This is a genomic window from Acinetobacter sp. BY419, assembly GCF_019038395.1.
Taxonomy (GTDB): Bacteria; Pseudomonadota; Gammaproteobacteria; order Pseudomonadales; family Moraxellaceae; genus Acinetobacter.
In genome coordinates this window covers 1-89,714 of sequence record NZ_JAGFXZ010000009.1, presented here as the reverse complement: position 1 = coordinate 89,714, position 89,714 = coordinate 1, and the positions used below count along the sequence as shown (strand labels likewise).

Annotated in this window: 68 protein-coding genes and 8 pseudogenes; 21 read left to right on the top strand and 55 right to left on the bottom strand. The window is 42.2% G+C overall.

Annotated features, from left to right (window positions below; genetic code table 11):
* Positions 1 to 125: 125 nt before the first annotated feature.
* From KUG37_RS05500 to KUG37_RS05465, 8 genes and pseudogenes are all read right to left on the bottom strand, one after another.
* Positions 126 to 1,223, bottom strand: a pseudogene (locus tag KUG37_RS05500) (DcaP family trimeric outer membrane transporter); the annotation flags it as partial.
* Between the two features lie 204 nt (positions 1,224 to 1,427).
* Positions 1,428 to 2,633: a 3-oxoadipyl-CoA thiolase gene (gene pcaF, locus KUG37_RS05495; RefSeq protein ID WP_216937288.1), complete on the bottom strand. Its 1,206-nt coding sequence runs from the start codon at positions 2,631 to 2,633 to the stop codon at positions 1,428 to 1,430.
* A 37-nt stretch (positions 2,634 to 2,670) separates the two neighbouring features.
* Positions 2,671 to 3,120: an acyl-CoA thioesterase gene (locus KUG37_RS05490; protein ID WP_216937289.1), complete on the bottom strand. Its 450-nt coding sequence runs from the start codon at positions 3,118 to 3,120 to the stop codon at positions 2,671 to 2,673.
* A 157-nt stretch (positions 3,121 to 3,277) separates the two neighbouring features.
* A complete protein-coding gene (locus KUG37_RS05485; protein ID WP_216937292.1) occupies positions 3,278 to 5,326 on the bottom strand; it encodes a 3-hydroxyacyl-CoA dehydrogenase NAD-binding domain-containing protein in 2,049 nt (682 codons plus the stop codon).
* A gap of 3 nt (positions 5,327 to 5,329) precedes the next feature.
* Positions 5,330 to 7,429 carry an acetate--CoA ligase family protein gene (locus KUG37_RS05480; protein ID WP_216937294.1) on the bottom strand — a complete coding sequence of 700 codons (2,100 nt, stop codon included), beginning with the start codon at positions 7,427 to 7,429 and terminating at the stop codon, positions 5,330 to 5,332.
* A 22-nt stretch (positions 7,430 to 7,451) separates the two neighbouring features.
* On the bottom strand, positions 7,452 to 8,600 hold the full coding sequence (locus KUG37_RS05475; RefSeq protein ID WP_216937296.1) for an acyl-CoA dehydrogenase family protein: 1,149 nt from the start codon (positions 8,598 to 8,600) through the stop codon (positions 7,452 to 7,454).
* 151 nt (positions 8,601 to 8,751) lie between these two features.
* Complete coding sequence (locus KUG37_RS05470; RefSeq protein WP_216937320.1) at positions 8,752 to 10,023, bottom strand: MFS transporter; 1,272 nt, start codon at positions 10,021 to 10,023, stop codon at positions 8,752 to 8,754.
* Positions 10,024 to 10,084: 61 nt separating this feature from the next.
* Positions 10,085 to 11,233, bottom strand: coding sequence for an acyl-CoA dehydrogenase family protein (locus tag KUG37_RS05465; RefSeq protein ID WP_216937298.1), 1,149 nt, complete (start codon positions 11,231 to 11,233; stop codon positions 10,085 to 10,087).
* Between the two features lie 251 nt (positions 11,234 to 11,484).
* On the opposite strand from KUG37_RS05465, the gene KUG37_RS05460 reads away from it, so the two are divergent.
* Together KUG37_RS05460 and KUG37_RS05455 are read left to right on the top strand one after the other, a co-directional pair.
* Complete coding sequence (locus tag KUG37_RS05460) at positions 11,485 to 12,375, top strand: NAD(P)-dependent oxidoreductase (RefSeq protein WP_216937300.1); 891 nt, start codon at positions 11,485 to 11,487, stop codon at positions 12,373 to 12,375.
* Positions 12,376 to 12,419: 44 nt separating this feature from the next.
* Positions 12,420 to 13,847: an NAD-dependent succinate-semialdehyde dehydrogenase gene (locus KUG37_RS05455; RefSeq protein WP_216937302.1), complete on the top strand. Its 1,428-nt coding sequence runs from the start codon at positions 12,420 to 12,422 to the stop codon at positions 13,845 to 13,847.
* A gap of 108 nt (positions 13,848 to 13,955) precedes the next feature.
* Here the strand turns inward: KUG37_RS05455 and KUG37_RS05450 are convergent, their stop codons facing one another.
* The 5 genes and pseudogenes from KUG37_RS05450 to KUG37_RS05430 form a co-directional block, all read right to left on the bottom strand.
* On the bottom strand, positions 13,956 to 15,311 hold the full coding sequence (locus KUG37_RS05450; protein ID WP_216937304.1) for an MFS transporter: 1,356 nt from the start codon (positions 15,309 to 15,311) through the stop codon (positions 13,956 to 13,958).
* Positions 15,312 to 15,388: 77 nt separating this feature from the next.
* Positions 15,389 to 16,741: an MmgE/PrpD family protein gene (locus KUG37_RS05445; RefSeq protein WP_216937314.1), complete on the bottom strand. Its 1,353-nt coding sequence runs from the start codon at positions 16,739 to 16,741 to the stop codon at positions 15,389 to 15,391.
* A 17-nt stretch (positions 16,742 to 16,758) separates the two neighbouring features.
* Positions 16,759 to 17,637 carry a LysR substrate-binding domain-containing protein gene (locus KUG37_RS05440; protein WP_216937316.1) on the bottom strand — a complete coding sequence of 293 codons (879 nt, stop codon included), beginning with the start codon at positions 17,635 to 17,637 and terminating at the stop codon, positions 16,759 to 16,761.
* 285 nt (positions 17,638 to 17,922) lie between these two features.
* Positions 17,923 to 19,644: an electron transfer flavoprotein-ubiquinone oxidoreductase gene (locus tag KUG37_RS05435; protein WP_216937318.1), complete on the bottom strand. Its 1,722-nt coding sequence runs from the start codon at positions 19,642 to 19,644 to the stop codon at positions 17,923 to 17,925.
* A gap of 356 nt (positions 19,645 to 20,000) precedes the next feature.
* A pseudogene (locus tag KUG37_RS05430) lies at positions 20,001 to 20,211 on the bottom strand (helix-turn-helix domain-containing protein).
* Positions 20,212 to 21,178: 967 nt separating this feature from the next.
* Here KUG37_RS05430 and KUG37_RS05425 point away from each other — a divergent pair.
* A complete protein-coding gene (locus KUG37_RS05425) occupies positions 21,179 to 21,655 on the top strand; it encodes an Hsp20 family protein (protein WP_216938208.1) in 477 nt (158 codons plus the stop codon).
* Positions 21,656 to 22,010: 355 nt separating this feature from the next.
* On the opposite strand, the gene KUG37_RS05420 is transcribed toward KUG37_RS05425, so the two are convergent.
* Positions 22,011 to 22,199 carry a YqaE/Pmp3 family membrane protein gene (locus KUG37_RS05420; protein WP_216938206.1) on the bottom strand — a complete coding sequence of 63 codons (189 nt, stop codon included), beginning with the start codon at positions 22,197 to 22,199 and terminating at the stop codon, positions 22,011 to 22,013.
* 1,082 nt (positions 22,200 to 23,281) lie between these two features.
* Here KUG37_RS05420 and KUG37_RS05415 point away from each other — a divergent pair.
* Both KUG37_RS05415 and KUG37_RS14700 read left to right on the top strand, forming a co-directional pair.
* A pseudogene (locus tag KUG37_RS05415) lies at positions 23,282 to 23,631 on the top strand (diacylglycerol kinase).
* Between the two features lie 70 nt (positions 23,632 to 23,701).
* Positions 23,702 to 24,261 (top strand): annotated as a pseudogene (locus KUG37_RS14700) (hypothetical protein); the annotation flags it as partial.
* Here the strand turns inward: KUG37_RS14700 and KUG37_RS05410 are convergent.
* From KUG37_RS05410 to KUG37_RS05360, 12 genes and pseudogenes are all read right to left on the bottom strand, one after another.
* Positions 24,258 to 24,696: pseudogene (locus KUG37_RS05410) on the bottom strand (response regulator transcription factor); the annotation flags it as partial. The pseudogenes KUG37_RS14700 and KUG37_RS05410 sit on opposite strands and share 4 nt — an antisense overlap.
* A gap of 1 nt (position 24,697) precedes the next feature.
* On the bottom strand, positions 24,698 to 26,383 hold the full coding sequence (locus KUG37_RS05405; RefSeq protein ID WP_216938204.1) for a phosphoethanolamine transferase: 1,686 nt from the start codon (positions 26,381 to 26,383) through the stop codon (positions 24,698 to 24,700).
* Positions 26,384 to 26,529: 146 nt separating this feature from the next.
* Entirely contained in the window at positions 26,530 to 27,582 is a 1,053-nt protein-coding gene (locus KUG37_RS05400; RefSeq protein ID WP_216940278.1) for an NAD(P)-dependent alcohol dehydrogenase, read from the bottom strand.
* 341 nt (positions 27,583 to 27,923) lie between these two features.
* The gene (locus KUG37_RS05395; RefSeq protein ID WP_216940277.1) at positions 27,924 to 28,697 is read right to left on the bottom strand and encodes a glucose 1-dehydrogenase; all 774 of its coding nucleotides are present in this window, start codon (positions 28,695 to 28,697) and stop codon (positions 27,924 to 27,926) included.
* Positions 28,698 to 29,152: 455 nt separating this feature from the next.
* Positions 29,153 to 30,538 (bottom strand): annotated as a pseudogene (locus KUG37_RS05390) (amidohydrolase family protein).
* Positions 30,539 to 30,582: 44 nt separating this feature from the next.
* Positions 30,583 to 31,503, bottom strand: a complete 921-nt coding sequence (locus KUG37_RS05385; protein WP_216940275.1) for an ABC transporter permease — start codon at positions 31,501 to 31,503, stop codon at positions 30,583 to 30,585.
* Positions 31,504 to 31,536: 33 nt separating this feature from the next.
* A complete protein-coding gene (locus KUG37_RS05380) occupies positions 31,537 to 32,634 on the bottom strand; it encodes an ABC transporter permease (RefSeq protein WP_216940274.1) in 1,098 nt (365 codons plus the stop codon).
* A 45-nt stretch (positions 32,635 to 32,679) separates the two neighbouring features.
* Positions 32,680 to 34,284, bottom strand: a complete 1,605-nt coding sequence (locus tag KUG37_RS05375) for an ABC transporter ATP-binding protein (protein WP_216940271.1) — start codon at positions 34,282 to 34,284, stop codon at positions 32,680 to 32,682.
* Between the two features lie 108 nt (positions 34,285 to 34,392).
* A complete protein-coding gene (locus KUG37_RS05370; protein ID WP_216935745.1) occupies positions 34,393 to 35,493 on the bottom strand; it encodes a BMP family ABC transporter substrate-binding protein in 1,101 nt (366 codons plus the stop codon).
* Positions 35,494 to 35,826: 333 nt separating this feature from the next.
* Positions 35,827 to 36,003: a hypothetical protein gene (locus tag KUG37_RS14690; protein ID WP_367947475.1), complete on the bottom strand. Its 177-nt coding sequence runs from the start codon at positions 36,001 to 36,003 to the stop codon at positions 35,827 to 35,829.
* Positions 36,004 to 36,039: 36 nt separating this feature from the next.
* Positions 36,040 to 36,138 (bottom strand): annotated as a pseudogene (locus KUG37_RS14875) (hypothetical protein); the annotation flags it as partial.
* A 286-nt stretch (positions 36,139 to 36,424) separates the two neighbouring features.
* Positions 36,425 to 37,480: an aromatic ring-hydroxylating dioxygenase subunit alpha gene (locus KUG37_RS05360; protein WP_216935744.1), complete on the bottom strand. Its 1,056-nt coding sequence runs from the start codon at positions 37,478 to 37,480 to the stop codon at positions 36,425 to 36,427.
* 278 nt (positions 37,481 to 37,758) lie between these two features.
* Between KUG37_RS05360 and KUG37_RS05355 the strand changes: the two genes are divergently transcribed.
* Positions 37,759 to 38,682: a LysR family transcriptional regulator gene (locus KUG37_RS05355; RefSeq protein ID WP_216935753.1), complete on the top strand. Its 924-nt coding sequence runs from the start codon at positions 37,759 to 37,761 to the stop codon at positions 38,680 to 38,682.
* An 88-nt stretch (positions 38,683 to 38,770) separates the two neighbouring features.
* Here the strand turns inward: KUG37_RS05355 and hpxO are convergent, their stop codons facing one another.
* A complete protein-coding gene (gene hpxO / locus KUG37_RS05350; protein ID WP_216935743.1) occupies positions 38,771 to 39,928 on the bottom strand; it encodes an FAD-dependent urate hydroxylase HpxO in 1,158 nt (385 codons plus the stop codon).
* 209 nt (positions 39,929 to 40,137) lie between these two features.
* On the opposite strand from hpxO, the gene alc reads away from it, so the two are divergent.
* Both alc and KUG37_RS05340 read left to right on the top strand, forming a co-directional pair.
* Entirely contained in the window at positions 40,138 to 41,142 is a 1,005-nt protein-coding gene (gene alc, locus KUG37_RS05345) for an allantoicase (protein ID WP_216935742.1), read from the top strand.
* A gap of 14 nt (positions 41,143 to 41,156) precedes the next feature.
* On the top strand, positions 41,157 to 41,654 hold the full coding sequence (locus KUG37_RS05340; protein WP_216935751.1) for an ureidoglycolate lyase: 498 nt from the start codon (positions 41,157 to 41,159) through the stop codon (positions 41,652 to 41,654).
* Positions 41,655 to 41,709: 55 nt separating this feature from the next.
* On the opposite strand, the gene KUG37_RS05335 is transcribed toward KUG37_RS05340, so the two are convergent.
* The 5 genes from KUG37_RS05335 to puuE all read right to left on the bottom strand — a co-directional run bounded on the left by KUG37_RS05335 (position 41,710) and on the right by puuE (position 45,881).
* Positions 41,710 to 42,435 (bottom strand): outer membrane protein OmpK, encoded by a 726-nt coding sequence (locus tag KUG37_RS05335; RefSeq protein ID WP_216935741.1) that lies wholly within the window; start codon positions 42,433 to 42,435, stop codon positions 41,710 to 41,712.
* A 126-nt stretch (positions 42,436 to 42,561) separates the two neighbouring features.
* Positions 42,562 to 43,920: a nucleobase:cation symporter-2 family protein gene (locus KUG37_RS05330; protein ID WP_216935740.1), complete on the bottom strand. Its 1,359-nt coding sequence runs from the start codon at positions 43,918 to 43,920 to the stop codon at positions 42,562 to 42,564.
* Positions 43,921 to 43,953: 33 nt separating this feature from the next.
* Positions 43,954 to 44,274 carry a hydroxyisourate hydrolase gene (uraH, locus tag KUG37_RS05325; RefSeq protein WP_216935739.1) on the bottom strand — a complete coding sequence of 107 codons (321 nt, stop codon included), beginning with the start codon at positions 44,272 to 44,274 and terminating at the stop codon, positions 43,954 to 43,956.
* Complete coding sequence (gene uraD / locus KUG37_RS05320) at positions 44,271 to 44,774, bottom strand: 2-oxo-4-hydroxy-4-carboxy-5-ureidoimidazoline decarboxylase (RefSeq protein ID WP_216935738.1); 504 nt, start codon at positions 44,772 to 44,774, stop codon at positions 44,271 to 44,273. Before uraD ends, uraH begins: the two co-directional genes overlap by 4 nt.
* Positions 44,775 to 44,918: 144 nt before the next feature.
* A complete protein-coding gene (gene puuE, locus KUG37_RS05315) occupies positions 44,919 to 45,881 on the bottom strand; it encodes an allantoinase PuuE (protein ID WP_216940270.1) in 963 nt (320 codons plus the stop codon).
* A 310-nt stretch (positions 45,882 to 46,191) separates the two neighbouring features.
* On the opposite strand from puuE, the gene KUG37_RS05310 reads away from it, so the two are divergent.
* From KUG37_RS05310 to KUG37_RS05300, 3 genes are all read left to right on the top strand, one after another.
* Positions 46,192 to 47,241, top strand: coding sequence for a Rieske 2Fe-2S domain-containing protein (locus KUG37_RS05310; RefSeq protein ID WP_216935736.1), 1,050 nt, complete (start codon positions 46,192 to 46,194; stop codon positions 47,239 to 47,241).
* 314 nt (positions 47,242 to 47,555) lie between these two features.
* Positions 47,556 to 48,425 carry an SDR family oxidoreductase gene (locus KUG37_RS05305; protein ID WP_216935735.1) on the top strand — a complete coding sequence of 290 codons (870 nt, stop codon included), beginning with the start codon at positions 47,556 to 47,558 and terminating at the stop codon, positions 48,423 to 48,425.
* 179 nt (positions 48,426 to 48,604) lie between these two features.
* Entirely contained in the window at positions 48,605 to 48,775 is a 171-nt protein-coding gene (locus KUG37_RS05300) for a hypothetical protein (protein ID WP_004280276.1), read from the top strand.
* A 91-nt stretch (positions 48,776 to 48,866) separates the two neighbouring features.
* Here the strand turns inward: KUG37_RS05300 and KUG37_RS05295 are convergent, their stop codons facing one another.
* From KUG37_RS05295 to KUG37_RS05270, 6 genes are all read right to left on the bottom strand, one after another.
* Positions 48,867 to 49,928 (bottom strand): enoyl-CoA hydratase/isomerase family protein, encoded by a 1,062-nt coding sequence (locus tag KUG37_RS05295; RefSeq protein WP_216935734.1) that lies wholly within the window; start codon positions 49,926 to 49,928, stop codon positions 48,867 to 48,869.
* Positions 49,929 to 49,953: 25 nt separating this feature from the next.
* Positions 49,954 to 50,727, bottom strand: a complete 774-nt coding sequence (locus KUG37_RS05290; protein WP_216935733.1) for an enoyl-CoA hydratase — start codon at positions 50,725 to 50,727, stop codon at positions 49,954 to 49,956.
* Positions 50,728 to 50,750: 23 nt separating this feature from the next.
* Complete coding sequence (locus KUG37_RS05285; RefSeq protein ID WP_216935732.1) at positions 50,751 to 51,878, bottom strand: acyl-CoA dehydrogenase family protein; 1,128 nt, start codon at positions 51,876 to 51,878, stop codon at positions 50,751 to 50,753.
* A gap of 60 nt (positions 51,879 to 51,938) precedes the next feature.
* A complete protein-coding gene (locus KUG37_RS05280; protein ID WP_216935731.1) occupies positions 51,939 to 53,576 on the bottom strand; it encodes an AMP-binding protein in 1,638 nt (545 codons plus the stop codon).
* A gap of 86 nt (positions 53,577 to 53,662) precedes the next feature.
* Complete coding sequence (gene mmsB, locus KUG37_RS05275; protein WP_216935729.1) at positions 53,663 to 54,553, bottom strand: 3-hydroxyisobutyrate dehydrogenase; 891 nt, start codon at positions 54,551 to 54,553, stop codon at positions 53,663 to 53,665.
* An 11-nt stretch (positions 54,554 to 54,564) separates the two neighbouring features.
* Entirely contained in the window at positions 54,565 to 56,094 is a 1,530-nt protein-coding gene (locus KUG37_RS05270) for a CoA-acylating methylmalonate-semialdehyde dehydrogenase (protein ID WP_216935727.1), read from the bottom strand.
* Between the two features lie 179 nt (positions 56,095 to 56,273).
* Here KUG37_RS05270 and KUG37_RS05265 point away from each other — a divergent pair, with 179 nt between their 5' ends.
* Together KUG37_RS05265 and KUG37_RS05260 are read left to right on the top strand one after the other, a co-directional pair.
* Positions 56,274 to 57,158 (top strand): LysR family transcriptional regulator, encoded by an 885-nt coding sequence (locus tag KUG37_RS05265; protein ID WP_216935726.1) that lies wholly within the window; start codon positions 56,274 to 56,276, stop codon positions 57,156 to 57,158.
* A 167-nt stretch (positions 57,159 to 57,325) separates the two neighbouring features.
* Positions 57,326 to 58,003: a type 1 glutamine amidotransferase domain-containing protein gene (locus tag KUG37_RS05260; protein ID WP_216935725.1), complete on the top strand. Its 678-nt coding sequence runs from the start codon at positions 57,326 to 57,328 to the stop codon at positions 58,001 to 58,003.
* 115 nt (positions 58,004 to 58,118) lie between these two features.
* Here KUG37_RS05260 and aliA read toward each other — a convergent pair whose 3' ends face one another.
* The 4 genes from aliA to badH all read right to left on the bottom strand — a co-directional run bounded on the left by aliA (position 58,119) and on the right by badH (position 62,617).
* The gene (gene aliA, locus KUG37_RS05255; RefSeq protein ID WP_216935724.1) at positions 58,119 to 59,786 is read right to left on the bottom strand and encodes a cyclohexanecarboxylate-CoA ligase; all 1,668 of its coding nucleotides are present in this window, start codon (positions 59,784 to 59,786) and stop codon (positions 58,119 to 58,121) included.
* Positions 59,787 to 59,834: 48 nt separating this feature from the next.
* A complete protein-coding gene (aliB, locus tag KUG37_RS05250; protein ID WP_216935723.1) occupies positions 59,835 to 60,992 on the bottom strand; it encodes a cyclohexanecarboxyl-CoA dehydrogenase in 1,158 nt (385 codons plus the stop codon).
* A gap of 12 nt (positions 60,993 to 61,004) precedes the next feature.
* Complete coding sequence (gene badI, locus KUG37_RS05245; RefSeq protein WP_005170964.1) at positions 61,005 to 61,787, bottom strand: 2-ketocyclohexanecarboxyl-CoA hydrolase; 783 nt, start codon at positions 61,785 to 61,787, stop codon at positions 61,005 to 61,007.
* Positions 61,788 to 61,849: 62 nt separating this feature from the next.
* On the bottom strand, positions 61,850 to 62,617 hold the full coding sequence (gene badH / locus KUG37_RS05240) for a 2-hydroxycyclohexanecarboxyl-CoA dehydrogenase (protein WP_216935722.1): 768 nt from the start codon (positions 62,615 to 62,617) through the stop codon (positions 61,850 to 61,852).
* A 424-nt stretch (positions 62,618 to 63,041) separates the two neighbouring features.
* Here badH and KUG37_RS05235 point away from each other — a divergent pair, with 424 nt between their 5' ends.
* Complete coding sequence (locus KUG37_RS05235; protein WP_216935721.1) at positions 63,042 to 63,533, top strand: MarR family winged helix-turn-helix transcriptional regulator; 492 nt, start codon at positions 63,042 to 63,044, stop codon at positions 63,531 to 63,533.
* Between the two features lie 93 nt (positions 63,534 to 63,626).
* On the opposite strand, the gene KUG37_RS05230 is transcribed toward KUG37_RS05235, so the two are convergent.
* Positions 63,627 to 64,898, bottom strand: a complete 1,272-nt coding sequence (locus KUG37_RS05230) for an MFS transporter (protein WP_216935720.1) — start codon at positions 64,896 to 64,898, stop codon at positions 63,627 to 63,629.
* A 344-nt stretch (positions 64,899 to 65,242) separates the two neighbouring features.
* Between KUG37_RS05230 and KUG37_RS05225 the strand changes: the two genes are divergently transcribed.
* From KUG37_RS05225 to KUG37_RS05215, 3 genes are all read left to right on the top strand, one after another.
* Entirely contained in the window at positions 65,243 to 66,466 is a 1,224-nt protein-coding gene (locus KUG37_RS05225; RefSeq protein ID WP_216935719.1) for a CaiB/BaiF CoA-transferase family protein, read from the top strand.
* Between the two features lie 639 nt (positions 66,467 to 67,105).
* Positions 67,106 to 67,477: an MbcA/ParS/Xre antitoxin family protein gene (locus KUG37_RS05220; protein WP_216935718.1), complete on the top strand. Its 372-nt coding sequence runs from the start codon at positions 67,106 to 67,108 to the stop codon at positions 67,475 to 67,477.
* On the top strand, positions 67,474 to 68,253 hold the full coding sequence (locus tag KUG37_RS05215; RefSeq protein WP_216940268.1) for an RES family NAD+ phosphorylase: 780 nt from the start codon (positions 67,474 to 67,476) through the stop codon (positions 68,251 to 68,253). Before KUG37_RS05220 ends, KUG37_RS05215 begins: the two co-directional genes overlap by 4 nt.
* A gap of 150 nt (positions 68,254 to 68,403) precedes the next feature.
* On the opposite strand, the gene KUG37_RS05210 is transcribed toward KUG37_RS05215, so the two are convergent.
* From KUG37_RS05210 to KUG37_RS05175, 8 genes and pseudogenes are all read right to left on the bottom strand, one after another.
* Complete coding sequence (locus KUG37_RS05210) at positions 68,404 to 70,086, bottom strand: AMP-binding protein (RefSeq protein ID WP_216940266.1); 1,683 nt, start codon at positions 70,084 to 70,086, stop codon at positions 68,404 to 68,406.
* Between the two features lie 75 nt (positions 70,087 to 70,161).
* Positions 70,162 to 71,658 carry an NAD(P)/FAD-dependent oxidoreductase gene (locus tag KUG37_RS05205; RefSeq protein WP_216935715.1) on the bottom strand — a complete coding sequence of 499 codons (1,497 nt, stop codon included), beginning with the start codon at positions 71,656 to 71,658 and terminating at the stop codon, positions 70,162 to 70,164.
* Between the two features lie 15 nt (positions 71,659 to 71,673).
* Complete coding sequence (locus KUG37_RS05200; protein ID WP_216935714.1) at positions 71,674 to 72,513, bottom strand: alpha/beta fold hydrolase; 840 nt, start codon at positions 72,511 to 72,513, stop codon at positions 71,674 to 71,676.
* Between the two features lie 133 nt (positions 72,514 to 72,646).
* Positions 72,647 to 74,449 carry an acyl-CoA dehydrogenase C-terminal domain-containing protein gene (locus KUG37_RS05195; RefSeq protein WP_216940264.1) on the bottom strand — a complete coding sequence of 601 codons (1,803 nt, stop codon included), beginning with the start codon at positions 74,447 to 74,449 and terminating at the stop codon, positions 72,647 to 72,649.
* Positions 74,450 to 74,655: 206 nt separating this feature from the next.
* Positions 74,656 to 75,636: a nitronate monooxygenase family protein gene (locus KUG37_RS05190; RefSeq protein WP_216940261.1), complete on the bottom strand. Its 981-nt coding sequence runs from the start codon at positions 75,634 to 75,636 to the stop codon at positions 74,656 to 74,658.
* Positions 75,637 to 75,647: 11 nt separating this feature from the next.
* Positions 75,648 to 76,435: pseudogene (locus KUG37_RS05185) on the bottom strand (enoyl-CoA hydratase-related protein).
* Positions 76,436 to 76,470: 35 nt separating this feature from the next.
* Positions 76,471 to 77,394, bottom strand: a complete 924-nt coding sequence (locus KUG37_RS05180) for a glyoxylate/hydroxypyruvate reductase A (protein ID WP_216935711.1) — start codon at positions 77,392 to 77,394, stop codon at positions 76,471 to 76,473.
* Complete coding sequence (locus KUG37_RS05175) at positions 77,391 to 78,146, bottom strand: class II aldolase/adducin family protein (protein ID WP_216935710.1); 756 nt, start codon at positions 78,144 to 78,146, stop codon at positions 77,391 to 77,393. Before KUG37_RS05175 ends, KUG37_RS05180 begins: the two co-directional genes overlap by 4 nt.
* A gap of 110 nt (positions 78,147 to 78,256) precedes the next feature.
* Here KUG37_RS05175 and KUG37_RS05170 point away from each other — a divergent pair, with 110 nt between their 5' ends.
* Positions 78,257 to 78,694 (top strand): PaaI family thioesterase, encoded by a 438-nt coding sequence (locus KUG37_RS05170; RefSeq protein ID WP_216940259.1) that lies wholly within the window; start codon positions 78,257 to 78,259, stop codon positions 78,692 to 78,694.
* 114 nt (positions 78,695 to 78,808) lie between these two features.
* Here the strand turns inward: KUG37_RS05170 and KUG37_RS05165 are convergent, their stop codons facing one another.
* From KUG37_RS05165 to KUG37_RS05155, 3 genes are read right to left on the bottom strand one after another with little or no spacing between them, the layout of a single operon-like run.
* Positions 78,809 to 80,020: a 3-oxoadipyl-CoA thiolase gene (locus KUG37_RS05165; protein ID WP_216935708.1), complete on the bottom strand. Its 1,212-nt coding sequence runs from the start codon at positions 80,018 to 80,020 to the stop codon at positions 78,809 to 78,811.
* A 25-nt stretch (positions 80,021 to 80,045) separates the two neighbouring features.
* A complete protein-coding gene (locus KUG37_RS05160; RefSeq protein WP_216935707.1) occupies positions 80,046 to 81,566 on the bottom strand; it encodes a 3-hydroxyacyl-CoA dehydrogenase in 1,521 nt (506 codons plus the stop codon).
* 2 nt (positions 81,567 to 81,568) lie between these two features.
* On the bottom strand, positions 81,569 to 82,342 hold the full coding sequence (locus KUG37_RS05155; RefSeq protein ID WP_216935705.1) for an enoyl-CoA hydratase: 774 nt from the start codon (positions 82,340 to 82,342) through the stop codon (positions 81,569 to 81,571).
* Positions 82,343 to 82,790: 448 nt separating this feature from the next.
* Here KUG37_RS05155 and KUG37_RS05150 point away from each other — a divergent pair, with 448 nt between their 5' ends.
* The 3 genes from KUG37_RS05150 (at position 82,791) to KUG37_RS05140 (ending at position 86,797) form a co-directional block, all read left to right on the top strand.
* Positions 82,791 to 84,089 carry an MFS transporter gene (locus KUG37_RS05150; RefSeq protein ID WP_216935703.1) on the top strand — a complete coding sequence of 433 codons (1,299 nt, stop codon included), beginning with the start codon at positions 82,791 to 82,793 and terminating at the stop codon, positions 84,087 to 84,089.
* 225 nt (positions 84,090 to 84,314) lie between these two features.
* Entirely contained in the window at positions 84,315 to 85,580 is a 1,266-nt protein-coding gene (locus KUG37_RS05145) for a DcaP family trimeric outer membrane transporter (RefSeq protein ID WP_216935701.1), read from the top strand.
* Between the two features lie 17 nt (positions 85,581 to 85,597).
* Positions 85,598 to 86,797: an MFS transporter gene (locus KUG37_RS05140; RefSeq protein ID WP_216935699.1), complete on the top strand. Its 1,200-nt coding sequence runs from the start codon at positions 85,598 to 85,600 to the stop codon at positions 86,795 to 86,797.
* Between the two features lie 160 nt (positions 86,798 to 86,957).
* Here the strand turns inward: KUG37_RS05140 and KUG37_RS05135 are convergent, their stop codons facing one another.
* Complete coding sequence (locus KUG37_RS05135; protein WP_216940257.1) at positions 86,958 to 89,543, bottom strand: EAL domain-containing protein; 2,586 nt, start codon at positions 89,541 to 89,543, stop codon at positions 86,958 to 86,960.
* Positions 89,544 to 89,714: the final 171 nt, after the last annotated feature.

Genomic DNA, 89,714 nt, shown 5'->3' with positions numbered 1-89,714 from the left:
TTATAATCAGCAGAGAATTCAAAAAGGATTAGATTTTAAAACACCAAATCAAATGGCAGCAGACTTTTACAAGTTGGCTGCATAGAATCTACCAAGTGGAAGTATCCTGTTAATTCAGCACACATCATAACATTTAACCAACCTTGCTGGAGATGATCATTCCCATTGGCATTCTTATCATCATAAATTACCGAGCCATAGCCTAAAGTACTTCTGATCTGAGGCGTAAATTTATACGTTGCACCCAATGTGAAAGCATCAAAATCAATCAGTTCTATATCACTTCCATGTTGAACATAGCGCTTATTATCTGAGGTATATAGTAAGAACTTATTATCCCCAGAGACATGCGAGTAATTAGCATTCAGAATAAGCTGATTATCTGGCTTATAATTCACCCCTAGGCCAATCCCCCAACCTAGCTCTGTTTCATCGTTCAACTCACGAACTCGTACTTCTTGTAAGAGTCCTCGTGCAGTGACTAGTCCAGCACCTTCGGCAAATTTATAGCTTAATTTTGCCGTAGCTGCAGGTAATCTGTTTTCATCATTGCCTTTTTCTAATGCGACAAAATACTGGGTATTAGGATTTACTTTTTCCGTGTACCGCACCATTGGAGTACGCGTTGTGCCTCCTCCAAGTGGAGTATTAAAATCGAGCATTTCTGGTGATGTTTCAGTCGACAAAAAATTCGAGGTCGTTTGACCGATTAACCAGTTGTTATAAGTCATATAGACATGACGTAATCGGACTGTATCCTTATCTGTACCACCACGGAAATCGATTTCAACTTTACCGCCGACATCAGCATCCTGAACTGGAGCCTTAAAATCCAAGCCTATACGGGTAGTTGTTAATGTTGAATCCAAGCGATCTTCAGTGGATTTCTTATTGGCTTCCCCTTCCAGCACCACGCTATTGATGCTATTAAACATGCCTTTTGCACCTTCAATTTGATAGGCAGCATCAGCACGAATAAAACCATAAATATTTACTTCTGCTCCGTTCTTTGATTTCCATTTTAATACTGAATCTTCAGATTTCTTCGGAACGTTTGCTACTACTGGAAGACTGGCTTGAGTCTGAAGTGCTGTGGTTGTGTGTACTTCAGTATTGTTCTGCTTTTGAATCGCTGTTTTTAGTACTTCTAGTTCAGCCCTAAGCTCTTGTATCTGTTGCTGTTCAGTTGTGCCAGCATAAGCATTGTTAAACAGACAAGTCATCACCGTGAGTGCAAGGGTATTTACAACCAAGCGCATAAAAATCTCCAATATTTGTATAAAGTTCATCCGTGACTTTTTGAAGTATTTCAAAAAGCTGATTGATTATTTTTAAATAAATATCAATCATTTATTTATGATTTAAATTGAAAATCATAATGAGAGAGAAGATCTCTAGAAATTCTAGAAATCTTCCAAAAGCGTTGTTTACTTTCTGCTGATGATCAAGGCAATTCCCTGCCCCACGCCGATACACATTGAGCAAAGTGCATAATTTCCATCTATGGCTTCAAGTTGGTTTAAAGCAGTCGTCACCAGGCGGGCACCTGAGGCACCAAGTGGATGGCCAATCGCAATCGCGCCACCATTCGGGTTAACATGGGCAGCATCATCAGGAAGCCCCAAGTCACGAGTTACAGCCAAAGCTTGTGCTGAAAAGGCTTCGTTAAGTTCAATGACATCCATCTGATCTATAGTCAGACCAGTTTGATCAAGCAGTTTTTTGATCGCTGGTGCTGGACCAAAGCCCATGATGCGTGGCTCAACACCTACGACAGTTGCACCAATGATTTTGGCACGTGGTTTTAATCCGTATTTTTCAACCGCTTCATCTGAAGCAATCAGTAGAGCTGCTGCGCCATCATTAATACCTGATGCATTGCCTGCAGTCACAGTACCGTCGGCTTTTACTACAGGTTTAAGCTTGTTTAATCCTTCAAGTGTGGTTGAAGCACGAGGATGCTCATCTTTATCAACAACAATTGGATCACCTTTACGCTGTGGAATTACGACTGGAATAATCTCATTATTAAAAAAGCCACGTGCTTGGGCCGCAGCCGTACGTTGCTGGCTGGCTAAAGCAAATTTGTCCTGATCTTCACGACTGATATTGAACTGCTCTGCTACGTTTTCCGCAGTCTGTGGCATGGTTTCTACACCATACAGCTCTTTCAGTTTTGGATTGATGAAGCGCCAGCCCATAGTGGTGTCTTCAATCTTTTGGCTACGGCCATAAGCGGTATCTGACTTGCCCATAACTAGTGGTGCACGAGACATAGATTCCACGCCACCAGCCACGATCAGATCTGCTTCACCGGCTTTAATTGCACGTGCTGCAATTGCTACAGCATCAAGTGATGAACCACATAAACGGTTAATCGTTGTTGCAGGTACTTGATATGGCACGCCAGCAAGCAAAGCTGACATACGACCAACATTACGGTTATCTTCACCCGCCTGGTTGGCACAGCCATAGATCACATCATCTACTTTTTCCCAGTTGATGCTCGGGTTACGTTCGATCAAAGCTTTGATTGGCAATGCACCTAGGTCATCCGCACGGACTGGTGCTAAGCCACCAGCGTAGCGGCCAAATGGTGTGCGGATGGCATCGATGATATATGCATTTTTCATCATAAATCCTTTTTTAGATATGCGTCTTTGAGTAAATTCAATTATTTTGGAGTCGTAATTTTTTACGTCTTAAGGCAGCTTCAAAACGACATTGCTTAAGTTGTGAATCAAGATTTAAGGGAGAAATCGCAGAGGGTTTACCCTTGTTATCCACTGCTACCATAGTGAAATAGCAACTGTTGGTATGTCTGATTTGGCGACTTTGGATATTTTGAGCTTCAACACGAATACCAATTTCCATAGAACTTCGCCCGACATAATTTACATTTGCCAGAAATGAGACCATTTCTCCCACTTTGATAGGTTCCTTAAATAAAACCTGATCTACAGATAACGTAACGACGTAGGTTCCCGAATAACGACTGGCACATGCATAAGCAACCTGATCTAGTAACTTGAGTATTGTTCCCCCATGAACATTGCCAGAAAAATTAGCCATATCCGGTGTCATCAATACACTCATTGTTAAACTGCTTTGATCACTCATGTTTAGTGTGTAATTCAATATTGGTTAATTTGATTATATTGAGCAGAAATCAGTAAGAATTTCCGAAAAATCACGACCTCATATCTTTCTTTCAAGTAAAAAAAAAGCCCGACCGAAGTCAGGCAAATAGGCACACACCTCAATACTAAAACGATGATTACGCTGTTTTAGCTAATTTATGAAAAATGGATAAATCTCCTTTGTTAAATCCAATACCTGTATTGTGTTCCAGGATTTCTTGTTGCTTATACAGATAGTTTAAGTCTTGTTTAGATGCCCAGTATGCGGGTCCGCCTTCCCATTTAGGGAATCCAAAGCCATTGATCATCACCAGATCAATATCATTCATACGTAAGGTCACCCCTTCAGCCAACAGCAAGGCAGCTTCATTGGCCATAGTGAGTAATACGCGTTCCACGATCTGTTCAGGTGTAAAGGCTTTACGTTCAATACCTTTAGCTGCAGAAGCTTTAAGAATAATGTCAGTGACGATAGGGTCAATTTCAGGTTTTCCATTTGCATAGCTATAGTAACCAGCACCTGTTTTTCGGCCAAAGCGCTGTGCTTCGCATAACTGGTCTGGAATATCGACATAACGTGCATTTGGATCACGTTTTGAGGCATTAGCCTTACGCATATTCCAGGCAATATCCAGACCGGATAAATCACCTACAGCAAATGGTCCCATGTTAAAGCCAAAGCTTTCAATTGCCTGGTCAATTTCATGAGGCAATGCACCCTCTTCTAGCATTAATTCACATTGATAGCGGTAAGCTGCATAGATCCGGTTACCAATAAAGCCAAAAGAGTTTTTACATAAAATAGGTAACTTGCCTAACTTTTGGACAAATGCAAATGCAGAAGCAATGACTTCCTGAGAGGTATTATTACCGTGAATCACTTCTACCAACCGCATAATATTTGCAGGATTAAAGAAATGAATACCTACAATATTTTCTGGTCGAATGCTGACCTCGGCAATCTCATCTAAATCAATATAGGATGTATTGCTGGCAATGATCGTATTTGGTGAAGCGACACTTTCAATCTGTTTAATCAGATTCTGTTTGACGGTCAGATTTTCAAAAATAGCTTCAATAATCAGATCAGCGTTTTCAAAAACAGAATCATGATCTGAAAGTTCAAGCTGTTCCAGCTGAGTGAGCTGGTCAGAGGGCTTGATTCGACCAGCTGCAACATCTTTTGCATAGATGTCATCAATTTTAGACTTGCACTGTACTAGTACTGATTTTGACTGGTCATAAACTGCAACTTTAAAACCAGCTCTTAGTGCCGCAACAGCAATACCAGTTCCCATCGTACCCGCACCAACAATAACCACGTTATTAATGGCTTTAACTGGTGTCTCTTTCAGATTGATAGCCTTTTTGGTACTGGTTTCTGCGAAGAACAAGTGTCTTAATGCAAATGCTTCTTCACCCACACGAAGTTTTTGGAATACTTCACGTTCTTCGGCTAAAGCAGTTGCAAAATCAACTGTCGCTGTTGCTTGAATCAGACGGATTGCTTCTTTGACCTGAGGACGGTTTTTTCCAGACTTCAAGGCTTTTTTAATAATGCCATCAAGTTCTTCAGCAGGTTCAGCTGCTACCATTTTCTTCGATAACGGATTTTTTACCGCTGTTTTTGCATATTCAATTGCAAATGGACGTAAGTCGCCCTCAGCAATGGCTTCGACCATACCTAGTTTGAATGCTTCAGCAGCTTTAAGACGTTTGCCGCTACAAATCACTTCAATACTAGGACCCAGACCGATCAGACGTGGTAAACGTTGTGTGCCACCAGCACCAGGAAGCATACCTAAAGTCACCTCAGGTAAACCTACCAAGGTATTCGCTGCTGCTAAACGTGCATCACAACCAAGTGCCAGCTCATAACCACCACCTAAAGTTGCACCACTAATCGCGGCAATCACAGGTTTTGGACATTCTTCAATTGCCTTGATCACTTGAGGCAATTCAGGTGGTGTAATTGGTTTCCCAAATTCTTTTAAATCTGAACCAGAAATAAAGTTTTTGTCTTTACCAATGATCACTGCTGCTGTGAGGGTCTCATCCTGTGCAAATTTTTCAACTGCATCGAGCAGCCCCTTACGCACAGACCATGAACCTGTGTTTACAGGAGGGTTATCAATTACGATGACCGCAATTGATCCCTCAGTTTCAAAATGAATAGTTTCTGTCATGACTTAACCTTCCTTGGCAATATGTACGAGTGCATCCACAGCTGTAACGCCTTGTCCTTGTGGATTTACGATGAGTGGATTCATTTCCGCTTCTTCGATGTAATATTCTTCTGACAATGCCAGTTGAGAGAAAGCCACTACAGTTTCGGCAATCGCTTTTAAATCGCCTTTCTGCTTACCACGGAAACCATCCAGAGCTTTTAAGCCTTTTACTTCAGCAATCATTTCATAAGCTGAATCAATCGTTACAGGCGCTAAACGCATTGAGCTGTCTTTATATAGTTCAGTTAACACACCGCCAGCAGCCAGCATCACAATTGGACCTATATCCTTGTCACGTTTAAATCCAACAAGTACTTCACCTAGACCTTTCACCATAGATTGAACTAATACCTTTTCAACCGTTAGATCGGGGCAGTTTTTCTCAACATTGGCTTTGATTTGCTTGATTGCTGCTTGAAGCTCTGTCTCATTTTGCACATGGAGAATCACACCACCCACTTCAGTTTTGTGACTGATTTGATCATGTAAGACTTTCACTACAACTGGATGTGCAATTTCCAGTGCTTGTGGTTGAGCAACATCCAACACTTGGTATGGTGCATTTTGAATGCCTAATGGACTAAGTAATTTATAAGCAGAATCTTCATCTAAAGTTACTGTAGTGGATACAGCTGGCTGAGTGACTTGCGCTGGAATTGGCATCGGCTGACGACGAGAAAATGCTGCATTAATTACATCAGCACAAGCTTCGGGTGATTGGAATGCAGGTACACCCGCCTGTTTTAATTGCTTTAATGCTTCTGGTGCATCAGGAACCAGGAAACTTAATAATGGCTTTTTGTAAGTTGAGATACTGTCAACAATTGGTTTAACTGCAAGATCTGGGTGATAACGAGCTGAAGAACCTGAAGCGACTAATACCAGGTCAAATTCAGGTGCTTCTTCAAGTACTTCTAGTGCAGCTTTCATCACTTCATACTTGGTGCCCGCTAGTGTTAAATCGATAATACCGCCAGCATGTACATCTACACCGCGTGCATTGAGTTTAGCAATCGTCTCTTCTGAAGGTGACACAACTGAAACATTACGGATGCCAAGCTGGTCAACCACCATTGCAGCACCGCCACCGGTAGTCGTCAAGACACCAACATTAATCTGTTTTTTATTGGCTGCTTGTGGTGGAACTTTGCTGAGAAGCGGAATTGCATTCAAAAAGCCATCTAAGGTTTCTACACGTGCAATACCACAATCTTTAAAGAATGCTTCTGCAACTGCATCCTCACCTGCCATCGATCCAGTGTGCGAAACTGCGAGATCAGCTGCGACTTGTGAACGGCCAAGCTTGAATACCACAACTGGACGATTCAATTCAGCTGCCTTAACTGCAAATTCACGTAGTTTATCTGCATGGCGCATTGATTCTAGGAATAGCATATAACCGTGGATATCTGGGTTATCCAAAGTAGCTAAACAGATTTCACCAACGCTCAGGTCTACTTCACCACCCACTGATACCAAGCCATAAAAGCCGGTATGATGGTTACGACCACGTGAAGTCAAAGAGCCAATCATACTGCCACTGTGTGAAGCACAGAAGATATTACCTTTTGGCAGACCTGGCTCAGCAAAGGCAGCATTTGCAGTTAAAAATAGATCTTCATACAGATTTACTAAGCCTAAACTTGATGGGCCTAAAATACGTGTTTGATATTTTGCTTTAAGTTCACGTAGTTTGTTTTCGCGTTCGATCCCTTCAGCGCCAGCTTCACTAAAGCCACTCGCAATCAGTGTCACTACAGGCACACCCAGTTTGCCGCATTCTTCAACAGCTTCTAATGCCAAGTCTGCTGCTGTTAATACGTAAACATGCTCGGGAACTTCAGGCAAATCCGAAAGAGATGGATAGGCTTTTTCACCCTGCACGGTCTCACGACGTGGGTTAATACAGTAAATTGTGCCTTTATAACCGGCATTTCTTAAAAAGTGTAAAGGACGACCAGCTGTTTTGCTGATGTCATCTGAAATACCAACCAACGCTACTGTCTTAGGCTTCAATAAAGCATTAGAAAGCGTTTTATTTTCTTTAACCATGGAATTCATTTCTCTAAATCCTTTTTAAATTTTACTTCGCACGCTGATTGAAACGACGACCAAATACATCTTCCGCTATACGGTTTTTCAACACTTCAATTGAACCGCCAGCAATCATCCAGCCACGGGTACGCTTCACGCAGTACTCAACTAGTGATTCTGTTGAATAACCGTAGCCACCCATTGCCTGCAGTGCTTCGTTTGCCACTTCCCAACCCGTCAGGTTGCATGACAATTTCGCAATACTAGTCTCATAGGCTGATGGTAGGCCGCCATCGGCATTAATTGCGGCACGGTAAAGAAGAAGCTGTGAACCTTCCAACTTCAGTGCCATTTCCGCAAATTTCCATTGCAGACCCTGGAACTCACATAAAGGCTTACCGAACTGTTCACGGTCCAGGCAGTGCTGACGTGCCACATTGAAAGCGTGACGGCCTAAAGCCAATGCACGTGATGCATTACCAATACGTTCAACATTGAAACCTGAAATCTGCTTTTTGAAGCCGCCTGGGCCAAGCAATACGTTCTCTTTCGGGATACGACAGTTATCAAAGTACAGCTGGCACCACTCTTCACCGCTCATGAATGCAGAAGGCTGACCGACTTCAAAGCCTGGTGTACCGCGATCAACCATCACTGAACCAATACCATCCAGACCTTCACCAAAGCGGACATAGATCAGGAAAGTGTCTGCATGTGGACTGTGTGTAGAGAAGACTTTAGAACCATTGATAATGTAGTGATCACCATCTTCAACTGCTGAGGTTTTTAGTTCAGTCACTGATGAACCTGCACCTGGTTCACTCATACCCAAGGCAAGCAGTTTTTTACCTGCTAATAAATCTGGAAGATATTTCTCTTTCAGGTAAGGGGATGCATATTCTGCGAAGGTACGGATCGCACCAAAGTTACCCGCCTGAACCACGTCAGCACTTTTTGGGCAAACCAGCGCAAGTTCCTGAATGGCAATCACGGCATCCATCAAGGTCCCGCCGATACCGCCATCTTCTTCTTTAACAGTGATACCGATCAGGCCCATTTCTGCCAGTTTGGCTGCGATTTCCCATGGATAGTCATGAGAATGGGCACGTTCTAATGCGCCGTCTGCCAGTTCCTTTTGGGCAAACTTGCGTACTGAATCTGCAAATGCGTTCTGTTCTTCGGTTAAATTGAAATCCATATTTCTAACTCTATATTCAACATATCTTATAGTTCTAGAATAGGTGTTTTATCGCTTCTGTGTTTTCAAATAAATCATCACGCTATGACTTATTTGAGAAAATGTAAAATTAAAAAAAGCGCTCTTTAGAGCGCTTTTTTTAATTTTTAGATTACTTTGCTGGTTGTGGCTCTACAACTGCCTTTGCTGATGGATCAAACATTTTTTCACGAATAAATATAATTGGTAAAATACTAATTAGATAGAAGAATCCTAGAATCAAGAAACCATATCCAATTGATTCACTTGCTGCAATTGCACCGACTAAGATAGGTGCAGTAGCCGAACCAATACGTCCCATATTATGTGCTGTACCCATAGCTGTGCCACGCGCTGCAGTTGGGAAGCTTTCGCTCATAAATGTTGCATATACACCAAATGGGATACCATATAAGAATCCAAAAAGTGCCAAGAAATAAATAATATTGGTAGGACTAGCAAACAAGACGATTGAAACTAAACACGCTGCTGTAGCTATACAACCAAACATGAATGCAAATCGACGCCCGAATTTATCAGAAATAATACCTGCACTGATCTTACCAAATACCATTGCACTATAACTAGCAATCATATAATAAGTCATTGATTTATAGTTAAGGCCCATTTCGGTTTCAATATAGGTTGGCATCCAATGATTCACACCGTTATAACCTAAATGAAGCAGCATACTTGCAGAAATCCACAGTAATAGAACTTTAAAAACAGCCTTATCTTTAAAAATCAGCTTAAAGCCAAAGGATGTATCTTGTGGATTAGTCTTTTTAGCTAAAAGTTTACGATCTCTTTCCGCCTGCCATGATTCAGATTCTGGTACGAAATAATATAAAAGGAATGAAAGAATAATAGCTGAGCCACTTAACAAGAACATTAAGCGCCATCCATGATCAGGAATAATTGCTCCAGCCATCAGAGATGCAACTATATAACCAAAAGTCCAACCTGTTTGTAGGGTGGCAATAATTGTCGTTCTATGTTTTGTAGGTACATATTCAGAAATCAAACCTGCCGATACAATATACACAGTACCTAAACCAACACCTGAAATAAAACGTAAAATACCGAATTGCCAAACATTTTGAGTAAAGCTCAATAAAGCAGTGAGTACTGAAAATAAAAGGACACTCGCTGCAATCGCTTTTACACGACCAAATTTATCACTACACCACCCCCCGAAAATACCGCCTAGTCCCATACCAAGGATGGTGACACTTCCGAGCATACCAGCTTCAACTCCAGTCAAGCCAAAATCATCTTTGATGCTTTTTAAACTGAGTGACAGCATCATTACGTCTGCGCCATCAACAACTAAGGCTAAAAAACATAATATAAATGCAAGTTTCCACTTTTTATTACCTTCTGCACTTCCTGCAGTATTTTCCATATGCATGATTCATATCCTTTGCAACGCATAATTTAATTTTTTATTTAATAATCACCAAGCTTTATTTCGCCCTTTGATTAAAACGACGACCAAATACATCTTCTGCAATTCGATTCTTTAATACTTCAATTGAACCGCCAGCAATCATCCAGCCACGGGTACGTTTCACGCAGTACTCAACCAGTGACTCAGTTGAATAGCCATATCCTCCCATCGCTTGAAGTGCTTCGTTAGAGACTTCCCAACCCGTCAAGTTGCAAGACAGTTTCGCAATACTCGTCTCATAAGCTGACGGCAAACCGCCATCGGAATTAATCGCAGCACGGTAAAGAAGTAGCTGTGAACTTTCTAGCTTCAATGCCATTTCTGCAAACTTCCATTGCAGACCTTGGAACTCACATAAGGCTTTACCAAACTGTTCGCGATCTAAGCAGTGTTGACGAGCAACATTAAAAGCATGACGTCCTAAAGCCAATGCACGTGATGCATTGCCAATACGTTCAACGTTGAAACCTGAAATCTGCTTTTTAAAGCCACCTGGACCAAGCAATACGTTTTCTTTTGGAATACGACAGTTATCAAAGTACAGTTGGCACCACTCTTCACCGCTCATAAATGCTGAAGGCTGACCAACTTCAAAACCTGCTGTACCACGGTCAATCATCACTGATCCGATGCCATCCAGACCTTCGCCAAAGCGGACATAAATCAAGAAAGTATCAGCATGTGGACTGTGTGTAGAGAAGACTTTGGAACCATTGATGATGTAGTGATCACCATCTTCAACTGCTGAAGTTTTCAGTTCAGTCACTGATGAACCTGCACCTGGCTCACTCATACCTAAAGCAAGCAGTTTTTTACATGCCAATAGATCTGGAAGATATTTCTCTTTCAGGTAAGGAGAAGCATATTCTGCGAAGGTACGGATCGCACCAAAGTTACCAGCCTGAACCACGTCAGCACTTTTTGGGCAGACTAAAGCAAGTTCCTGAATGGCAATCACAGCATCCATCAAGGTGCCGCCAATACCGCCATCTTCTTCTTTGACAGTGATACCGATCAGGCCCATTTCTGCCAGCTTGGCCGCAATTTCCCATGGATAATCATGAGAATGGGCACGTTCTAATGCCCCATCTGCCAATTCTTTCTGTGCAAATTTGCGTACTGAATCTGCAAATGCAACTTGTTCTTCCGTTAAATTGAAATCCATGTTTTTTCTACTCCTATCAAGCTATGAGTAAGAGTATTTTTAAAATTTTGCTTTGAGTTTCGAAAAAGTCATGCAGCTATGAGATTTATCGTTCTTGTCTATTTTAATAAAATTAAAACATTGAAATTATTAAATAAAATATATTTGCTTTCCTTTAACTCATAGAGGTATTCCAAATCGGTATTTAAGTCGTTTTTCTTTTTTGTCATAGTCAAGTTGCATAATGAACACTATTAGATAAAGGATGTTGTATGAAAATTGGATTCATTGGCTTAGGACGTATGGGATTCCCACTAGCCTCACACTTAGTTAAAAATGGATTAGACGTAATTGCATTTGATTTAAACCCAACCCAAATTGAAAAATTTATTCAACTAGGCGGAAAGAAAGCTGAAAACATCCAAGACATATCAAAGGATGTAGATGTAGTCTTCACCATGCTACCTGGACCTAAACAATCCAAAGATGTGATCCTAGGTGATCATGGCATTTTAGCGAATTTGAGTGAAGGTAAATACTTAATCGAATTAAGTACGATCGATACAGACACTGTTGATTTGCTATATCAACATGCAAAAGAAAAGAATATTAAATTTGCAGATGCCCCTGTTGGTCGTCTGGCTGCTCATGCAGATGAAGGTAAGTCACTTTTTATGCTGGGTGCGGAAGCATCTGATTTTGACTATCTCCAAGATTTACTTTTAAAAATGGGTACAACTGTTTTGCATTGTGGCGAGCCAGGTGCCGGAACACGTATGAAACTCATTAATAATTTAATGGTGTTATGTTATTGCCAGCTTAACTCTGAAGCGCTGGTACTCGCTCAAGGTTTAGGCTTAGATACGAAAAAGACTTTTGATGTACTTACTGGCACTACAGCTTCAAATGGTCAGCTCAAGGAAAAATGGCCACAAAAAGTGCTGAATAATGATTTAACGCCCGGCTTTGATATTGCTCTGGGTTTCAAAGATTTAACCTTAGCTTGCCAAGCTGCTCAATCTACAGGCATTTCCCTTCCAGTTGGTAACGTAGTGCGTAACATGTTCCAGCTTGCACGTCATGCGGGTAAAGATGGTCAAGATACTTCCTCAATGACAGATTTTTGGGCTGAAGTAAACCAGATCGATAAAATCCGAATTTAATAGATTTCATTTCTTGAAAACAATAATTTTTAGAGCCTTTTGATATGCAATACAGCCAGTATATTTCAGGAAATTTTCGTGAGGGATCTTCCGAAAATGTATACGATGTCCTGAACCCTTCTACCCTAGAATCCCTGGGAAAATTAAAGTTTACGATTGCAACAGATATTGAAGAAGCCATTCGATCTGCCTCAGATGCATTCGAAACTTGGCGTAAAAAAACAGCTTATGAACGCTCAGTGCTGATTCGTAAAATTGCCAATCGTATATATGCACAAGTGGATGAACTTGCAGAGCAGATTTCATTAGAACTGGGTAAGCCCCTGCAAGAAGCTAAAAAGGAAGTACAAACTGCTGCCGAAATGTTTGACTGGGCCAGTGAAGAAGCACGCCGAATTTACGGTAAAACTATTGCGCCACGTACAGCAGGTATTAAACAAACTGTTGTTTATGAACCTGTGGGTGTAGTGGCTGCATTTTCTGGATGGAATGCTCCAGCAATTACTCCAGCAAGAAAAATTAGTGCGGCACTTGCTGCTGGCTGTTCAATTGTGATTAAACCTTCTGAAGAAACTGCCGGTATCGCGCTAAAAATTGCACAGATTATTGATGAATTGGATTTTCCCAAAGGTGTCGTCAATATGGTGTTTGGCAATCCAGAGGACATCTCGAATATTCTGTGTGAATCTCCGGATATTGCGGTGATTACCTTTACTGGTGCGACTTCTATTGGTAAAGCACTTGCAGAAAAAGCATCAAAGCACCTGAAAAAACTCACCCTAGAGCTGGGCGGTCATGCACCTGTGATTATCTGTGAGGACGTAGATGTTGAAAAAGTAGCAAAAGCTGCTGTTGCAGCAAAATACCGTAATGCAGGGCAAGTCTGTACTTCCCCTACTCGCTTCCTGATTCATGAATCTATATTTAATGAATTTAGCCAAAAGTTTGTAGAACACACCAAGCAGATTAAAGTGGGCAATCCATTTGATGCTCAAACCCAAATGGGGCCATTAAAAAATGCCCGTCGTTTAAAAGCAATTGATGACCTGGTGAAAAATGCACGTGATCTTGGGGTCGAAGTTGCCACTGGTGGAGAACAATTGCAGGATTTATCGGGCTATTTTTATGCGCCGACAGTGCTGATTCAGCCTTCCTTAGAAGTTCAAGTCAACCATATAGAACCCTTTGGTCCCATTGCTATTTTAAGATCTTTTAGTGATTTGGATGAAGCTCTGCAAGAAGCAAATCGTCTGCCATTTGGCTTGGCGGCTTATGCCTTTACCAACAATTTTAGTTACATTGAACGCATTTCAAATGAAATTGAAAGCGGTGTAATTAGTATTAACGATTGGCAGGCTTCTTTACCTGAAACACCTTTTGGTGGAGTGAAAGATAGTGGTTTAGGTACTGAAGGTGGTGCCGAAGGTATTCATGAGTTCTTGAAGATCAAGACGGTTAGAATAGCTTCCTGAAATAACATTTCTGAACAGCTTTAATCATAAAAAATATTAAGCCGAATTAATTAACTCGGTTTAATATTTTTTAAATCTTATGTTTTATTCAGCTAGAACTACGATCATTTAATCAGAATATTTAAGTCTATAAAGACTCGCTAAGCTTCCACAAAATGCAGCTAATGCACCTAACACAAGTATTGCTACTAAACTATTAGAAGAAAAATGTATACTTATCGCAACTACGGATGTGCCCACGGTCTGTCCTATAATCCTTGATATATTGAGCATACCCCCAGCAATCCCACTCCTACTCATAGCTAAGTTTGACATAAGCATACGTTGATTAGGCGCAAAAAATAGTCCAAAACCTATTCCACAAAAAAGCATTATTATGAAAATAATATATTGAGGTAATTCATCTGTAAAATAAGCAATATTCCCTAGCCCAACTGCTATAAGCAGAAGTCCAGCACCGCCTAAATAAGCCGGTGAAATTCTGTTAGAAAGCATTCCTGCCACTGGCCCAGTAATTGCCCCCATAAGTGGCCAGGCAAGAATAAATAGAGGAATTTCCTGTTTGGAGTAATTTAATGAAAAAAATATATAAGGTAAGGCAACTAAAGCTACGCCTTGGGTTACAAATCCAAAAAAAGCTGTAATTAAAGAAAAGCTGAAGATGGAGTTCTTAAATAGATCGATCGGAAAAATTGGATACTTGTGATTTTTATCCCTTAGATACAATAAAATACCCGAAATAATTCCGATGCTTAGAAATATTCCTGTATTTTTTAGGGAGTTTGAAATAGAGAAACTAGCTAAAGCAAAAATAATACTCGAAAACATCACCATACTTAACAGTGTTGATAATATATTGATATTTCTAAGTTTATGTACTTTATCTTTAGGAATACGGTGACATAAAAAGTAACTGACTATACCCATAGGAATATTTAACAAAAATATCCAGGACCAATGGAAGTGCGACAGTACTATGGAGGCGATAACAGGCCCAGTAACGAAGCCAAGTGCCAAAAGAAATGCATTAATTCCTAAGCCTAGGCCTAATTTTTCTGAAGGATAAAGTTGACGAATTAAAGCAATATTAGTGGCAAGGATCGCTGCTGCACCTAAGCCCTGCAAAGCACGTGCCCAGATAAGCTGTTCAATTGTTTGGGCAGAACCACAAAAGAATGAAGCGGTAGTAAATATAATTAAACCTATTTGAAAAATACGTCTATAACTTAATTTATCTGCTAAAACAGCTAAAGGTAAAATTAACGCAGCCATTACCAATTGATAGCTAGTAATGGCCCAAATAGATACAACAAAAGATATATTTAATTCATTACTAATATGAGGTAGAGCAAGATTAATCACTGCTATGTCTAAGTTAGACATAAAAATAGCGATGGATAGTCCTATTATCCCTAATGTAAATTCATTATTTCTAGTATTGGAATCGATTTTTTTATCAAGCATTTCGGTAGGACTTTAGCTGAATATGTGTTTGTTAATAGGTATTTGAAATTCCATAATTCCAAATACCTTAAAATTAATTAAATTTTTAATGAATTAATATTGATCTTATCTAATAACCAAATTTGATTTCTTAGTTCTTTCGCATGTTCTGCTGTGATGACACCATCCACCAACTCAAAGAATTTATGATCTAAATCTCCATCTGTTAATGGTGCTTCAGGATCGCCTTTTCGACATGGTGAGAAGTGCTCAAATGTTTGACCATTTTTGAGAGTGACTTTTACTTTAGCTGCGCGTTGATTTGGAAATTTAGAAGTTAATTCTTCATCACTTTCTAAAGTGAGTTTCTTCATTAACTCACGTGTTTCTGGTGATGCCATTTGCTCATCCGCAAAAGCATTTAATCGAACGCTGCCATACAGGAATCCATGAGATACCACATAAGGTAAGCTGAAACGGCATTGGAATGCAGATTCAGGATTAAAATTACCGGTCACATCTAATGCGGTTTGATAGGTTCGAACGGTAATGTTTTCAACATCGGAAAAGGATACACCTTTTTCCAGCAGGATTTGACGGATGGCGATAGCACCATCAATTGCCGCAAAAGTATGACCACAACAACCATGATTTTTTTGTGTCATTTTACACACATTATAGTCAACACCTAGTCCAGCTACAGCTTTATCCCAATTAGGATTTTTAGATAGAGCTGCACCAAATCCCACCTCTCCTTCCAAAATATCTAAAGCACCGGTAATGCCTTTAGCAGCAGATTTAGCTGCTGTAACGCCAATCGAAGCAGCATGTCCACCATGTAAAGCCTTAGTCATCGCATCAGATCGGAAGGCTTGTTGCAAACCTGAGGCAAACGTAGTTGCCGTTGCTACTGCATGAGCAAATATATTTTGGTCATGCGGATTAATTAAAAATGCTGCAGCCGCTGCACTACCGATAGCACCTACTGTGCCTGTAGTATGGAAATAGGAATAATGCGAAGGCTGTACTGCTGCACCTAAGCGGGTTGAGACTTCATAACCTATTACTACTGCTTTTAAGAAATCCAAACCGCTACGCTCATATTCATCAGCAATCGCAAGCGCTGCACTAATCACCGGTACCCCAGGATGGTAAACTGCATCTCTGAAAATGTCGTCGAATTCGATTGCATGGGATGTTGTACCTAATATCCAAGCAGCTGAAGAAGAAAAACCTGTTTTGTCTAAGCTTGGAATACGACTTTTACCTACACCCAGTTCATCTTCAAAGGTGGCAATAATTCTTGTACCTACATCACTCACAATTCCTGGATATAAAGCTGAGAACCAGTCAAGTACAACACGTTTCGCATGATGAAGTGTCTCTGGAGAGAGATCTCGCTTTGCTTCTAATGCAGCATACTCAGCATATTTCTGAATGAGTGTCGTCATATATTCTTTACATCCTTTTAATTAAGTTCTTCGATCAACCAATCCCTTAGTTCAATAATTTTTTCTAATTTTGGTGAGTTTTGTGGAACAACAAGGTAATACCCCATGTCACGTTTCAGCACATAGTCTGAGAAATAAACCAAACTACCATTTTCGATTTCCTGTTCTACGAGTTTAGTCTGTGCCATTGCAATACCAATTCCATCAATGGCTGCCTGATAGGCTAAAAGCGAGTTTGGGAGCATAAACTGGTCTGTTTCGGAACTTTCTATATTTTGTGCAGCTAACCAGTCTGTCCAATCTAATTTTCTATAGTTTGAATGTATAAGCTTATATTTATTTACGTCTTGTGGAGCTGGCGGACGAGTTAAATGGCTAATTAATGATGGACTGCATACTGGTCTGATCTCATCACTACATAAAAAATAGCTATCAACATCAGTCCAGTTGCCATCTCCAAATTGAATAGATGCATCTACATGCTCTGTCGCAAAATCTACGGGAGCAACAGCGGTCTTGATATTGACGCGTAATTTAGGGTTTTCAGCATGTATTTTCTGTAAACGTCTCACTAGCCATTTAGCTGCAAATGTTGAATATACGCGTAATGCAATATCATTATTTTTGCGATATGAACTCATACCACGGGTGGCAATAGCAATTTTATTAAAAGCTGGTCCTATTTCTGCATAGTATTTTTCACCAGCATCAGTCAGGCTAATGCCTGATCTTTCCCGCTTAAAAAATTCAATTCCCAGATATTCTTCAATCAAAGTAATTTGACGACTTACAGCAGATTGGCTCACGTATAACTCATCAGCAGCCTTGGTAAAACTTTTGTGTCGAGCAACACACTCAAATGTACGTAGGGCATTTAATGGTGGAATATCGCGCATATCAACCTCCTGTTGTAAAAGCACAGTATATGCAATAAATATTCTTCGTCTAAAGAAACTGGCTTATTAATAAGTCGTAGGATCAGTTCATGATCATGCTTACAAACTATGTTTCACAGCATACATTTTTATAGATAGGGTTAATTGCTAAAAACTCATACTCTTATGAGTTATAAAAAACAGCCTCCGAAGAGGCTGTTTTTACCTAAAAAATAAAAATGAAGAGTTTCAATAACGTCTACATGTTTGGGTATGAGAGGTCTTGCCTCACAAGAACTATCCAAATTACATATTTGGATAGTTTGGACCACCAGCACCTTCCGGTGTTACCCAGGTGATGTTCTGAGAAGGATCCTTGATGTCACAGGTCTTGCAGTGTACACAGTTGGCTGCATTGATCTGGAAGCGTTTAGAACCGTCATCATTTTCCATGATTTCATATACACCCGCCGGGCAGTAGCGCTGAGCTGGCTCATCCCATTTTGGCAGGTTCACGTTCACTGGAATTGAAGCATCGGTCAGTTTCAAATGCGCAGGCTGGTTTTCTTCATGCACGGTGTTCGATACAAACACTGAAGACAGGCGGTCAAAAGTCAGCTTGCCATCCGGTTTTGGATAGTTCGGCTTGAAGTTCACCGCATCAACAGTTTTCAATGTCTTAAAGTCTGGCACCAGGTTATGCAGGGTAAATGGTACTTTAAACACGTTCTGGTCGATAAAGTTGAATGCACCACCCATCCATTGACCGAACTTATGCATTGCAGGGCCAAAGTTACGCGCGCTATACAGCTCTTCTTTCAACCAGCTGTTGTTGAACTTGTCTGTATACGCAGTCAATTCTTTCACGAAGAAATCTTCGCCTTCAGTTACACGTGCAACTGCCAGGTCACCGCCTTTCTCTACACCGGCCTTGATTGCTTCAAATACCGCTTCACCGCAGAGCATGCCGGATTTCATCGCAGTATGTGAGCCTTTGATCTTGGCAAAGTTCAGGAAGCCCGCATCATCACCGATTAAAGAACCACCTGGGAAAGTGAATTTCGGCAGAGAGTTAAAACCACCTTTAGTTACCGCACGCGCACCATAAGAAATACGTTTGCCGCCTTCCAGATACTGCTTGATCAGTGGATGGGTTTTCCAGCGCTGCATTTCCATGAACGGATACATGTGTGGGTTTTCATAAGAAAGGTCCACGATCATGCCCAGGGTCACCTGGTTATTTTCCGCATGGTATAACCACCAGCCACCTGAAGAACCGGTTTCATTGAGTGGCCAGCCAGCACCATGCATGACCAGACCTGGTTTGTGCTTGGCAGGATCAATTTCCCATAGTTCTTTAATGCCGATACCGTAATGCTGTGGATCTGCATCTTTATCCAGGTTGAATTTCTGGATCAGGCGTTTACCTAAGTGGCCACGGCAGCCTTCAGCAAAAATCGTGTATTTCGCGTGCAGCTCGTAACCTGGAGTGAAGTTATGCGTTGGTTCGCCATCTTTACCAATGCCCATGTCACCCGTCTGGATACCTTTGACTGAACCATCTTCATGGTAAAGGATTTCAGAGGCAGCAAAGCCCGGGAAGATCGAGACTTCCAGTTCTTCTGCTTTCTGGCCTAACCAGCGCACCACATTGCCCAGTGAGATGACATAGTTGCCATCATTATGCATGGTTTTTGGCACCATCCAATGCGGAGCTTCTTGTGATTTTTCATCAGAGAGCAGGAAGAAGGTTTTATCTTCGGTAACAGGTACATTTAAAGGCGCACCTTCTTCTTTCCAGTTCGGGAACAGCTCGTTCATGGCACGCGGTTCAAGTACAGCACCAGAAAGAATATGAGCACCGACTTCGGAGCCTTTTTCCACGACACAAACGGACAGATCATTCAGGTTGTTTTCAATTGCAAGCTGACGGATTTTGATCGCAGCAGAAAGACCCGCAGGGCCTGCGCCTACGATGACTACGTCAAACTCCATCGATTCTCTATCAATTTCTGATTCTGGGAACATCCCTCTTCCACCTATTACCAATCAAATTACTATGTCGGTAAGTATAGAGAGGCGCTTATTAATTAAATTTCGGAAAACTCATCTGGGCAGAACATAAAGGAATAAAACGTATAGTTCATGAACTTACTTTATTAAAAATTATAAATTTTTTATATATATTATTGAGATTTAACGTTTATTTAATTAAAAAAAATATGAATCAGACTTTAGGTGAACATAAGTTAAATGAAGTGCACCATATCATAAGTTCATATAAGTACTACTCTTACGTAGATTTAATAATTTAAAGCCCTATTTTTTTTACTATAAAAAATACTCTTAAGCTCAAAATCACCCTGAGCATCAAGAATACGGATTCAAGTCGCTGCACGACCAGTCAGATAGCGACAGCCTTGCTCCCAATTTTGCAGAGTTCTTACACTGATATGCAAGCGTGTAGAAAATTCAGCCTAGGTTAAGCCAGTTCTCTCATACTTGTTTAATATCGTGAAATTCAAGCTCCGTAACTCGACTTATCTTGATTTCATTGCATTTGATGGCACCAGCTTCTTTGATTGAAGCAATCAGGTCATCAAATAAGTTGTTAGCTTTGAAATTGCTCCTTCGTTATATGACGCAGGTTTAAGATTTCTTAGTCAATCAGGTGATTTTACTGACTGTAGATGAAGCTCCCAGGAAAAAGATCTGATCATCCTCTGTGACTCAGTAATAAATTACACGGATAGCCCCACTTTTTCCTTTATTACCTTGAGTACTCATAAGCTCTTTAATCTACTTGGTAAAAAATACCGGTTTCAATGAATTATCTATGTGTAAGTACATCAATGGAATACAAAAAATTTAAAAGTTTTAGGATGAAAAAATAGGATATTTAAGCGGCTATTATTCAAAATATTAGTTATTAAATTAATAATAATCTTGATAATAATTTATATTTTACTTATGAAGTAAAGGTTATTTATCACTTTTAATTTCAACTAAAAATTAATGTTTTATTTTTTATAAAAAAATTTACCATTAAAAAATTTCAAGTTAATGATTTTACAAAAATTATCGTTATTATTTCTTGATTTAATAATGAACAACAATCGTGTCATTTAATAAAATAAATATTTTAAAATATAGCTAAGGTTTTCATATTAAAAGAAATAGAGACTATTAGGTATTATAAAACAAAAAAGTATTTTATGATAAGCATCTAATAAATATAAGTAAATTAATTTTAAATTAGCTATTAGAACTAAAATTGACATTTAATAAAAAAATCCATTGATTTATATGGATAAAATAATTTAAGCACCCTGAAATAAATCAAATTTTTAAATTTAATTCAGCATTATGAAAATAATTTAAAATAAAAGACTCACAAAATTTAATTTTATTAAACATTAAAAGTATTGAATGTTAAAATTATTGTTCTATATTAATTTAAAAGCAGTAATCTTTAAATTCTGCTTTACGTCTGTATATTAAATCTATGAGTATCAGTATAAAAATACTGGCTATAAGGCTTTCTTTTTCTGGAGAAATTTTAATGAGCAATTCAAATCTTTCACCACTATTACGCAGAAGTATGGGTTTTGATCGTTTCAATGATTTATTTGACTATGCCATGCAAACTGTTACGCCTAATTATCCCTCTTATAATGTTGAAAAAGTAGGAGAAAATGATTATCGAATTTCTGTTGCTACTGCAGGATTTAATGAAGACCAGCTTCAAATTAGTGTAGAAAATAAATTATTAGTTATCACCGGGAACGCTGAAGAAGAAAGTTCAGATTCAACGGTTGAATTCTTGCATAAAGGTATCTCTAAGCGTTCATTTAAACTCTCACTGCGTTTAGATGAGAACATGGAGGTACAACAGGCTAATTATGAAAATGGTTTACTAGCAATCGACTTGAAACGCAATATTGATGAAGGAAATATGTCGCGTCAAATTCCAATTGGGAATAAGTCTAATGAAAAAAAGCAGTTAGATGAATCTAAAGAAGAGTCTAAGTCAGAATAACTAAAAACTCCTGATTCCTTGTGTAACCTAGGATTCATATGACAAGAAAAGTATAACTCTCTAATTCTTTATTTTAATTATTTTTATGCTTAAGAATTAGAGAGTTAAATCATCCCTACCTCTGATTTTTTATAATTATTTATTGTTATTGTGAAACTGATTAGATCACTTATTGAGCAAATAATCATCCCACAAATCCTAAAATCCGATCGCTGACTTATAGATAAGTGTGATTAATATCACATAATTGATCAGGGCTACAGATGATTTGATTAAACAATTCATTCTTAAACTCTGAATTCTAGCTAGTCTCACCTTACTTTGAAAAATATCCCCAAGTAAGGTCAGCTATTCACTAAGAATAAGTCGCTCTTCTAATTTTTTCATCTGTCTTATATTGTGATAAAGCATATACTGCCCAGATCGCAGCCGGGATCCAACCCAGGATCGTAATTTGAAGAAATAAACACAACATTCCTGCGAATGGTCTGCCTATCGTAAAAAACAGTAACCAGGGGAAAAACAGAGCGATCAGAAGTCTCATATTACGTTCCTATGGATGCATTATTTCAGATGAATTAATTTCCAGTGAGGGGTAAATTAAACAGCTTATGATCACGTCTGTCTGTTAAATACTGATCCATTTGTGTAATTAATCTTGCTCTCGCCTGTCTATCTGCTTCAGTAATTTTCAACATGGAGGAGCTGATAAAATCTTTCTTTTCTTATCATCCTTTCGCATCTGTTCTTTTTCTTTGCCACATTCTCTTGCTATTTTATAGCCTGTATTTGAGCTTTTCTTGCTGTCTAAATTTCAGTAACGTTGTGCGAAATCATTCTTTAGACTGTGCGCTGGTGTAAGCATTTTCTATTTCAGGAGCATCGCATTGAATCTCCACGATATGTGATCAATAGTCACACCATGTTCGGCAAGCATTTCATAAAGTTCACGATAGTTAACAGCTATTCACAATACCAGCATTACGGCGTCATCTTACAGATTTAAGCTCATGACATATTCGATGAAACTTATGTAAAGGTGGAATTGACCATGATTTCATCTATAGGCAGTCAATTAACATGGCTATATGATAGATTTTCTTCTTTCTTCTTTCTTCTTTCTTCTTTCTTCTTTCTTCTTTCTTCTTTCTTCTTTCTTCTTTCTTCTTTCTTCTTCTAACCGCAATACCAAGTCAGCATATTGTTTATGAATTGATCAATATTGGATCGCACCTACAGTTGTTTTTGTTTTTCTAGTTGTCGATTGAATGTTTTTTTTAAGGATGTAAATAACTAACTCACTTGTCATTTGTAGATTATTTATAAATAACCAGATCAGTTTAGTATTCATAATCAGTGGTTTTTCCTAAAGTGTAATTGCTTAAACTAAAAAAGCAGGCACCTAAACGAGAATTGGGAACTTGCACTCTAGGGGGAAACTAGATCAACAAGAAAAATAACTTAATACTTAATATAAAACTCCAAACTTAAAAAATTCTTAATTTCCTTCAACAAAATGTAAAATCTTTTTTCATAAAAAAATTAAATAGAAATCCGTTTTTTAAGAGCTTTTTAAGCTTAAAAATTTAATTTAATCATATCTCGTATTAACTGAATCACTTCTATATGTCCTTCTACCGTTCACCCTATAAAGGGACCGCGGGACTCCAGCGTATTTTAAATGCGACCCGATACTCCCTTGCCGGCTTTAAAACAGCTTTTCGATATGAAGCGGCCTTTAGGCAGATCCTGCTGATCAACCTTATTTTGATTTCTCTCAGCTTTTGCATGCCAGTTAGCCGAGTAGAACAAGCGCTGATGGTGGCCGTGTGCTTGCTAGCATTGATTGTTGAACTCATTAACTCAGCCATTGAGGCCGTGGTGGACCTATGGAACCGCATGAGTTATCCAAAAATGCCAAGGATATGGGCAGCGCCGCCCAGTTTGTGGCACTCAGTTTAATTGCCCTGACCTGAGGCATCATTTTAGTGGGTCACTCGATCTGATCCCCGCTCCTGCTATAGCTACAAAAATGGAATATTTAAAATGCTACCTGAGCGTCCGCAGTTTTTACTAATACAAACATTGCTATTAATTTTCAGTGTTTTGATTCTCTGGATTTTTTTTGAAATAGGCGGAACGATTGATTTACAGCTGATTTATCCTTTCATTGATGATTAGGGCAATTTCCCCTCCGGCAACACTGGCCGCTCACAGAATTAAATCATCGTTATGTCAAAGATCTGCTTATTCTGGTGTATATCGTTGTTTTTGTCGGCTGGGTAATATCATTAAAGTGGCAATCCTGGCATGAACGGCGTTGGGAATTTGGCTATTTTTTTTGTATAGTGATATCTTCAACAGCCTTGATTGGGACTCTCAAATCTCAGTCGGCCCATGCTTGCCCCTGGAATATGGTCATTCCAACTCATGATGGTGTTTTATGGGATTTTAGTGCCACTACCGGACACTGTTTCCCTGGGGGACATGCATCCAGCGGTTTTACCTTGATGGCAGGCTATTTTGTTTATCGCATTTCAAACCAAAAGCGGGCCAATTTTTTTCTGATCGCTGCGATAATTTTAGGTTTAGCCATGGGCTGGGCAATATGCTGCTCCAGATCCAGTTCCAGACCGCCATGTGATAATTTCTTATTGGTATCTGCCGCCCCTGAATTTTTTAAACCACTACGGCGCATTAAGGCATAAATACGGGCCAGTAGCTCATCGAACTCATAAGGTTTAATCAGGTAATCATCTGCCCCCTGATTTAGCCCATCCACCCGGTTTTGTAACTGGTCCCGTGCAGAAATAATCAAAACGGGTAAATTTGGAAACTTCTGCCGGATATTTTAAGCACCAGCATGCCATCCATCATCGGCAGGCCCAAGATCCAGCAGCACAATATCATATGCCTGTTGTTGTAACTGTTTTAAGCCACCAATGCCATTGTTCACCCATTGCACATCAAATTGATGCAGCTAAGGTTTCAGTCGACTCGGCAATCATAAAGTCGTCTTCAATAATCAAAATTTTATGCATCTCAAGCTCTGTTTTTTAATGATGATGAGCACTGTGCAAGCATATCATTTTCCGGATCAGTCACTTGCGTTTTTATATCCAGCAAGCTTAACAAACTGGCGAAAAGATGGTCGTGACTGCGCGCCTGTTCGGTCTGTGCTTTAAGGCAGTCCACCTGCTGAGTATTGTGCTGCTGCCAGGCATCTGAGAACCACATCAGCATGGGGACATGGGTCTGCTGCGTTGGTGCCATTCTATAAGGTGCACCGTGCAGATATAGGCCATGCTCTCCGGTAGACTCTCCATGATCAGAAAGATACCAGAAACCGGTTTGATACTGTTTTTGTTGCTCCAAAGTTTTGATGATTTGAGCGAGGACATAATCTGTATACACAATGGAATTATCATAGCTATTCTTCAGCTCGTCAGCGCTACATCCCTGGATGGCATTGGTATTACAGGTGGGTTGAAACGGCTGATACGGCGCTTTGGAGCGTTTGAAATACGCCGGACCGTGGCTACCCATCTGGTGCAGGACGATTAACTGGGGTGTCTGATTGTTTTTGTCCAGATGTGACAGATAATCTTGCAGGCTATCCACCAGTATTTCATCAAAACACTCACCTGCAGCATCACACCACTTCTGTTTCAGTTGTGCTGGAATCTGATATTTTTGCACCCGGTCACAGGTACTTTTACAGCCCGAGTTGTTGTCAATCCAGGTCACCTGATAACCAGCCCGCTGGGCGATATCCAGTAAGCCTTCACGGTGGCTGGCCAACTGTTCATCATAGGCTTGTCGTGGCATTCCTGAAAACATACAGGGTAATGAAACGGCTGTCGCAGTCCCACAGGAACTCACCTGATTAAAATTAATGACCTGCAACTTGCTCAGTTCAGGATTAGTATTTCGTGCATAGCCATTTAAGGCAAAACTCTCGGCACGTGCAGTTTCTCCCACCACCAGCACCATCAATTTGGGTTGGGTCGGTACTTGAGACTGCTGAAGCAGATGTGCATCTTCGCCGAAAGCCACCAAAGGTAAATTCATTTTAGGTGCTTTCTTTTTATAATAAGACAAAGTAGACGCAATACTGTTTTGTGGGGAAAGCATACCCTTGAGGTCCCGATGCTCCCGGAAGATGGCTGCATAATCGACATAGAAACAGAATAATAAACCCAGAATCAGGCCAGCTGAAAGTACACTGCTGAGGCTTTTATGCAACACTTGACGCCCTAATGATGCAGGTTGAATTTTAAGTATCCAGACTATGCAAAGGGGAAGAATCACAAACACCAGTGTCCAGATGACCAGTCGCATTGACCAGAGATCACGGACTTCACGTGCATCGGTCTGCAACATATTCTGGATCTGGTCGGGGGTGATGATGACCCCTAGACTATTGACAAAATAGGCACTAAAGCCGCCCAGAATGATCAGGACACTGGCCAGTATCCTGGCATTCCATTTCCAGTTCAGCCACTGCAATACCAGATTGTAAAAGCCAATAATGACCAGGACTGTAGCAGCCAAAAACACCCCTGATTTGAAGCTGGTATAGGGTGTAAGTTGATGTATCTTCTGATAAAAATTAAAGTTTAATACCAGGCCCAGCCAAATGGAGAGCAACAGGTTAAAGCTTGAAAGAGTGAGGGTTTTTTTTTGTATTTGACCCAACCCCGTAGTACGTTGGAGCAGCTGATGCATTATGAGTAGCTCAAAGGCTTTATACGATACTTTAGCTTAAAATATGAATCTTAGAAATGGCTTAAAGTCGCCAGCATTGATAGCAATCGCCAAAATCGTGGTATTGAATCTCTAAGCCACCAGAATGCATAACAGAAAAACCAGAATTAATTTTCAGAGAGTGTTTTTATATCAATCACAAAACGGTATTTTACATCACTCTTTAACATACGCTCAAAAGCTTCATTGATATTGTGCATTTCAATCATTTCCACATCAGCAACAATATGGTGCTCTCCACAAAAATCAAGCAATTCTTGAGTTTCCTTAATCCCGCCAATCACCGAACCCGCAATCGATCTTCTTCCCATAATCAGTGGAACTGAATTTGCACTAATTTCGCCTAGATACCCAACCAGTACGATAGTTCCATCTAAGGTGAGCGTTGGAATATAAGCTTCCAGGTCATGGTTGTAAGGTACGGTATCTATAATTAAATCAAACTGATTGACGACTGAACTCATTTGAGCTTCATCTGTTGATAACACTACATTATGAGCACCTAACTGTTTTGCATCCTGTTCTTTGTTTATGGAACGGGTAAATAATGTCACGTCTGCACCTAGAGCATTGGCCAGTTTAATTGCCATATGCCCTAAACCACCTAAGCCCACGACTGCAACTTTACTGCCCTTTCCAATATTCCAGTGACGCAAAGGTGACCAAGTGGTAATTCCGGCACAAAGCAGTGGAGGCACAGCCTTGGTATCCAGATTTTCAGGTACCTTTAATACAAAATCTTCAGCACAGACAATTGTTTGTGAGTAACCACCATAAGTTGGACGCTGATCATAACGATCGAGGCTGCCATAAGTCTGAATATTCCCTTCTTTACAATACTGCTCTAGTCCTGCATGGCAGGCTGAACAGGTTCGGCATGAATCCACCATACAGCCAATTCCTACCAGATCACCCACTTTATATTTTGTGACTTTAGAACCAATCGACGTAATGCATCCTACTATTTCATGACCCGGTACTAAGGGATAAAAACTAAATCCCCAGTCATTTCTGACTTGGTGTAAATCGGAATGACAAACACCACAATATTCGATTTGGATCACGACATCATCCTCACGTGGTATTCGGCGTTCAAACTTAAATGGTACCAAGGGACTTTGTGGTGAATGTGCAGCATACCCTAATACTTCGTTGTTCATATTTTTCTCGCATAGATCATGGGCAGGATAAAAAATTGATAATAAAAATTCATTCTGCATTATTGATTTTGAAAACTAACTGAAAATTTTAATAATTTAGGAGTTGGTATTCTTAATTTAATATAGTGTAAAAGAGGAAAAAGAATTACACATGATTAAAACAGTATAAAAATGAAACAGGATATTCGTGATCTGGTCGCTTTAAAAGATGGACTGAAATGCATTAAATAATAATGGTCAATCAGTCCTTCTATCTTGGGCGTCATGATGAAATATCAGCAAATTTTTATAAACTAAATAATTAGAATAATATAATAAGTTTATAGTTTATAGTTTATAAATTAGTCAAGAGTCTGCTCTCCTCCACCATTTACGAATAATGTTTGCCCGGAAACCCAGGAAGACATTGGAGAAGCAAAAAACAATACTGCGTTTGCAATATCTTCAGCTTCACCCAGACGCTGTAAAGGAGTATGAGCTAACATTTTTTTTTCAATTTCCGGCGTAAGTACTTTTGCTAATGCAGCAGTCCGTATTGCGCCTGGGCCAACCGCATTGATTCTGACCACAGGTCCAAAATCGTGGGCCAAGTTGGCACCCATATGATTAAGGGCAGCTTTTGAAGAGGCATAGCCACTCATGGCTGGGCTTTTATTAATGGAACTCATGGAGGTAATATTGACGATTGAGCCATATCCGGCTTCATTCATATAAGGAACAACCAGCTGGCAAAGTCGCCATGCTGCAAATACATTTAACTTAAAGTCTCTTATAAAGTCCTCAACCATAATTTTTGAAGGTGATTCCCGACCGCCGCCGCCGCCGCCCGCATTATTTACTAATATATTGATGGCTCCAAAAGCTTTCAGGGTGGTTTCTACGGCGTTTACAAGATTGTCATCTTCCAAGATATTGCAAGCCACACACTGGACTTCACCTCCTGTTTTTTCACGAATTTCTTGAGCGGCCTGATTGGCCATCTCTTGATTTAAGTCCGCAATCATGACCTTAGCCCCTGCTTGAGCAAGCACAAGAGCACAGGCATGGCCAATTCCTGCTGCACCGCCGGTAACCAAAGCCACTTTGTCTGATAAATTTAATAGAGAGTTTTGCATGATAATGAATACCTTTTTTATTGATACATCGTCATATAATTTTATGAGTTCAGTATTTCTGCTCTATCATAAATTTTTAGTGCCTTGAAAAGGCATATTAGCCTGCAGGATTCATTTTTAATTGTAATTACAGTTGTAATTGTAATTTTTATTAATAAATCAAAATAATATTTACATTGTGTTTTTATAAAAAATGAGTTTATGGGAGTTATTTTAAATTATAAAGCTCATAACCAAATTGAAAACTGTATTCAATTTTACCTATCGTATATAACGTAGAAAAGATCGAATACAGGTTTTGTTATGTCTTATTTAATAATTAAAAATTCTTACATTACCAAAAATGATATTGAAACCATTGCTCCTCCCCTTTATGGGCACAAAAAGCACCCACCCCATTAGAAGGCTTTAATAAAAATCATGAATAAAATTTTCATAATTTTTTGTTCAAACTATTATTCAGTCTCCTCTAATGAGTCGCGATGCAACTCATTCACTGCTGTCCCTTTTTGTGCCATCCATGCATCACGGCGCTTAAACAGTAAAGGTGTGACTCGATTGACTTCATCTATTAAGATTTGTAGATCTGCATTTAGTAATTTGCCATGCTCTGCGACCACTTTTCCGCCGACCATGGTCATCACTACATCCTGACCTTGTACGGCATGTACAAGATTGGAATACAAATTAAATAACCTACCTTCGTCTACCAAAGGTGTCATGCGGGGGGTAGCAATATTTACAGCAATAATGTCGGCCAATTTCCCAACTTCCAGACTCCCGATTTGATCCTGCATCCCCAAGGCTTTTGCCCCTATGGATGTTGCCATCTGGCACACAGACCATGCATCTAGAGCAGCTGCATCTAAAGAAGAAAATTTAGCCAGCAAAGACGCTGTTTTCATTTCTTCAAACATATCTAAATTATTATTTTCTTTTTCCCCATCGGTACCCAAACCAACAGCAATACCCTGCTCCAGCATTGCATTTACTGGTGCAGCACCTGATGCCAGTTTCATATTTGAAATAGGATTATGCGCTACACCTACATTGTGTGCTTTCAAAATCTTTATTTCACTCGCATCTGCCCAGACACAATGTGCCAATAAAGTATGAGGCACATCTAAAAGACCCAGTTTTTCCAATGTTTGAATGGGACGTACACCATAGCGGCGCAGGTTTTCCTGCACATCAAACTGGCTTTCATTACTATGAGTATGAAAGCCAGTTTGATAATCCTGACATAAGCTTTGGATACGTTTGAGCGCATGTGCCTCTGCATAAAACAGATGTTCTAAGCCAACCCATACCTGAATTCGACCATTAGCTTGTTGATGCCAGCGGTTAATTAAGGCTTCATTACTTTTTAAGGTTTCAAAATAGTTGTGGTCAGGGTGCTCTGCTACATAAGGTACCAAAACAGCACGGATTCCGAGCTGTTTCGCAGCTTCTGCACTGCCATCCATACAACGCCACATATCGACAATGGTCGTGGTACCTGACAACAACGCCTCTGCATAACATAAATAGGACGCGATTTTAGCATCTTCAGCTGTCAGTACCCGATGCATTGGATCGATAAACTGCTCAAGCTAGTCCCATACCGGCAGGCCTTCTGCTGTACCTCTTAACAACCCAGAATGACAATGAGTATTGATTAAACCTGGCATTAAAAGCGCATGAGGATAATCCAGAACGATCACATGCGGATATTGCTGAATGAGCTCCGCCTTCGTTCCAATGGCTTTGATTTTTTGATCATCAATTAATACGGCGCCATTTTTAATACACTCATTTTTCGCCTTCATGGTCAGCACATAGGCTGCTGTTAATATTTTCATTGTTTCTACTCAAATATTTTCTATTTTATTAACCAGGGCGTGGTTTAGGGTACGAAGGTTTTACCTAAAGAAGCCGGTAAGTTCATTTTTAATACTTTCTTATTCCGCGAGATTATGACCAACACCACGATAGTGGCCAAATACGGTAATGCTGCAAGCAGCTCAGTCGGGATTTTGATGCCAAGCGCCTGAGCATGAAATTGCAAAATGGTCACCCCACCAAACAGGTAAGCACCAAGCATTAAGCGTGTAGGTTTCCATACGGCAAATACCACCAAGGCAATTGCAATCCAGCCTCGCCCGGCAACCATATTTTCAATCCACATTGGCGTATATACAGTCGATAAGAATGCACCGCCAATACCGGCCATTAGGCCACCAAATAGTACTGCCCCATAACGAATCGCCAACACGTGATATCCCATGGCATGCGCACTTTCCGGTGATTCTCCCACTGCCTTGAGCAGCAAACCTAAACGGGTTTTCGCCAAGACAAACCACACCAGAAAAAAGGCCAAGATCGACAGATACACCACATAGTTTTGCTGAAATAAAATCGGACCCAATACCGGAATATCTGCTAATAGGGGAACGTTAAAATTGGCTAAACCGGGTAAAGCCATACTGACGTAGTTCTGCCCCAAGAATGCGGAAATACCCAGTCCAAAAATAGTGAGAGCTAGACCACAAGCGGATTGATTGGTACTTAAAGACAGCGTAAAAAAGGCAAAAATCAGTGCCATCAGCATCCCTGCCACACCACCCATCAATAGCGCACTAAACACACTGGCATCGTATTGTGCAGCAAAGGCAAAGCCGGCAATGGCACCGACCAGCATCATGCCTTCTACCCCGAGATTAATCACCCCACTACGCTGTGTCACCAATTCACCCAGACCGGCAAAAATAAGTGGCGTTGCTGCTGCAACAGTACCTGCAAGAATTGCGGTTAATTCTAAAGCCATATCATGCTTCCTTCTACTGTAGACAACATTGGATTAAGAGCTGGTTGCTGCGGACTGAGGAACAGGCACAACATTCTTTTTGGCAAAACGGTAACGGTTTTCAATCAAGGCATCGGAAGCCAGCAGGAAGAACAACAATAAGCCCTGGAAAATACCGGTAATCGCGACCGGAAGCTGTAATTGCATTTGTGCCATTTCACCGCCTAAATAAATCAGTGCCATGAAGCAGCCCGACAGCACAATACCAATCGGATTCAAACGACCCAAATACGCTACGATAATCGCTGCATAGCCATAACCTGGAGACAAGTTAGGATTAAGCTGACCAATAGGTCCGGAGACCTCACAAATTCCGGCAATACCCGCCATCATTCCGGATATCACCAGACTCATCCAAATGGCTTTTGAGGAGGAAAAACCGGCATATTTAGCAGCCAAAGGTGCTTGGCCACTAACTTCCAGTTTATAAGCGGTCAGGCTTTTACGCATAAAGACCCAAAACACCATCACTGCCAGTAAAGTAATAAAAATAGAGGCATTAATCCGGGTACCTTCCATAATTAATGGCAAGGTCGAACTGTCACTAAACATCACAGATTGCGGGAAATTCATCCCTTCCGGATCACGCCATGGCCCATTGACCAAATACAGCAGCACAAAAAGCGCGACATAATTCATCATCAATGTAGTCAGGGTTTCTTCAGCATTGAAATGCGTTTTCAAAAGTGCCGGGATTGCTCCCCAAAGCGCCCCACCGAGTGCACCCATGAGCACCATTAACGGTAGAATCCACCAGCCTATTTGCTCATGAAATAAAATCGCAATACCACCGCCAAAAATTGCTCCCATCGTGAGCTGGCCTTCGGCGCCGATATTAAATAGCTTGGCACGAAATCCGACCGCTAGTCCCAAGGCAATCAGGATGAGAGGTCCGGCTTTGACTGCCAGTTCACTCCAGCCATAAGAAGATGCCAAGGGTTCAATAAAGAAGATATACATTGCCTGGGCAGGATTGATGCCCAGAATTAAAAATAAAATGCTGCCTACAATGAGCATGGTAACCAGTGCAATGACAGGTGAAAGCCACTTCATCATTTTAGATGGATGTTCACGTGGTTCTAGTAAATGCATGTCATTGCCCTCTTAATCTGTCTGTATGCTTGTTTTCTAGGAGTATTAAGCATGAACTTGTTGCTCCTCTGCATTTTCCACTGACAGGTCATGGCTGCGAATACCTGACATCAATACCCCAATATTTTCAGCATTGGTTTCATCTGTTTGAACAGGCGACGATAATTCACCATTGGCCAGTACGCAGAGGCGATCGCTGATCTCAAACAGTTCTTCTAATTCTTCTGAAATCACTAGAATGGCGACTCCTTGTCGAGAAAGGTCAATCAGGGTCTGGCGAATAAACATGGATGCGCCAACATCTACACCCCATGTCGGTTGAGCCACAATCAAGAATTTTGGATTTTGTAAAATTTCCCGGCCCACAATAAATTTTTGTAAATTCCCGCCGGACAAAGAACGTGCTTCAGCAGAAGCCCCGCCCGCTTTAACGCCAAATTTTTCAATAATTTTTTCTGCAAAAGTAGTGATATCTGAGAATTTAATCAGCCCCCAGCGGGTATACTTCTGCCGATAGGCAGTAAGCAGTGCATTTTGTGCCAGTGTCATATTCGGTACGGCGCCTCGCCCCAAGCGTTCTTCAGGTACAAAACCTAAACCCAAGTCACGCCTTTGTCCGGGACTGAGTCTGGAAATGTCCTGCTGGTCCAGAAAAATACGACCATTTTTCAGACTGTTTTCACCTGACAATAAAGACAGTAATTCTGCCTGGCCATTGCCGGAAATCCCGGCAATACCGACAATCTCACCGGCATAAATATTTAAGTTGATATTTTTTAAAGACATGCCAAAAGGGTCATCGGATTGATAGCCTAGATTTTCAACCTGAAATAACATCTGCTGTGTACTTGAATATTCTTGGCGTAAATAGGTAGGTAAATCACGGCCAATCATTAAACGTGCTAAATCACTGGTGCTGTTGTCTTTAGGATTAACGTTTCCGGTAACACGTCCATTGCGTAAAATAGTCGCCTCATCACACAGTTCTTTAATTTCATGCAGCTTATGGCTGATATATAAAATCGAAACGCCTTGAGATGCCAATAAACGCAAAGTCTTAAACAGTTGTTGTACCGCTTGCGGAGTCAATACTGAAGTGGGTTCATCTAAAATAATTAAAGCCGGGTTTTGTAATAGACAGCGAATAATTTCGACGCGTTGCCGTTCACCCACCGATAAAGAATGTACTTCACGGCGAGGGTCGACGGGTAAACCGTATTGTTCCGAGACTTCAATAATTTTTTGGTTCAGGACTCTTAAGTCGATTTTTTTATCTAGACCCAGTGAAATATTTTCCACCACAGTCAGTGTTTCAAACAATGAAAAATGCTGATAGACCATCCCGATACCCAGCTTTCTCGCCATCGACGGGCTATCGATTTTAACTTCCTTGCCGTTCCAGAGCATTTGTCCTTCATTGGCCCTGGTTGCGCCATAAATGATTTTCATCAGGGTACTTTTTCCGGCACCATTTTCACCCAAGATAGCGTGAATTTGTCCAGGTTGAACGGTTAAATGTATCTGGTCATTTGCTTTCAATGAATTGTAACGTTTACAGATATTAATGAGCTGTAAACGTGGCACACTCGCAAAAGATATTGCGTTCATCTCTTGCGTATGAGCAGATATATCATGTTGAGAAGTCATCATAGGCGCTCTATTCAATTCTGCGACAGTGCGGCACCCATCTGAAGTGCATCGGCATTCAGATGGATGAAAATAAATTCGAAGTTATTTAATGGCTGAATCTAACTAGCCTTATTTTGGTAACGAACCCTCTACACCTTTCACGTAGTAGTTCATTTTGCTTAATGCGGCATCATTTAAGCTTTTACCTTTTGCCAAGACCAAAGTGCCATCCTGTTTGTAAATTGGACCGGTAAATGGATGAAGGGTTCCTTTTTGAATCGCATCACGCACACTCAGTGCCTTGATTTTTGTGGCAGCAGGAACAGATGGACCAAAACTTTCGATATCTACTGCTTTTTGTTTGACGCCGTACCAGAGTGCGCTCGGTTTCCAGGTTTTATTAGTGACTTGAGTCATCACTGGGGTATAGATTTTTTCCCAATGTAGAACGGATGCTGCAAGATGCGCCTTAGGTCCAAATTTACTCATGTCAGAATCCCACCCGAAAGCAAATACGCCTTTTTGTTCAGCTGCTTGTACTACTGCAGGAGAGTCGGTATTTTGCATCAGAACATCTGCACCTTGAGCAATCAGTGCCAAAGCCGCATCACGTTCTTTACCTGGGTTAAACCATGAATTTACCCAAATCACTTTGGTTTTAATTTTTGGATTTACACTTTGTGCTCCGAGGGTATAGGCATTGATATTACGTACCACTTCCGGAATTGGGAAAGATGCCACTACACCGAGTACATTATTTTTGGTTTTTTGACCTGCGACTACACCGAGCATATAAGCACCTTCATAGGTACGAACGTCATATACCCCTAAATTTTTCCCCTGCTTATAACCTGTTGCATGCATAAATACCGTATTCGGAAATTGCTTAGATACTTTCTCCATCGCATTCATATAACCGAACGAGGTTGCAAAAATGACTTTGTTACCTTGCTGTGCCAGATTGCGGATCACTCGTTCAGCATCAGCCGTTTCGGGAACATTTTCGATATAGGAAGTTTTATATTTTCCAGCCAGTGCCTTATCAGTTTTAATACGGCCTTGGTCATGAGAATAAGTCCAGCCATGGTCACTGGTTGGACCAATATAAACAAACGCGGCTTTATCTTGAGCCTGAGCATTCCCCATTGCTGCCATGCCCACTACACTACTTGCCAGCAATGCACCCACTAATTTTTTGAATCCAGTTTTCAATGTCTTTTTTTCTTTCATTCTCTTCTACTCTTGGTTGTTCAGTGTCACAAGACACACACCATTAAAAATGGCTTTACTCGAATGAGCTCAGTCTGTTCAATATATCAATAGCAATAAACATTCCAGATTGATTAAAATATCCTCTTTTAAAATAAATTTTATTTAAAATAATGGTCTTCTTGAATATTTTAATTTAACTAAATAGGAATATTACTTTATGATTTTGAATAAATGAATCATGATTGAGCATAAAAATATTAAGTGTTATTAAATTGTGCATTTTTATATTAATATTAATTTTGATATAAAATAAAAAATCCCATTAAAAATGGGATTTTTTTGGGGTTTGACTTAATGGTTTTGCCAGAACTGCTGCTGTAAACTGACCATTTCAGCTTCAATCTCGACAATCGGACCGATCAGATCAATGTCTTTTTGCCCATGGCTAAACACATAATGGGAACTGACACTCATGGTGGGATTTTCATGATGGTTACCCGTGCAGGTCAGTAAGCGTTCCTCTGACATACCATAAACAACACGGCCAATATTGGCCCAGTAAATGGTTCCAGCACACATGCAGCAAGGCTCAACAGCAGTATATAGTGTACATTGCCATAATCTGCCGGGTAGTTGGTTGCTGCCACACGCGCAAGCGTGGATTCGGCATGATTGACCGTATCAATATTGCATTGAGTCAATAGAATCGTCTCATGATCCGGAGCAATCAAAATTGCACCAAAAGGATGATGACCCAATTGCATGGCACGCCGTCCAACATCATTTGATAAACGCAAAAACTTTAATATCTGTTCCTGATCTGGACGGTGCATTAAAATAATCCTGTATTTTAAATTTAATATCTGTTTATATTGAAAATAGGATCTAGATTTAAATAAATATCAATATTATTTAAATACTCTCAACCCATTTTAATTCTTGTTTTTATTTAAACAACATAACGTTTACTTAAACCACATTCGGCTAATATTCTACGGTACGTGGTTGAAGATCGGTCAGCTTCAAAATGCGCTTCCATGGAAATATCGAGCGGTAATTCTTCGGGTTTTTGGCTTTCAACCATATCCTGATCTTCTGCAAAGATTTGTGCATTAAAGTCATAGACAGCCTGTAAATCACCTGTGGTATCGAAGTTACGTGTCAGTGGCACGAATAAACGGGTTTTATTGTGTGATACCGGACAACAGGCATTCAGAATTTTTAACAGTCCTTGCTCTGGAAAATGTACCGTCAACACTGCAGAAAATGGTGGGTAGACATCAAATACCCGTTTCCATAAAAAGCCTTCCGGTGCCAGATCCTGAATGCCATGTGGATAGTTACTGACATTACTGACATATTCAGTATGCAAGCCGTAATCTGTACGCTCGGTAGTATATTTAGGTACAATCTGATTATCAGGATCAGCGAAAGAACCATGATGTACCCAGGCAAAATGTGCAACATCAATAAAGCCTTCCAGCTGACGTCCACTTGAGCCTCCAATATCGACGAAAGGCGGTAAAATCGCTTGATGATCGGACATGTCCCAAGTATCCAAGACAGGGAAATTGGCTTTTGATGGGTCACGGCTAAAAATACTGGTCCAGATCAAACCGTATTTTTCGACTACTGGAAATTTAGTTAGTGAAAAGCGATCAGAAATCTTGGTCAGCTCGGGCTGTGCCGGAATTTTGACACATTTTCCTTCCCCATTGTAGTGTAAGCCATGATAAGGACAGACAATGTTTTCGCCGGACACCCAACCTTTGGTCAAGGGCACACCCCGATGTGGGCAGATATCACGCACCAAATGAATTGTGCCACTTTCCGTTTTATACAGTGCTAGTTTGACATCAAGCAGCATCACTTGTTGAGGTTGAATCGAAACGTCTTGAATACGTGCAACCGGATACCAGTGATGAACCAGAATATCCCAGTCCTGATCATCAAACTGGCTATAACAGGGCTTGTTGAATAAATTGGTGACTGGAATTGCATTCATATAAAACCTATTTTATGTTTTGTTGCCTTATCTTTTTACAGACCTCAAAAAGTGCATAAATATGCAATCCGGGCTGTTCTTATTATTGAAATTACTTAATTTTTTACCATTCTGTCTATTAGAGTGTTTCGTATAAATCATTCTAAAAATTAGAACACTCCATTGGAAAACTGATGGATGCGTCAATAAAAACTCCTCATTTGGCATAAAACTCGCATAACACCTTTTATCTAAAATGTTAATTTGAATAAAAGGTGGTTCTAAGCTTGACTAAATTGATGAATACGCCTTTTTCTCGATTTTCAGAATATTTTATAGCTGTGGCAAAAACCGGCAGTTTACGCAAAGCTGCAGATCAATTATTTATTTCCGTGTCTGCTGTACACCGGCAAATTGCGCTGGCTGAAGAGGAATTGGGAATTGTCTTGTTTGAGCGTTTGCCTAGTGGTTTAAAACTTACCCTTGCCGGTGAATTGCTCTATGCCGATGTGTTGAAATGGCAAAAAGAATTCCAGCAAACACGAATCCGTTTTGACGAGATTCAGGGGCTTACGCGTGGAAGCATCGAATTTGGTTTAATCTCGGCCTTAAATGATGGGTTTGTCATGCAGTCTATGCAATATATGTATGAAAACTATCCCTGGATTAATTTTAATATTCGGGTCGCTGACAGTGAAGTGGTCGCCAAGAAAATTATCGACGCAGAACTGGATTTCGGTTTAATTCTCAATCCAAAATCACATCAACATCTTGAGGTGGTTCATTTCCTAGAATTACCTTTGGGTTTTGTGATGGGAACATTACATCCACTCGCTCAAGTAGAAAAGATTTATTTTTCAGATACCTTAAATGACAATCATTTTATTCCTTCAGAACCCTTAATTATCCATGATTATGTGCAAGCCATGTATAAGCATCATAAATTCATCCCTGCACGTAAAACTGAATCGAATGATATACGCCTGATGAATGCTTTAATTAAAGAGAATTTAGGCATTGGAATCTTTAGCTATCTGGATGTTTTACCTGATGTTGAACGAAATGAACTGGTCTTTAAACCAATTTTAGAAAGAGGTCTGCATCCGCTGACCATTGCCCTGTGTGTGGCGCCAAAACGCCAAATTTCACGCGTTTCGCAGTTGATGATTAAACATATTACTGAGCAGATGGAAGCCTTGAAAACCAAAATGCAGCAACTGTAATCTTTTAAGAATGCAACGGTATCCTATAAAAAAACCGCAATGACCAAAATCGCGGTTTTTCAATATGGATGGATGAGATTTACTGGGTTTAATCCAGTGGATTACCCACAATATTACTGATAATCCCTTTCATAATATGGGGACCTTGCTCTTTACGCAGGTCGTCATACCAGGCCTGGGTAATCTGCTCATCTTTCATATGTGTTACATCACAACGTTTACGTGCACGCAGGACCAGTTCATTGGCACGTTCATTCCGCTTGTTTTGATAGCGCTTTAAAGCATCCTCCAAACCTAAGGTGTTAATTTGCAAGGCACGAGATAAATAAATCGAATCTTCCATCGCCTGGCAGCCCCCTTGTCCAATATCAGGGGTGGTGCTATGTGCGGCATCCCCTAAAATCACGACACGTCCCTTATAGAACTGGGTAAAGGGTTCAATATCGTGAATTTCGACCCGATTGGTTTTTTGTTCATCAATGCTGTCAATCAGGTGTTGAACCGGTGGGCACCAACCGGAAAAATACTGTTTTAATAAGGTCTTATATTCTGTCCGGTTATTTTCTAAACCCACAGGCAATGGCACATCAAAGAAGAAATAAAAGCGCTGGTCTGCCACAGGCATAAGCGATGCGCGCTTGCCCTCACCCACAAACGTTGTCCACTGTTTTGCCGGTGCTAAATCCTTAGATATTTCAATCAGGCCATTCCAGTTCACATAGCCTGCATAGCGGCGTTCAACTTGCTCACCCAGCACATATTGACGTGTCATCGAATGAGTGCCATCCGCGCCAATCAATAGCTCTGCACGGGCATTGCTGCCATCCTGGAAACCAATTTCGACATATTGGCCATTATCCGCAATCGACACCATTTTTTTACCAAGCTGAATCTCCTGCCGGCCAAATGCATCCATTAGCATATTTTGTAATTCAGCACGTGATACTGGATATGGACGTTGACCGACTTCTTCAATTAAAGGCGCTAAGCTAAATTGGGTCATGATCTCGCCACTTAAGCCATCGATATAGGCTAAATTATCCATTTGGCCACCCAGCTTTGCCACCTGCTCAGTCAAACCTAGATAATTCAGACATTTCACCCCATTCGACCACAAGGAAATTGCAGCACCTACAGGTAAAATTTGTTCTGCTTGTTCATAGATGGTGACTTGATGACCGAACTTTTTTAGTGCAATTCCTGCGGTTAAACCACCCATTCCTGCCCCAATAATTGCAATCTCCATCTATTACTCCCGGTTATTTAATATGAATTACCAGATAAATAGCTAAAAACGTGCCATTGTTAAAAAAATGCACTAAAAAAATGGCGAAAGTTGGCACAAGCTGTGCTTTTAAATCCATCTAATGCCCTGTTTTTTATAAATGCAGAATCAAATTCGCTTTTTTAGAAAATACGCATTCATGTGACTTATAACTATTACGGAAATTTAAGATGGCGACCTTATTAGCTCCAATTTTTGATTTGCCTGCTTCACTGCAGCAGTTAACCAATCTGGCAGATGCTCGAATTGGTGCAGAAATTCTTGAATGTTCGGATGAGTTTTTTGCTGAAGCAAAACGGATGTTGCAATTTGATGCACCGGTTTTTGTTGAAGACAAGTTTGATGAGCATGGCAAATGGATGGATGGTTGGGAAACACGCCGTAAGCGCTTTTCAGGCTATGACTGGGCCATTATCAAACTGGCGGTTGCGGGTCAAATTCAGGCACTGGATATTGATACGACTTTTTTTAGCGGTAATTATCCGGCCTCTGCTTCTGTTGAAGCTTGCTATGCACCAGATGGAAATATCGAAGTAGCAGAATGGATCAGTATTTTAGAAAATAACGTCCTCCGACCTAGCCAGCACCATATTTTCCAGATCTCAACAAGCCACACATTTACCCATATCCGCTTGAATATTTATCCAGATGGCGGTGTTGCACGCTTTAAAGTATATGGCAGTGTAAAAATTGATCTTCACGATCATGATCAAATTCTGGATGTATTGGCACTGGAAAATGGCGGCCGTGTGATTGCCTATAGCGATGCACATTTTGGTCACCCACGTAATTTGATTAATCCGGGTCGCGGTATCAACATGGGCGATGGCTGGGAAACAAAACGTCGCCGTGCTCCTGGTTTTGACTGGTGCATTTTAGCTCTAGGCACAAGTGCCCGAATTGAAAAAATTGATATTGATACCGCACATTTTAAAGGAAACTATCCAGCTGAAGTTTCTCTTCAAGCCATTTATATTGAAGATGCGACTGATCCACAACTCATTCCACAAAGTATGTTCTGGCCCTTTTTATTAGAGGCACAGCCCATGCAAATGGATCACATCCATCATTACATCGATGAAATCTTACAGCACGAAAAAATTTCGCATATCCGTGTGAATATGATCCCGGATGGCGGGATCAGCCGGATTCGCTTATGGGGGAAAAGGATTTAAAGCTGATGGAGACTTTGAACATGCCAACTGTAAAAATCCAGCCTTTAACGGCTGAAGCTTTTCTGCCTTATGGTGAAGTCATTGCCTGTCAGGGTAATCATTTTTTTCATATCAATGAGCAGCAGACTGAGCGTTATCATGCCTTGGCAGAGGTAGAAACTGATGCAAAAGCTGGACTCAGTATATTCAGGAATATTCAGGCCACGGCAATCCCTTTTGAAATTTCAATGCTGGAAAGGCATCCTCTCGGTTCACAAACTTTTATTCCTATGCAGGGTCAGCAATTTTTGATTATTGTTGCCCCTACTCTTAATCACCAGCAACCCGATCTTGGTCAGATTCAGGTATTCATGAGTGACGGTTCGCAAGGCATAAATTATCGTGCCGGTACATGGCATCACCCCTTACTCACGCTTGAAGCATCGAGTGATTTTGTGGTGGTAGATCGAATTGGAACCGGACCGAACTGCGATGTTTATACGTTTCCTCAAAAAATGCTTATAGTCTTTTAATGATTAAAAAAGCCCTTATTTTTAAGGGCTTTTAATTTTTTGGGAACTGATTTACTTAAAAATGATATTTCACTAAAGCACTGACGTTGTTTTCATCCATGCCATTAATCGCATATTTATTGTGCCATACGGAATATTCGATACCGAGGTATAAGCGAGTATCTGGAGATATGTGTTTACCCGCATTCCATTTCCACTGTGTAGTCCAGTTCAATTCACTGGCGTGATTGTCGCCTTCGTCTGTAGACCAGTCAAGAAAACCATCAACAAGAAAATCTTCTGAACCGGCTTTTAAAGGAATACCAAATACGAAAGTCATTTGATAATCATCTGGATTATTTTTGTAGTTGTCAGCTTTATAGAAGTTTAACTGAGCATATTGAAAATATGGAATCGCAAGGTCGACACCAACACCATAAAGGTAGTTGTTAAAACCGGAGCCTCCTTCCCACGTGCTGGCCAGCAAAACATCTTTAATCGGTCCAAGCTCGAGTTTTTGACCGGTAACTGCGCCTAAACTTAGACGAGGTGAAACCTCAAAATATGTCTGATTGCCATCTACATCATTGTTGGTACGGTCAGCAAAGGCAAAGAAATCACCATATTTAAGCTTCGCAGTATATTCAGCAGTTATCGTGGATTGCTTGTCTTCACGTGCAATCAATTCATAATTTTTCCCATACAGGCCTGAAATGCTGAAGTCTTGCCAGATCGGTTTTGCCTGTGCTGATATAGCACCTAATACGATTAAAGTGGCAACAGCAACTTGAGTGAATTTCATAAAAAAGGTACCCCAATAGTAATAGAAAGATCACTCAAGAGGTAAAGCAAAATCAAAGCCAACTTTTTTAATTTTTGATAAAAAAAGCCCATTTTATCGGGCTGTTTTAATCTTAGCTTAAAAATTCTAATGAGGGCTCTTTACAATAATTTCTGTTGCCAAATTACTTTTGTTTTTAAAAAGATTTAGATGATTGAACAGGAGGTTTAATAAAATAGCCATTAAGCAGGTAGAGCTAATCCCTGAATGAAATAAGGTTTGCACCCATTTTGGAAAGTTTGCATAAAATGAATGATCGATAATAGGAATCATACCTGCAGCAATAGCAGTCGCGACAATAATGAGATTTTTTTGCTCGTTATAATCAATTTTAGCCAAGGTACGGATTCCACTCGCCGCCACTGTCCCAAAAAGAACCAAGCCCGCACCGCCCAGCACAGGTACAGGAATCGCAGCAATCAAACGACCCATAATCGGCAGCAACCCCAAAACCACTAAAATCATACCGCCGGCAGCGACAACAAAACGGCTTTTTACTCCTGTGATGGCGACCAAACCAACATTTTGTGCAAAAGCACTCTGCATAAAGGAACCAAATACTGGAGCCACTGCACTCGAAAACATATCGGCACGCAAGCCATCAGAAATACGAGTCGAATCTACTTTGGTTCCTACTATTTCACCCACCGCAATAATATCTGCTGTGGTTTCAGTCATAATGACCAGAGTAACAATCAGCATGGAAATGATCGCAGTCAATTCAAAAGTCGGTAGCCCAAAAGCAAAGAAGCTTGGAACTTGTATCCATGTCCCACTCGCAACTTTAGAGAAATCACCGAAACCAAATAAATAGGCCAATACCGAACCGAATACAATTGCCAGTAAAATAGACAAGCGCCGGACAGCTGCATGTCGGCTTAAATTCAAGCAAATCACCAAGCCTAAGGTCATCAATGCCAGACTGATATTTTCAACGCTTCCCCATTCAGGTGCATTTTTATTGCCGCCCATCATCCAGCGTACGGCCACAGGCAACAAGGATAAACCAATCACGGTAATTACACAGCCGGTTACGACAGGCGGAAAGAAGCGAATAATTTTGGAAAAATAAGGTGCTATAAAGAAACCTATCAAGGATGCAACAATAACGGCGCCATAGACTGCTTGCAAACCGCCACCTGTGGTGACAATCGCCACCATGGTCGCAACACCGGCAAAAGAAACTCCTTGTACTAAAGGTAATTTGGCCCCGATATACTTCACGCCAATGGTTTGTAATATCGTGGCTAACCCTCCTACAAATAGCGCTGCCGCAATCAATAACCCAATTTGATAGGCGTCCAGACCTGCTGCTGTTCCCACGATCAAAGGCGGTGCAATAATACCGCCGTACATGGTCAATACGTGCTGTAAACCATAGGCAGCACTTTTTCCTGCGCCTAAATATTCATGTTCCGGTGAAATTGTTTTGCTTTGTTCTGTCATTCTTTTTCTCTCCCTCAAAGTCAAAAAATAAAATCAGCTGCCGCGATATGTGGAGTACGCGAATGGGCTGATCAGCAAAGGAATATGAAAATGCTGTGATGCATCTTTTATATAAAAGTGAATGACAGCTTTAGGAAAGAATGTGTCTAATCCCAGGCTTTCAAAATAGGTAGAAGTGGCAAATTCAAGGCTGTAATTTCCAGCTTTAAATTCAGTTAAACCGAAATCTGCCACTCGGCCATCTGTGTTGGTCAAAGCTTCACCGAGCAAGCTTCCGTCTTCTGAAAAAAGTTTAATTTTCACCTGTGCCGCAGGTTTGCCTAGATGTGTATCTAAAATATGAGTACTGATCATGCCTGAAGCTCCTCAGACAGTCTTAACAAGGCAATTTCCGCCAGTTGATTGTGGACAATACGTTTTTCAATCTCTGGCTCGTTTAACAAACGATATTTCAACGCTTGAAGGACATCTTCACTGCTCAGTCCTGAGGCTTTAATCAGAAAGATAAATCCATACTTTTTTTCATAGGTAATATTGCCTTTCAGCAAAGCCAGCTGGGTTTCTTCATCTGCTGTAATGGAGGATTGTTCACGATTCGAAAATGTTTTTTCTATTTCACTCAATTCAGCCTGGGCCTTTTTCTCACCAATACGCGGATGATTCTCCAAAGCTGTTTTAATTTCCTCCCAGGTCCAGGTCACTGCCTGTTGTTGGGCTGTATTCAAGACGTCTTCAACCGACACATAAGGACGTTGTGCTGCAATTTGGGTCGACCAGCTCGGGATTTGCACACAGTGCTTTAAAAAGGTCATGGCATCTTGTAGTGATGCTTGATTAAATTCAATGAGTCGCACTATTAAATCGCCTGATTATATTTAATGTTTATTCAATATGGGTTTTGCAATAACAATGCCAAATATGATTTCTTTATTATTTTTATAAACTGCATAAATCAAAAAAGAGAATCCAAGATTCTCTTTTTAAATAGATTATTTTGATTATGGTGCATGGTGTTTATACCAGTGTTCAGCAATATCACCCCGGCGACAGATCCAGACTTTGTCATGATTTAGAATATAGTCCAGGAACTTTTGTAGTGCTTTAAAGCGTCCCGGACGTCCTAAAATACGGCAGTGCATCCCAACTGACAGCATTTTGGGAGCAGTTTCTCCTTCTACATAGAGCACATCAAAAGCATCTTTGAGGTATTGATAGAACTGCTCTCCACTGTTAAAACCGCCCGGTGAGCTAAATTTCATATCATTGTTATCTAAAGTATATGGAATGATCAAATGAGGGCGTGTTTCACCTGTCTGACTGGTTAATGTGCTCCAAAATGGTAAGTCATCTCCATAGTAATCACAGTCATACTGAATCTGGGGAAATTCAGCCAGTAATTGACGGGTGTTTGGACTATCGCGACCGGTATACCAACCTAGAGGTGCTTTGCCGAAAAGTGACTGTAATACACTGATAGCTTGATCCATATGTTGGCGTTCAGTCTCAATATCCATATTTTGATAATGCAGCCAACGCTGACCATGCGAGACCACGTCATACTTGGCATCTTTGATTGCTGCGACAACATAGGAATTGCGGATTAATGCCATGCCAACTCCAAAAATAGTCATCGGCAGACCACGTTTTTGAAACTCCTGATGAATCCGCCAGAAACCTGCACGTGAGCCATATTCGTACATGGAGTCCATCGACATATGTTTGTCTGGAAAACTTGCAGCACCAATAATTTCAGATAAAAACTGTTCTGAACCGGTATCGCCATGCTCAATGTGGTTTTCACCACCTTCTTCGTAATTGAGAACGAACTGAACTGCAATCCTAGCTTGGTTTGGCCATTCTACTTTTGGAACATTCCCATGATAGCCAATCAGGTCTCGTGAATATGGCTGCTTTCTAATTTGATCTATGAGTTCTTGTCCGCGTAGATATGTAGTTGTCACGTTTAATCCCTGATGTCTTATATCAAACAATAAAATTTAATAAACATCACAAGCAATTTATGCGCCAAAGTGGAACATCCAAAGTAAGCACATGCTTTTAGAAAAAGCATGATTTATTGAGGACTGAGCTCAACTATTTAGATATGAATAGATGAGGGGGGAATCTTAAATATTCAGGATTGAAGTTCATTTTAGTTACAAGAGCCTATCACTGTTCTAATTTATGCAAGCCTATATCCAGTTAATTGAAATTTCATAGAACGCTGCTGTGTTTTATATTCAAACCAAAGGTCAAAAAACAGATCCCGTTATGAATATAAATATCGCCACTTTCAATCCTGATTTACCTGTTCATATGACATTTGAAGAACAGGACTGGTATCTATTGGCTCAGTCCTGGTATCCGATTGCACTTGCGCGTGATATTACAGATCAACCCACCAGTAGCATGCTGCTTGATATGCCGCTGGTGATTTATAAAATGAATCATGAGCTGGTGGTAGCTAAAGATGCATGCCCTCATCGGGGTGTCCCTTTAAGCTTGGGACAAAATGATGGTCAGGGTGTAGTTTGTCGTTATCATGGTTTACGCTTTGGTAGTGAAGGTAAATGCAATCGAATCCCTGCACATCCCCAGCATAAAATATCTGAGCGTTTCAATCTGAAAACTTATGCTGCGGTAGAAAAGTATGGCTTGATTTGGTGTTCATTAAGCGCTGCAAAGGATGCAGAACCCAATATTCCCAATATGCCTTTTTGGGAGGATGCTGAATACCAACAACTGGTTTGTCCTACAGTAGATATCAACTGTTTTGCAGGAAGACAGCTTGAGGGTTTTATTGATGTAGCACATTTTGCCTGGGTGCATCCAGAGACATTTGGCGATCCGGATGATGTAGAAGTGCCTGATTACAGCACCACAGAAACGGATTATGGTTTTACTGCAGATTATATTAGCAGTGTTGGACGTTATCCGATCGGGGCTGAGCAACGGGGTCAGGAAGATTTTAAATGGTTACGCCATTTTGAAGTCAGCCTGCCGTTTACCGCAACCCTTACGATCCATTTCCCGAATAATAGCAAACAGGTCATTATGAACGCAGCCTCACCCATGACCGCGCGCTCAACCCGACTTTTTGCCCCTATTTGCCGAAACTATGATAAGGATTTACCGGTTGAAGATGCTTATGCATTTAATCTGAAAATTTTTGAAGAAGACCGTTTGATTGTAGAAAATCAAAAACCTGAATATTTACCTTTGGACTTATCTTTAGAAGCGCATTTTCCCGCAGATCGTAGCTCAAGCATGTACCGAAAACTCTTACGTAAAAAAGGATTCAGTCCTTTATTTGCTGCTTAAGCTTTATCGAGAATAGTACTGTTCTTTATTGTGTTGTTTATATTCCTTTAAAATACAATTCAGTGTCTGGTCGCTATGAGAACAATCATTGCTTGAAATTTGAGCGACAGAATACTGCTATAAAGCATATACAGTATTCTTTTCTATCAAAATTTAGGCAGTGGTATTCAGGTTTACTTAAAACCATGTCAATCAAAGCTCTATGAATAATTGATAAATCTCGAATACATTCTGTTATTAAATGTTGAGACCGAATGCATAAAGTTAGAAAGCCTCTAAGATATTTCTGAACTTTGTACAGAGAAAGGGAAAACATGAATAACTATCCTGAAACCCCCGCTTCAACTGAAACTCAAGATCATCAACCAGGTGTACAAACCAAAATGGATCCTGCACCGGAAATCATCAAGCCGAACTATAAAGGCAGCGATAAACTTAAAGGTAAAGTTGCCCTGATCACAGGTGGCGATAGCGGTATAGGCCGATCAGTCTCCGTCTTGTTTGCCCGTGAAGGTGCTGATATTGCGATCTGTTATCTGGATGAAGATCAGGATGCGCTTGATACGAAAAAAATGGTTGAAAAAGAAGGACGGCGATGTTTACTGATTAAATGTGATTTACAAGATCAAAATAAAATCAAGGAAATGGTTGAACAGACGCTTCAGGAATTTAAAACGGTCAATATTTTGGTCAATAATGCCGCGGTTCAGTATCCGCAAGAAAGTATTACTGATATTTCACCTGAACAATTATTTAAAACTTTCAATGTGAATATCCTGTCCATGTTCTATCTGACTCAGGCAGTTATTCCACATATGCAAGAAGGTGATAGCATTATTAATACCACCAGTATTACCAGCTATCACGGCCATGACCAGCTGATTGACTATGCAAGTACGAAAGGTGCTATTACCTCCTTTACCCGTAGCTTATCCAACAATCTGTTGAAAAATAAAACCGGAATTCGGGTTAATGGTGTAGCACCTGGCCCAATTTGGACTCCTCTCATTCCAAGCAGTTTTGATGAAGAGCAACTTGAAGAGTTCGGTAAACAGACACCAATGGGTCGGATGGGTCAGCCTAGTGAAGTCGCACCCGCTTATTTATTTCTAGCCAGTGAAGAAGCCAGTTATATTTCCGGTCAGGTCATTCATGTCAATGGTGGCAGTATCATTAACGGCTAATCAGGATTTGGAGATAACGGTCAGCGAGAGCCGTTATCTTCATTCAATAATAAATTTCTTATTTTTTAAAAGCTTTTGGTTTTATAAAACAATTTAAACAAATACATGACAGATATTTACCGCTATAGAAACAGACCATTGTTATAGTAATTTCAGCCAACCCTGATGAGGATAGTAATATGCCTAGAGGTGACAAATCCGCCTATACCGATAAACAAAAACGGCAGGCCGAACATATTGAAGAAAGCGAAAAAGAACGCGGTCATTCTGAGGAAGAAGCCGAACGTATTGCTTGGTCTACTGTCAACAAGCAAGATGGCGGTGGCAAGAAAAAGAAAACTTCCCATTAGGAATGGAAAGTTAGGATAAAGGCTATATGTTGGAAGCACGACTAAAAAATCCTCTCATACGTAGTGATGAGAGGATTTTTAACAAGAATCTTTAATATGTATTTTCTATACGTTGCAGAGTCCAGACCGGCCAGAGCTTTTGCAAGGATTTTTCAAATTTTGAATTATCGGTTTGCCATTGCGGATTCTTGTCTTTATCAATAATTAATGCCCGCACACCCTCAATAAAATCACCCTGCTCTAACCAGATGTCTTGTAAGTCCCGCTCAAGCTGCATACATTTTTCCAGCGATAAATTCTGTCCGGCTTGCTGAAGCTTCAGGCTGGTTTGCTTGGCCATGACCGGGCGTTGCTGCAAGATGGCCAGCATTTTATCTGCCCATTCCTGATCGGTGGCACTACTTGCATGCGCCAGGCTCTGCTCAATCTCATCGAGGTTTGGATGGCCAAAATGCTGGCTAATCAGATTTGCACGTTTTTGCAACTCGCTTTCCACCGGATGGGTAATATACGCACTGATGATTTTTTGGATTTTAATCTGATTTAATACAGGCGCAGCAATCAATGCCGCTTCTAGTTCAGAAAAATGTTTACTCGGAACATGATAGTCGACCAGATCCAGATATAGTGCATCACTGCTGCTGATCTGCTCTCCTGTCAATGCCATATAAACGCCTACATCATCCAGTCGGGATAAAAAGTGGGTTGCACCAACATCCGGGAAAAATCCAATAGCCGTTTCTGGCATGGCAAAGCGTGATTTTTCACTGCTCACCTTGATATGACATGCCTGAGCCAGACCAAAGCCGCCACCCAAGACATAACCATCCATCATCACGATAACGGCCTTTGGAAAATTGCGCAGCGTGCTTAGCATGTTATATTCAGTGGCAAAAAAATCCTGATACTGGGTATTTCCGGCCTGATAACTGTCATACAGATAACGGATATCTCCTCCCGCGCAGAAGGCTTTCGGACTATTAGAATTGATCAGGATAGCTTGCACCTCTGGAGCATGGTGCCACTGATCTAATTGCGACTGAATACCTTGAATCATCGGCAGGGTTAATGCATTTAAATGGCTGGTACGGTCCAGGCTGATGATGCCCAGCCCCCCTGCTACCCGAATCACTAAATTATTTTCATCACTCATTCTTTTTGTTCCTATTATGAATTTCCTATTGATGGGTAAATCGGGCTGGACGTTTTTCCACAAAAGCTCGCATCCCTTCTTTTTGGTCAGAACCGGCAAAAATTGAATGAAATACCCGTCGTTCAAAGCGCAAGCCTTCGGCTAGGCTCACTTCAAAGGCCCGATTAATTGACTCTTTAATCATCATCACTGCAGGTAAGGATTTTTCGGCAATCTTTTCCGCGGCTTGCAGTGTCTGTTCCAGTAATTCTTCTTTGGCAAATACCCGTGCCACCAGACCACTTTGCTCTGCTTCTTGCGCTCCCATTTGTCGTGCAGTCAGGCACATTTCCATGGCTTTGGCTTTACCGATTGCCAGAGTTAAACGCTGCGTTCCACCAATGCCCGGCAATACGCCTAAGGTGACTTCAGGTAAACCAAACTTTGCATTATCGGCGCAGTAAATAAAGTCGCACATTAAGGCCAATTCACATCCACCGCCCAAGGCATAGCCACTGATCGCAGCAATTAAAGGTTTACGGCGCTGGGCTATTCGATCAGCCAGACTGAAAAAGTCATCTAGATAAATTTGCGGAAAATTTAGATCTGCCATTTCTTTGATATCGGCACCGGCGGCAAAGGCTTTTTCCGAACCGGCAATCACAATACAGCCAATTTTTGGGTCTTTTTCCAGCTGATCCAGTGCCTGATTGATCTCGACAATCAGCTGGTTATTCAAGGCATTTAACGCTTGCGGCCGGTTTAAAGTAATCAGCCCGACACCGTTACGCTGTTCGAGTAAAATAGTTTGCCATTGCATGATAAAAATCCCTTTAAAATGAGTTATAAACTGCGTGCAATTACCATACGCTGAATATCGCTGGTGCCTTCATAAATCTGACAAATACGTGCATCTCGATAAATACGTTCAATCGGGAAGTCTGTCAGATAACCGTAACCGCCAAAAATCTGGAGTGCCTTAGAGCAGACACGTTCGGTCATTTCCGAAGCAAATAATTTGGCCATGGAGGCTTCAGTCAAACAGCTTTCACCGGCTTCCTTTTTACGTGCGGCAAAATGTACCAGTTGACGTGCAGCTTCAATTTCGGTAGCCATACTGGCCAACCGGAAAGAAATTGCCTGTTGCTCAAAAATCGGTTTGCCAAAAGCCACACGATCATGCGCATATTTGGTGGCTTCTTCTAAAGCTGCACGTGCCAGACCCACTGCTTGTGCAGCAATACCGATCCGCCCACCTTCCAGATTGGCCAAGGCAATTTTCAGGCCTTCACCTTCTGCACCGAGTCTTAAGCTTTCATGAATGCGGACATCGGTTAAGGCAATCTGGCAGGTATCCGAAGCATGCAGGCCCAGTTTTTCTTCCACCCGAATCACCTCATAACCTGGCGTATCGCGCGGGACTAAAAAGGCACTCATCCCCTTTTTACCCGCGTCTGGATCCGTCACAGCAAAGACAATAATCATTCCGGCATTATGGCCAGAGGTAATAAACTGTTTGGCACCATTAATAATATAGTGATCGCCATCTTTGACGGCACGGGTTTTGATCGCTGCGGCATCCGATCCGGTATGCGGTTCAGTCAAGGCAAAGGCACCAATCATTTCCCCTTGAGCCAAAGGCTTTAAAAACTGCTGCTTTTGCTGTTCAGTTCCAAACTTGAGAATAGGCACACAACCCACCGAGTTGTGTACGCTCATGATGGCTGAAGTTGCACCATCTGCGGCGGCCACTTCTTCGAGGGCCAGTACATAAGCCAGCGTGCCTGTACCCGAGCCGCCCCATTCTTCTGGAATTAGCATGCCCAGAAAACCTAACTCGCCCATTTGGGACAAGGTCTGTTTAGGGAATATGCCTTTTTGGTCCCACTCGCCGGCAAAGGGTTTAATCTGTTCCTGGGCGAAGCTTTTGGCCATATCCTGAATCAGTTGTTGCTCTTCCGTAAATTGCATTGATTCTTCCTTCAATCTCTTTAATGCGATCTTTTATTCAATTTGCCGGCTTTGGCTGATTTATGCGGTCTTTACCTGCTGCTTGTTGATTTCCTGATTGCGCAGTAAAAAGCGCTGAATCTTACCGCTCGGGGTTTTTGGCAATTCAGTGACAAATTCAATCAGGCGTGGATAGGCATGTGCAGACAAACGCTTTTTCACAAACTGGCCCAGTTCTTCTTCCAGATGTGGCGAAGCTGCAAAATTGTTCGCCAGAATTACAAAGGCTTTGATGACTTCGGTACGTTCAGGATCAGGTACGCCAATCACCGCAGCTTCAATCACCGCATCATGTTCCAGCAAGGCACTTTCTACATCAAATGGCCCCACGCGATAGCCTGAGGTTGTAATGACATCATCACTACGTCCAACAAAGCTCATACTGCCATCGGCATGAATTTCTGCGGTATCACCGGTTAAATAGTAGTGTCCAATAAATGGAGATTTGCGGCTTTCTTCATAACCCGAGAACCACATCATTGGAGATTGACTGATATCTACCGCTAGGACGCCCGGAACGTCAGCCGTTAACTCATGACCTTGTTCATCTACAACCGCAATTCGATAACCGGGACTGGCAAAACCTGCCGAACCTGAACGGACCGGATGTTCCAGAGCATGATGATTGCACACCACCATCCCGACTTCAGTCTGGCCATAATGGTCATAAATCGGTACATCCAGCACTTCTTTAAACCAGCGGATCACTTCCGGATTCAAGGGTTCTCCTGCACTGCTGACGACGCGTAACTTGCCCCGTAACTGTGTCATGTGTGCAGGATCAGCCGCCATCATCATGCGGTAAGCTGTTGGCGCACCGGCCAGATTGGTAATACCATATTCCTTGATAATTTCGCAGACACTTTCTGCATTAAAACCGCCTTCATAAAACAAGGTAGAATGGCCGAGCAATAACGGTCCAGTAATAGCGTAGTACAAGCCATAGGCCCAGCCCGGATCGGCAATATTCCAGAAAGCATCATCCTCGGTTAGACCGATGGCATTGTGCATGTAGCCGGCAAAAGCAATCAGCGCTTTAAGTGGAACTTTTAAGGGTTTGGCCGGTCCGGTGGTTCCAGAGGTAAACATCAATAAAAATGGCTCATCGATACTGAGCATTTCCAGTTCACAGTTTTCAGCTTGCCGGTTCAACACCGTCCAGAAACTTATATCTTGCGGATAGGTTTCGGCATGTACCGTCACAATCGGAGGGCAGTTGCTAATCTCGGATAGTTTCTCCCGATTCGCCAGATCAGTCACCACTAGCTTGCTTTGCGCCATCTGAATGCGATGCTCAATGGCTTTGGGACCAAAGGCGGTAAATAAAGGTTGATACACTGCACCCATGCGCCAGGTTGCTAAAATGGTAATGATCAGCTCTGGGGTACGTGGCAATAAACCGGAAACGCGGTCACCTTTGCCAATGCCCTGAGACTTCAGGAAATTTGCAAACTGACTGGAATATTTCTTCAGTTCGCGAAAGCTATATTGTTCTTTGCGGCCATCTTTGCCGTACCAGTACAAGGCAACTGCATCGGAGTCGGCATGACGATCGCAACATTCATAACAGGCATTTAACGCCTGCATTGAACCGGACAGATACTGCTTTGTAACCGTATTTAAATCAAAATTTTGAACCGTTTTTTTATAATCTAACATGTTAAACCTCAGCCTGAATTTATCGTTATTACTGACAGGGTATTGTTAATGAAGCGAATCCTTGCTCCATCTGGATATTTTAAGTTTTAAGCAGGTGGCGTCGTGTATTGATGCATAATGCTGGAAAAATCCAGATGGGCATCGCCTTCCTGACACAGTTGCTGATAGAGTTTTTGTACCATGCTGCCAAGTACAATCGGCTGGTCAACTTGCTGAGCTGCATCGACGGCCAGGCCCAAATCTTTAAGCATCAGCTGTGCTGCAAAACCGTCTGTATACCCCCGTGATGACGGCGCATTGGCACAGATATCCGGCCAGGGATTATAAATTTCAGAACTCCAGCAACGTCCGGTTGAACTATTGATTACGCCAGCCAGAGCCTGAGGATCAATTCCCAGTTTGACTCCAAGTGCCATCCCTTCTGCAACCGCAGTCATGGAAATACCCAGAATCAGGTTATTACAGATTTTTGCCACCTGTCCTGTTCCAACAGCACCACAATGCACCAGATTTTTGCCCATAGCGCTGAGCACTGGCTTGACTGCCTCAAAGGTCACCTCGTCTGCACCGACCATAAAGGTCAAGGTGCCATCTTTGGCGCCCAAAGTCCCGCCGGATACAGGTGCATCACAGACGCGAATCTGTCTGGCCTGACCTATTGCAGCAATTTCCTGAATCGTTTGCGGATCAATGGTACTGCTATCAATACACAAACTACCCACTTGAAGGACGTTCAGAATACCGTGTTCACCGAGATAAACCTCACGTACATGCTTGGCTGCAGGCAACATGCTGACCACGATATCTGCCTGCTTTGCGGCTGCTTGTGGACTGTCGCAGACCACACCGCCCGCTTGTGCAAAATGCTGTAAAGCCACTTCACTCAAGTCATAACCAAATACCTGATGGCCTGCCTTGAGCAGGTTCTGTGCCATGGAGCCGCCCATGTTGCCTAAACCAATAAATGCAATCTTCATGCTCATGCTCCTTAACGCAAACTGATCGTAGTATTGACACCAGTGGTTTCCTGATCATCTTCAAACCAGCGGCTGGTAATGGTTTTGGTCTGGGTATAAAACTGCACTGCCTGCTTGCCATAAGGACCTAAATCCCCCAGTTTTGAACCACGTGAACCGGTAAAGCTGAAGAACGGCACAGGGACAGGAATTGGAATGTTAATGCCGACCTGACCGATATCAATCAGGTTCTGGAATGTACGTGCAGTATTGCCATTTTGAGTAAAGAGCCCAACGCCATTACCAAATGGATTGGCATTAATCAGCTCAATTGCTTGCTCTAAAGTGTCGACATGCATGATCGCCAGTACCGGACCAAACACTTCTTCTTTATAGATTCGCATATCGGTCGTGACCTGATTAAAAATCGTTGGTCCGACAAAATTGCCCTGCTCATAGCCTGGAACCTGTACATCACGGCCATCTAGCAGTAATTCAGCGCCTTGTTCAACACCGCTGTTAATCAGATCAATCACGCGGGTTTTGGCACGGGTTGAAATCACCGGGCCAACATCAGTATTTGGTTCATGGCCTGCATTGACCTTTAAGGTTTTGGTTTTATTGACCAGTTCATCGACCCAGTGCTTGGTTTCCCCGATCATCACAGCCACTGAAAGTGCCATACAACGCTGACCTGCTGCGCCAAAGGCTGCACCGACCAAAGCATTTAAAGTCTGTTCTTTATTGGCATCCGGCATGACTACAACGTGGTTTTTGGCTCCCATCATCGACTGTACACGTTTACCATGTTGTCCCGCCAGGTTATACACATGCGTACCCACAGCGGTCGAACCGACAAAGGAAATGGCTTTGATATCGCGATGGGTACACAGCAGATCAACCACTTCTTTACCGCCATGCACTACATTTAGCACACCAGCAGGTACGCCTGCCTGAATCGCCAGTTCGACCAGCATCATGGTTGATAGCGGATCTTGTTCCGAAGGCTTTAACACGAAGGTATTACCGCAGGCAATCGCCATCGGGAACATCCACAGAGGAATCATCGCCGGGAAGTTAAATGGTGTAATTCCGGCACAGACACCTAGTGGTTGCTGCAAGGTATAGGTATCGACACCGCGTGCCACGCCCTCAATATACTCACCCATCTGTAATGAACCGATCGAACAGGCATGCTCGACCACTTCCAAGCCGCGTTGGATATCACCTTCGGCATCTGCCAGTGTTTTACCCTGTTCTGCCGTTAATACTTGCGCAATACTTTTTAAGTTAGTACGAATCAGATCTTGCAGTTTCAGCATAATCCGCATACGTGCCTGAATCGGGGTGTGGCGCCAACTGGCAAAGGCATGTTGTGCGGCAGCAATGGCGGCATTGACTTCTTCTGCGGTAGCAAAAGGTACCTGACCCAAAACCTCCTGAGTCGCAGGATTCACAATATCTTGCCAATGGCTGGTTTTTGATTCGACAAATTCACTATTAATCAAGAGTTTGGCGGTGGTAAATCCGGTACTTTGCAGTGGATGATGAATAGCGTTCATGGTCGCTCCGTGCTGGTTTGTTATTGTCGTTGTATCTGCCTTTACTGGCTGTTTTAAACGTATTATTTTTTACGCTGTTTAAGCAGACTAACAAAGAACACTTTGACCACCAATAGAAATTGATGCACGATGGATGTGCAAATATGCACAGCAATTTAACAGGATGTTAAATAAAAAAAATGAAAGTAGATTGGGATCATTTACGTTTTTTTTTGGTTTTGGCACGTGCTAAAACGCTTACCAATGCAGCACGCTTGATCGGAGTGGAACACAGTACCGTTGCACGGCGGATTCAGGCTTTGGAAAGCACCCTCGGTACGCAACTGTTTAAGCGCGAGGCCACTGGCTATGAACTGACCTCTGAAGGTCTGGCACTGGTGCCGCGTGTGGAACAGATGGAACAGTCTTTTATCCAGATTGACAAGCGCCATGACCCTTTGCAAGGCCGGGTTCGGATTGGTGCACCAGAAGGTTTCGGTACGGCATTTTTAGCGCGGTTACTGGCCGAGTTTTCCCAGCACTACCCTTTGCTGACCATTGACCTGATTCCGGTGCCGAAAGCGATCAAACTTTCACATCGTGAAGCTGATATTGTCATCGCGATTGACCGGCCCAAATCTGGTCCCTATATCATTACCCGGCTCTCCAATTACTGTCTAAAGCTGTATGGCAGCCAGCATTATTTACAGAAAAATCCGAAAATTAAAAAACTGGAAGATCTTAAACAGCACCGTTTTGTCGATTATATTGATGATCTGGTCTATAGCTCGGCACTGTATTCATTAGAACGCTTGCCGCTGCAATTGACTGCCTGTTTTCGCAGTAACAGTATTCTGGCCCAGCAAATTGCCGTCAGTGCGGGTGCCGGACTGGCGATTTTACCGAAATTTCTGGTTCATGATAAAAACGAACTGGTAGTGGTTCTGGGCGATCAGGTCAGTTTTACCCATACGTTCTGGATGCTGACGCTGGTCGATCTGCAACACGAACCGAAGATTAAACTGGTTTGGGATTTCCTGCGAAAACAGGCTGACCTTCAGCAAGATCTATTAATGGGCAGATGAATGATCTTTAAAACTGTTCGCTTCGTAGATGCAGCCTTGAGTTAAATTAACTTAAACAAAAACGTATCGATACAGCAAATGAACGTATTACAACATTCCAGATGTCCGCAACTTGCTAAATTAACAATCGGTTATTCGCAATGTTTAATGAAATACAGGAAAATAATATGAAAATCTTGATGGTACTGACGTCACATAGCCAGCTGGGTGATACCGGCAAAAAAACCGGTTTCTGGCTGGAAGAGCTGGCTGCGCCTTACTATACCTTTGTTGATGCAGGTGCAGAGGTGGTTTTGGCTTCTCCTGCAGGTGGTCAGCCGCCTTTAGATCCCAAAAGTAGCGAACCAGACGCACAGACTGAAGCCACCAAACGCTTTGAAGCAGATGAAGTGGCCATGCAGCAGCTTGCCAATACACATAAATTAAGTGAAGTCTTGAATCATGATTTTGATGCCGTGTTCTATCCGGGCGGTCATGGTCCATTATGGGATCTAGCCGAAGACCAGAACTCTATTTCCTTAATCGAACAGACTTTACAGGCAGATAAACCTGTGGCATTGGTTTGTCATGCACCGGGAGTGCTTCGTGATGTGAAAGATGCAGAAGGCCATTCTATTGTAGAAGGCAAGACAGTGACCGGTTTCAGTAATACCGAAGAAGACGGCGTAGGACTGACAGATATTGTGCCATTTTTAGTTGAAGACATGCTGAAAGAAAAAGGCGGCCAATATTCTAAAACCGATGATTGGCAGGTGTATGTACAGCAAGATGGCTTACTGATTACCGGACAAAACCCGGCTTCTTCGGCTGCAACTGCTGAAGCTTTATTAAAACAATTAAAGTAGAAGCAAGTCCAAAGCTGGAATTCACTATTATGAGAGCACTGCTCTTTTTTGAATAAGAAAAACCCCGAATAACGCAACATTATTCAGGGTTTACTTTATCTATTCATTTCAAAATTTAGTTCGCTTCAACCGCCGTTGAGGCAATATGTTGTGCCAGTAATTCTCTGAGTTTAAATTTCTGGATTTTCCCCGATGGGGTCATCGGAATTTCTTCCCATACCTCTAAACGCTCCGGAATATATTGCATGGCCAGATTGTGGGTTTTCAGGAAATCCACAAGTTCATTCAAGCTTAAAGCCTGTACCGGATCTTTCAGCTTGATGATCGCACAGGCACGCTCACCCATTCGTTCATCCGCATATGCCACCAAGGCCACTGTTGCGATATTGGGGTGTTTATAAAGCAGTGATTCAATTTCCGCGACCGGAATATTTTCTCCGCCACGAATAATCACATCTTTTTTGCGTCCACAAATCCGGATATAGCCCTGTTCATCCTGATAGGCAATATCGCCGGTATCGAACCAACTCTCTGCATCTGTATCATTCAAATGTGGGCGTTTTAAATAACCGCCAAAACTTGAGCATGAACGAATCATTAATCGCCCAGGTTCATTTAATGGTTTAATCTCCCCCGCTTTATTGACGATTTTGATTTCTACACCAGGCAAGGAAATTCCATCTGTATTGAAGGAACGTTCATCATCATCTTCGAGTCGTGTGGTGGTAATTGCTCCACATTCAGTCATGCCCCAGGCGGAAATCACTTTAACGCCTAAAATTTCCCGGGCTTTTTGTACTAATGGTCCTGGAATTGGCGCACCAGCACACAGGAAGACTTTAAGTGAGTCAACCTTGTCATGCTGTTCTGCCACAGTACTGGACAGATCATTCAAAAATGGTGTCGAAGCCATGGTGAAATTCACCTGATACTGATGGATCAGGTCAACTGCTTTGGTTACATCCCAGACATCCTGCAACACCACTGTGGTATTGAGCTGAACCGGCATCATCAGGCCATACATAAAACCAGTCTGGTGTGCCATTGGTGAAGCCATCAGGATCACATCATTTTCAGTTAAATGTAATCGTTCTGCATAAGGCACAATATTGGAAAATAAGGTATTGGCAGTATGCATCACCCCTTTTGGCTCACCGGTAGTGCCCGAGGTGAAAATCAGCTGGGTAATGTCATCCGGGCCAGATTCCAAGCTATCCAGTTCAGCAAGAGCTGACGGATTCTGTTCTAGTCCATGATTGAGCAACAGCTGATCAAAATTGTTCTCGCCTTCACCATTGACTACAACTATATGTTTCAAGGTGTCCAGTTTGTTTTGCAGCTGATTGGCCAGCTGTTCATGATTAAAGTTGCGGAAAGTTGTTGGTACGACAAAAACTTTGGACTCACCATGTTTAAGCATGAATTCCAGTTCACGCTCCCGGAAGATGGGCATAAGTGGATTCAATACAGCACCGATACGGCTACAAGCCAGATACAGTAAGGAAAATTCCCACCAGTTCGGTAACTGGCAAGACACCACATCATTTTTAATCACACCGAGCTGTTTCAGACCTAGGGCAATCTTATTGGTCATTTCCCAAATCTGCTGATAGCTAAAGCTCTGCTCAGTCTGGTGTTCCAGCTTAAAACTGATCAGCGCCGTTTTCTCCGGATTTTTTTCTACAGCACGGCGTAAAAAATCGAGTATTGTCTGGTTTAACCAGTGTCCCTGTTTGAGCATTGCCTCTTTTCTGGCCGGGATCAGAACCGCATCGAAATCCATTCGCTTACTCCTCATTATAATTTTAGTACAGACCTGCACTTTATATTTTTAAGCCGGTACAGCCTTACGTCCTACCTTGTGCCGCGCAATAATTATTTTCATGATCTGCGCTGTTCCGTCACCAATCTGGAAGCCCAACACATCGCGCATCCGCTGTTCCATCACACCCCGGTCATATCCGGCATGACCAAAGGTCAGCAAGCATTGATGAATGACATCATAGGCCAGTTTCGGCCCCCACCATTTACACATTCCAGCCTCGGAGGTGTGTGGCAGATGATTGTCTTTCAGCCATAAGGTTTGCAGGCACAGTAAACGTGCTGCTTCTACCTGAGTCTCGTACTCGGCCAATGGGTGTGAAACCCCTTGGAAAGCACTTAAAGGTTGACCAAAAGCTTCACGTTGAGCCGCATATTCCCAGGCTTCATCCAGACTGACACGCGCAACAGCTAGAACCTGTAAGCCAATTAAGGCACGTGAAAAGTCAAAGCCCTGCATGACCTGCACAAAGCCTTTGTTTTCATCACCTAAACGATGATTAACTGGCACTCGTACATTATCAAAGAAGATTGAGCCACGACCAATGGCACGCTGACCATGACAGTCAAAACGCGTAGTGCTAATGCCCGGTAAATCCATCGGAACCAAAAGTGCTGTCACGCCATGTGCACCATCTTCATTTGCACCAGTACGACCAAATACCACAGAAGCATCAGCCTGATCGGCTGCAGAAATCGAGGTCTTTTCACCGTTAATCACATATTCGTCACCATCACGTTCGATTTTCAAACGCAGGTTGGCTGCATCTGAACCACCACGTGGCTCGGTCAGTGCAATCGAAAAAATCGCTTCGCCCGCGGTCAGTTTTTTCAGCCAAGGTTCAACCACTTCGGGTTGACCATGTTCTGCCAGAATCTGGCCATTCAAAGACGCCAGCAAATTAATATAGGAAAAACTTAAATCTGCTTTGGCCACAGCTTCATGAATGATCCCCGCAGCCAGACGCCCCATGCCTTGACCGCCGTACTGTTCAGGCAGTTCCGGTGCAATAAAACCCATTTCACCCATTTTTTTGACGAGGTCACGATCAAAGACTCGACTTTGATCACGTTCTAAAAAACCGGGTGCAATATATTTTTGCGCAAATTTATCAACGGTTTCTGCCAAGAATTCTAAATCTTCGGTGATATAAGGATTTTTTGACATTATTTATGCTCCTTATTTATAAAATTTACGGAATTCAGGCTGACGTTTTTCTTTCAATGCATTCACGCCTTCCCGCGACTCTTCGGTATCGTAATAAAGTTTCAATGCATACATGCCCATGCCTGCAATACCGGCCTGATGTGCGGTATCCATATTGAAGCTGCGCTTGGCAATCGCAATCGCAGTCGGACTGCGCTGACAGATCTCTTCTGCCCAGGCCTGTACTTCCGCATCCAGTTGATCGGCAGGTACACATTTATTCGCCAGCCCCATTTCAACTGCTTCCTGTCCGCTATAACGACGGCACATATACCAGATTTCACGGGCTTTTTTCTCACCGACCACGCGGGCCAAATATGCTGTGCCATAACCTGGATCGACTGACCCCATTTTTGGACCAACCTGACCAAAAATCGCTTTCTCTGAACAAATGGTCAGATCACAAATGGTCGCTAGCACGTTGCCGCCACCAATGGCATAACCTTGTACACGGGCAATAACCGGTTTTGGTACATCACGAATCGCTGTATGTAATTCTTCCATTGGTAAACCAATGGTACCGCGGCCATCATAATTACCATCATGCGCGGATTGATCACCGCCAGTACAGAACGCACGATCACCGGCACCAGTCAGTACAATCGCACCGACTTCACGGTCATAGCCTGCTTTGTTTAGCGCCTTGATTAATTCATCACAGGTCGTCCCACGAAAGGCATTCATTTTTTCTGGACGATTGATGGTGATCCAAGCCACGCCATTTTTTACTTCGTATAAGATATCTTCAAAATTCATTGTTATAACTTCCTGTACTCATCTATCTGACTTTATTATTCATATTTTCTAGCGGTTTTTGCTTAACCACTCATGGTTAAACCACCAGACACACTTAATACCTGTCCCGTAATAAAGCTGGCATCCTCACTTAAAAAGAACGCAATCGAAGAAGCTAAATCTTCAGGTTGGCCTAAACGACCTAACGGAATAGCACGAGTGAAAGCCTCACGGAGTTTTTCTGGATTTGAGGCACCTTCAGTCACACCGGCAAGCAATGCGGTATCGGTCGGCCCAGGACAAATCACATTAATTTTGATGTTATGACGAGAATGTTCACGTGCCAGTGTTTTAGAGAACGAAAGTAGTCCACCTTTACATGCGGCATAGACGGCCTCACCAGAAGAACCGACCCGCGCAGCATCAGAAGCAATGTTGACGATACTGCCAGAATTCCGCTCGACCATACCTTTCAGAACAGCAAAGTGCATATTTAGCATACCGACCAGATTGATCTGGATCAGCTTGTCCCATTCCTGCGGATTAGTTTTTACAAAAGGCTTAAAAATATCCCAACCGGCATTATTGACCAGACCATCTATCGGGCCAAGCTCGGCTTCTACTTGCTGTACAGCCTGCTCGACCACATTACGATCGGTAATATCACACCGCACTGCCAAAGCCTGACCATTCTGCTGGTTAATGTCCTGAGCCAACTGTTCAGCGGCTACAATATTCATATCAAAAATCGCAACTTTGGCACCTTCTTCCGCCAGACGGCGACAGGTTGCCGAACCAATCCCACCTGCACCACCGGTCACGATGACCACTTTGTCCTTTAAGCCTTTCATGGTTGTCTCCCTACTCTATTTTTATCCAAATCTTTAGGGCATTTTTTATTGATTGCCTGTCTTTAACAAAATAGGATCATAATAATTTTATGTCAATATATTTACATAAATTAAAATTAAATATTTATTTAGTCATTTAAAATCAATTGATTGGTATTTTAACAGAATAAATACATTGACATATAGTGGCTTTAATCTTAACGTTTAGGAATAATTACAGGCATATGACAGAATAAAGAAAGATGCTGGAACGCCTTCAAAACCCGGCGAATGAAGTTCTATAAATTCGGACAAAAAGCAATGCGAGCCTATATCGACCGCCTATTACTCACACACCGATAGAAAACCGGAATTTGATTTCTAGCAGATACCTTTTAGGTATAATGCCTCTTATTTAAATGCTTTGATCAGGGTGGTCTTTAAAATGAGTGATGCTCTACCAAGTAATTATGATCAATCCTTGTATTCTGCCCACAATAGACTTTTTTTTAGACTGTTTCAGGTCGGCAATACCCTAGACCGCAAATGTTCAAATGAATTGGGGATTTCTCCTGTGCATTGGGCAGTACTGGGTGCCTTGTCCCGACCACGGGTGCAATCCGGGATGTCCTTTTCTGACCTGACCGAATATCTGGGTGTGAGTCGTCAAAATCTGGATGCAGTTCTAAAACGGCTGGAACGCGATGGTCTGGTACAACGCATTATTAGTGAACATGACCGACGCGCAAAGAATGTCGCCCTGACCGCTGAAGGCCTGAAAACATGGGAAAGTCTGCAAGATGATTTCTTTAATTTTTATGGACAGGCCTTAAACACCTTGGCTTTTGATGATGTGGTGACCTTGATCCACCTGTTAAACAAAGTAAATGATGGTCTGAAAAGCATTAAAATCGAGAAACAGACAGCTGGTTCTTAAAAAGTTAGTCCAAATGCACGATAAAAATTCAATAAAAAATGAGCCTTAAAAGGCTCATTTTTTATTGATGACTGAATAGATTTTAGAGGCTTTCTATGCCTTTTGTGGGTCGTATTGACGATCTTTAATAAAGATCCCGGAGACTGCACCACATAAGAAATAAGCGCCGCCCATAATCAGGAAGCCGAGACCAATGGAACCACCACTAGCCGCTGCACCAATAATGGCCGGGGCAAACATCGCTCCAATACGTCCGGCATTATAGGCACCTCCTACCGCTGTGCCACGAATAGAAGTCGCAAAGCTTTCAGTCATATAAGTGGCATTAATCGCATATGGAATACCATACAGGAAACCAAAGAAAATCAGCAGATAAGCAATATTGTCAGGACTATTAAACAGGACAATCACCGGCAGGAAGATAGCCGTACCAATGGCGCCAAAGGCAAATACAAAGCGCCGTCCTAAACGGTCTGCGGCAAAACCAGCCAGAACTTTACCGAAAATCATCGCCACATAAGTGCCAATCATATAGCCCGCCATCGATTTGAAATCCATATGTAGTTCAGATTCCAAATAGGCAGGCATCCAGTTATTTACCCCGTAATAACCGAATTGTAAGAAACCTGCGGTGAGCATCCAAAGAATAAACATCTTGCGGTTTCGAGGATCAGCAAAAATTTCTTTTACCGTACTTTGTTTAACGGGCTGCTGTGCTGTTGTCTCTATGGGTGCATATAAACGTTGCAGTCTGGCACGTTGCCAAGATTCTGGCTCGGGTACCAGTTTCTGGATAAAAATGGCCAGCACCGATGGAACAATCGCCACAAAGAACAGCATCCGCCAACCGTAGTCTGGAATAATCCAGCCCGCCAATAAGGTGGCCACAATATAACCGACAGTCCAGCCCGCTTGTAGCGTGCCCAAGACGGTGGTTCGATATTCGGTCGGTACATATTCTGCCATAAGTGTACTGGCTGCAATATAAAGCGAACCAATACCGAAGGCAGAGAGAAAACGTAAGATAGCGAATTGTTCAAAATTTTGAGTAAAGCCCAGTGCAGCCGTTAATACAGAAAATATAAGAATAGAAATAACCACGGTACGCACACGGCCTAAACGATCGCAGGCCCAGCCGCCAATAAAACCACCTATCGCCATTCCTGCCAGGGTGAAGCTTCCCAATGTGCCTGCCTGTAAATTACTTAAACCAAATTCAGCTTTCAGGCTGTTTAAGCTAAATGAGAGCAGCAACATATCTGCTCCATCCACCAACAAGGCCAGGAAGGCAAAGATAAAAGCAATTTGCTGGGTTCTTTTGGTGGTGGGTTTAATTTTTGCTAATTCTGTTACTAAATCTGTCATGGGTAAAATGTCCTTGTTTTCCCTATTCCTTAGTTATTTTTCAATTGTTCTATCGTTCAATGACATATTGCGTTGCACTGATTTGAATTTTCAGCCCAATGAATACAGCGCAAATAGTGTCTAATTTTTTAACGTTTTTCAGATCTCCTTTTGCTCTGTTTGGTTTATTTTTTAAGCCAGCTTAGAGTAATAAAGCTCATGTGAATTTTCAATAAAATTCGATATATGATTTTGTCATGCGGAATTATTTATCATTAATTTGATTATTGAGTCATTTTAATATAGTTTTAAGGTGGAAATTGGACATTTCATCCTCTTGGATAAGATAAACAGGGAGTGTAACGATGGGTGCTTTAACAGGCTTTCGCATACTGGACTTAAGCCGTATTTTAGCGGGCCCTTGGTGTAGTCAGATTTTGGCCGATTTAGGTGCAGAAGTAATCAAAATTGAAAAACCTGATCACGGCGATGACACACGTATTTGGGGACCACCCTGGCTCAAAAACAACCAGCAAGAAGATACGCAGGAATCAGCTTATTATCTTTCTGCCAACCGCGGCAAACACTCGGTTGCTATAGATTTATCTACGCCTGAGGGCCAGAGTATTATCAAGAAACTTGCCGAACAGAGCGATGTGCTGATTGAGAACTATAAAGCCGGATCCTTGAAAAAATATAGTCTGGATTATGCAAGTCTCAGCCAGTTAAATCCGCGGCTGGTTTATTGTTCCATTACCGGCTTTGGTCAGAATGGTCCTCGTGCCCAAGAACCCGGCTATGATTTTATTGTTCAGGGTATGGGTGGCATGATGAGTGTCACCGGTGAACGTGATGATCTACCGGGTGGTGGCCCACAAAAAGCAGGTCTAGCCTTTGCTGATCTGACCACTGGTTTATATTCGGCGATTGCGATTCAGGCGGCTTTACTGTCCCGGGAAAAAACCGGTGAAGGCCAGCATATCGATATGGCTTTGCTAGATACCCAAGTTGCTTCCCTTTCCGTGCTGGCGATGAATTACCTCACCTCAGATAAGATACCCGGACGTTTTGGTAATGCGCATGCCAATATTGTGCCTTATCAGGTTTTTAAAGCCCAGGAAGGTGAATTTATTATTGCCTGTGGCAATGATTTGCAATTTAAGGCATTTTGCCAGGCAGTTGGTTTAACTGAGGTTGCAGAAGATCCGCGCTTCTTAAAAAATTCAGGTCGGGTTACACATCGTGAAGAACTAACCACTATCTTGCAAGCCCATTTCTATTCCCAACCGGCTAAAGCCTGGGTCGATCTGATCCATGCAGTTAAGGTACCTGTGGGTATGATTAATAACCTGAAGCAGACTTTAGAAGAAGAACAGGTATTGGCACGTGATATGGTAATTCAGATGCCGCATACCTTACGAGAAGATTACACCTCGATTGGTTCGCCGATTAAACTCTCCAAGACACCGGTAGAATATAAAAAGGCACCCCCATGTCTGGGTGAAGATACAGACAAAATTTTAAGTCAATATTTAAGCACTGCTGAAATAGAACAACTGAAAAGTAAAAAAGTTATCCAGCAGCGATAAACCTGCAAGCAATAAAAAAGGAATCTTTCGACAAGCCCCTCTCAAAAATGGTTGATTTTTTGGAAGGGGCTTTTGCAATTAATTATTATAAATAAATACTTGCACTCCTTATTTGGGGCCATCATGGTGCGAACAAATTTTTCTGAATAATTACTTTGTGAATTTTAAATATATCTATAACTATAAATTTGTAAAAAACACCATGAGATGAGTGAGATTTTTTTAAATTCAATTGGTTATGTAATAATCATGTATCCAAATAGAGTAGTGCGACATGCAAATATTTAATATTTGCCAATCCGATCTTTTGCATTTGAATGGTCAGAAGATTATAGGAGTAAGACCGCTAGATCAGAGTGAGTATGATCTAGCTGAGGTGGGGGAAATGTGGTTAATTCGCTTGGATTCAGGGGGCGGTGGTGCAATGTTTTGATGATGAAATTATGAAGCATTAATCCAAGTGAAGCCCCTTTGAAAATCAACCGATTTTCAAAGGGGCTTGTGCTATTGCGGTTTTTTTTATGGCCTGTATTTGGCTCTAAGGCGGTTAAGGGTGATCAAGCAAAAATAAGTACATTGTGCAATATGCACATTTAGTATACTGTATGTGCATATAAGACATAAAAAAAGGGCATGATTATGAACGCACTGGCAAAACCTTCCCTTGATAGAAAAGTGGTATTAGCTACTGCCGTGCTTAATGTAGCCGATCAGCTTGATCTTAAACAGGCGCAATTGGGCGCAGTGCTTGGAATGCAACGCACCGCTATTAGCAGAATGAAAAGCAAACCTGAACTCGACCCTGAATCCAAACAAGGTGAACTCGCAGTGATGCTTATCCGCATCTATAGAGCCTTGTTTAGCCTGATGGGTGGTGACTTGGAATGGATGCGCCACTTCATGAAAAGTCATAACAAAGTTACAGGGGGCATTCCACAAGAACAAATCCAAACGGTTGCTGGCTTGATGTCTGTACTCCAATTTGTTGATGCTATGCGAGGAAAAGTATGAGTGAGAATCAAGGTGATCTATGGCAATCATGCGAAGGGGGAAAATACATCAGCCCACTGTCAGGCACACTCTATCGCCTAGTTGAAAGTCAGGAACAGGTGGCTACACGACAACTGGTAGCCACACTTGAAGAACAAAGTGTGCTTGAGGACATTGTGGAAGGGAAAAAACCACCCTATCCTACCCATTCTAAAAATCCTGCAAGTTTGGAAAATTTGCATTATTTACTCAAAACGCCATTTCGCTACCCACCGCTTAAATGGGGTTCTCGTTTTGGACGAGTCTTTGAACCTAGCATTTTTTACGGTGGATGCTCTGTAGATGTGACCCTGATTGAGTCAGCCTATTATCGCTTCATACTTTTTCAATCTATAAGCAATCCGCTTAACCGAAGCCTACGTTCACAGCACACTCTATTTTCTGTTAATTACAAGACTGATAAAGGCGTGCGCTTGCAGAACGCACCATTTGAAGCACATATCAATTTGATCTCCCATCCTTTTGATTACAGCCACTCGCAGCGTCTAGGTACAGCCATGCGTAATAGCGGTGTAGAAGCGTTTGAATACCCATCAGCAAGAGCCAAGGGCAATGCAGTATGCGCAGGGCTTTTTACAGGGAATGGATTCAGCAGCACCAGTCCCGCGATCCGTGAACAATGGTTCTGTGATGTCACTCAGGACACCGTGGTATTCAAGTCTGCCGAAGCATCCGTTGTGGTCAGCTTTGACTTATCCATGTTCCTAGACGATGGGGTACTCCCACACCCTGCCTAAAAAGGTATTTAGTTCCTGGAATTTAACCGAATCCAAAAAAACCTTTTGAATGCATACCCTCTCAAAAAATTAACCAATTTTCAGAGAGGCTTGATCTTTCGATTCCTTTTTTATTTTGAGCATGCTCAGTTAAATTTCTCCATCATTTTTTTAGCAGGCTTTGGCGCTGGGTTCAATAGTTCGAGGCAGCTCGCGACGCAGAATTTTTCCTACTGCAGACTTTGGTAGTTCGGACACAAACTCAATGTATTTCGGCAATTTATAACTGGTCAGTTGCTGCTTCAGATAAGTCATAACTTCATCCTGGGTTAGACTATCATCCTGTTTCACAATAAATGCCTTCGGTACCTGTCCAGATTTTTCATCATCAATTCCAATGACCGCACATTCCAGTATTTTCAGGTGTTTGGATAACACACCTTCAAGTTCATTTGGATAGACATTAAATCCGGACACCAGAATCATATCCTTCTTGCGGTCCAGAATGGTGATGTAGCCCTGCTCGTTCATACAGCCGATGTCACCTGTCAGGAAGTAACCGTCTTTGGTAAATACCTGTGCCGTAGCTTCCGGTTGCTGCCAGTATCCTTTCATCACTTGTGGTCCACGAATGGCTATTTCTCCAACCTGATTAAGCTCTACAGGTTTTCCTTCATCATTCAGAATCAGGATTTCGGTTCCTGCCAGCGGCAAGCCGATAGTCCCGCTAAAACGCCGACTTAAAGGCGGGTTAAAAGTTGCGGTCGGTGAGGTTTCAGAAAGTCCGTAGCCTTCAAAAATCTGGCAGCCTGTGACCTCATGCCATAAATCTGCCGTATTTTTCAGGATAGATGCTCCTCCGCCAGTTGTGGTTTTCAAAAGTGAATGATCAAGCTCACGGAAACGTGAATGATGTGCCAAGGCATTAAACATGGTATTCACCCCCGGGAAAACAGTGGGTGGATGTTTCTGATATTGATCCACCAAAGCATCCAGATCTCTTGGATTTGGAATCAGGACATTAGCGAAACCTCGGCTCAGACCATAACTGAACAGACAAATGGTAAACCCGTAAATGTGATACAGCGGTAAGGCACAAAACACATATTCATCTTTACTGGCATAGCGATCACCGAAATGGCTGATAAATACGGTACTGTTTTGGGCGATATTAAATAGAATATTACGGTGACTCAGTTCAGCACCTTTAGAAACACCAGTTGTGCCACCGGTATATTGCAGGATCACTGTATCTTCCTGATTCTGTACAGGCGTTTTAAAATCTATGCTCTGAACCTGATCCATGGCTGTTTTAAAGTCGAAAAACTGTTTATCCGGATATTGTGATGCCTGACTATAAATAGCACCTGACTGATCTTGAATAAAATCGAGCGGATTGGTTGAAATCACATATTTGAGTTGAGGACATTCATCTAGTGCTGTTAATTGCTCTAAAGTCTGACCCAGGATAATCAATGCTTCTGCACCAGAATCCTGTAATTGATGATACAGTTCACGCTGGGTATACATGGGATTGACATTCACCAGAATATAGCCGGCCCGAATAATGGCAAAGGTTGCAATCGGGTATTGAATAATATTGGGCAGCATCACTGCAATACGGCTACCCGCCTTAAACCCTAAATCCTGCAAAAATGTCGCCATTTTTTGACTATAAACATCGATGTCCTGATAACTGAATTTCCGATCCAAATAAATAAATGCGGTTTTATCCTGAAATTTAAGCAAATTTTCAGCAATTGTTGTACTCAGGGTTTTCTCAGGATCAGGCCGAGTAAATTCCGGATTGATATTCCACTTTTTATATTCTTCCATCCATGGCTGACTGGTCATTACAGCGCTCCTTATCCTTGGTTTAAATTTACTTTGTATTGTTAAAACAATCAGGTTCTGATTTTTAAAAGACATTTACACCACTTTCTGCGGTATCTGCCCAGCATAGTGGTAGTGATAACCACTACGAATAAAATGCTGATTTTTATCTCTAAATGAATGCGCATAATCCGGCCAGACCAAAGTCAGCTTACGACTGACCGGGTCCAGATACCAGCTTTTGCAGCTTTCCGACAACCAGACGCTGCCTTGCGAAAGTTGTTGTAGTTCCTGCATATAGGTATTTTCAGCTTCTTGATCTGCTTCAAAGACCTGAATCTGTTCCTGCTCAAAAAACTGTAAGGCATCCAGAACCAGATCAAACTGGGTTTCCAGGAAATAAAGCGCTGAATTATGCCCACTTCCGGTGTTTGGCCCATTTAAGATAAATAGGTTTGGAAAGTTATGTACAGTGGTCGACTGATAGCCTTGCATGCCACTAGACCATTGCTGTTCCAGGCTTAAACCATGTTTACCAACGACCTTTGCAGCATAGGGTGGACGTGCAGCTTCAAAACCAGTGGCGAAAATAATAATATCTGCTAGATACTGCTGCCCGGATTGACTTAATACGCCGTCTGTAGTGACTTCTGCTAAGGCTGAATTTTCCAGCGTCACATTCGGTTTTAAAAAAGTTGGATAATAATCATTGGACAATAATAAGCGCTTACAGCCTGGTTCATAATGCGGTGTAAGTTTCCGCTGCAATTCAGGATCTGCAATCTGGTGTTTTAAGAATTGCAGGCAGTTTTTTTTGACCCTCTCAATCTGGCTTTTCAGATTACGGCGCTGGGCAAAATTATATTCATTGCCCCAAAACAAAGAATGCCTTAAGTCTGACATACTGTCCGGATCTTTACGGAAAAGCTGTTTTTCTATGTCGCTGTACGCTCGGTCTGGCCGCGGCAAAATATAAGGTGCACTGCGTTGCAATACAGTCAGGCTTTTTGCTGTTTTGGCTATTTCAGGCACAAGCTGAATGGCGGAAGCGCCTGAACCGACAACAACGACACGCTGATTATCCAGATTTACTTCGTGGTTCCAGCGTGCAGAATGCATCACTTGGCCTTGGAATTCTTTCAGACCCGGAATTTGTGGTAGGTGTTCATCTGCCAGATGCCCGGTCGCCGTAATGAGAAATTCTGCCTGATACGGACCTTTAGAGGTTTGAACTTCCCAGATTCGTTCTCGTGCATTCCAGCCAGCTTTTTCCAGCTGTGTATGAAAATCGATATGTGGTCGGATATTTTCCTGATCACAGCACTGAATTAAATAATGCTGGATTTCTGCTCCTTGCGGAAAGACGCGTGACCAGTTGGGATTTTTAATAAAAGAAAAAGAATATAAGTGGGACGGTACATCACAGGCGACACCGGGATAGGTATTGTCACGCCATGTGCCGCCCACTTCTACTGAACGTTCAATGATTTTAAAATCGTGAATGCCCTGCTGTTTAAGATGGATCGCCATTCCCAAACCGCCAAAACCGCTACCTACGATTAAAATCTTGCTGCGCTGTACTTGAGCTTGCATTATTTTTCTCCTTTTTTAAGGCATGGAGGGCTGGATTTTTTGATTTGCCGGATACTGTTCTGGATGCTGGCTAAACTGGTTCACCAATTGCAACACTTCTGCTGGCGCTTCGATATAGAGCGCATGTCCCGAAGAAATTTCGGTATAACGACTACTTTCAATTGAGGCAAAAAGTAGCTTTGCTTGTGCTAAAGGTACCATGCGGTCTTCACGGCAGGCCACGATCAAGGTCTCTGCACAAATATCAGGCAAGATCGGTGTGATATCAATGCGATAATTCAGTTCACGCTGTTTGGCGGCATCTGTGGACGGCTTTACAAAGCGTGCCAGATCAAGTACCTGCTGTTCGGTGCGTGCAGACAGATAATCATCGCTATACAGGCAGTAATTAACAAAATGCGGCAAGGCAGCAGATTGTTCATTAAATAACTGTTGCCAGATGGTAGTACGCAGTTGCTGCACCGAGCTGGTCTTTGCCCATCCGGCTAACAGGATCAATTGCACCACGCGTTGTTTCAAGCTGGCCGCTACTTGCGCAGCAATAACGGCACCGAGTGAATAGCCCATGACAGTAATGGCTTCATCTTCTGCAACGACTTGCTGAATCAGCGCTTCGACCTGCTGGCTAAAATCGGTAATCACCAGATCGGCTTTATCAGGCGTATGTAAATCAATCGATAAAACTCGCTGATGAATGCCCAGCATGGGGAAAATATAGCTGAAATGCTTGTCGGTATTTCCACCGGTGCCATGGATCAGAATAATGGTGGGAAATGTGGAGCGCTGCCCGACTTCATGATAAGTGAGTTGCAGGTCACCATAAGCACACTGTCGCGTAATCATGTCTAAATCCATATAGACTCCTGATCTTGTTATTTTATGGTCTATTCAATATCAAAAAATAAACATCGATATTGAATGCTGTGCAGGTCTAAAAATAATAATTTCAAAAAAGACCCACGATCAAGACGATCGTGAGTCAAAATATTTAATCAAATTTGAACTCTTCCGGTTCAAGCAAGAACAGGCTTTCTCCGCCTGCTAGAATATTGGCAGTATGCGTTGCAGTTCTCGGCAAAATCCGGGCAAAGAAGAATTGTGCAGTTTTGATCTTTGCCGCATAGAACGGATCAGTATCGCCTTCTTCAATTTTCTGTTGCGCAGTAATAGCCATTTTTAGCCATAGATAAGCAGACACCACATAACCAGAGAAATATAAATAGTCGACTGACGCCGCACCAATTTCATTGGCAGACTGTTGTGCCTGAGCCTGAATGGTTTTGGTTAATTCCAACCATTGTTCAGTCAACTGGCTCACTTGAGCTACGTGCTGACTAAACTGGGCATGTTGCTGATATTCTTTCACATAGTCTTGAATTTCATCAGTTAATGCAGTCAGCAGACCCAATTTTGATCCCAGAACTTTACGCGCCAATAAGTCAATGGATTGAATTTCAGTGGTGCCTTCATAAAGACTCGCAATACGTGCATCACGGGCAATCTGTTCCATGCCATGTTCAGCAATATAACCGTGACCACCAAAGACCTGCATGCCATGTTTGGCAGCTTCCACGCCTGTTTCCGTCATTAACGCTTTAGCAATTGGCGTTAATAATGCCAGACGGTCTTCTGCTGCTTTCTTCTCTTCAGGATTATCCGTTGCTTCAGCAATATCGGCATAGGTTGCCAGATAATACGCCAGTGCACGTGAACCTTCTGCAAATACCTTTTGGGTCAGCAGCATGTTACGTACTGCCGGATGTACAATAATTGGATCTGCCGGTAAATCCGGTGCTTGTGCCCCGGCCAGTGAACGCATTGCTAGACGGTCTTTGGCATAAGCCAAAGCCCCTTGATACGATGATTCTGCTGCTGCCAGACCCTGAATGGCTGTCCCGATACGCGCAGAGTTCATAAAGGTAAACATGCAGTTTAAGCCACGGTTTTCAGGCCCGATCAAAAAGCCATTGGCATTGTCAAAATTCAGCACACAAGTCGCATTCCCGTGGATCCCCATCTTGTGTTCAATGGCACTACACACCACGCCATTACGCGAAGCCACATTTCCAGCTTCATCTAGATTGTATTTAGGCACGATAAACAGTGAAATGCCTTTGGTGCCTGCAGGCGCATCCGGTAAACGCGCCAATACGATATGTACAATATTTTCAGCCAGGTCATGTTCACCTGCTGAGATAAAGATTTTCTCACCGCTGATGCTGTAGCTGCCGTCTTCATTTGGCACTGCTTTGGTACGGATCAGCCCCAGATCAGAACCGGCATGGGATTCGGTTAAACACATAGTTCCAGTCCAGCGACCTGCGATTAAAGGTACCAGAAACTTTTGTTTTTGTTCATCACTACCGTGATGCTCTAAAGTGCGCATGGCACCATGGGACAGGCCCGGATACATGCCCCAAGACCAGTTGGTCGCAGTAATAATTTCAGAAATAGCAATACGGTATAAAGTTGGAAAACCTTGACCGCCATATTTTTCATCACCGGTTAATGAGGTAAAGCCAAGTTCCACATACTTGTCATAAGCAGCTTTAAAACCATCCGGTGTCGTTACGATGCCATCTTGCAAACGGCAACCCTGCTGGTCACCTGTCGCATTAATCGGTAGAAGTTCGTTTTGGCAAAAGTCCGCAGCGACTTCCAGATATTGCTCCATAATATCCATAGAAACCTTGTCTACGAATTTTGCATAGTCCTGATATTTCTGTTCAACATTGAGCAGGTCCTTCAGGACAAACTTCATGTCTTTTAATGGCGCAATATAATTTCTCATCGTAATTCCCTTGTATGAGTTCTAATTTATGTATTTATGACAATTAATTTCATAATACGAAATTATGTTTTAGATCGAATATAATATAAGTTCATGGATAAAATCTAGTCATGACATAAAAAATCACATTTAAAAATCAAAATCTTTGGTATAAAAAAGCCATTCAACAATGAATGGCTTTTTTACTTATTTATAAATGAAGCGGTTTAGCGTGCCAAAAGATGAGCCAGACGTTGATGAATAATCTGCTCTGCATCCTGCATGATATTTTGAATCAGCTCCTGACAGCTCGGAATGTCATGAATCAATCCCATCACTTGGCCAGCAGTCAGAACTCCCGCATCCACATCGCCATTTTCTAAAGCGAGCTTGCCTTTCAAGCCACTGACATAGGGACGAATCTGTTCAAACTCCAGATTTGGATCTTCACCCATCTTCACCACAAGATCAGATACCGCATTTTTGGCGACACGGGCGGTATTTCCGAACTGTCGATACAGCAGATGTGTCGCCCTTTCATCATTATCGACATAAAATTGCTTGATGTTTGGATGGATCGGTGCTTCCTGAGTGGCACAAAAGCGTGTACCCATATTGATGCCTTCAGCACCTAAAGCCAAAGCTGCGACCAGTCCACGCCCATCAGCAAACCCGCCACTGGCCACAATCGGCACAGTAAGCTGATCAGCAGCGGCAGGAATTAAAATCAGGCCAGGAATATCGTCTTCACCTGGATGGCCTGCACATTCAAAACCATCAATCGAGATAACATCCGCGCCAATTCTCTGTGCTGAGAGCGCATGACGAACGGAAGTACATTTATGAATGACAATAATGCCATGTTGCTTAAACGCCTCAATATGTTCATGAGGCTTGTTGCCTGCTGTTTCTACGATCTTGATACCGCTTTCAGTGATCGCCTGTCGGTATTCTGCATACGGCGGCGGATTCACAGCAGGTAATAAAGTCAGATTGACGGCAAAAGGTTGATCGGTCATTTCTCGGCAGCGTGCAATTTCTCTGACCAGAGCTTCAGGTGTGGGTTGAGTTAGTGCAGTCAGCGTTCCCAGGCCGCCCGCATTGGATACGGCACTGGCCATTTCTGCAGTGCCGACCCACATCATGCCGCCCTGAATAATCGGATAGCGAATGCCTAAAAGCTCGGTAATACGGGTCTGAATCTTCATAAAAACTCTCCTTAGCGTCCGGTAAATTGTGCAGGGCGTTTTTCAACAAAGGCCTGTACACCTTCTTTATAGTCTTGGCTGCTTAAAGCTAAGTATTGCAGGTTTTGTTCCAGCTCCAATTGCTGGTTCATATTATTTTCAGCACTACGTTGCAAGGCCTGTTTGGTTAAAGCCAGTGCATAGGTTGGCTGCTTGGCCAGTTGCTTTGCGATCTCATCGATATAGGCATCAAATTCTGTATCTGGAAGCATTTTCCAGATCATGCCCATTTTAGCGGCCTCTTTGGCATACACAGGTACGCCCAGAAAAGTCAATGCCACGGCACGTGCATAACCGATTAAATGTGGCAACATCCAGGTGCCCCCGGCATCGGAAATCAGGCCAATCTTAGAAAAGGCCTGAATAAATCGGGCACTTTCCTTGGCAATGACCAAGTCACAGGCCAGCGCGATATTGGCACCTGCACCGGCAGCCACACCATTCACTGCTGCGATCACCGGTTTGGGACTCTGGCGGATCAGGTTAATTAAAGGATTATAATATTTGGCCAGTGAACCTTCAGGCGGCAAAGGTACACTCCCTAACTGTCCGGCACGTTCTTCAAGTCCTGTCCAGCAGAAAACGCCCGACCATTACCGCGAATCACAATCACCCGAATATCCGGATCCGTATTCCAGATTTTCAGGACCTGCTGAACTTCCTCATGCATTTGCCGGTTAAAACTGTTGAGTGAATATGGTCGGTTAAAATTTAAAGTCGCTATTCCTTGCTGGACTTGGGTTTGAATCGTATTCCACATCATCAATTTCCTTATTGTTTTTTGTATCCCTACTCTTAATAGCCTTTATTGACATCTACCTGATGGCATAAATCCAGACCCTGTTTTAAACGACGGTCATTTTCCAGAATCTGTTCAACCACTACGGACATTGGCGCATGTGAGGCCACATGGGGCGTGACTACAATTTTTTCATGCTGCCAGTATGGATGTTCAGCAGGCAGTGGTTCCTGTTCAAAGACATCGATAATTGCACCACGTAAATGACCTGAATCCAGTGCATTGAGTAGATCCTTTTCGATTAAATGCTGCCCACGACCCACCTGAATGAGAGCAGCCTGATCGGGCAGTTGCTGAAATAATTCAGCAGAAAGAATGCCAGTATTGTCTTTAGTGAGCGGTAACAAATTAATCAGGATCTGGCTGTGGGCCAAAAACTCAGAAAGCTGTTCTGAACCGACATAGCTTTTGACCTGAGGGATATTTTTTGGAGAATTGGACCAGCCTGATACCTGATAACCCATGGCAGTAAAACATTCTGCTACATAACCGCCCATGTGGCCAAGGCCCATAATTCCGATCTGGATATGATGGCTATAACTTTGGCGATACTGCTTCCATAACTGCTGTTTTTGCTGCTGCAGCATACGGTCAAAATAACGCTGAAAATACAGCACACCCCAAAGCAGATAATCAAACATGCCTTTCTGGTGATGCGGATCCAGCACTCGGCAAACTGCTTGATCCGGGCGTATTTCATTTAAGTTTAAATGCTCCACCCCAGCGGCTATCGAGTGAATCAGACTCAGTTTTGGAAGCTGATTTAATTTCTCTAGATCTGGAAACCAGGAGGCTGCTGTCGTCGCCTGCTCTGCTTCTGGACTATCAATGAGGCAAAAATGATCCGAAGGTGCATATTTTTGAAAGGCCTTAATCAGAATTGCTTCAATATTTGGAACAGTACTGGAAATCACAATCATGATGCATATTCCGTATATTGATGCTCGATCAGCGACAAGGCAGCCTGCCAGGCACGCTGTAAAATCGGTTCAATTAAAGGACTGGCAAATTGCGTGGCGGTTTTAATCCGTACTTCCTCATTTGGATAATGTAATTCGGCACCACCACTTAAGGCCTTGACTTGTGCCTGACAGGCACGTTCCAGGAAATAGATTTCATGAAAGGCCCGTGCAATCGTTTCTCCAGCCGTTAATAGGCCATGATTACGTAAAATCATGGCGCGATGACCACCTAAGTCCTGAATCAGGCGCTCCTGCTCATCTGTTGAGAGTGCCACGCCTTCATATTCGTGATAGGCCAACTGCTGATAAAATTTCAGCGCATGCTGGGAAATGGGAAGAAGTCCATGTTTCTGTGCAGAGACCGCAATACCATCTGCGGTGTGAGTATGAATGACACAATTCAGATGAGCATGTGCTTCGTGAATTGCGGAGTGGATGACGAAGCCTGCCATATTGACCGGCTTGTCCTGTTCATAGCTTTCTACAACCTGCCCTGCATGATTGATCTTGACCAGCGTAGATGCACACATTTTTTCAAACGCGACACCGTACTGATTAATCAGAAAGCAATCTGGCTGATCAGGAACTCTTAAACTGATATGGGTATCAATCAGGTCTGTCATCCGATAATGCGCAATAATGCGATAAAGCGCTGCGAGCTCACAGCGTGCCTGCCATTCAGCCTCTGTGACGAGAGTTTTTATTGTCATCATTCCATCCTGGAAAAATATAGCATTTCGATCACTATCTGTTATATCATAATTTTAGAAAAACAGAATATTATTTCATAAGGCGAAATAAATCATTAAAAGGAGTTAATATGCCAACATCACATTTGAACGGACTTGAATATCTAACAGCAATTAAGAATGGGGAAATTCCCAGCTCTGCCATGAGTGAAATTATTCCCATGCGTCTGACCTTAGTGCGTAAAAACTATGTGGAATATGAAGTGCGTCCTGATCAGCGCCATTACAATTTACAGGGTGGAATTCATGGCGGTTTTTGTGCAACGGTTTTAGATAGTGCTACTGGCGCTGCCGTGCATACTACAGTTGATGCAGGTGTCAGTTTTTCGACCATTGACCTGAATGTGAAAATGCTTAAAGCGATGAAAAGCGGTGAAACCTATACTGCCATTGGTGAAGTTATCCGAATCGGACGTAATGTACTGACTTCAGAAGGCCGAATTGTGGATGAAGAAGGTAAAGTTTATGCCTTTGGGTCAGCGACTTTGCTCGTTACCAGCCGCAGCTAGTCATCGTTCACATAATCCAATCCCTGCAAAAGTAGGGATTTTTATTTGCGATGTTATTCAGTATAGAAAAGCCATGAATCAGACTATTCATGGCTTTTAGGATCAAGCGAAGGATTATTCCGCTTCAGGATTTTCAATCACCATCGCCAGACCTTGCCCCAAACCGATACACAAGCTGATCACAGCATATTTTTTACCGGTGCGCTGTAACTGACGTGCCACTGTTAATGCCAAACGTGCACCCGAACAGCCCAGTGGATGTCCAATCGCAATTCCACCGCCATTTGGATTGACACGTGGATCATCGAAAGCAACATCCAGACCTTTGAGGCAAGATAAAACCTGACTGGCAAAAGCTTCATTGATTTCGATAACATCCATATCATCCAGCGTTAAACCAGCACGTTGTACTGCCTTTTTAATCGCTTCAATTGGGCCTGCACCCATGATGCGTGGCTCAATGCCAGCGGCTGCAGAAGACAGGATACGAGCCAAAGGTTTTAGTCCATACTGTTCCTGAACTTTTTCACTGCCGATCATCAGTGCTGCAGCGCCGTCATTGATTCCTGATGCATTACCCGCTGTTACTACACCACCTTCAAATAGTGGTTTTAACTTAGATAATGCTTCAAATGTTGAAGATGCACGCGGATGTTCATCTTCAGTAACTAATTTAGGCGGTAATTTGCGCCCTTGTGAAACTTCAATCGGTGTAATTTCACCTTCAAAGAAACCTGCTTCTTTCGCAGCCTGATATTTTGCCTGTGATGCAGCAGCAAATGTATCTGCCTGTTCACGGCTAATATCGAACTCTTCAGCCACGTTATCACCAGTTTCTGGCATGCTGTGCGCGCCAAACTGATCCGTAAATTTACGGTTCGGGAAACGTGTACCAATAGTCGTGTCATAAATTTTGGCATCACGTGAATAAGCGCTTTCTGCTTTGCCCATCACAAAAGGTGCGCGGGTCATGCTTTCTACGCCACCGGCAATGTACAACTCGCCTTCACCTGCAGTAATGGCACGTGCTGAATCAATCACAGCACCGAGACCTGAAGCACATAGACGGTTAACGGTTTGACCTGGAACTGTCACCGGCATACCCGCTAACAATGCTGCAAAACGTGCCACATTACGGCTGTCTTCACCAGCCTGATTGGTACTACCAAAGATTACATCTTCTACGTCTGCTGCCGGAATACCGGTTTTTTCCAGCAGATTTTTAATCACGGTTGCAGCAAGATCATCTGGACGTACGCTTGCCAAGCTTCCTGCATGGCGACCGATTGGTGAACGTAAACCATCATAAATATATGCATTTAACATGAGTGTTATTCCTTTAACTTTCTAATTAATGTGTAGTATGAACAAGAGCTAAACCAAGCTGAACGCGGCGACGCAGCCAAGGACTTGGACGGTAACGCTGGTCACGGGTAATCGCAGTCATGCGGTCCAGAATTTTCAGGATTTTTTCAGCACCCAGCATATCGCCCCATTCAATTGGACCATATGGATAGCCAAGTCCTAATTTCACTGCCACATTGATGTCTTCTACAGTAGCAACGCCTTGCTGGGCAATATCACAACCGAGATTCACAATCATCGCCAATGCGCGCTGGGCCACAAAGCCAACGCTTTCCTGAATCACGCTGGCAGTAACACCATCCAGGTTAAAAATGGATTGTGCTGCATTTACCAGTTCAGGTGTGGTCACAAAAGTTGGCATCAAGGTACGATGTTTATTCAGACCATAAAGCAGATCGATACAGACCACTTGCTGAGGCGCTACTTGATAACGTACAGCCGCGGAAGTTGCATCTTCGCCATAAGTCGCAATCAGAATTAAAGCATTTGCTGAAGGTAGCTCGGTTTGCTCGATCTGGATATTATTTTGCTGTAAATACTGCTCAAGTGCCTGACGGTCATCGCTATATTCTGTGCTTAGCCAAACTGATGGATATTGATCCAGTTTTTCAGCGAGTGTTGGGACAACATCGCCCTGCTTACTGCCCGAAGTGTAATCATAGAAACCTTTACCGGTTTTACGACCTAATTGCTTGGCAATAAAGCGCTGACGGGTAATTACACTTGGACGATAACGTGCTTCTTCATAATACTGGTGATAAATCGATTCACTCACCGGATGCGATACATCCATACCGGTTAGATCACCTAGCTCGAAAGGTCCCATCTTGAAACCGATACCGTCACGGTAGATCCGGTCAATGTCATAAAATTGCGTAACATTTTCATTCAGAATGGCATAGGCTTCGCTACCAAAGGCACGGCCGGCATGGTTAATGATGAATCCTGGGGTATCTTTGGCTTGGACCGGACGATGTCCCATTTTAGTAGATAACTGGGTCAAGGCATCAACAATATCGGCACGGGTGTTAAAGCCTTCAATCACCTCGACCACTTTCATGAGTGGTACCGGGTTAAAGAAATGATAACCGGCAATACGTTCCGGCTGGCTGCAATTGGCAGCAATTGCACTGATCGATAATGAAGAGGTATTGGATGCTAGAATCGCCTCAGGTTTTACAACCGCTTCTAGTTGCTGCATCAGTTTTTGCTTGATTTCAAGGTTTTCAATAATCGCTTCAACCACCAGATCACAATCTTTGAGGTCTTCTAACTGCTGAGCGATCGACAGATGAGCAAGATCTTCAGCTGCTTTTTCGTGGCTAAATTTACCCTTGTCAGCAAGCGTGTTTAATGTTTTAGCCAGTTTTTCCTGTGCCTGATCTGCAGCGCCAGCTTTTGCATCGAACAGCACAACATCATGCCCGGATTGAATCGCGATCTGGGCAATACCTGCGCCCATGGTGCCTACGCCAATAATACCGATTTTCTGAATCTGAATACTCATGCTTATCGTCCCTGATAATTCGGTTTACGTTTTTCAATAAAGGCCTGCATGCCTTCTTTCTGGTCTTCTGAAGAAAACAGCATCTGGAAAGACTTACGTTCTAGGCTAAGGCCGGCATTTAGTGGCACATCTTCAGCCAATAAAGCCACTTCCTTGATTTGCTCCAGAGCAATTGGCGGCAATTTCGCAAGGCCTTCAGCCATCTTAATGGCAGTTGCAAGGGTTTCGCTATCTTCAGTCACCTGAGACACCAAACCAATTTGATAGGCTTCCGGTGCCGGTACGAGGCAACCCGTCATAATGATGCGCATTGCATGGAATTTGCCAACTGCACGGAATAAACGTTGAGTGCCACCTGCACCCGGCATCACGCCGACCTTAACTTCAGGCTGACCGAATTGGGCACTTTTTCCGGCAATGATAATGTCTGCATGCATCGCCAGTTCACAGCCACCACCCAGTGCATAGCCGTTTACAGCTGCGATTACCGGTTTTGAACATTGAGCAATTGCTTGCCAGTAACGCTCAGTGCGGCGCTGCATCATCTGAATGGTTTCAGCATTGGCCAGCTCTTTAAGATCGGCACCTGCTGCAAAATCTGTTTCACCACCGGTGAGGATAATGGCACGGATATTTTCATCGTCATTCAATTTTAGAAAAGCAGCTGCAAGTTTCTGACGCACTTCTGTATTCAGGGCATTTTTTGCTTCTGGTCGATGAATTTTCACCATTGCTACATGTGCCGAGATTTGCTCTATCTGAACTACCTGTTCCATTAAAAATCTCCATTTATTTTGTATAGCGAAATTTTATTTTATATAAAACTAAGGTTTCTAAAGCCATAAATCAAGGATTTTTAACTCCAAAATTCAAAAAAGTTATTTTTTAATAAAAAAAAGTAAAAACTCTTGTTTGACTACTTATTTTATGATTAATTAATTTCGCAATACGGAATTAAATATTTTAAATGCAACATGGTTATTCTTTTAAGTGAAAAATAACCACAAAGCAAAACTAAATATTAATTTGTGAAACGAGAATTCTCGGTAAGTAGGTAGTTTTTCTCAAGGTAAAAACTGGAAAACAAACTTCAGCCTGATTGTTGGCATGGCTAAAGTAAGCGGGAACCTCCTTTAGATCGGGGAAAATACGTTTCCGTGAGGAATGAAAAAGGATTTAGTGGTAGCAGAGGAATGCTGCTTTTAATAAATAGAGGACATAAGAATGACAAGTGATACGATCGTCACAGGAGACAATAGGACCCCTGTTTCTTCCGAGGAGACCGTTAAACAGGCACCAAAACGCCTATGGATTACGGCCTTTATCTTTGCTTTCCTGATCTTGCTGTGTGACGGTGCTGACATCGGTATTTTAGCTTTCAGCCTGACCAGTTTAAAAGCAGAATGGGGCTTAAGCTCGATGCAGGCAGGGGCTTTAGGAAGCTGGTCTTTGTTTGGAATGGGCATTGGCGGATTTGTCGGAGGATGGGCTTGTGACAAATTTGGACGGGTTCGTGTCATTGTACTGGCAACGATCATCTTCTCCCTGCTGTCTGCCTATTCAGGTTTTGCGCAGTCTTATACTGAATTTGCAATTTTGCGCACACTTTCATGCATGGGTTTAGGCTGTTTATATATTGCCTGTAATACCCTGATGTCTGAATATGTGCCGACCAAATATCGAACGACGGTACTGGCTACACTTATGACCGGTTTTACCTTAGGTTCGTTATTAATTACCCTGCTTTCTGGCTGGATTATTCCCGAGTTTGGCTGGCGTATGCTGTACTGGATTACCATTGCACCATTGGCACTAGGGATTTTAATGCATTTTATGGTTCCTGAACCAGAATCGTGGAAACGTGTACGTGAAATGAAGCGTACCGGTGAGATCGTGGATAATGATACGAAAAAAGGCAATCCATATATCACCATTCTTAAAGATAAGACCCACGGCAAGATGTTCATCTTGTGGTCTTTCAGCTCAGGTTTCCTGTTATTTGGTTACTTCGGTGTAAGTAACTGGCTACCAAGTTATCTTGAAGCTGAATTAGGCATCAAATTTAAAGAAATGGCCCTCTATATGGTGGGAACCTTCATCACCATGATTTTTGCCAAAATCATTGCGGGCTATGTGGCAGATAAAATCGGCCGTCGTATCGTATTTGCTTTTGGCACCATGGGAACCGCAATTTTTATTCCAGTCGTGGTGTATATGCATACTCCTGAAAATATTGGTGTATTAATGCTGATCTTCGGTTTCCTGTACGGTATTCCATATGCAATTAATGCAACTTATTTGACTGAAAGCTTTCCAACCGGGGTGCGCGGGACTGCTGTCGGCGGTGCATTCAATATTGGCCGAATTGGTGCAGTTTTCGCTCCAATTACCATCGGCTATCTGGCGATGCATGGTTCAATCGGCACAGGTTTGATGGTGATGGGCGCCGCCTACTTCCTTTGTGGATTAATTCCTGCCCTGTTTATTAAGGACCGTTTATACGACCCGCAAAAAGCAGAATAACTTGCAGCTTAAAAGGGTGGCTTAACCCGCCATCCTTTTCACTTCATCTTTCTATGACGTTGAAAACCTGATACCTGTTTTTTTTACGTGAACAGAATGTTGCTTATGCAACTTGCATGATATTCATGCTTCGAAAGTCAAAATCATCTTTATTTAAAAATTAAGGCAATCACAAGGAAAGAGCTTTCCTTGCTTACATCTAAAAATTTCTTCAGGGATTAAGAAATGAAAAAATTAGTTTTAGCGACATTATGTGGTATTGCATCGGGATCCGTGATTTCAGCGGAAGTATCGGAAGATCGTATTCAGTTTCTAGAAACTCAGCTGAAGCAGATCCAGTCTGAACTGGAACAGCAAAAACAGTCTCAGATGGCTTTAAAAACACAGCAGGAACAAGCTAAAACAGAGAACTCCAAAAGTTTAAGTAGTGCAATGGACAAAGTCGATGTTTATGGAATGATCCGTCTGGATGGCGCGATTGATTTTAAGAGTACGCCAGAAACTCGTGGTCGAACCATTAACCAGATCAATAAAGTGCCTTTTACTGAACCTGATTCAGTCCGTTCCGATTTTACTGCGGCTGCCAGCCGCATAGGTTTTCTTGCCAAAGATCTGGGGGGGAATCCAAACATTTCCGCCCGCCTGGAAGCCGACTTCTGGACCAATAACGGCAAAGGTGATGGGGGCTTGCGTATCCGGCATGCATATTTTAAATATTATAACTGGACCTTTGGCCAGGCCTGGTCATTGATGTCTACGCCTGAAATCAGCACCGATGCGGTAGATTATAGTTTACTGCTGGGTGGTTCGATCTTACGTACCCCTCAGGTCAGTTATGCATTTAAACTTGATCCGGAAAATACCTGGAATGTTGGTCTGGAGTATATGGCCGGTGGTGACCGGTCTTCTGCCTTGCCCGCATTAACCACCAAATATGTTTATCAATCCGGTCCAGTACATCTACTGGCGCAAGGCTTTATCAATGAAAAGCAGGCGCAAACTGCGACAGGTGATATAGAGAAAGTTGGCTGGGGGGTTGGTGCCGGTGGACGTTATCGCTTTGATGATAAAAACTCTATTCAGGGCAACTACTTCCATATTGTGGGTGACCAGCGTATTGCAGCATTTTTAATTCAAGGTTCTACTGTTGACGGTGCCGCCTGGGGGGGAGATTATTCAGTTGATACAGCCAATAATAAACTTTTACTCAATGAATTTAATAGTTTGAATATTGGGTTTACGCATAAATTCACATCGAAATGGCGCAGCAGTATTGCAGCCAGTGTGGTCGATTTTGATGATTCCAGCGACTATGCAAAAGCCAATCCGGAAACCAATAAGCGCTTAACCGACTATGTGGCTAACGTGATCTATTCTCCTGTGCCAAAAATTAACCTGGGCGCAGAATATCATCATGGTAAGCGTGAGACTTTTGATAATAAGGAAGCGGATGTCTCGCGTATTAATCTCTCTGCCAACTATAGTTTTTAAGGCCTCAGGAGACAAGGATGTCAGCCCAAGGGCAAATTTCCCACCGTTTTATGTTCATGATGGCAATGACCTGCGCACTCTGCGCAGGTTGTAACTATTTTAACCAGCCTTTGATTTATTCTATTGCAGAAGATTTAAATATCAGTGTGGCCGAATCTGGATGGACCGTGGTTTTAACCCAGATTGGCTATGCTACCGGATTGTTCCTGTTTGTACCTCTGGGTGATCTGTTTGAAAAGCGCATGTATATCTGCAGTTTGATGTTCTGTACCGGACTGGCCCTGATCGGACTTTCAGCCAGTACCAATCTAAATATGCTGTACGGTTTTACCCTGCTCGCCTCTTTCTGCTCGATTACCACCCAGATTCTGATTCCTTTTGCTGCCAGCCTGTCGCAACGCGAGAAAAGTGCTGAAGTGGTCGGGCTACTGATGAGTGGTGTTTTGGTCGGCATTCTGTTTGCCCGTACCGTGGCCGGACTGATCTCAACCCTTTGGTCTTGGCATGCGGTGTACTTGCTCAGTGGTTGCTCTATTCTTTTGCTCAGTATCGCGATGTGGTTCCAGTTACCGAGCACTAAAAGTCAGCTGCAAATGAATGTATTGCAGATTTATCGTTCATTATTTACCTTCGCCCGAACAGAACCTATGCTGATCCGGCGCAGCCTGATTGGCGGATTGGGTTTCGGTATGCTCAGTATTATTTTTACCACCATGACTTTCATTCTGGCCGAAGCGCCTTATCATTTTAATGATTTCCAGATTGGTCTTATGGGTATTGTGGGGATAGTCGGAATCTGGTCATCACAATGGACGGGTAAAATGATTGGAAAGCATCGGGAGAAATGGATTGCACATTTGGCCACAAGCGGACTGCTTCTGGCCTGGATTCCCTTATTCTTTGCCCAGAATTATTTATGGATTTATATCCTGGGATTAATCCTGGCTTATTTCGGGATTTCCTGTTTGCATGTCTTGAACCAGAATCTGGTCTATCGAATCTCGATGCAGGCTCGCTCGCGGATTAATGCCATCTATATGACCTGCTATTTTTCAGGTGCGGGTCTCGGTGCATTTTTATCCCTACATTTATGGAAAGCCTATGGCTGGTCTGCCTGCGTCATTTTAGGCTTTGTTTTTGCAATATTGATCTTTCTCATTAACTATTATGATTTGAACCAGCACAAAAATTTAGCCAATATCCAGCCTAGACCATAAACATGGTTATGCACCTTTGGTTTTTTAAATCTGTATTTATTATCCAGCTTTCTAAACTAGGAATAAATGAGATAAGACGTGCTCAAAAAGAATGAGAAAAACCTTTAGGCACGTTTATTATTCGATCTGAAAGCATGCTGAAATATCTGCATCCTAGATTTCAGCTTTGATTCAATTTATTATTTTCTATTGCCACATAAACAGACTTCAATTCAGTTAAAGGTGCAGGTTTTGCATAAAAGAAGCCCTGTAGCAGATCACAACCCTGTTGATAGAGCAAACTGGCCTGACTTAAAGTTTCTACACCTTCAGCCACGACTTCTAAATCAAGCTGATGTGCCAGATGAATAATCGATTGCACAATCGCTGCGTTCTGGTCATCAAGTGTTATTTCTTCGATAAAACTACGATCTAACTTGATCTGATTGATCGGCAAACGCCGCAGATAACTGAGACTCGAATAACCCGTGCCAAAGTCATCTATGGCGACCTGTACGCCTAAAGCACGTACTGTTTTCAAAATCTCTATGGTTCGATCTGCGCCATTAATGATGACACCTTCTGTAATTTCAATTTTAAGTAATTCCGGGGGCAATTGACTGAGTTCAAGGACATGTTCCAGGACCTGAAGAAAGCCTGCTCTACGGAATTGTAAAGGAGAGATATTTACCGATATCGTGATCTGGCTATTGTGCTTCTTGTTCCACTCTGCAATATCTAAACAGGCTTTTTCCAATACCCACTGACCTACACTAATAATCTGTCCGGTTCTTTCTGCAAGAGGAATAAAAATTGCGGGAGAAATATAACCCTGCTGTGGATGACACCAGCGAATTAAAGCTTCCACGCCTGTCATCAGTCCAGTTTCAGGATGAATAAGCGGCTGATAGAAAAGATCGAAATTTTTCTGATTGATCGCTTCCATGAGTTCCAGACGCAGATTGGTATAGTCTATTTCTGCGACAGGTTGCATTCTGGTTTTTTCATACCACTGCCAGATATTGCGACCTTGTCTTTTGGCTTCCTGCATGGCCAAAACAGACTGATAGATCAGTTCAGAAGAATGCTGTATCGAACTGTCATCTGCCACGATCCCGATACTGGCACTTACATGAATTTTGTACTGATCGATGATAAAAAGCATGGAAAGAAGATCAAGAATTTCTTCGGCGATCTCCTCGACTTCAGTTTGCTCATATGAACCTGAGAGCAGCAGGATAAATTCATCTTCAGCGAAACGGCATAGCACGTTATTGTCTTGAACAAATTTTTGCAGCCGCTCGCCCACACTTTTGAGAATCTGATCGCCCAGCAGATGGCCTAAACTATCATTAATGTTTTTAAAGTCATCCAGGTCTATATACAACAAGACTAAAGGTTGAGAACTCTCATGCTGTGCTTCAAAAATATTTTCCAGAATTTGCTTAAATGCATGCTGGTTCGGCAAGCCTGTTAAATGATCATGGGTATGCTGATGCCGGATATATTCTTCGTGAATACGTTGCTCGGTAATATCTTCCTGAATCCCTAAAAAATGGGTACAGGTTCCAGTTTGATCAAAAATAGGACCTAGGGTTAAACGATTCCAGAACCAGCTGCCATCTTTGCAGTAACTTTTTAGGGTGACCTGAATTTCTTTTTGTTTTTTGACCGCTTGTTTGAGTAATGAAATCTGATCCGGATCAGTATCTGGACCCTGTAAGAAAAAACAGCCTTGCCCTAATACTTCTGCTTCTGTATAACCTGTGAGCTTTAGAAAAGCCGGATTCACATATACCATTAACCTTTCTTCGGAAACATCGGTAATAAAAAGACTATTCGGACTGGCCTCTACCCCCCGTTTTAATAAGCGCAGATCCTCCTTATTTTTACGGGATAAAGTAATATCTCGCGCAATACCAATAACGCCGGTGACTTTCTGGTTTTGTATAATCGGTAAATTGGTCAAATCCAGCCACAAAATATCTCCAGTAACATTATAGATTGGAAGCTCAAAATGTTGAGATTTACCCTGCATCGTTTCTATGAATGAGAGGTTGGCCAGCTCATGAAATTCGAGCGGTATAAAGGCAGAATAATGCTGACCACGAATTTGCTCTTTAGAAAAACCTGTAATTTCTTCACAAGCAATATTGGTGGTAAGCATATGTCCCTGTAAATCAAGTTCAAAAATGATATCAGGATGATAAGTATAAAAAGAACAGTATTTTTCATTAAGTTCCTGTCTTTTTTGACGTTCCTGAGCAAGCTCGATTGCGAGAGCCACTAATTTTGTCGCTTGTTGTAATAGCTGAATATGCTGTTCTGTCGGTATTTTGGCTGTTCGATAATAGGTCGAAAAAGTTCCGTATAAAATATCTGAGGCATTCATAATCGGCATAGACCAGCAACTAGACAGCTTTTCTGCGTTCACTACAGCACGGTAGGACTGCCAGTTCGGATCTTTCATTAAATTTGGACTAATGACCAACTGACGCAAAAAAGCAGCTACGCCACAGGTTCCTCGATCAGGACCAATCTTTAAATCCTGAATGACATTGCAGTACTCTTTCGAGAAGTGCTGTTGGCCACTTATAACATTTAAAGTTTGCGTGTCGTCTTTATAGAGCATAATGGTGACAAGCGCATCTGGAATACGCGACTCAAGCCATTGGCTAATGATGTCGAGGATAGGCTTAAGCTCAGTATGGCGACCAATCAGATTAAAAATATGAAAAATATCTTGATCATCGCAATTATTATTCATTCAGACTATCACCTTCCTTAGCTTGTTAACATTTTAGACTTATTATTAACCCGAATCGCGGATAAGAAATTGACTTGAAAAATAAGAGGACTAGAGCCATCAGTTGAGTTACCACACCAAACTCACAACTCTAGTCCTGATGTTCAATAGTACCGAATTATTCTGCGTAAT

Coding starts and splice junctions, on each gene's coding strand:
- pcaF (WP_216937288.1), bottom strand. CDS start 2,633: ATGAAAAATGCATATATCATCGATGCCATCCGCACACCATTTGGCCGC.
- KUG37_RS05490 (WP_216937289.1), bottom strand. CDS start 3,120: ATGAGTGATCAAAGCAGTTTAACAATGAGTGTATTGATGACACCGGAT.
- KUG37_RS05485 (WP_216937292.1), bottom strand. CDS start 5,326: ATGACAGAAACTATTCATTTTGAAACTGAGGGATCAATTGCGGTCATC.
- KUG37_RS05480 (WP_216937294.1), bottom strand. CDS start 7,429: ATGAATTCCATGGTTAAAGAAAATAAAACGCTTTCTAATGCTTTATTG.
- KUG37_RS05475 (WP_216937296.1), bottom strand. CDS start 8,600: ATGGATTTCAATTTAACCGAAGAACAGAACGCATTTGCAGATTCAGTA.
- KUG37_RS05470 (WP_216937320.1), bottom strand. CDS start 10,023: ATGGAAAATACTGCAGGAAGTGCAGAAGGTAATAAAAAGTGGAAACTT.
- KUG37_RS05465 (WP_216937298.1), bottom strand. CDS start 11,233: ATGGATTTCAATTTAACGGAAGAACAAGTTGCATTTGCAGATTCAGTA.
- KUG37_RS05460 (WP_216937300.1), top strand. CDS start 11,485: ATGAAAATTGGATTCATTGGCTTAGGACGTATGGGATTCCCACTAGCC.
- KUG37_RS05455 (WP_216937302.1), top strand. CDS start 12,420: ATGCAATACAGCCAGTATATTTCAGGAAATTTTCGTGAGGGATCTTCC.
- KUG37_RS05450 (WP_216937304.1), bottom strand. CDS start 15,311: ATGCTTGATAAAAAAATCGATTCCAATACTAGAAATAATGAATTTACA.
- KUG37_RS05445 (WP_216937314.1), bottom strand. CDS start 16,741: ATGACGACACTCATTCAGAAATATGCTGAGTATGCTGCATTAGAAGCA.
- KUG37_RS05440 (WP_216937316.1), bottom strand. CDS start 17,637: ATGCGCGATATTCCACCATTAAATGCCCTACGTACATTTGAGTGTGTT.
- KUG37_RS05435 (WP_216937318.1), bottom strand. CDS start 19,644: ATGTTCCCAGAATCAGAAATTGATAGAGAATCGATGGAGTTTGACGTA.
- KUG37_RS05425 (WP_216938208.1), top strand. CDS start 21,179: ATGAGCAATTCAAATCTTTCACCACTATTACGCAGAAGTATGGGTTTT.
- KUG37_RS05420 (WP_216938206.1), bottom strand. CDS start 22,199: ATGAGACTTCTGATCGCTCTGTTTTTCCCCTGGTTACTGTTTTTTACG.
- KUG37_RS05405 (WP_216938204.1), bottom strand. CDS start 26,383: ATGCATCAGCTGCTCCAACGTACTACGGGGTTGGGTCAAATACAAAAA.
- KUG37_RS05400 (WP_216940278.1), bottom strand. CDS start 27,582: ATGAACAACGAAGTATTAGGGTATGCTGCACATTCACCACAAAGTCCC.
- KUG37_RS05395 (WP_216940277.1), bottom strand. CDS start 28,697: ATGCAAAACTCTCTATTAAATTTATCAGACAAAGTGGCTTTGGTTACC.
- KUG37_RS05385 (WP_216940275.1), bottom strand. CDS start 31,503: ATGGCTTTAGAATTAACCGCAATTCTTGCAGGTACTGTTGCAGCAGCA.
- KUG37_RS05380 (WP_216940274.1), bottom strand. CDS start 32,634: ATGCATTTACTAGAACCACGTGAACATCCATCTAAAATGATGAAGTGG.
- KUG37_RS05375 (WP_216940271.1), bottom strand. CDS start 34,284: ATGATGACTTCTCAACATGATATATCTGCTCATACGCAAGAGATGAAC.
- KUG37_RS05370 (WP_216935745.1), bottom strand. CDS start 35,493: ATGAAAGAAAAAAAGACATTGAAAACTGGATTCAAAAAATTAGTGGGT.
- KUG37_RS14690 (WP_367947475.1), bottom strand. CDS start 36,003: ATGTCAGAGGAACGCTTACTGACCTGCACGGGTAACCATCATGAAAAT.
- KUG37_RS05360 (WP_216935744.1), bottom strand. CDS start 37,480: ATGAATGCAATTCCAGTCACCAATTTATTCAACAAGCCCTGTTATAGC.
- KUG37_RS05355 (WP_216935753.1), top strand. CDS start 37,759: ATGAATACGCCTTTTTCTCGATTTTCAGAATATTTTATAGCTGTGGCA.
- hpxO (WP_216935743.1), bottom strand. CDS start 39,928: ATGGAGATTGCAATTATTGGGGCAGGAATGGGTGGTTTAACCGCAGGA.
- alc (WP_216935742.1), top strand. CDS start 40,138: ATGGCGACCTTATTAGCTCCAATTTTTGATTTGCCTGCTTCACTGCAG.
- KUG37_RS05335 (WP_216935741.1), bottom strand. CDS start 42,435: ATGAAATTCACTCAAGTTGCTGTTGCCACTTTAATCGTATTAGGTGCT.
- KUG37_RS05330 (WP_216935740.1), bottom strand. CDS start 43,920: ATGACAGAACAAAGCAAAACAATTTCACCGGAACATGAATATTTAGGC.
- uraH (WP_216935739.1), bottom strand. CDS start 44,274: ATGATCAGTACTCATATTTTAGATACACATCTAGGCAAACCTGCGGCA.
- KUG37_RS05310 (WP_216935736.1), top strand. CDS start 46,192: ATGAATATAAATATCGCCACTTTCAATCCTGATTTACCTGTTCATATG.
- KUG37_RS05305 (WP_216935735.1), top strand. CDS start 47,556: ATGAATAACTATCCTGAAACCCCCGCTTCAACTGAAACTCAAGATCAT.
- KUG37_RS05300 (WP_004280276.1), top strand. CDS start 48,605: ATGCCTAGAGGTGACAAATCCGCCTATACCGATAAACAAAAACGGCAG.
- KUG37_RS05295 (WP_216935734.1), bottom strand. CDS start 49,928: ATGAGTGATGAAAATAATTTAGTGATTCGGGTAGCAGGGGGGCTGGGC.
- KUG37_RS05290 (WP_216935733.1), bottom strand. CDS start 50,727: ATGCAATGGCAAACTATTTTACTCGAACAGCGTAACGGTGTCGGGCTG.
- KUG37_RS05285 (WP_216935732.1), bottom strand. CDS start 51,878: ATGCAATTTACGGAAGAGCAACAACTGATTCAGGATATGGCCAAAAGC.
- KUG37_RS05280 (WP_216935731.1), bottom strand. CDS start 53,576: ATGTTAGATTATAAAAAAACGGTTCAAAATTTTGATTTAAATACGGTT.
- mmsB (WP_216935729.1), bottom strand. CDS start 54,553: ATGAAGATTGCATTTATTGGTTTAGGCAACATGGGCGGCTCCATGGCA.
- KUG37_RS05270 (WP_216935727.1), bottom strand. CDS start 56,094: ATGAACGCTATTCATCATCCACTGCAAAGTACCGGATTTACCACCGCC.
- KUG37_RS05265 (WP_216935726.1), top strand. CDS start 56,274: ATGAAAGTAGATTGGGATCATTTACGTTTTTTTTTGGTTTTGGCACGT.
- KUG37_RS05260 (WP_216935725.1), top strand. CDS start 57,326: ATGAAAATCTTGATGGTACTGACGTCACATAGCCAGCTGGGTGATACC.
- aliA (WP_216935724.1), bottom strand. CDS start 59,786: ATGGATTTCGATGCGGTTCTGATCCCGGCCAGAAAAGAGGCAATGCTC.
- aliB (WP_216935723.1), bottom strand. CDS start 60,992: ATGTCAAAAAATCCTTATATCACCGAAGATTTAGAATTCTTGGCAGAA.
- badI (WP_005170964.1), bottom strand. CDS start 61,787: ATGAATTTTGAAGATATCTTATACGAAGTAAAAAATGGCGTGGCTTGG.
- badH (WP_216935722.1), bottom strand. CDS start 62,617: ATGAAAGGCTTAAAGGACAAAGTGGTCATCGTGACCGGTGGTGCAGGT.
- KUG37_RS05235 (WP_216935721.1), top strand. CDS start 63,042: ATGAGTGATGCTCTACCAAGTAATTATGATCAATCCTTGTATTCTGCC.
- KUG37_RS05230 (WP_216935720.1), bottom strand. CDS start 64,898: ATGACAGATTTAGTAACAGAATTAGCAAAAATTAAACCCACCACCAAA.
- KUG37_RS05225 (WP_216935719.1), top strand. CDS start 65,243: ATGGGTGCTTTAACAGGCTTTCGCATACTGGACTTAAGCCGTATTTTA.
- KUG37_RS05220 (WP_216935718.1), top strand. CDS start 67,106: ATGAACGCACTGGCAAAACCTTCCCTTGATAGAAAAGTGGTATTAGCT.
- KUG37_RS05215 (WP_216940268.1), top strand. CDS start 67,474: ATGAGTGAGAATCAAGGTGATCTATGGCAATCATGCGAAGGGGGAAAA.
- KUG37_RS05210 (WP_216940266.1), bottom strand. CDS start 70,086: ATGACCAGTCAGCCATGGATGGAAGAATATAAAAAGTGGAATATCAAT.
- KUG37_RS05205 (WP_216935715.1), bottom strand. CDS start 71,658: ATGCAAGCTCAAGTACAGCGCAGCAAGATTTTAATCGTAGGTAGCGGT.
- KUG37_RS05200 (WP_216935714.1), bottom strand. CDS start 72,513: ATGGATTTAGACATGATTACGCGACAGTGTGCTTATGGTGACCTGCAA.
- KUG37_RS05195 (WP_216940264.1), bottom strand. CDS start 74,449: ATGAGAAATTATATTGCGCCATTAAAAGACATGAAGTTTGTCCTGAAG.
- KUG37_RS05190 (WP_216940261.1), bottom strand. CDS start 75,636: ATGAAGATTCAGACCCGTATTACCGAGCTTTTAGGCATTCGCTATCCG.
- KUG37_RS05180 (WP_216935711.1), bottom strand. CDS start 77,394: ATGATTGTGATTTCCAGTACTGTTCCAAATATTGAAGCAATTCTGATT.
- KUG37_RS05175 (WP_216935710.1), bottom strand. CDS start 78,146: ATGACAATAAAAACTCTCGTCACAGAGGCTGAATGGCAGGCACGCTGT.
- KUG37_RS05170 (WP_216940259.1), top strand. CDS start 78,257: ATGCCAACATCACATTTGAACGGACTTGAATATCTAACAGCAATTAAG.
- KUG37_RS05165 (WP_216935708.1), bottom strand. CDS start 80,020: ATGTTAAATGCATATATTTATGATGGTTTACGTTCACCAATCGGTCGC.
- KUG37_RS05160 (WP_216935707.1), bottom strand. CDS start 81,566: ATGAGTATTCAGATTCAGAAAATCGGTATTATTGGCGTAGGCACCATG.
- KUG37_RS05155 (WP_216935705.1), bottom strand. CDS start 82,342: ATGGAACAGGTAGTTCAGATAGAGCAAATCTCGGCACATGTAGCAATG.
- KUG37_RS05150 (WP_216935703.1), top strand. CDS start 82,791: ATGACAAGTGATACGATCGTCACAGGAGACAATAGGACCCCTGTTTCT.
- KUG37_RS05145 (WP_216935701.1), top strand. CDS start 84,315: ATGAAAAAATTAGTTTTAGCGACATTATGTGGTATTGCATCGGGATCC.
- KUG37_RS05140 (WP_216935699.1), top strand. CDS start 85,598: ATGTCAGCCCAAGGGCAAATTTCCCACCGTTTTATGTTCATGATGGCA.
- KUG37_RS05135 (WP_216940257.1), bottom strand. CDS start 89,543: ATGAATAATAATTGCGATGATCAAGATATTTTTCATATTTTTAATCTG.